Genomic DNA, 99,827 nt, shown 5'->3' on the forward strand with positions numbered 1-99,827 from the left:
GATGCCGGCGACGCATTTCCGGGCAAATCGCTGGATGCCGTTGGTCAACAGCGTGATGCTGTCGAACACGCGGGACGCCACGACCGGCTCGAAATGATTGATCTCCAGTTCGCCGTACTGGACCGCCTGTGCGACCGCGACATCGTTGCCGATCACCGCAAAGCTCAGCTGGATCATCGCCATCGGCAACACCGGGTTGACCTTGCCCGGCATGATCGACGACCCGGCTTGTGCTTCAGGGAGCCGCAGTTCGCCCAATCCCCCCGCCGGGCCGGACGACAGGACGGTCAGGTCCGATGCGATCTTCGCGAGCGATGCCGCACATGTCCGAAGCTCGCCCGAGACCCGCGAGTACACGTCCATGTTCTGCATGGCATCGAACGGATTGACCGGTGCGACATAGTCGACACCCGTGATCTCCGACAGATGCTTGAAGACAGCCGGCCGATACCCGGCAGGCGCACCGAATCCGGTCCCGATCGCCGTGCCGCCCAGCGGAAGCGTACGCAGCTTGCCGCGCACCGCCGTCAGTTCCTCGGTCAGACGCCGGGTCAGCGACGCATAGCCGCCGAAAAGCTGGCCGAGCCGCATCGGCTGCGCATCCTGCAAACATGTCCGGCCAAGATGCAGGACATCGGCAAACTCGGCGGCCTTGTCGTCGAACCGTTCGGCAAGATGGTCCAGTGCGGCGACGAGCGGCCCGAGCAGCGCATATGTCGCGATCTTCATCGCGGCTGGATAGACGTCGTTGGTGGACTGCGAGCGATTGACATGGTCGTTCGGATGGACCACGTCGTACGACCCGGCGGCATGACCGAGGACCTGTTGCGCGCGGTTCGCGATCACTTCGTTGAAGTTCATGTTCGTCGACGTGCCGCCGGAGCCCTCGAGCAGATCGACGATCAGCGAGTCGGAAAACCTGCCGTCGATGATTTCCCGGCACGCCTGGCCTATCGCATCGCATTGCTGCTGCGTAATCACGCCGTTGTCGCGGTTCGCGAGCGCCGCCGCCCATTTGCATTGCGCGAACGCCGTCGGGAACGCCGCATAGTGCGCGATACCCAGCGGCGAAACCGTCAGATTGTCAACGCCCCGCACCGAATTGACGCCATACAGTTTGTCGGCCGGAATCGTGACTTCGCCGACATAATCGCGTTCCGTACGGGTTTCAGCTTTGGCCAGACTGTTCATGTGAGTTCCTGTTTCCAACATCGATGAGTTGTTCGATTTCCTGACCGAGGGCTCGTTTCACACGCGGCAGGAATGACTGTTCGATCACTTCGCATGCCGTATCGCATGCATCTTCGAAGAAGGCGCCGTATTCGTCCCGACGCGCCACCAGATACAGCGACCGCTCGAGACCGAGCCGGTCGACGACGTGGGTCTTCACCTGGTCCGCATAGGCGGCCCCCTGCAGCAGGCACATCGGCGACGTCACGGCCCATCCGATGCCCTCGGCCACCATCGAGGTCAGCGCGTCGGCATTGTCGAGCTCCAGGCGGGTCGGGGTACGTACTTCGATGCGTCGCAGATAACGCTCGATCTGCATGCCGACCTGTGAATTCCGGTTGAAACGCACGATCGGCAATGCGTTGGCAAGCGCCCTGATGTCGTCGACGGTCCGGATCGACTTGCGAAAATCCTTGGGCGTGACGACCAGATATTTCTCGGAAAGGAGGCGGAATCGCACGATGTCGTTGGCATCGATGAGCGCATCGCTCGTGACGATGAGATCGAGATCGCGCCGCAGCAACGCTTCGCCTTGCTGCGGACTCAGCCCCGTCCGGATCGACAGTTGCGAAACCTTGCCCAGCAGGCGCTTCGTGAAGACCGAACCGCAGGTCGCGGCGAACGAATCGACCAGCCCGATGCGCAGGTCCGGCTTGATGCCTTGCCCGGCTTCGACGACCTGCGCCCTCAAGTTGGCGATCTCCTCGCTGAGCACCGCCCCCCGGTTCCGCAACGCGATGCCGAACGGCGTCAGCGCGAGGGGACGGGTCGTACGATTGACGAGCACGACGCCCAGTTCATCCTCGAGTTGCCGAACGATCTGCGAGACACCGGATTGGGATATGCCCATGCGTGCGGCCGCACCCGACATGCTGCCCTCTTCCGCAACCGCGACAAAGACTTGCACGGCATACATATCGATGGGCTTGTTGGCGGACATGATGGGCTCCACGGGTTGCGATCAACTGTTGCGATGTGCAGCCGGCAGGATGGCGTCGCGCTTGCCGTCGAGCGCCACTTCATCGCTGCCGTGGCCTGAACCCACGTCAGACAGATTCTCGCGGCCGGTTTCCGGCGCAAACAGATGGCAGAACACGCCACCGAACACCAGCACGGCCACGCATGCGCCGAGCGCCGCGTGAATGCCGACGTGCTGCACGGCCACCGGCAGAAGAAACGTGCTGATCGCGGACCCGAACCGGCTCGAGGCGACGGCCAGCCCCACGCCCGATGCGCGCAGGTGGGTCGGGAAAAGCTCGGGCGGATAGACGAACTCCAGGTTGGCTGCGGCGGAAAGAATACAGGCGAAAATGCCGAACGCGAGTATCGTGCCGAGCGGCCCGAATCCCGCATACGCCAGCACCGCGAGGCCGAGCGCGGCGAGGTAGAAGCTCCCGACGAGGAACGCGCGGCGCGACAGTCGGTCGGCGATCAGCAATCCGAAGATTGCACCGGCAAAGAGCAGTACGTTATAGACGAGGCCGCCGACAAAGCCATCCTTGACCTGCAACGCCTGAAGCACCTTCGGCGCAAACGTCCCGAGCGCGAAATACGGAATGACCTGGCACGTGTAGAAGATGCAGCCGACCAGCGTGTTTCTGCGCCAGCGCGACGAAAACAGTTCCGACCACGCGCCTCGACGTTGCGGAGGTGCGTCCGGCGATATGGGCAGAACGGTATCTGCGCCCAGTTTTGCGCGGATGATTGCAAGCGCCTCGTCCTTCCGCCCGCGTTTCATCAACCACATCGGCGACTCGGGAACGCCGAGGCGGAACGGCAGAATCAGCAGGGCAGGCAGGCCGCTCGCAGCCAGCATGATGCGCCATGCGTCGGGGCCGATGTCGCGAATGGCGAAACCGGCGAGGTACGCGCCCACATAGCCGGCCGCCCACGCCGCGGCGAGGACGCTCAGTAGCCGGCCGCGATATCGGCGCGGCGCAAACTCCGTGACGAGCGATTTGCTCACGACATAGTCGGCGCCCAGAATGACGCCCAGGAGCAAGCGCAACACCAGCAACTGGGCCGGTGACGTGACGAAATATTGCGCAGCGGATATCGCCGCGAAGAGCAGCATGTCGAATGCGAAGATGGTCCGGCGGCCATACTTGTCCGCCACGGGGCCCGCAAACATGCTGCCGACAAAAAGACCTGCAAGGGACGCCGCGCCGAGCGCCCCCATCCAGAGCGCGTCCAGATGAAGCGTGCCGGCCGCCATGCTCACGGCGATCCCGATAATGCCCAACACGAAGCCGTCGCTGAACTGTCCGCCTGTCCCGCTGAATGCCACCCGCAAATGGAAGCCGCGCAGCGGAACATCCTCCATCAAGATCTGCTTGCTCACTTTCGTCTCCTGTGACTCTGGTCATCTCGACGCGTTTGCTCGCGCCTTCGGAAACCAGTGTAGAGACTCAAATTCACAAATACAGCATGTCTCCATTCATCATCAGTGATTCTAATAGTAGGTCGCGCAGTCCCTGAACGTAGGCGCCGTTTGCACCCGTGTGAAGCGCTCGACGACCGGTCGCGCGCACCCGCTCCCGTAAACGACGCGGGGCGCGGCGATGCGTCTCCGGCATCGTCGCGCCCCGGCCAGTGCCTCGGCAGGCGGACGCTGCGTCAGAACTGATGCAGCATTGCCTGAATGCGGGAAGGATCTTTCGTCAACGTCAGCGCGAGCATGAGGAGAATGCGCGCCTTCTGCGGGTTCAAGTCATCGCCGAGGAGCCCGAGGTAAGCCGGATCGGCCGGCACGAATCCGCCTCCCGTTCGAGACGAACGAACCACGATCGCCCCTTTCTCGATCGCCTGCTTGATCGAGGGAAGCGTCAGCAGCGATTCGCTGCCGGCTCCGACGCCCGCGACGACGATACCCTGCGCGCCATGTGCGACGGCAGCGTCGTACATGAATCCACCGTCGTTCTGGTAGCCGTAGACGATATCGACTTCCGGCAGCGCGTCGAACTTCGATACGTCGAACGGCGTCGCCGTGGTGTGACGCTTCAGGACGGACGTGTCGAAATGCGGCACTTCGTCGACCAGCGTGCCCATGTAGCCGGCGTCGTTCCCTTTGAATGTATCCAGTGTGGTGCCGTTGGTCTTCGTCGTGTAGCGCGCGGCGCCGATCCGGTCGTTCAGCACGATCATCACGCCGCAACCGCGTGCGTCCGGTGAAGCGGCCACGGTTACTGCTTGCAACAGGTTGCTCGGGCCATCCGCGCCGATCGCCGTCGACGGCCGCATCGATCCGGTCACCACCACGGGCTTGTCGCTCTTGACGACGAGGTCGAGGAAGTACGCGGTTTCCTCGAGCGTATCCGTGCCATGGGTAATCACGACACCCGCGACATCGGGATCGGCGAGCAACTGGTTCACGCGCCTGGCGAGCTTCAGGAGAATATCGTTCGTGATGTTTTCGCTGCCGACATTCGAGATCTGTTCGCCGGATACCTGCGCAATCTTGCCCAGCGACGGCACCGACGCGAGAAGCGCCCCGGCGGTCAGCACACCCGGCTTGTAGCCCGTCGTTTGCGTTTCGCTGCCTGCGGTGCCCGCGATCGTGCCGCCGGTTGCCAGCACCACGACGTGCGGCAATTCACCGGCTGCATTTAATTTCGCCATCACCGGTCCCACCGACAGCAAGCAAAGCGCGAAGCCGGCGAATAGCTGGCGCATGAAGTGGTGTGCAAAAGCGCGGTTGTGTCTCACAACGACCCCCAGATCAAAAGTATGGAACGGGATAGCGCATCGATATGACGCACTACCTGACATCGGGAATCGGTGAGTCGACGCTTGACGCACCCGTCCGACACGAACGAGTGTAGTGACACATTCGCGTGGCCAAATCTGCGCCCCGGCATCATTAGAAAAACTGAATGTCCGATGCACGGACGATGAAGATCGGTGCGCCGGTGCGCGCGGTCTGAATGTCGTGCGAGCGATTCGGCTGATCAGACGATTCCGACCTCAGCTCGCTGTCCCGCCCGCACATGATCGAGCAGCGCCTGCAACGGATGACGCACCTGTTTCGACGACAGACGTTTCACCTGGCTGCGGCACGAATACCCGGTCGCCAGCGCTTCGCCCTCCTGTTCCGGCCCGTCGACGTGCGCGGCCCACGACTGCGCATAGATCGTCTTCGACGTCGCGAGATTGCGCGCCTCGTGCCCATACGTGCCCGACATTCCGCAACACCCGGCCGCCTGGACCTGCAAGCGCAACCCGCGACGCGCGAACACCTGCGCCCATTGCTTGCCGCTGTCCGGCGCATTGGTTTTCTCGGTGCAGTGCGGCAACAACCGATATGAAACCGTCGCCCCACCCGCACCGGCTTCTGGCAGCGCATCCAGCAGCCATTCCTGCGGCAGCGCGACCTTCGGTACGTCGGCGAGCCCCGTCACCTTCAGGTATTCCTGCCGATACGTCAGCGTCATCGCCGGATCGAGGCCGACCAGCGCGACGCCCGAGCGCGCCAGCGCGGCCAGTTGCGTCGCGTTGCGGATCGCCGCCTTCGCGAATGCATGAAGAAAGCCCTGCACGTGCAGCGCCTTGCCGTTCGGCGCGAGCGGCGCGAGCCACACCTGAAAGCCCAGGCGCGCCGCCAGCTCGATCAGCGCCGCCAGTTGCTCGGTATCGAAATAGCGCGTGAACGTATCCTGCACGATGACGACGCTGCGTGCGCGCTGCGCATCGCTCAGCGCGGCGAGCGCATGCGGGTCGGCCGGCTTCACGCGCCACGCGCGGATCACGGCCGCGAGATCGAAGCGGCTCAGCAGCGGGCTGTCGACCATGCCGACCTGACGCTCGAGCAGCGCCCGCACCCAGCCGGCTCCCATCAGCCCGTTGTACAGCGCGGGCACGTGCGCCATCCACGGCATCGTGAATTCGAGCGAGCCGATCAGGTAGTCGCGCAGCGGCCGCAGGTAGCGCTGGTGATACAGCTCGAGAAAGCGCGAGCGAAACTCGGGCACGTTGACCTTGACCGGACACTGCCCCGCGCACGACTTGCATGCGAGGCAGCCCGCCATCGCGTCGTACACCTCGTGCGAGAAATCCGTGTCGCCATGACGGGCGTCGCGGCTGTTGCGCCACCGCTCGACCAGACCGCGCAGGAGCGGCTGCCGCGTGCGCGCCGCCGCGACGACGTCGACGCCGGCCTGCCCTTGCAGGCGCAACCATTCGCGCATCAGCGACGCACGCCCCTTCGGCGACTGCACGCGTTCGCGCGTCGCCTTCCACGACGGGCACATCGCGTCGTCCGGATCGAAGTTGTAGCACGCGCCGTTGCCGTTGCAATGCATCGCGGTGCCGTAGCTCTGCCACACGCGCTCGTCGATCTGCCGATCGTGATCGCCGCGCGTCGGCACCTCGTCGATCTTCAACAGTCGCAACGTATGATCCGGCGGCGTCGCGATCTTGCCCGGGTTGAACTGGTTGTGCGGATCGAACGCGGCCTTCAACTGCTGCAGCGACGGATACAGCTCGCCGAAAAACGCCGGCGCATATTCGGAGCGCACGCCCTTGCCATGCTCGCCCCACAGCAGGCCGCCGTGACGCTGCGTGAGTTCGGCCACCGCGTCCGACACGGGCCGCACCAGCGCCGCCTGCTTCGGGTCCTTCATGTCGAGCGCCGGGCGCACGTGCAGCACGCCCGCATCGACGTGGCCGAACATCCCGTACTGCAACCCGTGGCCGTCGAGCAGCGCGCGGAATTCGGCGATGTACGCGGCGAGGTTCTCGGGCGGCACCGCGGTGTCCTCGACGAACGGCTGCGGGCGCGCCTCGCCCTGCACGTTGCCGAGCAGGCCGACCGCGCGTTTGCGCATCGCATACACACGCTTCACCGCATCGTTGCCGGCCGCGAGCGTATGGCCGAGACGCTCCACGCTCGTATCGGTGCGCAGATGCTCGACGAACGCGCGCACCCGCGCATCGACGTCGCGTTCGTCGTCGCCGCTGAATTCGATCAGGTTGATGCCGAGCGTGGGACGCGCGTCGTCCTGCGGGAAATACTCGGCCACGCTGCTCCACACGAAGTCCTTCATCGCGAGCATCAGCACCTTCGAGTCGACCGTCTCGATCGATAGCGGCCGATGTTCGAGCAGCGCGCGCGCGTCGCGCAGCGCGTCCATGAAGCCCGCGTAACGCACGTTGACCAGCACCGAAAACTTCGGGATCGGCAGCACGTTGAGCTTCGCCTCGACGACGAAGCCGAGCGACCCTTCCGCGCCGCACAGGACGCTGTTCAGGTTGAAACGGCCGTCCGGTTCGCGCAGGTGCGCGAGGTCGTAGCCGGTCAGGCAGCGGTTGAGCTTCGGAAACTTCGCGTCGATCAGCGCCGCCTTGTCGTCGCTGATGCGCCGCGCGGTGCGATACACCTTGCCGACGCGGTCCTGCCGCGCACAGCGGCGCGCCAGTTCTTCATCGTCGAGCGCGCCGCTGTGCAGGTGCTCGCCGCCCATCAGCACGAAATCGAGTTCGAGCACGTGATCGCGCGTCTTGCCGTACGTGCAGCTACCCTGCCCGCTCGCGTCGGTGTTGATCATCCCGCCGACGGTCGCGCGGTTCGACGTCGACAGCTCCGGCGCGAAGAACAGCCCATGCGGCTTCAGCGCCGCATTGAGCTGATCCTTGACGACGCCCGCCTGCACGCGCACCCAGCGCTGCTCGACGTCGATTTCGAGGATCCGGTTCATGTTGCGCGACAGGTCGACGACCACGCCGTCGGTCAGCGACTGCCCGTTGGTGCCCGTGCCGCCGCCGCGCGCGGCCACCGCGACGTCGCGGTGCGCGGGTTCGGCCAGCAGCCGGGCCAGCAGCCGGACGTCGTCCGCATGCGCGGGACAGATCACCGCCTGCGGCTGGCGCTGGTAGATCGAGTTGTCGGTGGCCTGCACGGTCCGGTTCGCGTGGTCCGTGTGAATCTCCCCGGCGAATCCCGTCGCCCGCAGCGCGGCGAGGAAATCGCGGTAAACGTTCGCGGGCGGGCTGGCGGGACGGGGCAACGGGGCGATCGACATGGGGCAAAAACGCAATGTGGGTGGAGCAGGGTGATTCGCGTGCGCCGAAACATGACTTCGTTGCAAGTTTCCGCACGACCGAGAATTCGAGTATCTTCGGATATTCGGCCAGAAACAAACGAATTCCCCCCCGGCGAAGCTTGCATAAAACTCATGAATTACCGTCGCCTGACCCCGTCGATGTCGTTGCTGCTCGTGTTCGAGGCCGCCGCGCGGCATGAAAGCTACACGCGCGCGGCCGAGGAGCTGTCGCTGAGCCAGAGCGCGATCAGCCGGCAGGTCCAGACGCTCGAGGATCAGCTCGGCGTGCCGCTGTTCCGGCGCGAGGGTCGCTCGGTGAAGCTGACCGACGTCGGCCGCCGCTATTTCGCCGAACTGACCGGCGCGCTCGGGCGCATCCGCGGCGCGACGTTGCAGGCGATGTCGCACCAGGCGGGCGCCGGCTCGCTGCGGCTGGCCACCCTGCCGACCTTCGGGTCGAAATGGCTGCTGCCGCATCTGCACGGCTTCTATGCCGCGCATCCGGGCGTGACCGTGCACCTTCATTCGCGAATCGGCGCGATCGATTTCCTCAACGACGACCTCGACGCGGCGATCACCGTCGGCGCCGGCGACTGGCCGGGCCTGCATGCGCACCGGCTGTACAACGAATTCCTGATCGCGATCGCGCCGCGCGCCACGGGCAGCGGCCGCAAGGCCGACGCGCGCACGCCGGCCTGGGCCGCGAAGCAGACGCTGCTGGGCGTGACGAGCAATCAGCAGGCCTGGGCCGAGTGGTTCTCGCACTATCGGCTCGATCATCGCCAGATGCGCATCGGCCCGAGCTTCGAGCTGACGTCGCACCTGATCCAGGCCGTGCATGCCGGAATGGGGATCGGACTGGTGCCGAAGGTGCTCGTGGAGGACGAATTGAGCCGCGGCGAGCTCGACTCGATCGGCGACGCGATTACCAGCCAGCGCAGCTATTACCTGGTCTACCCGCCGGGCAACGACGCGCTGCCGTCGCTCGTCGCCTTCCGCGAATGGCTGCTGACGTCGTGCTGACGTGCCGCTGGCGACGTGCCGGTCAGGCGCGCCATTCGCCGAGAATCTGCTCGGCGAGGTAGTCGCACGGCGGGCGCGCGGACTGCGCGCTGCGCGCGAGCACGACCTCGAGTTCGCCGAGCGACGGCAGCCCGTGGCTCTCCGACAGCTGCAACAGGTGATCGGGCACGCAGCAGCGCGCGAGCGGCGCGACGGCGAGGCCGGCCTCGACCATGCTGAGCAGGCCGAGAAAGCTCGGGCTTTCGTATGACATCCGGTACGGAATCTTCCGCCGGTTCAGCGCCTTGACCGCGTGATCGCGCGCCATGCTGCCGCCGTGCGTGAAAAACGCCACCGGCAGCGGCCGCTCTTCCCACACATCGCGTTTCGGCGAGCCAGCCCAGACGAGCGGCTCCATCCGGATCAGCTCGCCCGTCACGCCTTTGATGCGCGTCAGGCACGCGAGGTCGACCGTGTTGTCCTTCAGCATCGGCACGAGCGCGCTGCTCGGCTGGCCGATCACGCGCACTTCCACGCGCGGATGCATCGCGGCGAACTTGCCGAGCACCTGTGGCAGCAGCGACGCGATGTAGTCGTCGGGCACGCCGATCGTCACGCGGCCGCGCATCTCCGGCCGCACGATCGACGCCCACGCCTCGTCGCGCATCGCGAGCATCCGGCGGCCGTAATCGGCGAGCATCCTGCCGTCGTCGGTCGCCGTCACGTTGCGCGTGTCGCGGATGAACAGCAGCTTGCCGAGCGCGTCTTCCAGCGTCTTGATCTGCATGCTCACCGCCGACGGCGACCGGTGCACGGCCTGTGCGCCCTGCGCGAACGATCCGGATTCCGCGACGGCCACCACCATCGCGAGCACATCGAGGTCGAGCTTCTTCATGTCGATTCAGAAAAACTGATCAATCGATTCAGTTTATCCCGTTTTACTGTTCACCTCCATCGCCGGACAATCGACGTCGTCAGCACTCACTCGATGCAGGAAGCGGAAAACATGCACACGTCCGGATCGCTCTACGGGTTTCTCGTCATCGGCGGCATGCTCGCGGTCACGCCGGGGCCGAACATGGTCTACGTGATGTCGCGCTCGATCGCGCAAGGACGGGCGGCCGGGTTCATTTCGCTCGCCGGCGTGATGATCGGCTACCTGTTCTACATGTTCGCCGCGGCGTTCGGCATCACGACGCTGTTCATGAGCGTGCCCTATGCGGGCAGTGTGCTGGGCGCGGTCGGGGCAATCTATCTGCTGTATCTCGCATGGCAGGCGGTGCGGCCCGGCGGCCGCTCGCCGTTCGAGGTGAAGGCGCTGCCGACCGAGCAGCCGCTGCGGCTGCTCGCGATGGGCGCGACGACCAGCGTGCTGAACCCGAAGCTCGCGATGCTGTTCGTGTCGCTGCTGCCGCAGTTCATCGACTACGGGCAAGGCAGCGTGTTCGGCCAGTCGCTGTTTCTCGGCTCGCTGCTGATCGCCGCGTTCGCGTCGGCCAACGGGCTGGTGGCGCTCTGCTCGAGCAGCCTCGCGAAGTTCCTGCACGGCCGCCCGACGCTGCTGCTCGCGCAGCGCTGGACGATGGGCATCATCCTCGGCAGTCTCGGCGTGCGGATGGTGATCGAGGCATCGAAGCTGGCCGGCGTCGCGTGAGCGGCACGCCGCCGCGCGGGCCCGCGCGATCGCGGGCCGCGCGCGTGCGTCGGGCAGGCGTCACGCGGCAACGGCCTGCCGCTGCGCCTCCAGCTCGCGCACGAGCGGCAGCACGCGGCGGCCGAAGTATTCGACTTCCTCGATGAAGTGCAGGAAGCCGGTCAGCACGAGATCGACACCGATCGCCTTCAGTGCGACGATCCGCTCGGCGATCTGCCGCGGCGTGCCGATCAGGTTCGTGCGAAAGCCGTCGTTGTACTGCACGAGATCCTCGAACGTCGATTTCGCCCAGTTGCCCTCGCCTTCGGGCGACGCCTTGCCGGCCTGCTTCACCGCATCGCCGAACGCGTGCACGGCCTCGACGTGCGCATGCCGGATGATGTCGTCGAGCACGGCCTGCGCTTCTTCCTCGGTGTCGCGCGCGATCACGAACGCGTTGACGCCGATGCGCACGCGATGGTCGTTCGCGGCCGCCTTCGCGCGAATGTCGTCGATCTGCGCCTTCAGGTTCTCCGGTGTATTGCCGTTCGTGAAATACCAGTCCGACACGCTCGCCGCGTTGTCGCGCGCCGCGCGCGAGCTGCCGCCCTGGAAGATTTCCGGATGCGGCTTCTGCACCGGCTTCGGGCTCAACGTGTAATCGTTGAAGCGATAGAAGTCGCCCTTGAACGTGAAATTGTCCTGCGTCCAGATGCCCTTGAGCGCCTGGATGAATTCCTTCGAGCGCCGATAGCGTTCGTCGTGCTCGAGCCACGGCTCGCCGATCGCGGTGAATTCGCCCTTGAACCAGCCGCTCACGACGTTGATCGCGATGCGCCCGTTCGAGATGTGGTCGATCGTCGCGAGCTGCTTCGCGACCACGGCCGGATGCCACGGCCCCGGCAGGATCGCGGCGAGCACCTTGAGCTTCGTCGTCGCATGCAGCAGCGCCTGGCTGAACGACACCGACTCGTGCTGGTATTCGGCGCCATAGCCGGCCGTGAAGCGGATCTGGCTCAGCGCATAGTCGAAGCCGGCCGCTTCGGCCGTGCGCGCGAGCTTCTGGTTGTATTCGAGGCTCCAGTCGGTACGCTGCTCGATCGTGCTGACGACGAGGCCGCCGCTGACGTTCGGCACCCAGTACGCGAATTTGACGCCGTCGGCGGAAGGGTCGGGAAGGCTCATGAAGGTGTCCTGGTCGGAGGGGAAACGAAAGCGGCTTACGCGGCCGCGACGGAAAGCGCGTGCGGGCGCAGTTGCGGCACCGCGCGGTCCACGGCGAGCGCGATGCGCTCGCGCAACGCCGGGCTGGCGATCTGGTACCGGTCGAAATCGCTTTCGGACGCATACACGCCGATCGGCAGCGTGCGCGCCTGGAAGAAGCTGAACAGCGGGCGCAGCTGGTGGTCGATCACGAGCGCATGACGCTCGCTGCCGCCGGTGGCCGCGAGCAGCACCGGCACGTCGACGAGCGCGTCGTGACGCACGAGGTCGAACAGATGCTTGAAGAGGCCCGTGTACGACGCGCGATACACCGGGCTCGCGACGACGAGCGCATCGGCCGTCTCGATCGCGCGGATCAGTACATCGAGATCGGCCGGCACCTGTGCGCGGGTAAGCGCGCCGGCCAGCCGGCTGCCGATCTCGCCGAGTTCGATCCGCCGCGTATCGATCGGCAGCGCGGCGCCGAGCGCCGTGACGATCGCGTCGGTCAGCGCCAGCGTGCGCGACGGCCGCTGCAGGCTGCCCGATATCGCGACGACGTTGAGGGGTTGGCTCATGCAATGCGTTCCCATGGTGGAGCCGCGTGGAGCGCGGCGATACCGGTTCGGGTCAGCAAGGAGCGTGCCATTGGCGCGGGGGCGTGACGGAAAGGTCGTCTGCATCACGAAACTTTTCGCCAACGCCCGCCGGAAATGGCGCTTCGCCAAATACGCGACGGCGGCAAGCGTTCCGGCTCGCGCTTCACATCGATATTCCGCAACACGATGAACCGTGTGCAGCGAGTCTGCTGATGTACTGCTGATCAGGCAGCAGCCCGTCGCGCGCGATAACGCCCGATTCGACGCCGTGACGTCACCGCACCGACGCTCTTCCGCCCCATTGCAGGTTCCGCAGCAATCGCGCTTTGGTTATCAGAAATCGATGCTTTTCGCGCGCGGCGAAACGTTCAACACTCTGCTGACTACGCAGCAGCCAGACCGCGGCGCCCGCCGGCACGGGGCCGCCTTGCCCGGCCATCCAACGGTTCATCGCCATGACTTCCATTTCCACATCGCCGCGCCCGCTCAACCTTCGCGTCGTCACCGCTTCGCGCGATCCGGCCGGGCTTCAGCCCGCCGAGCGCGCGGCGCCGGCGCTCACGTTGCCCGAACGTCACGCGCCGGCCCGCGCGCCTGCGCAGGTGTTCGCCGATCCGCGTTCGCTCGCGCTGCTCGAACAGGTTCGTCGCGTCGCGCCGAGCGACGCGAACGTGCTGATCGTCGGCGAGACGGGCACCGGCAAGGAACTGATCGCACGCCACGTGCACGAGCTCGGCGCCCGTCGCGACGGGCCGTTCGTCGCGGTGAACTGCGGCGCATTCTCCGAAACGCTCGTCGACAGCGAACTGTTCGGGCACGAGAAAGGCGCGTTTACGGGCGCGTTCAGCGCGAAGCCCGGCTGGTTCGAAGCCGCGCACGGCGGCACGCTGTTTCTCGACGAAATCGGCGATCTGCCGCTCGCGATGCAGGTCAAGCTGCTGCGCGTGCTGCAGGAGCGCGAGGTCGTGCGGCTCGGTTCGCGCACGGGCATTCCGGTCGACGTGCGGGTGGTCGCTGCGACCAACGTCGACTTGCAGCAGGCGGTCGCGGCCGGGCAGTTTCGCGGCGACCTGTTCTACCGGCTCAACGTCGTGCAGCTCGCGGTCCCGCCCTTGCGCGACCGCCCGGGCGACATCCTGCCGCTCGCGCGCCACTTCTTCGGCATTTATCGCGACCGGCTCGGCGGCGGCCCGCGCCGCATCGATCCGCGCGCCGAGCGCCGGCTCGAGGCGCACGGCTGGCCCGGCAATGTCCGCGAACTGGAGAACGTGATCCATCATGCGCTGCTGACGAGCCGCCACGATGCGCTGCAGGACACGGACCTGCACATCGCGCCGCCGTGCCTGCCGGCTGCTGCCGCGCCCGTAGCCGATTCGTCCGCCGACGCACAGGCGGCGCTCGAACACGCGCTGCGCGACCTGTTCGACGACGGGCACGGCAACCTGTTCGAACGTATCGAGGACACGGTGATGCGTGTCGCGTTCGAATTCAGCCACCGCAATCAGATCCGGGCCGCGCAGTTGCTCGGCATCAGCCGCAACGTGCTGCGTGCGCGGCTGATTCGCGCGAAGGCGATCACCGCACTGAAATAGCGGCACCGGCCCGCGCGCCGCTCCGCCCCGGGCGCCATGGCGCCGCGATCCGTGCCGCGACGTCCGAACCTGATGTATCGTGGCGCGAAGCGTACGCTTCGTTGCCTGCCCCTCGCCCGGTCGCCCGTCATGCGACCGTCAGCGACCGGCAACAGGTCGCGCACGAACCTCCGCAACACGAAAACGAAAGTCGTCCGGCGCCCGTGCGCGCCCGGCCGAGCCCCGTTCACCCGTCCGGAATCCGTCGCCATGAAAAAGCTTGTGAACCGCCCGTCCGACGTCGTGCGAGAAATGCTGGAAGGCATCGCACGGCAATCGCCGCATCTCGCGATCCTCGGCGACGAGCACGTGCTCGTCCGCCAGCCGCTGCCCGAGCCGTCGCAGCGGCCGGTCGCGATCCTGTCCGGCGGCGGCAGCGGCCATGAGCCCGCGCACGGCGGCTATGTCGGCGAAGGGATGCTGAGCGCGGCCGTATGCGGCGAAGTGTTCACGTCGCCGTCGACCGACGCGGTGCTCGCCGCGATCCGCGCGAGCGCCGGCCCGAACGGCGCGCTGCTGATCGTGAAGAACTACACCGGCGACCGGCTCAATTTCGGGCTCGCCGCCGAGCTCGCGCGCGCGGAAGGCATTCCGGTCGAAATCGTCATCGTCGCCGACGACGTGTCGCTACGCGGCCGCGTCGAGCGCGGCCAGCGGCGCGGGATCGCCGGCACCGTGCTGATCCACAAGCTCGCGGGCGCTGCCGCCGCGCGCGGGCTGCCGCTCGCCCGCGTCGCGAGCATCGCGCGCGACGCGGCGGCCGAGCTCGGCACGATGGGCGTCGCACTCGACGGCTGCACGATCCCGGGCGCCGACAAGTCGGGCTTCAGCCTCGCCGATCACGAGATCGAGCTGGGCCTGGGCATCCACGGCGAGAAAGGCGTCGAGCGCCGCGCGCCGCTGCCGGCCGATGCGCTGGCCGACACGCTGTTGTCGAGCATCGTCGCCGATCTCGTGCTCGACCGCGACGAACGCGTCGCGCTGTTCGTCAACGGCCTCGGTGCGACGCCGGACATGGAACTCGCGATCGTGCTGCGCGCCGCGTTCGACAATCTGAGCCGGCGCGGCATCGTCGTCGCGCGCGCGTGGGCCGGCACGTTCCTGTCCGCGCTGAACATGCCCGGCTGCTCGATCTCGGTGCTGCGGCTGAACGACGAGCGCGCGGCGCTGCTCGACGCGCCGACGCAGGCGCGCGCATGGCCGGGCGGCGGCCTCGTGAACACGCAGATTCGCGTGGCCGCGGCCGCGTCGCAGGACGCGCCGCAGCCGCCGCTCGATGCGGCCGGCCGCGCGTGGGCCGCGCGCCTGCAACCTGCGCTGCACGCCGTCGCGCAGACGCTGATCGACCACGAGCAGACACTGACGGATCTCGATGCGGCAGCCGGCGACGGCGATCTCGGTGCGAGCATGCGGCGCGCCGCGCAGGCGATCCTCGAATTGCCCGACACCGCGTACGGCACGCCGTCCGGTGCGCTCGCGGCGCTCGGCGCCTCGTTGCGGCGCGCGATCGCCGGCAGCTCCGGGCCGTTCTATGCGACCGCGCTGCTGCGCGCGTCGCGCCGGCTGGCCGATATCGCCGAGCCGTCGCCGCGCGACTGGGCCGCGGCATTCCGCGCGGCGGTGGATTCGATCGGCGAACTCGGCGGCGCGCGAGCGGGCGACCGGACGATGCTCGATGCGCTGGTGCCGGCCGTCGACGCCTTCGGCCGCGCGCTGGACAGCGAGCGCGACCCCGCGAGCGCATGGACGGCGGCCGTCGAAGCGGCCGAGCAAGGTGCGGAGGAAACGACGCGCATGACGCCGCGCGCGGGACGGGCAAGCTATCTGGGCGAGCGGGCGATCGGTACGCCGGACGGCGGTGCGGTGGCTGTGTCGTACTGGTTGCGGGCGTTGCAGCCGCACGTCCGGTAACGGACGCGCGGCCGCGCTCAGACGCCCTCGACCAGCACCGCGCGATAGCGGGCGCCCTTGAAGCGGTGCTGGACGACCTTCTGGTATTCAGCGCCGTGATACCACGCGTGCGCGGCCTCCTTCGACGGGAACTCGACGATCACGACGCCTTCCGGGCCTTCGCCCTCGAGGATCTCCTGCGGACCATATGCGGCGAGCACCTTCACTGGATGGCTGGCAAGGGTCGCACCGACCTGGCTCGCGTAGATGTCGAGTTCATGCTGGTCCTGCGTGCTTTCCCGTGTAAAGACGATGTAGGTCGCCACGATATGCGCTCCGGATGAATGATGAAAAAAAGGGACGCCACGCGCTGCACGGCCCGATGAATCGCGCGCGGCAGTGCGCAGCTTACCGCCGTTCGCCGGCCGGCGCCGCGGCGAGCCGGCCACGGCCTGCGCGGGCCGCCCGGCCCCGGCACGGGAAAACCCCGATCCCCACATCGTCCTATGACATCGGGCGTCGCGAATTGGCGGGATTACTTTGATCCTCGTCGGCGCCCGCCCGGGCGCATGCTGATAGCGAGGACCCCTCATGCGATACGTGCCATCGTGGACTTCCGTTTCCGCCGCGTCGTCGATTCCCGACGACGCGACCACCCAACGCGGCGACGAGCCGCACTGTCTGCCGCGGGTCGCGATCGCGGCCGCCGCCCTCGGCAACGCGACCGAATGGTTCGATTACGGTATTTACGCGTATGGCCTCGCGTACATTTCCGCCGCGCTGTTTCCCGGCAACACCGCGAGCGCGACGCTGTTCGCGCTCGGCACGTTCGCGGTCTCGTTCCTGATCCGCCCGCTCGGCGGCCTGTTCTGGGGGCCGCTCGGCGACCGGCTGGGCCGCAAGCGCGTGCTCGCGTTGACGGTCCTGACGATGTCGGGCGCCACGTTGCTCGTCGGCATGCTGCCGAGCTACGCGACGGCCGGCTGGCTCGCACCGGCCGCGCTGATCGTGCTGCGCATGGTGCAGGGCTTCTCGACCGGCGGCGAATACGGCGGCGCGGCCACCTTCATCGCCGAATATGCGCCCGATTCGCGGCGCGGCCTGTGCGGCAGCTTCCTCGAATTCGCGACGCTCGCCGGCTTCTCGCTCGGCGCGTTCCTGATGCTCGGCTTCGCGCTGCTGCTCGGCGATTCGGCGATGCATGCGTGGGGCTGGCGCCTGCCGTTCCTGGTCGCGGCGCCGCTCGGCCTGATCGGCTTCTACCTGCGCTCGCGCCTCGAGGAAACGCCGGTGTTCCGCGAACTCGAGGAACAGGCGCACCGCCGCGAGAAAAGCGTCGCCGCCCCGCTGCCGATCCGGCAGCTGCTGGTGCGCTATGCGAAGCCGCTGCTGCTGCTCGGCGGCCTCGTCGTCGCGTTGAACGTCGTCAACTACGTGCTGCTCGCGTACATGCCGACCTACATGCACAAGGAGCTCGGCGTCAGCGAGAACATGTCGCTGCTGATCCCGCTGATCGGCATGCTCGCGATGATGGTGCTGCTGCCGTTCGCCGGCTGGCTGTCGGACCGCGTCGGCCGCAAGACGATGTGGTGGATCTCGCTCGTCGGGCTGTTCGTCGCGGCCGTGCCGATGTTCACGCTGATGACGCACGGTCCGCTCGGCGCCTTCATCGGCTTCGCGGTGCTCGGCGTACTCTACGTGCCGCAGCTCGCCACCATTTCCGCGATGTTCCCCGCGATGTTCCCGACCCACGTCCGGTATGCGGGCATGGCGATCGCCTACAACGTGTCGACGTCGCTGTTCGGCGGCACCGCGCCGATCGTCAACGACTGGCTGATCGGCAAGACCGGCAACGCGCTGATTCCCGCCTACTACATGATGGCCGCCTGCGCGGTCGGGTTGATCTCGCTGCTGGCGGTGATCGAGACGCGCGGGTGTTCGCTGCGCGGCGACACGCTCCCCGGCCAGCCGGGCTGACCCGCACGCCGGCGGCGCCCGGCTTCCCATAAACGGCATCCATGGCATCGCCCGCCGTCCGGTAACGGACGGCGGGCGATGTGCATTTCGGGCGGCGAAGCCCGCTGCCGGATTGTTGTTCTCCGGACAACACGATGTGCGCGCGTACGGCGCTGTCGGCACGTGTCGGCCGTCACTACAATCGCTGACACGTTCGATCGAAATCCGGTCGAACCGAAGCGCGACCGTCACGATCGCGCTCGCGAACCGCGCGGTGCCGCGCGGCTTAATTCCCTCGACGAACAGGATTACTGAACATGAACGCACCCATCCGCAACGTCCAGCCCGTAATCGCCCGCCTGGGCAACGAAGGCTCGGGCGAGCTCGTTTCGTCCCGCTACGCCGTGCGCATCGGCGAGGTCGATGTCGTGCTGATCAGCGACGGCGTGCTGCCGCTGCCGACTTCCACCATGTCCACCAACGTGAGCGAAGCGGACCGCAACGCATGGTTCGACGGCCGTTTCCTGCAACGCGACATGTTCGACTGGGCGCTCAACATCGCGCTCGTGCGCAGCGCCGATCGCCTGATCCTGATCGATTCGGGCGTGGGCGACGGTTTCGAATACTTCACGCGCGCCGGGCGCTCGGTCATGCGCCTGGAATCGGCCGGCATCGACCTGGCCGCGATCACCGATATCGTGATCACGCACATGCACATGGATCATGTCGGCGGGCTGAACGTCGACGGCGTCAAGGCGAAGCTGCGCCCGGACGTACGCATTCACGTCTCGGCCGCGGAAGTGGCGTTCTGGAAAAATCCCGACTTCAGCAAGACGGTGATGCCGGAAACCGTTCCGCCCGCACTGCGCAAGGCGGCGGCGAGGTTCGTGGAACTCTATGGCGAAAACATCGTGCAGTTCGACCGGACCGTGGAAGTCGCCCCGGGCGTGTCGGCGCGGGTGACGGGCGGCCATACGCCGGGGCACTGCGTGGTCGACGTCGCATCGAACGGGGAAAAGCTGACGTTCGCGGGCGACGCGATTTTCGAAGTCAACTTCGACAATCCCGACTGGCAAAACGGCTTCGAACACGATCCGGACGCGGCGGTCGACGTGCGTCTCGCGCTGTTCAACGAAGCCGCGGAAACCGGCTCACTGCTCGCCGCGGCCCACGTCGCGTTCCCGTCCATCGGCCACGTTGCAAAAACGGGCGACGGGTTCCGTTTCGTTCCGGTCGTGTGGGATTACTGAGTGACGAGCGGTAGCCGACACACACCGCAGGCGATGCACTGACGGTTTTTCCAAACCGTATCGGCAAGAAAAAACGCCGCCGCACTTGCATGCGGCGGCGTCACCTCACGCGCCGAAGCGCGTGTCAGAACCGTTGAACACTCACGCGACGGCGGAAATATTCCGCTCGGCGACCTCGTCCACCGCGTCCTTCACGATGCCGACGATCTCGTCGGCTTCCTCGCGCGTCATCACGAGCGGCGGCGCAAAGCCGAGAATGTCGCCATGCGGCATCGCACGCGCGATCACGCCGCGCTGCAACGCGGCCGCCGACACCTGCGCACCGATCTTCAGCGCGGGATCGAACGGTGTGCGCGCGTCCTTGTCGGCCATGAACTCGAGCGCGGCCAGCATGCCGACGCTACGCACCTCGCCGACGAGCGGATGCGCACCGAATGCGTCGCGCAGCTTCGCCCCGAAGTAGCCGCCCACGTCGGCCGCGTTGCCGACCAGGTTCTCGCGCTCCAGAATCGCGAGGTTCGCGAGCGCGGCGGCCGCGCATACCGGATGGCCCGAATACGTCCAGCCGTGCCCCATCGGCCCGTGTTCCTGCGAGCCGCGCGCGATCACGTCCCACACCTTCTCGCCGACGATCACGCCCGACAGCGGCGCATAGGCGCTCGTCAGGCCCTTCGCGACCGTGATCAGGTCGGGCTCGATCCCGAAGTGCTGCGCGCCCATCTTCGAGCCGAGACGCCCGAACCCGCACACGACTTCATCGGAGATCAGCAGGATGTCGTGCTTGCGCAGCACGGCCTGGATCGCCGGCCAGTAGCCGGCCGGCGGTTCGATGATGCCGCCCGTGCCCATCACCGGCTCCGCGATGAACGCGGCGACCGTGTCGGCGCCCTCGCGTGCGATCAGCTTCTCGAGTTCGTCGACGCAGTACGCGACGAACTGTGCTTCGTTCATGCCGGCCGGCGCCTTGCGATACCAGTGCGGACACACCGTATGCTTCACGCGGTCGATCGGCAGGTCGAAATGCTGGTGGAAGCTCGGCAGGCCCGTGAGGCTGCCCGTCACGATGCCCGAGCCGTGATAGCCGCGCTCGCGCGAGATGATCTTCTTCTTGTTCGGGCGGCCGAGCACGTTGTTGTAGTACCAGACGATCTTGACCTGCGTCTCGTTCGCGTCGGAACCCGACATCCCGTAATAGACCTTCTTCATCCCCGCCGGCGACCAGTCGATGATGCGCGACGACAGCTCGATGATCGCGTCCGACGCGTGGCCGACGTACGTGTGGTAGTACGCGAGCTGCTTCGCCTGTTCGTACATCGCGTCGGCGACTTCGGTGCGGCCGTAGCCGATGTTCACGCAGTAGAGGCCGGCGAACGCGTCGATATAGCGCTTGCCCTGGTGATCCTCGATGCGGATGCCTTCGCCGCCGCGCACGATCTTGCCCGGCAGCGCGCCGGTCTCGTGGTCGTACGCGTGCGTCGACGGGTGCATGAAGTGGGCGCGGTCCTCGCGCAGCAGTGCGTCGATCGATTTTTTCATGATGAGCTCCTTTGAATGGGTCAGGCCGTCGCCGCAACGGGCAGGCCGAGATTGCCGAGGCAGAAGTACTTGGTTTCGGTGAACGGCTCGAAGCCTTCGGCGCCGCCTTCGCGCCCGAGGCCCGACGCCTTCATCCCGCCGAACGGGATCGGCGCGCCGGTGAATTTCACGCCGTTGACCGACACCATCGCGAAATCGAGCCGCCGCACGAGCTGGAAGATCGTGTCGATGCGCGTCGCGCATACGTAGGCGGCGAGGCCGTACTCGGTGTCGTTGGCCGTGTCGACCGCTTCGTCGAGCGTGTCGAATGCGCCGACGGCCGAGATCGGGGCGAAGTTTTCCTCGTCGACCACCCGCATGCCGGGCTCGGCATCCGCGATCACGGTCGGCTCGTAGAACCAGCCGCCGAGCGCATGCGGCCGGCCGCCCGCGACGATGCGCGCGCCGCGTGCCCGCGCATCCTCCACGCGCGCCACGGTCGCGTCGAACGCGGCCTGATGCATCAGCGGGCCGACGTCGACGCCCTGCTCGAACGCCGGCCCCGTCTTCAGCGCGCGCACCGCGTTCGCATACCGTTCGACGAACGCGTCGTACAGCGGGCGGGCGACGAGTATCCGGTTCGCCGCGCAGCAGTCCTGGCCGGACGTCTGGAACTTCGCGCCGACGGCAATCCGCACCGCGTGGTCGACATCCGCATCCTCGGTCACGATGAACGGCGCATTGCCGCCCAGTTCGAGTGCGATCTTGCGGATGCCGGCCTTCGCGGCGGTCTCGGTCACGAGCCGCCCGACGCGCGTCGAGCCGGTGAAGCTCACCGCACGCACGCGCGCATCGCCGACCAGCGTTTCCATCGCCATCTGCGGCTCGCCGAGCACGACGTTGAACACGCCGGCCGGGAAGCCGGCCTCGTCGGCGAGCTGCGCGAGTGCGAGCGCCGAGAACGGCGTTTCGTGCGCGGGCTTCACGACCACGGTGCAACCGGCCGCGATCGCGGCCGCTGCCTTGCGCGTGATCATCGCGGCCGGGAAATTCCACGGCGTGATCAGCGCCGCGACGCCGACCGGCTCCATCACGGTGCCGAGATGCGCGCCGTCGATGTGCGTCGGGATCGTGCGGCCCGCGACACGCTTCGCCTCGTTCGCGAACCATTCGACGAAGCTCGCCGCATAGCGGATCTCGCCGCGCGCTTCGGCCAGCGGCTTGCCCTGTTCCAGCGACAGCAGCGCGGCAAGATCGTCGACGTGACGCAGGATCAGCGCATGCCAGCGCAGCAATGCCGCGCTGCGCACCGCTTGCGGCGTCCAGCGCCAGGTTCCGTACGCGCGCTGCGCGGCGTCGACGGCCGCGACGATCTGCGCGCGTTCGAGCATCGGCACGTGGCCGATCACGGCCTGGTCGGCGGGGTTCACGACGGCGACCGTCGCGGCACTGTCGCTGTGGATCCAGCGACCGTCGACGTAGCAGGTCGACTTGAACAGAACGGGGTGTCCGGGCAGCATGCTGCGTCTCCTCGTTGGTGGGCACGGACTTCATTCTGGCGCGCCCGCGCATGCGGAAATTTCGGTTTGCGCGGCCGGAAATGCCGGTTTTTTCCGTATTGCCGCGCGCCGGCGCGAACTTTTACAGCCAGTCCGGCGCGCCGCCGGCGGTGCACTTCACGACCTTCGTCACGATGTACGTGAAGTAGCGCTCGATGCCGAGGTCTTCCATCAGCAACGCATCGATGAAGCGCTGGTAATGGTCGATGTCGCGCGCGACCACGTGCAGCACGTAGTCGACGCCGCCGCCCGTCGCATAGCACTGCGCGACCTCGGGCGCCGCTGCCACCCGATCCTCGAAGCGCCGCATGTCGGGCGCGGTGTGCCGCGACAGCGTCACCTCGACGACGATGCGGCTACCGGAGAACGTGCCGATCCAGTCGACGTCCGCGCGATAGCCGCGGATCACGCCGCTTTCCTCCAGCTTGCGCACGCGCTCCCATGCCGGCGAAATCGACAGGTTCACGGCCTCGGCGAGCTTCGACTTCGTGATGCGCCCGTCGCGCTCGAGCAGGCGCAGGATCGCGAGGTCGTATCGGTCGAGCTTGATCACGTTATGCGTCGCCCCAGGTCACCACCGGGATGTTGCGCTCGACGATGTCGGCCACCACCGCGATCGTGTCGCCGGTCTGCACGATGCCCGGAAAGTGCCGTGCGGCGAGCAGCCCGCGCCGCCGCGCGACGTATTCGACCGGCGTGACGCCCGTGCGGTCGATGTCGTGCACGCGCGCGAGCACGTCGCCGGCCTCGACCTCGCTGCCGAGATCGACGCATATCTCGAGCAGCCCGCGATGCTCGCTGGTCGTGTAGCAGGCACTGTCCGGCATGTCGAGCAGTGTCGTCGTGCGCGGCGCGCCGCTCGCGCCGGCTCCGGCCCGCTCGCCGTCGCGCCGCGCGAGCACGCCGGCATGCGCGAGAAAACCGCGCACGCCGCGCTCGGCGATCGCGACGCTCGCCGCCGTCGACGTGCCGCCGCCGCCCAGCTCGGTCGACACGAACACCTTGCCGGCTTCTTCCGCCGCGCTGTCGTAGAGGCCGACGCTGTCGAGTTCCAGCATGCGCATCGAATACGGCGCACCGAATGCACGCATCGCGCGCTCGCAGCGCGCTTCCTGGTCGCGGTCCTCCAGCACGTGAATCGCCGCGAACGGCACGAAGTCGAGTGTGCGGCCGCCCGCGTGAATGTCGAGCACGTGCGTCGCGAGCGGCAGCAGGTGGCGCTGGAAGTAATCGGCGATCTTCTCGGTCACGGTGCCGTCCGGCCGGCCCGGGAAGCTGCGGTTCAGGTTGCCGGCATCGATCGGCGACGTGCGGCAACCGGCACGGAACGCCGGGTAGTTCATGAACGGCACGACGATCACGCGGCCGCTCACGTCGGCCGCCTTCAGCGAACCGGCGAGCTTCGACAGCGCGACCGGCCCTTCGTATTCGTCGCCGTGATTGCCGCCGGTCAGCAACACCGTCGGCCCGTCGCCGCGCTTCACGACGGTCACCGGAATCATGATCGCGCCCCACGCGGAATCGTCGCGCGAGTAAGGCAGCTTCAGGAAGCCGTGCTGTTCGCCGTCCGCGTCAAAATCGACGGTCGGCGTAATCGGGGAAGCACGCATCGCCCTACTCCTTCACGAACAGCTTGCGCGGCACATTGCAGAACGTCTCGACGCCGGTCTCGGTGATCAGGATGCTTTCCGTGATCTCCAGCCCCCAGTCGTCAAGCCACAGCCCCGGCATGAAATGGAACGTCATGCCGGGTTCGAGCACCGTACGGTCGCCCGGACGCAGGCTCATCGTGCGCTCGCCCCAGTCGGGCGGATAGCTCGCGCCGATCGGATAGCCGCAGCGGCTGTCCTTCTCGATACCCGCGCGGCGCAGCACCGCGAAGAACGCGTTCGCGATGTCCTCGCACACGTTGCCCGGCTTCGCGGCCGCGAGCCCCGCTTCGATTCCGTCGACCACCGCGCGCTCGCCTTCGATGAAGTGCGCGGGCGGCTTGCCGAGATAGACGGTGCGCGACAGCGGGCAGTGATAGCGCCGGTAGCAGCCGGCAATCTCGAAGAACGTGCCGGCGCCGCGCGAGAACGTCGAGTCGTCCCAGGTCAGGTGCGGCGCGGCCGCGTCCGCGCCGGTCGGCAGCAGCGGGACGATCGCCGGATAATCGCCGCCGAAGCCGTTCGCGCCGCCGATGCCGGTCGCATAGATCTGCGCGACCAGGTCGCTTTTCTTCATGCCCGGCTCGATCGTCTCGACGATGTGCGCATGCATCCGCTCGACGATGCGCGCGGCCGCGCGCATGTATTCGATCTCGCGCGGCGACTTCACCGCGCGCTGCCAGTTGACGAGTGCGGTCGCATCGACCCAGCGCGCAGCCGGCAGATGCTTCTGCAGCGACGCATACGCGGCGGCGCTGAAGTAGTAGTTGTCGAGCTCGACGCCGATGCGCAGCGTGCTCCAGCCGCGCGCCGCGATCACCTCGGTCGACAGGTAATCCATCGGATGGCGCGCGGTCGACTGCACGTAATGATCGGGATAGCCGACGATGTTCTCGTGCGCCATGAACGCGGTGCGCTTCGCGCCGTTCGCGTCCTGGCCGCGGCCGAACCACACGGGTTCGCCGTCCAGCGCCAGCAGCACGCACTGATGCACGTAGAACGACCAGCCGTCATAGCCGGTCAGCCAGCCCATGTTGGTGGGGTCGGTGACGATCAGCAGGTCGATGCCGGCCCGCTCCATCGCCGCGCGCGTCTTCGCGATGCGCGCGGCATATTCGCTGCGTGCGAACGCGAGACGCGGCGCGGCTTTCTGGGTTTCGATGACTGCGGACATCTGTCTCCTCTCAAGTCGTGAGGTCGTTGTGAAAAATCGTGCCTACTTCGGCCGCACGCGCGCGTTGCAGCGCGAGCACGGCAATCGCGGTGTCCTGCGCGCCGGTGCCGGTCAGGTCGCAGATCGTGATGTCGTCGCGATGCGTCCGGCCGTCACGGCGGCCGGCGATCACTTCGCCGAGTTCGGGAAACACGGCATCGGCTGCAACGGCCCCGGCTGCGATCGCGTGCGCGAGTTCGCCCGCCACGCGGGTCTGCTGCAGCCGATCGCAGAAATAGCGTGCGGCGCCGAACACCGACGGCGCGAGTTCGGTCTTGTAATCGGCGTCCGAACCCATCGCCGTCACGTGCAGACCGGGATGCAGGTCTTCCGCGTGCACGAGCGGCGCGCGGCTCGGCGTGGTCGTGACCGCGATGTCCGCGTCGGCCAGCGCCGCATGCACCGAGCGCGCGACCGTCGCATCGATGCCGTGCGCCGCGCGCACGTCGGCCGCGAATTCCGTGGCCCGCGCGGTATCGCGCGCCCACACCGTCACGTGCGTGATGTCGCGCACGAGCATCAGCGCGGCGAGTTGCAATCGCGCCTGCTCACCCGCGCCGACGATCGCCGCGCGGCGCGCATCGGCACGCGCGAGCCGCCGCGCGGCCACGGCGCCGGCCGCCGCGGTGCGTACGGCCGTCAGGTAGCCGTTGTCGAGCAGCACGGCCTCGGTCAGGCCGGTGCGCGCGGACAGCACGAGCATCAGCCCGTTCAGGCTCGGCAGCCCGAGCGACGGGTTGTCGAAGAAGCCCGGGCTGACCTTGATCGCGAAGCTGTCGAAGCGCGGCAGGTACGCCGTCTTCACGTCCACTTCGGCGTGGCGCTCCGGCAACGCGAGATTCAGGATCGGCGGCATCACGACCGCGTCGGTCGCGAGCGACGCGAACGCGGCCTCGACCTGGTCGATCGCGGCGAGATCGAGCGGCACCAGCGCACGCAGTTGCGCCTGGCCGAGCAACGTGACGGGATGGGCCATGTCAGTTCTCCGAAACGAGCCGGCGATGTGCGGCCATGTCGATGTTCGCGCCGCTCACGACGACCACGATCGGGCCACCGCGATCGCGACGCGCGATCCGCTCGTCCAGCAACGCGGCGAGGCCGACCGCGCCGGCGCCTTCGACGACGAGCCGCTCTTCCCGATACGCATGCGCGATGCCGCGCGCGATCGACGGCTCGTCGAGCAGCACGACGTCGTCGGCCAACGCGCGTGTCATGTCGAACGTGTAGCGGTTGTCGAGGCCGATGCCTCCGCCGAGCGAATCGGCCAGCGTGGGCTGCTCGTCGATGTCGACCGGGCGGCCGGCCGCGAGGCTCGCATGCATCGCGGAGCCGCGCGCCATCGATACGCCGATCACCTCGATCGGCGGCCGGATCGCCTTCGCGGCAAACGCGACGCCGCTGAACAGGCCGCCGCCCGACAGCGGCACGACGAGCGTCGCCGTATCGGGCAGCGCCTCGAGTATCTCGACACCGATCGTCGCCTGCCCCGCGATGATGCGCGGATCGTCGAACGGCGGCACGTACGCATAGCCTTCGTCGCGCGCGAGGCGCCGCGCTTCGATCTGCGCGTCGTCCTGGCTGTCGCCGACGATCACCACGCGTGCGCCGAGCGACGCGACCGCATCGACCTTGTTGGCCGGCACGAGCGACGACATGCAGACGGTCGCGTCGATGCCGAGCGCGCGTGCCGCATGCGCGAGCGCGCGGCCGTGGTTGCCGGTCGACGCGGTGACCACGCGCGTCACGCGCTGCGCCGCGAGTTCCGCGAGCGCGTTGGTTGCGCCGCGCAGCTTGAAGCTGCCGGTCGGCTGCAGCGTTTCGAGCTTCAGGTAGACCGGTGCGCCAACGCACGCGGACAGCGCGGCGGACGCGACGAGCGGCGTACCGTCGGCGCGCCCGGCGAGGCGACGGCGCGCGCGGTAGACGTCGGACAGCGACAGGAAAGACATGGAACGCACGCCTCGCGACGAATGTGATGCGATCCAGTCTAATGTTCCAAATCGCGCTTTCGAATGTCCTGATACATTGCGCGCGATATCGCGGCAGCGCCGCCGGTTCAGTGGAAATCGTTCAGGTGCGGATACTGTTCGAACACGCCCGCGATCGTCTCGAGCGCTGCGTTGCACGCGGCATCGGAAGTTTCGGCGCCGATGCACACGCGCACCGCGTTCGGCCGCTCGGTGCCGCCGACGAGAAACGGATCGGGCGACGTCACCGCGATCTTGCGGGTGCGCAATTCGCGCACGATCCGCTCGGCCTGCCAGTAGTCGGGCACGCGCAGCCATGCCGAAAGCGCGTTCGGATGCGCACCCAGCACGTACGGCCCCAGCGCGGCCTTCACCATCTCCTGGCGGACGGCGAGCCGCTGGCGCTGCAGTTCGACGAGCCGCCGCGCGGTGCCGTCGGCGATCCAGCGCGTCGCGATTTCCGCGATCGGCGACGTCGCCATCCAGCTGCTCACGCGCAGCACGCTCTCGACGCGCAACGCGAGCCGCCGCGGCATCGCGAGATAGCCGGTGCGCAAGCCGGTCAGCACCGATTTCGTCATGCTCGTGCAGTAGAAGCCCAGCTCCGGAATCAGGCTGGCGATCGGCGTGCCCGTCTTCTCGGGGAGCGGGCCGTACACGTCGTCCTCGATCACGTAGACGCCGTAGCGCGTCGCGATGCGCGCGATCGACCGCCGCCGCGAATCGGTCATCAGCGACACGGTCGGGTTATTGAGGGTCGGCGTGCAGACGAGCGCGCTGATGCGCTCGCCGTCGCACATCTCCTCGAAGTGTTCGGGACGGAGGCCGTGCTCGTCCATCTCGAGCCCCTTCAGCGTAAACCCGAGCACGTTCGCGGAGCCGATCACGCCGTGATCGGTCAGGCTCTCGCACAACACGGTATCGCCCGGCCCGACGATCGACGCGAGCGCGAGAAAGATGCCGTGCGCCGCGCCGTTCGTGACCAGCAGCGATTCGCGGTGCACCGGCATGTTCAGCGACGCGAGCCACGCGGCGCCGGCGTCGCGATGCGCGTCGAGGCCGGCGATCGGCCGAAACGAGCGGATCCACGGCTGATCGTCGGTGCCGGCCAGCGCCGCGCACACGCCGCGCCACGCGGCATCGTGCTCCGGCGTGTGCACGATGCGCGCGATCGAGAAGTCGACCAGTTCGCGCTCGGTCGTATCGAGGATGTAGTTCGACATCGATTCGGTCACGCGTGCGGCCACGAAGCTGCCGCGGCCGACCTCGCAGCGGATCAGTCCCTGGCGTTCCAGCTCCTTGTACGCATTGGTGACGGTCTGCACGCTGACGCCGAGGCTCGATGCGACGTCGCGCTGCGGCGCGAGCCGTGCGCCCGGCGCGAGCGCGCCGTTCTCGATGTCGCCGGCGATCGCCTTCACGAGCCGCTTGTATTTCGACTCGATGCTGTGCACCGCGCCAATTGCGTCGCGCCAGCCTGCCGATACCTCGGTCCGTCCCATCTCGATGTCTCCGTCGTGGCTTCCGCATGGTCGCTCAGAAAGACACCCTGAAAATATTGTCCTAGTGCAATCGCGTGCGAATGCAGGACGTTACGGGTCGGATCGGGGGTGCAATCGGCGTGCCCGTGCGAATACGGGGCCACCGGCACTTTTATTGTTCAGACGAATGTCGCGGGCCGCCTACCCTCGCAGAATGCGCGGTGCATCGAGGATCACCGACGTGTCGACCCACCCTGCAGTCGAGCGCTACCGCCGCGCCGCCGCTCGCATCCACGGCGTCGAGCACGCGCCGCGCCCACGCCCCACGCCTGCTCGTCGTCGGTCCACGCATACGCGCGATGCGCCGCATCGAGCTGCTTCGGGTTGGATGCACGGCTTTCCGCCGAAGCAGAACCGCCGCGCGCCGCGCACCGTGCTGCCGGACGGTTCTCGTCTGACCATTCAATATAGTCGCCGCACGCACGCGGACGGCTCGGGATCGCCACCCTCACAGCTTGACCACGGCCGGCACGCCGCCTAGATTGCTTCAGACGAGCCGGCCGTGCCGCATGCGCTGTGTCATCCGGGTGACAAAAACCGATAGTTTGCTATCGAATGATTTTGCCCTATCATCTCGCCCATGACCAATCTGCACGACCTCCGCCTCGCCGTCAGCAGCCTGCTCGTGCTCACCGCGCGCAAGTGGCGCCGCACCAGCGACGGCGTGCTGACCGCGTACAACGTATCCGAGGCCTGCGCGACGCCGCTGCTGATCGCCGGCCGCCTCGGCGAAGGCGTGCGGCAAGGCACGCTCGCCGAGCACGTCGGCATCGAAGGGCCGTCGCTCGTGCGCCTGCTCGACCAGCTGTGCGCGGCCGGCCTCGCGCGCCGCGACGAGGATCCGCACGATCGCCGCGCGAAGACGATCTCGCTGACGGCCGCCGGCCGCGCGATCACCGCGAAGATGGAGGAAGACCTGCGCGCGCTGCGCGCACAGGTGCTCAAGGGCGTGTCGCGCGCCGATCTCGAAGCGACGCTGCGCGTGCTGAACGCGTTCAACGCGGCCGACCCGCATCCTTCGGCGTCACACCCGTCGCACCCGTCCCGCCCCGTCGATTCCGCGTCATGACCTATCCGAGCCTTCGCGACTGGCTGTTCTCGGGCAAGACGTTCGCCGCGTCGATGCTGGCGCTGTACCTCGGCCTGTATTTCCAGTTGCCGCGCCCGTACTGGGCGATGGCGAGCGTCTACATCGTGTCGAACCCGTTCGTCGGCGCGACGCGCTCGAAGGCGCTGTACCGCGCGCTCGGCACCGCGCTCGGCGCGGCCGCCGCGATCTTCTTCGTGCCGCCGTTCGTCGAGACGCCGCTCCTGTTCAGCATCATCGTCGCGACCTGGTGCGGCACGCTGCTGTACCTCGCGATCTCCGACCGCACCGCGCGCAGCTACGTCTTCATGCTCGCCGGCTATACGATGCCGCTGATCGCGCTGCCGACCGTCACCGATCCGTCCACGGTATTCGACGTCGCGATCGCGCGCACCGAGGAAATCGTGCTCGGCATCGTCTGCGCGAGCGTGGTCGGCAGCGCCGTGTTTCCGAACCGGCTCGCGCCGACACTGATCGAGCGCACCGACGCGTGGTTCAAGGACGCCGCGTTCTACGGCCGCGAAACGCTGTCCGGGCACCTGGCCGGCAAGGCGCTGTCCGCGTGCCGGCAGCGGCTCGCCGCGACGATCACCGGCCTCGAGTTCCTGCTGAGTCAGTTGGGCTACGACCATGCGCATCCGCGTGTCCTCGCCCGCGCGCAGGCGCTCGCGGGCCGCATGCAGCTGTTCCTGCCGCTGATGTCGTCGCTCGCCGATCCCTTGATCGCGCTGATGCGCGACCTGCACGTGCGCCCGCCCGCACTCGACGCGCTGCTGGCCGATGCCGCGAAATGGTTCGACGCGCCGCTGCCGGCCGTCAAGACCGGCTCCGACGGCGACATGGCCCACGATCCGGTCGCGGACAACCTGCGCGAGCGCATCGCCGCGCTGCAGCCGCCCGACAGCGCGCTGGCGAGCTGGGACGGCGCGCTGCTGTCGAATGCGCTGTGGCGGCTGCGCCAGGTCATCGACATCTGGCAGGACTGCCGCTCGCTGCGCGCGCTGATCGCGAACGAGTCGGGCGTGTGGCAGCCGCGCTATCGGCACTGGCGGCTCGGCGGCACCGAGCGCTTCTTCGATCGCGGGATGATGCTGTTCTCGACGCTGACCGTCGTGTTCGCGATCGTGTTCGCGTGCTGGCTGTGGATCTCGTCCGGCTGGCACGACGGCGCGGCCGCCGTCACGCTCGTGGCCGTGTCGTGCAGCTTCTTCGCCGCGCTCGACGAGCCGGCGCCGCTGGTGTTCAAGTTCTTCCTGTCGACCGCCGCGAGCGTCGTGTTCGCGGGCCTGTATCTGTTCGTCGTGTTGCCGCACGTGCACGATTTCGCGATGCTCGTGCTGATGTTCGCGGGCCCGTTCATCTTGATCGGCACGCTGCTGCCGCGCCCGCAGTTCAACATGGTGACGATGCTCGTCGCCGTGAACACGGCCACCTTCATCAGCATCCAGAGCGCGTACGAAGCCGATTTCTTCGTGTTCCTGAACAGCAACCTCGCCGGTGTGGCAGGGCTGCTGTTCGCGTACGTGTGGACGCGCGCGACGCGCCCGTTCGGCGCGGAACTCGCGGTGCGGCGCCTGCTGCGCTCGGGCTGGGAGGACGTCGCGCGCTCCGCGTCGACGCAGCCGCTCGACGATCAGCGCAACCACGCATCGCGGATGCTCGATCGCGTCACGCAACTGCTGCCGCGCCTCGGCGCGTCCGACGACCACCGCCACCCGTCGATCGAGAGCTTCCGCGACCTGCGCATCGCGCTGAATGCGCTCGACTTGCGCCGCTCGCGCCGCCGGCTGTCGGGCGACGTGCCCGACGCGATCGATCGCGTGCTGGCCGGCGTCACCGATCACTACACGCGCTGCGCGGCCGCGAACGCGCGCCAGCCCGCGCCGCCCGCGCTGCTCGCGACGATCGACGACGCGCTGCAGCGCGTGGCCGGCCGCACGCTGCCGGGCGCCGCGCCGGCCGACGGCGCGGCCGCACCAACGGCGCCGGCCACGCACCGCCGGCTGCGCGACACGCTGCACGCGCTCGTCGGCCTGCGCCTGTCGCTGTATCCGGCCTCGGCCGCGCAAGCGCCGCAGGCGCCGGACGGAGCGCGCGCATGAGCCGGCTTTCCACCCTGTCCTTCCGAGCGCGACCATGATCGGCGAAATCGATATCTTCGGCGTGTTCGTGCCGGCCCCGCTCGTGCTGATGCTGATCGCTTACCTGATCAACATCGTCGTGCGCGCGGTGCTCGAGCGCGTCGGCTTCTACCGCCTCGTCTGGCACCGTTCGATCTTCGACCTCGGCATCTACGTGTTCGTGCTGGCCGCCGTCGTGATCGTGTCCCACCAACTCGTGGCTACCTAACGTGAAAAAAACCTGGCTCTCGGCAGGGCAAGTCCTGCTCACCCTGATCGTCGTCGTCGTGGCCGGCCTCGTGCTGTGGCGCATCATCAACTACTACATGTTCTCGCCGTGGACGCGCGACGGGCACGTGCGCGCCGACGTGATCCAGGTCGCGCCGGACGTGGCTGGCCTCATCACGTCGGTGCAGGTCGCCGACAACCAGGAAGTCAAGCGCGGCCAGGTGCTGTTCGTGATCGACCAGGCGCGCTACGCGCTCGCGGAACGGCTCGCCGAAGCGACGCTCGCGCAGCGCCGCGCGACGCTGGCGCAGGCGAAACGCGAATACGCGCGCAACGTGCAACTCGGCAACCTGGTCGCGAGCGAACAGGTCGAGGAAAGCCGCACGCGCGTCGAGCAGGGCGAAGCCAGCGTCGCCGATGCGCAGGTGTCGCTCGATACCGCGAAACTGAACCTGCAGCGCACGACGATCGTCAGTCCCGTGGATGGCTACCTGAACGACCGCGCCCCGCGCGTCGGCGAATACGTGCCGGCCGGCCGCGCGGTGCTGTCGGTCGTCGACCGCAACTCGTTCCGCGTCGACGGCTACTTCGAGGAAACCAAGCTGCGCGGCATCCATATCGGCCAGCCGGTCGACATCATCGTGATGGGCGAACCGCATGCGCTGCGCGGTCACGTGCAGAGCATCGTCGCCGCGATCGAGGATCGCGACCGCACGCAGGGCGCGAACCTGCTGCCGAACGTGAACCCGGCGTTCAGCTGGGTGCGGCTCGCGCAGCGCGTGCCGGTGCGCGTCGTGCTCGACGAGGTGCCGGACGATTTCCGGATGATCGCGGGCCGCACCGCGACCGTGTCGATGCGCGACGCCGACGCGCGCCGCAACGACAATGCAAAACCGGCCGCAGCCAGCGCCGCGTCGGCGGCCCCGACTGCGTCCGGTACGGCCGCGAGCGCCGTGGGAGCATCGCAATGAAGCGGCACGGTCTGCGCGTCGCGGCGACGCTCGCCCCGCTTGCGCTCGCCCTCGGTGCGTGCAAGTCGGTCGGCCCCGACTACACGTTGCCGCAACAGGCGTACGTCAATGCGCCGCTCGCGAACCATGCGCTCGACGACGCGAACGGCACGCTGGTGTCGCGCGACGCGGTGCCCGGCAACTGGTGGCAACTGTACGACGACCCGGTACTCGACGGGCTCGTGCGCGATGCGCTGAAATCGAACACCGACCTGCGCGTCGCCGCGGCCAATCTCGCCCGCTCGCGCGCGGCGCTGGTGGTCGCGAACGAACAGGGCGGCTTCTCGGGCAGCGCGGAAGCGGCCGTGCAGCGCGCCCAGGAATCGGCCGAGCAATACCTGCTCGAAAACAAGCTGCCGATCGTCAACGAAGGCATGGTCGGTATCAACGTGTCGTACGAGCTCGACCTGTTCGGCAAGCTGCGGCGCGGCGTCCAAGCCGCGCGGGCGGACAGCGAGGCCGTCAAGGCGGCCGGCGACCTGGCGCGCATCACGGTCGTGGCCGACGTCGTGCGCGCGTACGTCGAAGCGTGCTCGGCCGGCGACGAACTCGCGATCGCGAAGCAGTCGCTCGCGCTGCAGAAGCAGCGCGTCGCGCTGTCGCAGCGGCTGCGTGATGCCGGGCGCGGCAACCAGACCGACGTGACACGCGGCGTGACGCAGGTGCGCACGCTCGCCGCCGACATTCCGCGCTTCGAAGGCCGCCGCAAGATCGCGCAGTACCAGCTCGCCGCGCTGCTCGCACGCGCGCCGGCCGACCTGCCGAAAGCCGCCGCCGAATGCGAGCGTCTGCCGAAGCTGCGTCGGCCGATTCCGATCGGCGACGGCGCCGCGCTGCTGCGCCGCCGTCCCGACGTACGCGAAGCCGAGCGGCAGCTCGCCGCCGCGACCGCGCGGATCGGCGTGGCGACCGCCGCGCTGTACCCGTCGGTCAGCATCGGTGCGTCGGCCGGCTCGGTCGGCGTCGCCGCCGACCTGTTTTCGTCCACCACGAATCGCTGGTCGTTCGGCCCGCTGATCAGCTGGTCGTTCCCCGTCAATGGCCAGCGTGCGCGCGTGCGCGAAGCCGAGGCCGCGACGGGCGGCGCACTCGCGCACTTCGACGGCGTCGTGCTGAATGCGCTGCGCGAAACGCAGTCGAGCCTCGCGACCTATGCGGCCGACGTGCAGCGCACGGATGCGCTGCGCACGGCCTACGAATCGGCCCGCAGTTCCGCTGCCGAAACGCATCGTCTCTATGCGGCCGGCCGCGAATCGTTCATCTCCGATCTCGACGCGACGCGCACGTTGACGAGCGTGCAGGCACAGGTCGCGGCGGCTGAGGGCCAGGTCGCGGCCGACCAGGTGCGGCTCTTCCTCGCGCTCGGCGGCGGTTGGGACGGCGACGGCGCGACGGCCGCGACAGCCGCGGCGGACGCCGGCTCCCCCGTCGCGGCACCCGCGATTGGCGCGTCAGCACCGTAGCGTCATCGCCGTCGGCACGAAACGCGTGCATGACGCAACGCGCCATGACGGCGAGCGCTCCTGATTCGCGCCATGGCATCCGCGTTGACGGTACACTGGCCGATGCATTTCCATTCATCTGCCACCGCGGCCGCCCAGGCCGCGGCATCCACCCGGAGAGTCATCATGCGAACCAGCGCCCGCAACCAATTCGCCGGCCAGATCGGCGCCGTCAAACCCGGTGCCGTCAACGACGAAATCACGCTGCGCACGCAGGACGGCCTCGAGATCGTCGCCGTGATCACCCACGGCAGCGCCGCGTCGCTGGGCCTCGCGGCCGGCACGAAGGCGTTCGCGCTCGTCAAGGCGTCCTCGGTCATCGTGATGGTCGACGTCGACGGCAGCAAGGTGTCGGCTCGCAACTGCGTCGCGGGTACCGTCGCGTCGGTCGCGAAGGGCGCGGTCAATTCGGAGGTCGTGATCAAGGCCGCGGGCGGCGCGGAGATCGTCGCGATCGTCACCAATGACAGCGTCGATCGTCTCGGTCTCGCGAGCGGCACCGCCGCATCCGCGATCTTCAAGGCATCGAGCGTGATCGTCGGCGTCGAGTGATCGCGTGACGGATGCGATGGCGCTTCATCGTGCGCCGCGTATGAGTGCGGCCGGGTTCTCGTCCGGAGGTTGACGATGACCGCCTCGACCGATCACACGCATGAACGGGTGTTGCATTCGTTGCAATCCGCCGCGACCAACGCCGACGTGCCCGACGCGCAGTTGTTCGGCGCACTCGTTGCGGCACGCGCGGGTCGCAACGAGCTCTCGCTGCTGGGCTTGTCTCCCGGCCAGTTCGCCGGCCTGCTGGCCCGGCAGTTTCCGCATCTGCGATCGGTCGATACCGCCGCACTGGTGCCGACGGCCGCGCCGCCACCGTTGCCGGCCGCCCACTCGGCATTCGTCGCGACGCTGCACGCACGGCTGATGGATGACGCCAATCCGGCCGTCGCCCGCGACGACGCAGACTGCCTCGCCTCGATCGTCGCGCATGCGTGCCTGCGCCCCGATCATCTGTGGCGCGACCTCGGGCTCGATGGGCGCGACGCGGTATCCGCGATGCTCGAGCGCTTTTTCCCCGCGCTCGCCGCGCGCAACGTCGCTCATCTGCGCTGGAAGAAATTCCTTGCGCAGGAAGTGGCCGCATCGCTCGGCATGCCGCCCGGGCCCGCACCCGGCTGCCTGGGCTGCGAGGATTTCGGTTTCTGCTTTCCTCGAGCGTGATGGTCGTCGCGGCGACGTGCGTGCCGATGTCTGTTTCGTCGCATCGTCAGCCAGAACGTGTCGTTACGCGACTTCGGCGCCACGTCCCGCTTCCACGAAACTCGCGGATCGCCGATATTTCACGCAACAACGACCGCATGTTCGGCAAACGCGCAGACCGGTTGCCGGAGCGTGTTCCGCCCCCTCCGCACGATCCAGCGACGAACGGCTTCCAGTGCGCGAAGCCGGTACATGCGTCCGCGACATGCCTGCAATCCGCATTCCGGGGCCGACGATCGGCTGTCTGCGTTTCCCATAAACGGTCACCTTGGAATGTGCAGCGCTCATCGCTGACGACACGATCAGTGTCGATGCCTGTGATGAATGTCCGGAAAATGTGCGTGGCTGTGCGTGATCGGCAGATGCACGTGCGGATGCGTGTGCGGTTCGTCGCCGTCATACGGAAAGTCGTGCGCGTGCTGGTGATGGTCGTCGTGCCGATGCCGATGCGTATGCTCGAGCCGCTCGTGCGCATGCGTGTGTTCGTGCCGTTCGCGCACGTGCAGCCAGATGCCGAGCGCCATCAGCGCGGCCGCGATCCAGAACGTCGCGGGTGGCAGCGCGGGCCAGATCAGCAGCGACAGTACGACCCCGAACAGCGGGGCGATCGAAAAGTACGCGCCGGTGCGCGCGCTGCCGAGATGGCGCAGCGCGACCACGAACAGCACGAGGCTGATCCCGTAGCCGCCGAGCCCCGTCAGCATCGCCGCGGCCGTGACCGGTATCGCAGGTAGCGTCGCGCCGGTTGCCAGCGCGACGCCGATGTTCACGGGCCCCGCGATCAGCCCTTTCACGCACGCGATCACCATCGCGTCGTTCGCGGCGACCTTGCGGGTCAGGTTGTTGTCGATCGCCCAGCACAAGCATGCGCCGACGATCAGCAGCGCTCCGACCGGCACGCCGGCGCGGCCCGGCGTCCACGACAACAGCGTGCCGCCGGCGACGATCGCCACCATGCCGAGGAATACCTGCGTATCCACGTTCTCGCGAAATACGACCCACGCGATCACGGCCGTCAGCACACCTTAGAGGTTGAGCAGCAACGCGCTCGTCGCCGCCGGCGTGCTCGACAGCCCGAGCATCAACAGTGCCGGGCCGGCCACGCCGCCCGCCGCGATCGCACCGGCCAGCCACGGCAGATCGGCACGCTGCAACGGCGCGGCATCCACGGCCGGTGCGCGTCGGCTGTGCCAGCCGCGCAGCAGGATCCCGATGCCGAGCCCGACACCGCTGCCGAGATAGAAAAGGCCGGCGACCATGAACGGCGAGATCGCGCCGACCAGCGCCTTGGCGAGCGGTGTCGCGGCGCCGAACAGCGCGGCGGCCGCGAGCGCGACGAAAATCGCGGAATGTCTCGGGTTCATGGTCCGGGTCGAATTGACGTTGATGAAGCCAAGCGTGGCTTTGGGTCGGGACGGGCTGACCTTACTTTTCGAAAGGCGGGTCGTATCGTGGCGCCCGGCTTGCCCGCGCCCAGTCGGGATTATCGCGCACCGTTTTGTCCGGATGGGCGGGCGGGATCGCTCGCGCGGCGATTGACGATTCCACTCGATCATTTCGTAAAACGAATCATCTGGTCGACGCGGCGAGTTAATCAGTTATGCATAGCATTGCACAATCGAAATATCATGCGCGCCGACGTCGATCGTTAGTCGTCCGGTTGCGTTGTCTGTTCGACGAGAGGGTGATGTACCGGGAGGTTCTGCGGCGGGGGAGGCAGTCCCGACCTGCCTCGGTCGAGGCAGGTCGGTCTGTCGTGTCATGCACCGCATGCGACTTGCATGCGGGTACGCGCCGTAGGGTCGGCGAGCGCCGTGCGAATTACTCGTTGCCGGCCGCTTGCTGTTCGACCTGCGGCGCGGCGTCGGTCTGGGCCTTCGCTTCCGCTTCCGCCTCGGCTTGCGCCGGTTGCGACGCGGCAGCGGTCTCGGCCTGCTGCTCGGCCTTCGGCTGCTGCGGTGCACCCTTGGCCGATTGCGCCGCACCCTTGCCGGGGCGGCGAGCCTTCAGGCGGCGCGCACGCGCCGCGTCGTCGTGCGTCACGCGCCCGACTTCGTTGCCCTGCAGGTCGACGCGCACCGCGTCTTCGACGAGGCAGGACCAGTAGCGGTTGCCGCGGCACCACGTCGACATTGCTTCGCGCAATTCGGCTTCGTTGAGGCCGACGGCCTGCGCTTCGCGTGCGAGATCGTCCCAGATGCCGACCTTGAGCGGCACTTTCGGAGCCGGATTCTTCGGGAACGCGCGCGGAAACTTCCGCTGCAGTTTGCCGATTGCGACGATGACCGGATCGACCGGCGCCGACGGCTTCGCCGAAGCAGGCTTCGCCCGGTGCTGCGGCTTCGCGCCGGCACCCGGCTTGGCGCCGCGGGACGGCTGGTCGCCGGACTTCGGCTTCGCGCCGGCGTCCGTCGGCGCTGCCGGCCGCTTCGCGTTGCGCTCCTGCTTGGCCTTCGCTGCGAGCTGCGCCCGCAATTCGGCAAGTTGTTCAAAACCCATAAATTCAATCCACCAGGAATATAAGGTGTGGTTCGTGCGGCCGTGCCGCGCGGCATAAAAGCGTCGCCGCCGCGCGTGCGGCCGGCCTGCCGCCGATGCGGAATACTACGGGGCCGCATCGCGCACGCCACTCTGTTTCAGGCACCCGGCCTCGATGCCGGACAAGACAGGAGTGGAAGTATACCGGTACGCGGGGCGGCCGGTTGACTCGCCGGTCTGCATTTGCCCGATCCGCAACGCCGAAAATGCGTCCACGCGGTCGTGTTGCGCATTATATGGATACGTTTCCGGATGTCACGCCATTCGCGGCTACTCCCCGAAATCGGGCTGGGCGGAGACTCGATACGCAATGGTCCGCGCGACGGCCGTCGAACAGCGTCGTGCCCCATCCGCGACGCGTTGCGTTGCGTGGCGTGGCTGCCCGACGCCGCGCGACACGCCCGCCCCTTGTTTGCGCCGGCATCGGTGCACGATTCGTTGCGTCCGCATCGATCGCGTCGCGGACGAAGATATCGGAAAGTGCGTAGTATGGCCGAATCGACTTCGTTGGCAGCATGTCCCGCCTGCGTTTCACCGCACGCCTGATCGATCGGACGCGATTCCGTTGCCTGCGAAAAGACCCGGTTACGAGCGATGGAGCGGATGCATGGTTTCCCAAGACGACACCCCGCACGACGACGTCACGCGCGAGGAGATTCACCATCGGCAGATCGACATGCGCGGCTATCGGCGCAGCGATGGCCTGTTCGAAGTGACGGCCTGCCTCGCGGACCGCAAGACCAGCGATTTCAAGCCACCCGGCGGCACGCGGACAGTCGCGGCGCTGACGCCGCTCCACGATCTCGGCGTGACACTGGTCTTCGACATCGACATGGTCGTGCGCGCCGTATCCACGTTCATCCGCTCGCATCCGTATGCGCAGTGTCCGGGCGGCGGCGACTCGCTGCAGGCGCTCGTCGGATTGAACATCGGCGCCGGCTGGAACAGCGAGATTCGCAAGCGCCTGCCGTCCTGCGAGACGTGCACGCACCTGAAGGAACTGCTCGGCCCGATCGCCACGACGGCCTATCAGACGATGGTCGGCATGCGGCGATCGTCGCTCGATTACCGCGACAGCGAAGGAAAGCCGCTCAAGATAGACAGCTGCTACGCATACGGCGCATCGCGCGATCTCGTGAAACGTCTTTGGCCCGAATATCACCGGCCTCCGGCGACGGCACCGGCAAAGGACAGCTAGCGCGCCGGCATTCGGTCGGTTAGGCGGTTGTGGAACGGTATCGAGCGAACAGCCGCGGATCCTGCCTTTGTCGATTCGGTCGATAGGCGCCGCCGCATCCGTCATCAGAAAACGCCCAGCGCCAACCCCGCGGCGAGCCCCGCACCCAGTTCGGCGCAGCGCGCGAGCGCGTCGCGGTCGATCGTCTTCGTCGCGAGAATACGCTCCGGCGTCTGCGCATGCGTGCAGACGATCAGGCCGGGCGCGACGTTCTTCAACCGCCATCCGGTCGCGATCCGGTCGATCTGGCGCAATGCGTTCTGTCCGTCGCTTCCCGCGCAAATCATCGCCGCATACGGACGGCCGTTCACGCGATCGAGCGCCGCGTAGTAGCAGCGATCGAAGAAATCCTTCATCAGCCCCGACATCGCCGCAAGATTCTCCGGCGTCGCGAACAGGTACGCGTCGGCGGCCAGCACGTCGTCTGCGCTCGTCGCGTCCGCGCGCTGCAGCCTGACGTCGACGCCGGGCTGCTCGCGCGCCGCACCGGCAGCCGCTTCGGCCATCTGCTGCGTGCCTCCGGTCATCGTGTGATAGACGATCAACAGCGTCTTCATGGATAGTTGCTCGCAGTCGGCTTCGGATGCGCCGGCGGTATCGTCGAATTTGGGCCGGATAGCCGATCGTTTTCCCCGGATCGGCAGGTTTCGCGCATTGCAACGATTTTGATTGGCCCGCGCATCCGGATGCTTACGGATGCACGTTCAGTCGAGCGTGCGATGCCGCGCCGTGCCGCCGTCTGGTCGCGCGTAGTACGCGAGGAACATGTCGGTCGCCGATTCCGCCACTTTCTGCTGCTCCTGCACCGTCAACGGCGGCTGGCCCATCGTGATCTGCGGCCAGAACGCGAACGCCTTCACGGCGCCATGCAATTGATGCGCGGCGAACACCGGATCGGCGACCGACAGACGACCGGCGGCCGCCGCGGCACGCACCCAGATCGCGACGTCTTCCTCACGCTCGCCGAGGCGTTCGACCATGTCGCGCGCCCGTTCCGGCGAATGGATGGCCGCGCCGATCGCGACACGCGCCAGCGCGAGAAATGCCTCGTCGTTCATCAACCGCAATTTGCGGTCGAGCAGTGCGAGCAGTTGATCGCGCAGCGGCACGTCGGCGCGATAAGTCGGCGAGTTGCCGGTCCGGGTCGCGTCCCACAATTTGTTCAGGATCGCGGCGAACAGCGTCTCCTTGCCCGGGAAGTGGTTGTAGACGGTGCGCTTCGACACGTCCGCGCGTGCCGCGATGCGATCCATGCTCGTTGCATCGTAGCCCGCCGCAAGAAATTCCTCGATCGCCGCGTCGACGATGGCCGCGCGCTTTCGATCGGTCAGACGCTGAGGGGGAGTGCTGGTATCCATTCAGAAATTTTACACCGTGCAGTTTACTTATCCCAAAGATAAACTACACTGTTTAGTGTACTTTATTCTCCGGACGGACCCACATGGCATCGCCTCTCGTTTTGATTCACCGCATTCTGGGCCTCGCGGCCGCCCGACGTGGCCGGACGCTGCCCGGCGGTTCGCCGCAGCACAACGGCGAGCGCTTTGCCAACGTCGCGCCGCGGCCCGCCGAAGGATTGGGCAAGACGCTGGGAATCGCCTGGAACATGCTGGTCAACAAGCCGCGTCATACCGTGCCCGCCGGCGCCTTGCCCGTCGATTCGCTGACCCGCGCCGAACTCGACGTGGCGCCCGATCGCAGCCTGTACCGGCTCGGCCATTCGACGCTGTTGCTGAAGTTGCGCGGCGAATTCTGGTTGACCGATCCGGTCTTTGCCGAGCGCGCATCGCCGTTTCGGCGCATCGGCCCCAAGCGCTTTCATGCGCCGCCGATCGCGCTGGAGGATCTTCCGCCGCTGCGCGGCGTGATCCTGTCGCACGATCATTATGATCACCTCGACCGCGACACGGTGCTCGCGCTTGCCGCAACCACCGGCGTGTTCGTGACGACGTTGGGCGTCGGCGATCGGCTGATCGAATGGGGTATCGACGCGAACAAGGTCCGCCAGCTCGACTGGTGGCAAAGCATGGACGTGGCCGGGCTGACGCTGACGGCTACGCCCGCCCAGCACTTTTCCGGGCGTAGCCTGTTCGACGGCAACAGTACGCTGTGGGCGTCGTGGGTGATCGTCGACGACGACCTGCGCCTCTTCTTCAGCGGCGATACAGGCTATTTCGACGGCTTTCGGGAAATCGGCGAGCGCCTCGGGCCGTTCGACGTCACGCTGATCGAAACAGGCGCCTATGATGCGCAATGGCCGTACGTGCACATGCAGCCGGAAGAAACCGTGCAGGCCCACATCGATTTGCGCGGACGCTGGCTGATCCCGATCCACAACGGCACGTTCGACCTCGCCATGCATCGCTGGCAGGAGCCGTTCGAGCGTGTCACGGCGTTGGCGCTCGTGCGCGGCATCGAGCTGTCGACACCGAGGATGGGCGAACGCCTCGATCTCGGCGCACCGCATCGCGGTGAGCGCTGGTGGCGCACGGTCGACGACCGCGCGCCAGCGCCGGCGGCGAAATCGCGACGCCGGCAGCTTTGCGCATCGCAGGCAACGAAGTAGCCCGCCAGTCGTTGCACGTGCGTTCCGGGCAGGGGGCGTGCCGCCGGCCTCCCCTGCACGTCGACGGCCTGCCTTCGACCTGATTATTCGAGTAGAGAAGTCATGCATCCGGTATCCGTCCGATACATACCCGGCCAAGGAGACGATGACGTCGCCATCGCGGCATTCGATCAGGCAGGCCATCGTTCGATCCGCCGCAGCCGTGAAAACGAGCTGCGACAGACGCTCGCGGAGCGCGTCGCGAGATGGACCGAAGGTGTCAATCAGCTCAACACGGCCATTCCCAACTTGAGCTTTCATCGAAGGGAAGCACCGACGCTGCCGATGGAATGCATGGTCGAGCCGAGCTTCGGCCTCGTCGTTCAGGGTGCGAAGCAGGTCATGCAGAGCGGGGACGCCTACATCTACGACGCCGACCGCTTTCTGATCACGTCTCTCGATCTGCCCGGTTCGACGCAGATCGTCGAGGCCCGCCCCGACAAACCGTTTCTCGGGCTGGGCCTCAAGCTCGACTTCCGCGTCATGGCCGAACTGATGATGCAAGTCGCGCCGGATCACGACGATGCGCCAGCAGGCCGCGGACTCGTCGTCGGCGACATGACCGAACCGCTGTACGACGCGCTAAACCGGTTACTCGCGCTGCTGGACGACCCGAACGCCATTCCCGTTCTCGCACCGTACGTCGAGCGGGAAATTTACTATCGGCTGCTGACGAGCGACCAGGGCGCCCGGCTGCGCCAGATTGCGTCCGCCGGCAGTCAGTGCAACCGCGTGTCACGCGCGATCCGGTGGTTGCGCGCTCACTATGACGAGTCGTTACGCGTCGATGATCTCGCGGCGCAGGTTCAGATGAGCAGCTCGACCTTCCATCACCACTTCCGTCAGCTCACCGGCATGAGTCCATTGCAGTATCAGAAATGGATACGGCTCAACGAGGCACGTCGACTGATGCTGGCGGAGCGGCTCGACGCTGCCTCGGCGGCCTTCCGGGTCGGGTATGCGAGCCCAACCCAGTTCAACCGCGAATATAGTCGGCTATTCGGTAACTCTCCGCGAAGGGATATCGATAGCCTGAGAGGTGGCGCGGACGTCGCTCTGTCGATCGTGGCGAGTTATTGATCGCGATGGGCGACGGGGGAGATGTGCTGGTTCTGACGGGATCTCCAAGGTGCGGGATGGGCTTCTCGCACGATGGGTCGAGTGGGCTCGTTCCTCTTCCGAAGACTACGTTGTACCGGCCGCGCACCGGATTTCTTCCCGCCTCCTCCAACCTTAGCTTCTTCTCGCGATGCTCTCAGATTCCATGAATCGGGTGCTCGAGAGATGCGTTGTCACGTGACAACTGGCGCTAAATATCGGCGCACGTTGCGCTGAATTGGCGCCTCGACGCCGTTCGGTTGTGCACCGATCCGCCGGCATGTCGATGTCCTCCGGAGATGCCTCATCGAGAAACGTATCGAACACTACAAATTACGTACTATCAAAAACAAATTTGCATGCCGTTGGCATCAACTTTCACGTTGGTAGGCTGAAAAAGCATACGCCCCCATTTCTGGGCGCCGCTGTCCTCTTTTCGCGTGAAACAACATGAAGAATATGGCGCAAGCCATTGCCACACAAGGATTTCCGGCAACCACCGATTTTCGGAGAATGTTTCACGACCCGCCTCGTTTAGATCGTCACATGCTTCTGGCACGTGCATTCGGCACCAATTGCGGCCTATATACGCTGCAACCTTACGCACTTTGCTACCCCCGGTGCAACGCATCGGATACCTGCCACAAAACTAACCCCCTGCCCTATCCGAGCAGTACGAGCGGCGATGCCAAGAGCAGTACGAGCGGCGATGCCAAACTTCACGCCCACAAAAATAGGGACATATCAATACGATGACGATATCCCCTTTGGGACATACCTCGGCAATCGCTCAGTGGCATCGCGTCAGCATACGAGCGCACGCACGACGAGAGGAATCAGGTGAGCCGCCAATCATGCCCGGATCTCGCTACCCGGACGCTCCTTTGCAATGCCGCCCGGAACGCATTCTTTATACGTCCTCACGCCGCCCGAGCTTCCAGACATCGCCTCCTGTTGTCACGTGACAACTTACCGATTCAGCGACGTGCCAGGTGGACTAAAAGCTATCGGCGACGCCTTTTTCCTGAGCAATACGCCTCCTACGCAGACTGGATCGACCAACCACGGCTATTCGTTGATGATCGCAAAGTCTCTCCTCGGTGCGCGCCTGGAGGCGTTTGTCACGTGACAACCCATCTCGTCGCCAGGTAAGCGTAGGTAGTCACGAGCCACGCATCGGCAATTGAAGTTAAGCGGCTTCATCGCCACCCAAGTAGTACTCGCATCGAAGACTTCCCCGCCACGTACGCCTCGGGAGGAATCGAGTGTCCGGGGACTTGTCACGTGACAACTGCCTCTTTTCGCGCTGCCGACAACATCATGGACACGGATTCGTACCGAGCTTCGAATGGAATCAACATACGACGAGGCATGAAGTCTCAGCGCCATGGTCCGTTATCGATGTCAAAGACAGTCGCTTTCTTTATGTCGATTGTTATTTATAAACCGTAGTCGACGATTTTTTATCGAGTCACTCGCGAATAGTGTTTTGGCCATTCGGCCTATTTGTCACGTAACAACCACAATGCTCAATAAAACGTCCACGGGATCGAGCGCTTTTCTGGACATTCCATGAATAACTGCATATATTACGAAAAACTCCGTGGAGGAATTCAATGGCTTTCAAGATCGCCGTCAGTAATCAAAAAGGTGGGACTGGAAAGACAACCATCTCCGTCAACATCGCGGCTGCGTTCGAAGCCGGCGGCAACAAGGTCGCACTGATCGATGCCGACCCTCAAGGCACTTCCGTCCGTTGGGTCACGAGCGGCGAGAACACACTCCCGATGACGGTCCTGTCGCTGGCGCCCGCCGGCCGCGGCATCGGCGGCGAGATCAAGAAGCAGGACGCAAATTTCGACGTGATCGTCGTCGACTGCCCCGGCAACCTCGAAGATCCGCGTATTGCATCCGTCCTCGAAGTGGCCGACTTCTGCCTGGTGCCGCTTTCGCCGTCACCGGCCGATCTGTACAGCACCGTCGCCATGATCCGCATGATCGAGTCGATGCGTGCCGTTCGAAACCCTCAACTTTCTTCCGCATTGATGTTGAATAGTGTTAATGGAAAAACTAAAATGCGTGAAGAAATTTTAAAAATTCTAAGGGCTGAAGAAATAGGGGAGCATCTGCTCGACAGCCAGATCGCGCAACGCGAGGTCTATCGTCAGACGTTCGCGCTCGGTACCACGATCCATCACCACAATCGATACATGAAGGGCCTGAAGGAAGCCCGGGCGGAAATCGAAAAGCTGGTCACGGAAATGGCCCAATACATCGCGTCGACGCGCGCTACCGGAGCCGCCCATGGCTAAGGACACCTCGAAAGACAAGAAGCCGACCGGCAACCTGCATCTGGCAGCCGGCCTGTTGCGCGGACTCGCGCAGGAAAATGCGGCACTCGAAACGCGGCTGCCCGAGCCGGCGGCCGCACCGGCTGCCGTCGTTGAAGCGACGCCCGCCAGTGTAGCGGCCGCAACCGCGCCCGCCGGTACGTCCGATCTGGACGCGCCGCAGAAGGTGCTGGTCAAGGACTGCATCCCGAACCCGTTCAACCCGCGCGTGTTCTACTCGGAGTCGAGCCTGCACGAACTCGCGCTGACGTTGAAACGGGAAGGGCAGATCGAACCGATCAAGGTCACGCGGCTCCCCGAGTTTCCCGGCAAGCTCGTCGTGATCGACGGGCAACGCCGCCTGCGAGCGACGAGCATCAACGGCGACGAAACGATCAATGCGACGTTCCGCACGGATCACACGCCCGAACAGCTCTATACGATCGCGTATCGGGCGAACCACGACCACGAACGCCAGACGATCTTCGATGATGCGGTGGCATGGAAACGTCTCCTGGACGAGAAGGTCTTTGCCGACCAGAACACGCTGGCGGAGAAAATCGGCAAGGACAAGGCATCGATCAGCAAGACGCTGTCGCTGAACGCGTTGCCGAATACGTTGCTGGAGCGGATGGCCAGTGCAAACGACGTGGTCGGTCTGCAGGCTGCGTATTTCCTGAAGCTGATCTTCGAACGCCTGGGCGAGCCGACGGCCGACCGGCTGCTGACGGCCGTGATCGACCGGAAAAAATCCGTCCGCGATCTCGAAAATTTCCTGCGTACGCAGAGCGACGGCGCCAAGAAACCCGGACGCACACGCTACAGCGTCCGTCATGACTTCGCACTCGAATCGCGCGCGATCGGCCAGTTGAAAACCTATCCGGACGGGCGTCTGGATCTGCAGCTCAAGGGCGTCGACGCATCCCACCAGGAAGCGCTTGCCGACAAGCTCAAGACCGTCATCGACGCGTACGTCGCCGATCTGGCGGCGGCCACGTCAAAGTAACGTCCACCGGCAAAAGGTCTCGCCTCCGCACTGCGCCGCAACGCCGGACCGCACCATGGTCCGGCGAAGGCGCGCACGGCAGCGAGGCCTCGTTCAGTTGCCCGCGAGGCTGCTTTTGAGCAGGAATTCCAGCAGGTCGTCCGAGGTCGGCTCGCCCCAGGTGTCGAGTGCCAGCCATCGGAAGAAGCTGGTCTGCGCCAGCTTGCTCGCCTTTTTCTTCGGCGACAGCGTCAGGTCCTTCGAACCCGCCACCGTCTCGTTGTAACGCTCGATCAGCTTGGTCTGGTCGTCGATCTCCAACTCGCGGAAATACGCGCCGGCTTCCTCGACCTTCGCCGCCAGATACTTGTCGCGAATCTGTTCCTGCTTGCTCTGCGCGGACTCCTTCGCCGGCGCGGCTGCTTCGGTTCCCTGCCCGTCGGCCAGCGTGTAACCGTGCGTCAGCGCCTTGCGGAAGTACGCGGCGACGTTGTCGACCGGCGCCGCATTCTTCTTCGTAGTCCGATTGAGCGTATAGGCGATCGCCGCCTTGATGCGCTGCACGCCGTATTGCGTGATCAGCCGGCGCGCTTCCGAACGCGGAATGCCGAACTTCGCGACCTCGTCGACCAGCGCTTCGTTCTTGACGTCGCCTTCTTCGACCGTATCGGTGCTTTGCTTGCGCGTCACCTTGAACTGCACGGCTTCCACGCTGCGGCCGGATTTGTGTTCGATCAGCTCGAGCGTGTGGTCCGATACTTCGTTCACCTCCTGGATGCACGGCACCAGGACCTTGCTCTTGAACAGCTTGTATTCCTTGTACGACTGCGATGCCTTGTCCTGGCCGAGAATGAGGTCACGGAATTTCGGCAACGGAATCTTCGCGGTGATGCCGATCCCTTCGTAGCGCACCGTGTTTTCCCACAGCGCGAGCGAGTGCGACCGCCGGAACTCGCGCGCGATCCGCATATCGATCAGCGCGTAGATTTCGGGATTGAGCAGTTCGCTGCGAATCTGGTCGGAGAAGCTGTACTTCAGCACCGATTGCTCGAGCTCCGCGCCGGCGAGCAGGCCCGACGCTTTCCAGACCGTCGAACGGTCCGCGGCCAGGTAGTCCCAGTTGACGACGGTACTGATCAACGAGTTGACCGTGTCCTTCACGTACTTCGTGTTGTTGCTGTTCAATCCGCTCTCGTGCGACAGCGACGCGATCGAGATCGAGAAGCTCGTCCGGCCCGGTTCGAACGCCTCCTGCCGAAGCGCGTTCTTGATCAGCGAGCTGAACATCTTGCGCTGTTGCAGACCGATCTTTCCCGACTTCGGTGCGATATGAATCGCCTGGACCGCCTTGCGCAACAAGTCGGGAGGCTCGGGGGTCTGAAACAGCGAAACCTGTTTGTCTGAGCCTTTACTTGCGGGCTTGCGCGGCATCGTCGTGTCCGGGTAAGGTTGCCTTATTGAAAGCGGACTTTATACCTTTTCGTGCCGCGGAGCAACGTCCTTGCTCCAGCATCACTTTCACTATCTTATTTAACTCACTGATACAAAATGGAAAATGCCGGTTACGCGATTTGCGCAGAGCCCCATATCCATCTACCTTTTGATCAAAAAAGCCTCCCAGAAGTCGCTACCTTTCAGGGGTGCACAGGGAAACCCGGCACAAGATTTGCCACAAAGAAGGTACCCGTCCATGGGGGCAAATGAGCGGAATCGAGATCGCCGGCAGGATTCGTGGTGCCCTGCAACACGACCGAGGTTTTCTCCCATAACTTGCTACCTTCGTCGATTCCCATAGATGGGTCCCTGTCAGTATCGGAGACACTCTTGCTTTCCGTCCTCAAGGTGGAAATCGCTCCCATAAATGGCAACCATTCGTTTTCCCCATAAAAGGTAACCTGTCCACGGCCTTGGCCCTGTCTATGGGAAAGCTTCATGGGACGCCGAAGCGATGAGCAGAGAATTGACAGAAATAGCCTCCCATAAATGGATACCTGAGAGACTCCCCATAACCGGCTACCCGAGAAAAATCGCTGTGCACACATTCGACTACCGATCGAGAAAAGCACCCCATAAAAGGCTACCTTCATGTGTTCCCATAGACGGCTACCCAACGCGAATTGCGGTCGATTTCCCATAACAGGATACGTTCGCCCCATATCCACAACCCCGATTCCCCACAGCGCGGTACCCCAACCCCCAAATCCACAGACCTGAAACCCCAGACCCTTCCACCTGTGCTCCCATAAATGGGTACCGAACACCGCTCAAACCCTTGGCACACAAGGCTGCGAGCCGTCTAAAAGTAGTTAAAGAAGTAAACGTGGTTTACCAAAGATGTAAACACACGTGTGCTTGCACAGAAAGACGAACCCCATAAACCGCTACCAATGGGAGCCATCTGTGGGATGCCATGCGCCCAGAACGCTCGACTCAGGCTGACTTGCCCTGTGTTTGGGACCCTCTGCCTGGACAACATCAGGCCTGACAAGGCAACCCGAAGAGGTAAGTGCCCACTCACAAACACCGAAACGTAGAAACTTATGGGAAGAAATCCCTGGATTCAACGTAGAGGTTCCCGTTTATGGGACCCAAAACTCTGCCCAGTGCCCTCTCGGCACCCGTGATTGACCAGCGGAACGAATCCCGTCGATTTCCCCCCACAGCGGTTCGAAATCATCCTGGACCCGTTTCAAGTGGTTTTTTGTACTCGCGCTGCGTCGTCTGGGGACAAGTTTTTGTCGATCGCCTGTGACGCGGCTCGCCAAATTTAGCCTGTGGACTGTGCCGGACGGGATCCGCGCCTGGCTGTTTTTCATCCCCACGACCCGTCCGTTTTTCTACCTTTGGAGCCTCGCCCGGGAAGTCATGCTGGCCCGTCGCCGGCAACGAGAGACTCAGACCTCGCCCGAAAACGAACCGGGTGCGCCGAAATGCCACCGCATGGAGGGGGCCCCGGGACGATCTCGACGGGCTGCATCGAGATCGCTGCAAGCCAACGTGAAGATGTTGTTGTTGCCGAAGCTCACCGTAATCGAATTCCACGATGCTCCCGTACATGCTCACCTTCCCAAAAATCCGGAATCCCGTAAAAGCTCACCGATCAGGCGTAGCACACAGGTATCAGCAAGCTGTGTAGATTGCCGGCCAGCCTGTCGACACAACACATCATCGATCGAAGCAAACAAGAAACGATCGGCATCCATGTGTGGCGCCCGATGCGTCGGCAAGCTCGGTCGCATGGATGGACAGGCCTTCGCGGGCATCTGCGCACCCTCTAGACGAGTGCTGCTCGTCCATGATGGGTTTCGGCCCATTCGTGTAATCAATCGCGCGACGTCTTCACTGCTCGCGCAGCCTTCGCCTTTTTCGTCAGACCTTGCCAGTCGACAACAAGCCCAGCCTCCACAGCTAGCCTTCTGCATCACGAGGTGGCAACGGTTGCCGCACGAGCGTCACAGCACGACGCAACGACGCAACGTAATCGACTTGATCGCCGTCGAAGCGAATCGTGGCCGTTTATGGGAGGAACCGTCGTTCGAGTCGCGTCGAACGACGACGTGACGCACGGATCGACTGCTGCTGCGGTGATCGTGCAAGCACGTCGATACTCATGTCGCGCATGAGCGTGTCGATATCACCACCAGTGAAACAGCCGTCGGTGCCGCGCGTCGCAACGTGTCCAACGATTCCCGTCATCGAACGCACGGACCACGTTGTCTCCCATACGTGTATCCCCAATTCCGTCAGCACGTTGGCGCCACATTTTTTGCGACACGGTTATGATGCTCAGGTCCTGATCGCGACATGACGACTGATCAGGGCAGGGGCGGTATCTCGATGGTTTTTCAAACCGTGATGGTCATCCAAAAAGAGAGTTCAGCGATGCGAATCCAGATCAGAAAACTCACGCTGGCTGCTACTGCAGCCGCTTTCCTGTTCGGCTCGGCCGTTCCGGCATTTGCGCAGACCGACGCCGCCAGCACATCGGCTGCACCGGCAGCACAGGACGCCAAGGCCGCGAAGAGCCAAGCGCGCAAGGCGGCCCGGGCCAAACGCAAGGCCGAGCACAAGGCTGCGCGTGCGAAGAACACCGCCGAGCTGAAGAAACTCGAAGACGCCGGTTACAAGCCGGCGGCCAATGATCCGAACTATCCGCAGAACCTGCAAAACGCGGAGAAGAAGGCCGGCGCAGCAAGCCAGTAAGTCGGCAAGCGTCCGTCCGGCGGCAAGCCGCGGTTCGTCCGCGGCTTGCCGCGTGCGTTGCGATCGCGCGATGTACGAAGGCAAGCAGGTTCCGCACGCTTATCCAATTTGATTCGGAATCCTGCGTGTCGCGAAGATGCACGACACGCATGCAGGCGGCGGTCAGCGCCGCCCACCCGCCGCAGTTGCGCTTCCCGTTGCCTTCAGCCAGTCCTTGAACGCGCGTACGGTGTCGTCATCCGCCCGCGCCGACGCCACATACGTGAAGTAGCGCCACGGCGGTAGCGCCGGTTCGCTGAACGGCTGAACGAGCCGGCCTTCCGCGATGTCGTCGGCCACGAGCGCGATCGGTCCCATTGCGACACCGAGACCGTCGAGCGCGCCTTGCAGCGTCAGGTAGAAATGCTCGAGCGTGAGCGAGTGCCGCGGGACGAGATTCGGGTGCCCGGCCGCGGCGAGCCATTCCGGCCACATGCCCGGATAGGTTGCCGCGTGCAGCAGCGTGAAGCCGGCGAGATCGGCGGGCGTATCCAGCGACCGGCCCTCCAGCAGCTTCGGCGCACATACCGGCAGCCGGACTTCGGACAGGAATTCTTCCGCGACGTATCCATCGATGGCCTGCGGGCCGCCGCGAACGATCAGGTCGACCTTGTCGCGCAGCTTTTCGATCGGCTCGTTCGACGTCGACAGCCGCACCTCGATGGCCGGATGCGCCACCTGGAACGACGACAGCTTCGGGACGAGCCAGCGCAGCGAGAACGTCGCGGGCGCGCTGACGCGCAGCACGCGCTGCTGTGCGTGGCCGAAGTGCTGCGCGGTGGCGAGTGCGATTCGGTCGAACGAAGCGCCGACCTCGGCGAGGTACGCGCGCCCGGCCGCGGTCAGTTCGACGCGGCGGTTGTGGCGTTCGAACAGCGGCCGTCCGAGCCATGCTTCCAGTTGCTGTACATGCCGGCTGATCGCGCCGTGCGTGACGCACAGCTCGTCGGCGGCCAGCGTGAAGCTGCCGAGCCGCGCGGCGGCTTCGAACGCGCGCAGCGAATTCAACGGAGGGAGTCGTCGGGCCATTGCATCGTTTCGCGTGAAATTTACTCACACGATGGTTCAGGTTTAATCGTTTGATCGGGTGATCCGACTCCGCCAATATGGCACACAAACGGCCGACTTGGGCCGAACCAGTGTCTGAATTTCTCACATGGAGTACGGAGCATGCCGAACGTGGTGGTAGTGGGCGCCCAATGGGGTGACGAAGGCAAGGGGCGCGTCGTGGACTGGCTGGCGGCACAGGCCGATCTCGTCGCACGCTACAACGGCGGCCACAACGCGGGTCACACGCTGATCGTCGGCGGCCGCACGTACAAGCTCGCGCTGCTGCCGAGCGGCGTCGTGCGCGGCAAGCGCGGCGTGATCGGCAACGGCGTGGCGCTCGACCCGGAAGCGCTGCTCGCGGAAATCGGGCGGATGGCCGAGCTCGGGTTGTCGGTTACGCCGGACAACCTGTCGATCGCGGAGAACGCGACGCTGGTGCTGCCGATTCACCGCGCGATCGACCAGGCGCAGGAGCGTTTGCGCCGCGAACCCATCGGCACCACGCTGCGCGGGATCGGGCCGGCCTACGAGGACAAGGTCGGGCGTCGCGGGCTGCGCGTCGGCGATCTCGCGGAACCGGGCGGGCTCGCGGCCAAACTCGACGTGCTCGTCGACCATCACGACGCGTGGTTCCGCGGACTGGGGCTCGACGAGTACGATCGCGACGCGATGCTGGCGACGCTGCTGGCGCTTGCACCGAAGATCCTGCCGTTCGTGCGTCCCGTCTGGGCCGACCTCAACGACGCGACCGATCGCGGCGAGCGCATTCTGTTCGAGGGTTCGCAGGCCGTGATGCTGGACATCGACTGGGGCACGTATCCGTTCGTGACGTCGTCGGGCACCGTGGCATCGGCCGCGGCGGCCGGCACCGGGCTCGGTGCAGCGAAGCTCGGCCACGTACTGGGTGTCACGAAGGCGTATGCGACGCGGGTCGGCGGCGGCCCGTTCCTCACGGAGCTGACCGACGCCACCGGCGAAACGCTGCGTGCGCGCGGACAGGAGTTCGGCGTCAACACCGGCCGCCCGCGCCGCTGCGGATGGCTCGATGCCGCGCAACTGCGTCAGGCGGTCAGGGTCTCGGGCATCGATTCGCTGGCGCTCACCAAGCTCGACGTGCTCGACGGCTTCGAGTCGATCGCGCTGTGCGTCGGTTACGAATTAGACGGCGTGCGTGTCGACCATCTGCCCGCGAGCCTCGATGCGCAGTCGCGCGCGAAGCCGCTCTACGAACGCTTCGAAGGCTGGCAAGGCTCCGTGAAGGGCGTGCGCGAGCGTGCGGCGCTGCCCCGGGCCGCGCAGGATTTCATCGCGCGCATCGAAGCCGTGGCGGGCGTGCCCGTCTCGATGATCACGACCGGCGCGGAGCGCGACGATACGATCGTGTTGCGCAATCCGTTCGATGCGGCGGGCGCCGCGTAACGCGCGAGACGCGAAGGGCGTCGATCGACGAAGGAATCATGGTCGGCGGGTAGTTTTTGCCGACCGCGGCGTTGGCCTGTCGGCACCTTCGATACGCATGTACGTCCGGCCCGGATGCCGCGCGGCGAGCGGCTCGGCAGCACGATCCGGCATCCGGAGCGTGCCGCATACGGCGAACTGGACACGCCTGCAACGCTGCTGTACTGTTCCGCACAATTCGCGCCAGACCGGCGTGTGCCGGCGCCGCCGGCATCCTGGCGGCACGGTGGCGCGACGTGACAATCCCGGGGACAGGTCGATGGACACGTTACAGATGATGCGCATTTTCGTCCGGGTCGCGGAGGAGGGCAGCTTCACGAGCGCGGCCCAGCGCTTGGACATCACGACGGCCTACGCGTCGCGTTCGGTCGCGCAACTCGAAACGCATCTGCGCACGCGCCTGCTCAACCGCAGCACGCGCCGCATCGCGCTGACCGACGCCGGGCAGCGCTATCTCGACCGCTGCCAGCGTATCCTCGGCTATATCGACGAAGCGGAAGCCGAGGCGGCCGATGCACAGGCGAAGCCGTCCGGACGGCTGCACGTTCACGCGACGACGAGCTTCGGCCAGTCTTACGTGGTGCCCGCCGTCGTGCGCTACCGTGAGCGTTATCCGTCGGTCGCGGTCGAGCTAACGCTGTCGCAGCATGTGCCCGACATCATCGACGAAGGCTACGACGTGTCGCTGCAGTTGAGCACGACGGAGCTGCCCGATTCCGGGTTGGTATCGCAGCGGCTCGGCGACGTGGGCAGCGTGTTGTGCGCGTCGCCTGCCTACCTGAAGACGCGCGGCACGCCGCGCACGGTGAGCGATCTCGCCGGGCATGCGTGCCTGCAGATCGTCACGCCGCTCTTTCCGCGCGACCGCTGGCATCTCGACGGTCCGAACGGCCGCGAAACGTTCGAACTGCCGGTGCCCGATTTCCAGGTGAATATCGCCGATGCGCTCGGCGCCGCGTTACGCGCGGGGCTCGGGATCGGCTCGCTGCCGATATCGGCTGCGCTGCCCGCGCTCGCGAGCGGCGCACTGGTGCGCGTGCTGCCCGATTACCGGTTGCAGAAGCTGACGGTCTATACGTTGTATGCGTCGCGTCAGTATCTCGATGCGAAGATCCGCACGTTCGTCGATTTCCTGCGGGAATGCGTGCCCGAGCTGCTGGCCGCCGACGAGGCCGCGTTGAACGCTTGCTGCGCGTCCCCTCGCTCCTGATTCACGCAAGGTCGGTATCGTAAGTACCGTGCACTGTCTTCCGGCTCAATATAAGTAATTCGGAATCCTTTATTAAAGGAAACTGACGAATGCATGTGCATCGACCGGGCCGGACGACGATGCCCGTGCCACCGGCGTGTCCTTATGAAAACGCTTGCTTTTGATATCGAACATCATTGGTTCGGCGTGCGGCGGCCGCCTTTTAGAATCGGTTCGACCTGCTTCATCGCATGCGCGCCCTCCGTTCGCGCCCACTTCATCGAACCCGAAACGACATGGCAGATCAATACTTCAGAACCCGCCGCCGGCTGCTTCATGCCGGCCTGGCGATCGCGGCAGGCACCGCCGCCCACCCGGGCCTTGCGCTGGCCGGCGCGGCCAGCACGCGTACGTTGCGCATCGGTTATCAGAAAGGGCCGCTCAGCCTGCTGAAGGCGCGCGGCACGCTGCAGGGCAAGCTCGCGACACTCGGCGTGAACGTCACGTGGACCGAATTCCCGTCGGGCCCGCCGCAACTCGAGGCGCTGAACGCGGGATCGATCGATTTCGGCGATGTCGGCGAAGCGCCGCCGATCTTCGCGCTCGCGGCCGGCGCGCCGCTCGTCTACTACGCGCAGACGCCGGCCGGTCCGGCAGCCGAAGCCGTGATCGTCCCGAACGATTCACCGGTCAAGACCTTTGCCGACCTGCGCGGCAAGCGCATCGCGCTGGTGAAGGGATCGAATACGCACTTTCTGCTTGTCAGGCTGCTGCAGGCCGCGAAGCTCGGCTATACCGACGTCACGCCGGTCTGGCTGTCGCCGTCCGATGCGCGGGCCGCATTCGAGAACCGCTCGGTCGACGCGTGGATCATCTGGGATCCGTTTCTCGCGGTGGTCCAGCAGGCATTCGGCGCGCGCATCGTCGCGGACGGCACGGGGCTCGTCGAGAACCGCAGCTACTACTTTGCGTCGCGCACGTATGCGCAGCGCAATGCCGACGTGCTCGACGCGGTCGTGTCGGAACTGGCGACGGTCCAGCGCTGGCTCGATACGAATCGCGCGCAGGGCGCGGCCGAATTCTCGAAGCTGTGGGGGATTCCGGAGCCGGCCGTGGCGCTCGCGTTTCGCCGCGCACGCTTCGGTGTCGAGCCCGTCACCCGCGACACGCTCGCGTACCAGCAGCGCATCGCGGACGTGTTCCATCAGGCCGGCATCCTGCCGAAACGCGTCGACGTCAGCCTGGCTGCACCGCCCTCGCTCGCGTGAAGGTGTCGCCGGCCCCACGATGGGGTTCGCGATGAGCAGCGAACCCGCCGCGATATCCGTTCATGGTGCGACGCGCGACAGCGGTACCGCTTCGCCGCGCAGTCTCGCGACGTCGCGGCCCGGCGCGTCGCCGAACAGCCGCGCGTATTCGCGGCTGAACTGCGACGCGCTCACATAGCCGACGCTTCGGCCCGCCTGTCGCGCATCCATCGCCGACAGGCACATCAGGCGGCGCGCCTCCTGCAGCCGCAGCACCTTCTGGCATTGCAACGGACTCATCGACGTGACCGCACGGAAGTGATGGTGGAAAGTCGACGGGCTCATCTCCGCCTGTCGCGCAAGCGAGTCGACCGCCATCGGATCGAGGTAGTGGTCGCGAATCCATGCGACGGCGCGCGAGATGCGCTGGGTCGTCGAACCGGCGTCGCCGATCTGCGCGACGCGCGCGCCCGACGGGCCGCGCATCAGCCGGATGAGGATTTCGTCGACGATCAGCGGGGCGAGCAGGTCGAGGTCGTCGGGTTGTGCGATCAGTTGCATCAGCCGCGCGACGGCGTCGACGATTTCGGGCGTCGCGTCGAGTGTGTCGAGCGCGCCGTAGTCGGCGGCTTTCGGCAGTCCGTGCGGAAAGACAACCGGCGTGAGCGCCGCAATGCGGCGCGGATCGAGTTCGAGTTGCGCGTAGAGGAAGGGCTCGGCCGGGCTCGCGCGCGTCACGCGTCCGGTCACGGGCAGGTCGGCGGTGGCGACCAGCATCCGCGATGCGTCGATCGTGTAGGTAGCGTCGCCGACCCGCATCGACTTCGCGCCCTGCCCGACGATACTCAGGCACGCGTGATGCACGCCGTGGTTCCACTGTGGCGGCGGCGCGGAAGCGCGCGCGATGCGCATGCCGCGCAGCGGGAGGTCGAACATGCCGTCGTGCGGCGCGTACGCGGCGATCAGCGCCGCGAGCCGGGCCGCGGATGGCCGGGTTCGCGACCGGGCATCGTGATCCGGCGGGTTGCGCGGTTGTGGCGGCGTTCGAGCGTCGATTTCCATGTTGCGTAAGCGGCTGGCGGAGTGGGCGATGCAATGCGCGCGGCGGCGATTCGCTGTCGAGGTGCACGCACGGCGGTCACATCGTACGGCGAGTTGCGTGTGCGGGATTGCCTAAACCTGTCCGAAATTAGCCCGATCATCCGGACCTGCACGGTCGGCGAGCGCGTCGTCCATCGTTGCACGGTGTGCAGCGCACAAATTCGGAAATTAAGGCAAAACAATCGCAGGATCGGGCAAGCCATTTTCCGGCGGTTTCCCTACCATTGCACCTGCTGAAGGAAATGCGATTCAGCGCGCCCGGATGATGCGGGCAACACCGTCCGCGTGATGCGCGGACGCCGCTGGCCATGCCGCGTGCGTCGCCGCCGCGAATCGCCGGAAAAGACTCAGGACTGCTATTGAACGATCGTGCATCGGGCTTGCCGAGGCCGGTTTGCGTCCGTTGCAAGCCGGCTCGTGCGTGTCGCACGCGTGCCGACCGGCCCGGCTGAGCCCGCGTCGGTGCCGCCGCATTGGCCGTGCCGATGCGGGCCGGCCGCGGCGCGGCGTCGGGTGCAGGCATACGGGCAGTCGTCCGCGCAGGGAAATCCGGACAAATGGACCAACTTCAATCGATTCGGGCATTCGTGACGGTGGCACGAGAGGGCGGGTTTCGCCGGGCGGCGACGCGGTTGCGCGTGTCGACTGCGATGGCGAGCCGGCTGGTCGATGCGCTCGAGATGCGACTCGGTGCGCGGCTGCTTCAACGCAGCACGAGTCACCAGTCGCTGACGGAAATCGGCGAGCTGTATCTCGCGCGCGTCGAGCGGATTCTCGGTGCGATCGACGAGATCGACGGTCGTTTCGTCGCGATGGGCTGCAAGCCGGAAGGCGTATTGCGCGTGGCCGCGCCGGTCGCGTTCGGGCTCAGCCAGTTGAGCGCGCTGCTCGATCGCTTCGTGCACCGGTTTCCGGACGTGCGGCCGACCGTAACGCTGACCGATGCCCACGTCGACCTGACCGCCGAGGACATCGACGTCGCGTTCCTGACGGATGGCATGCCGGTGTCCGGCGCCCACGCGCTGCATACGCTGGCCGCATACGAGTCCGTGCGGGTCGCGGCGCCGGGTTACGTCGCCGCGCACGGCGGCGCGGCTGCGTCGGGCGACTGGCCGGACATTGCGACCGTGCGGCTGGAGCTGCCGGCGGCCGACGACGACCACGCGGCCCGGATTCGATCCGGCGCGACGCCCGGCAATACGGGCGTCGGCCATCTCGAGATGGCGCGGCGGCTGGCCGTGGCCGGCATGGGCGCGGCGGTGCTGCCCGCGTATCTCGTCGACGCCGATCTGGCGGCCGGCACGCTGGTGCGCGTTGCACCTGTCCACCCGCTCGCGCCCGTCACGCTGAAGCTCGCGCATGCGCGTGCCGCGCGTCTGCCGGCCGCCGCGCGCGCGTTCGTCGAATTCGTCGGCGCCGCGTTCCGGCCCACGAACCAGCGGTCTGGCTGAACCCACGGCAACGCGAGCCCACGGGCTCGCCGTTCTTTTTCGGAAGCAGTTCGGTGCACGAACGCTTCGCAGGGTGCAACGCACACCCGTAACACACGTCCGCATCCGCGGTGGACAGGAAGCTGCAAGTCCGCCGCGCGTCAGGGCCATGAGGAGATCTGGTGATTCCCATTGAAGGTCGTCTAATTGTGAGAGGTCGCTCCATGCGCGTCGAACGGGTTCCATACCGCTTAATCACTGCCGCAACGGCTGCCGTTTTCCTGGCCGCGTGCGGCAAGAAAGAATCGGCACCGTCGCCGCAAACGCCGGAAGTCGGCGTCGTCACCGTGCAGCCGCAAGCCGTGCCGGCGGTAACCGAACTGCCGGGCCGCACCAGTGCTTTCCTCGTGGCGCAAGTGCGCGCACGGGTCGACGGCATCGTGCTGCGCCGTGAATTCACCGAAGGCACCGACGTCAAGGCCGGCCAGCGCCTCTACAAGATCGATCCGGCGCCGTACATCGCCGCGCTGAACAGCGCGAAGGCGACGCTCGCGAAGGCGCAGGCGAACCTCGTCACGCAGAACGCGCTGGTCGCGCGCTACAAGGTGCTGGTTGCCGCGAACGCGGTCAGCAAGCAGGACTACGACAACGCGGTCGCCACGCAAGGCCAGGCCGCGGCGGACGTCGCGGCCGGCAAGGCGGCGGTCGATACCGCGCAGATCAATCTCGGCTATACGGATGTCGTGTCGCCGATCAGCGGCCGCGTCGGCATCTCGCAGGTGACGCCGGGCGCATACGTGCAGGCGAGCCAGGCGACGCTGATGTCGACGGTGCAGCAGCTCGACCCGGTGTACGTCGACCTTACGCAGTCGAGCCTCGAAGGGCTGAAGCTGCGTCAGGACGTGCAGAGCGGCCGTCTGAAGACGAGCGGCCCGGGCGCGGCGAAGGTGTCGCTGATCCTGGAAGACGGCAAGACCTATTCGGAGTCGGGCAAGCTGCAGTTCTCGGACGTGACGGTCGACCAGACCACCGGCTCGGTGACGATCCGCGCGGTCTTCCCGAACCCGGGCCGCGTGCTGCTGCCGGGGATGTTCGTGCGCGCACGGATCGAGGAAGGCGTGAACGAGAACGCGTTCCTGGTGCCGCAGATCGGCGTCACGCACGACCAGAAGGGGCAGGCGGTCGCACTGGTCGTGACCGCGGCCAACAAGGTCGAGATGCGTCCGTTGACGACGACCGGCACATACGGCCAGAACTGGATCGTCGAAGGCGGTCTGCAGGCGGGCGATCACGTGATCGTGCAGGGCGTCGACAAGGTGCGCCCGGGCGCGACCGTGAAGACCGTGGCCGCGCAGCTCGCCCCCGCGGCGGACGCCGCATCCGCCGCAGCGGCAAGCGCCGCGCCGACGAGTACCGCGGCCCATGCCGCAGCGAGTTCGGCCGCCGAGTCGAGCGCGCAATAACCGGGAGTCCGTTTCATGGCCAAGTTCTTTATCGATCGCCCGATCTTCGCGTGGGTGATCGCGATCGTGCTGATGCTGGCCGGCGTCGCATCGATCTTCAAGATGCCGATCGCGCAGTATCCGACGATCGCACCGCCGACGATCCAGATCCAGGCGAACTATCCGGGCGCTTCCGCGAAGACGGTGGAAGACACGGTGACGCAGGTGATCGAGCAGCAGATGAGCGGGCTCGACAATTTCCTGTACATGTCGTCGACGAGCGACGATTCGGGCAACGCGACGATCACGCTGACCTTTTCGCCGGGCACGAATCCGGACGTCGCGCAGGTGCAGGTGCAGAACAAGCTGTCGCTCGCGACGCCGAACCTGCCGCAGGTCGTGCAGCAGCTCGGCATGCAGGTCACGAAGTCGAGCAGCAACTGGCTGATGTGGTTCGCGTTCAACTCCGAGGACGGCCGGATGTCGAAGGAGGACCTGACGAACTACGTGGCGTCGCACGTGCTCGATCCGCTGAGCCGTGTCAACGGCGTCGGCCAGACGCTGCTGCTCGGTTCGCAGTTCTCGATGCGGATCTGGCTCGACCCCGTCAAGCTGACCAACTACAGCCTCACGCCGACCGACGTGACGGCCGCGATCACGCAGCAGAACGTGCAGATCGCGGGCGGCCAGATCGGCGGTACGCCGGCGAAGCCGGGCACCGTGCTGCAGGCGACGATCACCGAATCGACGCTGTTGCGCACGCCCGAGCAGTTCGGCAACATCCTGCTGAAGGTCAACCAGGACGGCTCGCAGGTTCGCCTGAAGGACGTCGGCCGCGCGGCGCTCGGTTCGGAGAACTACACGTTCGACACGAAGTACATGGGGCAGCCGACGGCCGGCTTGGGCATCCAGCTTGCGACCGGCGCGAACGCGCTCGCGACCGCGAACGCGCTGCGGGCCAAGATCGACGAGTTGTCGAAGTATTTCCCGCATGGTCTCGTCGTGCACTACCCGTACGACACGACGCCGTTCGTGCGCCTGTCGATCGAGGAAGTGGTCAAGACGCTGATCGAGGGCATCGTGCTCGTGTTCCTCGTGATGTATCTGTTCCTGCAGAACCTGCGGGCGACGATCATTCCGACGATCGCGGTGCCGGTCGTGCTGCTCGGCACGTTCGCGATCATGGGCCTCGTCGGGTTCTCGATCAACACGCTGTCGATGTTCGGCCTCGTGCTCGCGATCGGCCTGCTGGTCGACGATGCGATCGTGGTGGTCGAGAACGTCGAACGCGTGATGGCGGAGGAGGGGCTGTCGCCGAAGGAAGCGACCCGCAAGGCGATGAGCCAGATCACCGGGGCACTCGTCGGCGTGGCGCTCGTGCTGTCGGCGGTGTTCGTGCCGGTGGCGTTCTCCGGCGGCTCGGTCGGCGCGATCTATCGTCAGTTCTCGCTGACGATCGTGTCGGCGATGGTGCTGTCGGTGCTGGTCGCGTTGATTCTGACGCCGGCCCTGTGCGCGACGATCCTGAAGCCGGTCGAGAAGGGGCATCACGAAGAGAAGAAGGGCTTCTTCGGCTGGTTCAACCGGACCTTCGATCGCAGCCGCGATCGTTACACGGGCGGCGTGAATCATGTGATCCGGCGCTCGGGCCGCTGGCTCGTGATCTACCTCGTCGTGTTCATCGCGGTCGGTGTGATGTTCGCGCGCCTGCCGAAGTCGTTCCTGCCCGACGAGGACCAGGGCTACATGTTCATGATCGTGCAGACGCCGTCCGGCTCCACGCAGGAAACGACCGGCAAGACGCTCGACAACATCAACACGTACCTGACGACCGCCGAGAAGGATGTGGTCGACTCGGTGTTCACGGTCAACGGCTTCAGCTTCGCGGGCCGCGGCCAGAACGCGGGTCTCGTGTTCGTGAAGCTGAAGCCGTACGAGCATCGCCAGCGTTCGGACCAGAAGGTGCAGGCGCTGATCGGCCGGACCTTCGCGCACTACTCGCAGTACAAGGACGCGATGGTGATTCCGTTCAACCCGCCGTCGATTCCCGAACTCGGCACGGCCGCCGGCTTCGACTTCGAGCTGACGGACAACGCCGGTCTCGGCCACGACGCGCTGATGGCCGCACGCGGCCAGTTGCTCGGGATGGCTTCGAAGGATCCGGCGCTCGCACTGGTGCGCCCGAACGGCCTGAACGATACGCCGCAGTACAAGGTCGACATCGACCGCGAGAAGGCGAACGCGCTCGGCGTGACGGCCGCGGCGATCGACCAGACGTTCTCGATCGCGTGGGCATCGCAGTACGTGAACAACTTCCTCGATACCGACGGCCGGATCAAGAAGGTGTACGTACAGTCGGACGCGCCGTTCCGGATGACGCCGGAAGACATGAACATCTGGTACGTGCGCAACAGCTCGGGTGGGATGGTGCCGTTCAGCGCGTTCGCGACCGGCCACTGGATCTATGGTTCGCCGAAGCTCGAGCGTTACAACGGCGTATCGTCGATCGAGATCCAGGGGCAGGCCGCGGAAGGCAAGTCGACCGGCCAGGCGATGGCCGCGATGGAAGCGCTCGCGAGCAAGCTGCCGGAAGGCATCGGCTATTCGTGGACGGGGCTGTCGTTCCAGGAAATCCAGTCCGGTTCGCAGGCGCCGGTCCTGTACGCGATCTCGATCCTCGTCGTGTTCCTGTGTCTCGCGGCGCTGTATGAAAGCTGGTCGATCCCGTTCTCGGTGATCATGGTCGTGCCGCTCGGCGTGGTCGGCGCGCTGCTCGCGACGATGCTGCGCGGCCTCGAGAACGACGTGTTCTTCCAGGTCGGCCTGTTGACGACGGTGGGCTTGTCCGCGAAGAACGCGATCCTGATCGTCGAGTTCGCGCGCGAGCTTCAGGCGGGCGGGAACATGGGGCCGGTGCGTGCGGCGATCGAGGCGGCGCGCCTGCGGCTGCGCCCGATCCTGATGACGTCGCTCGCGTTCATGCTGGGCGTGCTGCCGCTCGCGATCAGCAACGGCGCGGGCTCGGCGAGCCAGCACGCGATCGGCACGGGCGTGATCGGCGGGATGATCACGGCGACGTTCCTCGCCATTTTCATGATCCCGATGTTCTTCGTGCGGGTGCGCGCGATCTTCAGCGGCGAGACGGAAAACGTCGACGATGCATGGCGTCTCGTGCAGGGCGATCTGCAGCGCGGTCGCGACGACGCACACGATTCGAAGGGGCAGTAACGATGCAAAAACACGCTTTGAACGCAACCGCGGTCGCACTGTCTGCCGCGCTGTTTGCCACGGGCTGCACGATGGCGCCGCATTACGAGCGGCCCGACGCACCCGTCGCGCAGGCGTACCCGGCCGGCGGCGTCTACGCGACGCAGCCGGGCGCGGCCGGCGCGCGCAGCGCGAATGGCCAGGCGGCGACCGCCATCGGCTGGCGCGAATTCTTCGTCGATCCGCGCCTGCAGCGGCTGATCGAGATCGCGCTGAAGAACAACCGCGACCTGCGCGTGTCGGTGCTGAACATCGAGGCGGCGCGCGCGCAGTACCAGATCACGCGCGCGGGGCTGTTCCCGACGCTCGACGCGGTGGGTACCGGCAATCGTCAGCGTTTGCCTAATTCTCTGACGGTAGTGCCGGGACGGAACATCACGACGACCTACAACGTCGGGCTGTCCGCGTCATGGGAACTCGACCTGTTCGGCCGCGTGCAGAGCCTGAAGGATCAGGCGCTCGCGCAGTACCTGTCGACGTCGTACGCGCGGCAGGCGTCGGAGATCTCGCTGGTGTCGCAGGTGGCGGATCAATACCTGACGCTGCTGTCGACCGACGATCTGCTGAAGGTCACGGAAGACACGCTGAAATCCGCACAGGCGTCGTACGACCTGACCAAGCTGCAGTTCGACAACGGCACGGGCTCCGAGCTCGAGCTGCGTCAGGCGCAGACGGTGGTCGAGACGGCGCTGGCGAACCAGCAGGCACAGGCCCGTGCTCGCGCACAGGCGCTGAATGCGCTGGTGCTGCTGATCGGCGAGCCGCTGCCGGACGATCTGCCGCCGGGCATGCCGCTCGACGCGCAGAACCTGCTGACGGACGTGCCGCCTGGCCTGCCGTCGGATCTGCTCGCGCGTCGTCCTGACGTGATGCAGGCCGAGCAGACGCTGCTGGCCGCGAACGCGAACATCGGCGCGGCCCGCGCGGCGTTCTTCCCGAAGATCTCGTTGACCGCGGCATTCGGCACCGCGAGCCCGACGCTGGGCGGCCTGTTCAAGGCCGGCACGGCGGCGTGGTCGTTCGCGCCGAATATCGCGCTGCCGATCTTCGAAGGTGGGCAGAACATCGCGAACCTCGATCTCGCGCACGTGCAGAAGCGCATCGAGATCGCGAACTACGAGAAGGCGATCCAGTCGGCGTTCCGCGAAGTGTCGGACGGCCTCGCCGCACGCGGCACGTACGACCAGCAGATTGCGGCGCTGGAGCGCAACGAGCACGCGCAGCAGCGTCGCTTCGACCTGTCGGACCTGCGTTACAAGAACGGTGTCGACAGCTACCTGTCGGTGCTGACCGCGCAGACGGATCTGTACTCGGCGCAGCAGTCGCTGATCAGCGCGCGTCTGGCACGCTGGACGAACCTGGTCGACCTGTACCGCGCCCTGGGAGGCGGCTGGATCCAGCGCGCAGGCGAAGCGCCGCGCGCGCCGGATGCACCGGTCGACTATGACAAGGCGGCTGCTCCGGCGCCCGCGTCGTCAACTGCGACGAACGGGTAAGCATGGAGAAAGGCGGGCGCGGTTTGCCGCGTTTGCGTTTCGAACCGGCTGTATGTGAAAACGAAAACGCCACGGACGCAACTCCGTGGCGTTTTCTTTCGTACCGTCAGCCGCGCTGAGAGCGGCGTTACGTTACGCCTGCTTCGTCCAAAGCGTCCGGCCGAAGAACGTGAGCGTGCGGTCCCACGCCATTTGCGACCACACCGGATCGAACTGCGTGCCGGCGATGCGGCCGGGGCCGACGGCCGTTTCGTTCGCGAACGCATGGTGCGCGAGATAGCGATGGAATTCGAAACCGACCTTCGCATCGGTCAGCTTCTTTTCCAGTGCGTCGACCTGGTCGATCGCAAAGAACGCATCCTGCGTGCCCCAATGGCCCATCAGCGGCACCTTGAGCTTGGCCGGATCGATGTAGTCGAGCGGCGGAACGCCGTACCACGTGACGCCGGCGTCCGCTTCGGCGTGCTGCAGCGACAGCAGCGTGAGGGCGCCGCCCATGCAGAAGCCCGTCACCGCGACACGCGGCGCCAGCGTCTTCAGGTACGCGACCGCGCCCGGAATGTCCTGCGACGCGGCGTCGCCGAAATCGAGGCCGGTCATCAGGTGATGCGCTTCTTCCTCCTCGACCGTCGACTTGCCGCGATACAGGTCGGGCACGAGCGCGAAGTAGCCGCAGCGCGCGAGGCGATCCGCGACGCCGCGGATCTGGTCGTTCAGCCCCCACCATTCCTGGATGACGACGACCGCGGGCGCGCCTTCGGTCCGCTCCGGCGTGGCGAGATAGCCCTGCAGTTCCTGGCCGTCCGGGCGGCGAAACGTGATCATGGAACCGGGTGTTTGAGACATGAAACCGCTCCTTTTCGAAAAATGCGCCGAGTGCGACATCGGGCCGACCAGCGGGCGTCGCGATACCGCTCGCATTTGTTCTGGCCGACGCCGACCACGCGGCCATTCTATGCGCAAACACCGGACGCTTGCGTGAACGGCGCCGCGCGGCACGCGACCGGCAAAGGGAGCGGACGGCCGGAAAACGAACACCCCGCCCCGATGAACGGGAGCGGGGTGTCGCGTGTACGGCGTGCGTCGGAATGCGCAGGAAATATGCTGGCGCGTATCCGGCTTACTGGCCGAAATAGACCGAGTCGCGGCCTTCCTGCTTGACCGCGATCGCGCGGCCGGCACGCGCGCCCGCGGCTGCTTGCGCGCCGTAGCCGGTTTCATCGGCGTTCGTCACGCGGGCCTGCGCGGTCTGCAGCGCACGCGGGTAATACTGATCGGAGACTTCGGGCTTGTAGCCGGCCTGTTCGAGCTGGACGAGTTCCGCACGCACCTGGGCGCGCGTCAGCTGGCCCGACGGGTTCGATTGGGCGAATGCGCCGTACGATGCGGACAGGGCGGTTGCGGCGACGACAGCGGTGATGAACAACTTCATGGTGACCTCCGGTTCTGTTGATTTCGCGCTTTGCTCGTGGCGTTCAGCGGTTGATTGCATCGTAACGAGCGCGTTACCGGTCGGAAATACGCGTGGCAGCGAATCATTATTGCAACTGGGTAAACGATTCGCGCGCAGCGCAATTTCGTCTGACGATTGCAGGCATGCCGGAGCAGCGGCTTGGTCTTCGGGGAAGCGACGGGGGCAATCGGCGCAACAGAGGCGGGATGGAGAGTTGAATCGTATTCCGAATGATGGTGGCGAGGCCACCGGCGTCGCTTGTTTCACATCACGCAGCCAGGGTCGCCTGCCGTTTCCGGTATTCGGCCGGCGTGATGCCGACATGCCGAGTGAACGCTCGCCTGAGCGTATCGACGTTCGCGAAGCCGCATTTCGCGGCGACCTGCTTCGGCGTGTCGTGGCCGTTCTCGAGGAGCTGGCGGGCGGCCGAGATGCGGGTCGCCTCGACCCATGCGGCCGGCGTCATGCCGACTTCCGCGCGAAACAGTCGCGCGAAATGGCGCGGGCTCATGCCCGCATGCTTCGCCATCTCGGCCACCGAATGCTCGAGTTCCGGATGTGCGGCGATCCAGCGCTGGACTTCCTGCAGTACCGAACGCCCGGCGGGGCGCGCTTCGCCCTTGCGGCTGAACTGGAGTTGGCCGCCCGGGCGCTTGAAGAACATCACCAGTTGCGCGGCGACGCGTCGCGCGATCTCGCGGCCGAGATCCTCCTCGACCAGCGCGAGCGCGAGATCGAGCCCGGCCGTGACGCCAGCGCCGGTGCGCAGCTTGCCGTCGCGTACGTACAGTGCGTCGGCGTCGACGGTGACGGACGGATACGCTTCGGCGAGCGCATCGGCGGCGGCCCAGTGCGTGGTCAGGTGGCGCCCTTTCAGCAGGCCGGTGGCCGCGAGGATGAACGCGCCGGTGCAGATCGAGCCGTAGCGCCTGCTTTGCACGGCCGCCGAGCGCAGCCACGCGAGGACGTCGGTGCGCAGCGCGATCTGGCCGGCGTGCGGCGCGCCGGCGACCAGCAGCGTGTCGAGGCGCTCCGGGATGTCGGGCACGATCCAGTCGGGCAGCATCCGTGCGCCGGACGAACTGCGGATCGGCCCGGGCCCGCTCGCGATGATCCGCAACGTGTAGAACGGCTTGCCGCACTCGGCGTTCGCTTGCGCGAACACGTCGAGCGGCGCGGAGACGTCGAGCAGTTGAACACCCGGAACGGCGAAAATACCCACGACCTTCGACATGATCGGTTGCGTGTTGTAACGAACGTGATGCGCAGCAGTATAGGAGCGCTTTCTTCACCGTGCAGACACCATGTCCGTTCGTCGCGCGAAATGGCAGGATTCGTCGTAATACGTCCATTGGAGACACGTGTTGGACTCCGGAAAATCGAGGGTGTCTTCCATGGAGGTCCATCATGACTGTGAACGTTGCCGGCATCACCCTTCCCGATACGCGTTTGACGCGCGAGATCACCGAACTCGTGCGCGATACCGAGTCCGAGCTGCTGTTCCACCACTCGAGCCGCGTGTTCTATTTCGCTGCGCTGGCGGGCCGGCGGCGCGGGCTCGAGTACGACCCCGAGCTGCTGTATTGCGGCTGCATGTTCCATGACATGGGACTGACGCGCCGGCACAGCAGCACATGCGAGCGCTTCGAAGTGGACGGCGCGAACGCCGCGCGCGATTTTCTGAAGGGCAAGGGGATTTCGCAACAGGACATCGATGTCGTATGGACCTCGATCGCCCTGCACACCACGCCCGGCATCCCGCAGCACATGCATCCGGTCGTCGCGCTGGTCACGGCGGGCGTCGAGATGGACGTACTGGGCCTCACTTACCCGGAATACAGCGATGTCGAGCGGGAAGCGGTCGTACGCGCGCATCCGCGCACGCCGCATTTCAAGGAGGACATCATTCAGGCGTTCTACGACGGCATCAAGCACAAGCCCGACACGACGTTCGGCAACGTGAAGGCCGACGTGCTCGCGGACAAGGATCCGCATTTCCATGCGGGCAACTTCTGCAGCGTGATCCGATCGTCCGCGTGGGCCGGCTGAGCGACGGGCCGGCGCGCATCACCCGACGTTGATCGACTGCCCGACGTGCAGCAGATTCGGCGCCGAAGCCAGGCCCGGATTCAACTGCAGGATCTCGTTCAGCGCGCGCGCATCCTGCTGGTCTCGCGTCATCGCCTTCCGGTCGTCCGGTGACACGTGTGCGGCGTCGAGCAGCGACTGGCGATGCGCGTCGGCGATCACCCATAGCGAATCTCCGGCCACGACGATGTACGGCTGCGCGGCCGTCGACGGCGGCGCGGAGGGCTGCGCGGGCGCGGTAGTGCCCGTCGTGCCGGTCCCGGGCGGTTGCGTTGCGGTAGTGCCCGGCGCGAGGCCGGTCGTCGGCGTGCCGGCGGTCGGCTGCGGCGGCTGATGTGATGGCGACGACGATGCCGGCTTCGACTGCGGCTTGTGCGTCGACGATCCCGAGCCACCCGACGGCGGCCCGAAGAACAGGTTCTGCAATTGCGTGAAACCCCAGATCCCGATCGGCACGAGGATGAGCGCGGTCGGGTATTTCTTGACCCAGCGCGTCGCGTTCGGGAAATGGGTGTTCAGGCGCGCACCGAGCAGTATCGCCGTCGACGTCGCGGCCGTTGCCGCGAGCCCGTAGTGCCCTTTGTCGTATTGCGCGATCGTGCCCGCGATGCCGCTCGCGACGCCGACGAAATCCGACGTCGAATCGATCAGGCGCACGACGCGGCTACGCTTGTCCGCGTTCACGCGGTGCGCGCTCACCGCATAGACGAGGCCCGAATAGGTCGCGGCGAGCCCCGCGCTTGCCGTCGTCAGCGCACCGGCGACGGTCGGCGCGGTCATGAGCCCGTGCACGCCGACGGCGATCGTCCCCGAGTAGCCGACGATCGCGCTACCGCGCCCGACGAGGCCGAGGAACCGGCGGGAATTGCCGTGATGCAGTTGCGCGAGCGACGTGCCGCCGACCATGCCCTGCATGTTCGCGAGCAAGTCGACCGACAGTTCCTTGATCTGCGCGGCCGCATCGTCGAAGCCGATGAGCCCCTGTCGATGCATTTCGACGAAGTGGCTCGCCTTCACTCGCGTTTCGTTCGTGAGCAGGTCGAGCTGCTCGAGCCGCGTCGGGTTGTAGCCGTGCACCGGCGCGCTCAGTTGCTGCGCGAGCGAGCGCTGCAGCCGGTCGAGCACGTCGTGCACTGCGCGCGGGTCGCCGCTCTGCAGGCTCTGCACCGCGCCCTGGTGCATCGCACCGAATACGCGACCCGCGCGCGCACCGACGAACAGCGCGGTGTTCGCGTGGGTGAGCGCATCCGAGCTCATCACGGTCATGCCGTTGAACACGTTCAGCGCCACGAGCGAGCTGGCGCCGGCCACCGTGCCGCCGAAGCCCAGCGACCACGCCCAGTCGCGTTTGCCGAACGACGGCCGGTGGACGCGCAGCGCGTTGAGCTGCGCGAGCGCAGCCTCCTGCGGGTTGCCGCGCTGGTGGCTCGGCTGCGTGGCGATGTCGCGGTTCACGATGATGGGCCTGGTCTCGTCGATCGCGAGCTTCGGATCGGCGGCCACCGCGCGCCAGAACGCGGTGCTCGATGCATTCGGATTAGCATGCGCGTCGATCTTGCGTTCGGTATCGGGCCTGCCGTACCGGCTCAGCCAGCGCTTGCCGGCGTCGCGTGCGCGCGCTTCGGCGCGGTTGGCGGAATCGGCGGTATTCCAGTAGTTCTCCTTCGCATAGGTGATCGTCGCCTGTCGTGCGCGGTCCATCAGCGCGGTCGTGTGCCCTTCGTACAGATCGGCCCGCAGTTGCGCGAGCTGGTCGGGCTTCAGCCCGTTCGCGAGGCCGACGCGTTCGACTTCGGCGAACAGCACCTGATGCTGGTTCGCGAGCGTCTGCGCGCCGACCCGTTCGAACACGCGCGTGAGCGCGTCGGCGCCGTGCAGGCGAGCGAGCTTGTCGGGCGCATGCAGCTTGTATTCGACGAGCTTGCGCGCGAGTGCGGCGGTCAGATCCTGGTTCGCGACGAAGTCCGAGCCGTGCGTCGCATACGACAGCCCGAGATGAACCCAGTCGAGTTCCTTGCGCTCGAGCACGGCCTCGACGAGCTTCATGTGGCCGTCGCCCGGCGCCGGTTCGAGCACGGCGTCCCAGCCGTGGAACGTCACCATCACATGCGGCGCGGTTGCGCCGGCGTGCTGCCGCGCCCACGTTTCGAGCGCATCGAACGTGCGCACGTAGTCGTGGTACGCATCGTTGGTGCCGGCCAGCGTGCGCTGGTCCTCGGCCGATACGAGCGCGCGCGACGGCGCGGTTTCGAGGCGCAGCACGAAGCCGCCTTCGGACGCCGCGTCGAGCCATTTGTACAGGTGGTCGAGGTCGTCGAGTTCGAGATGGCGGTCCGTGCCGTCGATATCGATCCGCGCGTTCGCTTCGTCGAACTGCGCGTTGTCGAGCTTGCCGAGTTCGCGCACGCGGCGGATGAAGGCGGGGTCGTGTTTCCGGCCGAGCGCGGCGGCCAGCGAATACGGATCGACCGCGACCGACACGACCGGCATCGCACCGCCGTAGCGTTTCACGAGTGCGAGCATCTCCGCGGGGTCGTCGCGCAACGTGAAGCCGCGCGCCATCAGCGCGAGGCGATCCTGGATCTCGGGCTTCGCGCGGCCATAGGCCTGCAGCGCATGCCGGTCGGCGGCCCGCGCGATCGACAGATAGGTGATCGCGCTCTTCGCATGGCGCGACACCACGTTCGCCGCACGATCGGGCCGCGACAGCGGGCCGCGCCACGGCATGCTCGACACGTCGCGCGCGAGCCGCAACGGGATGCCGAGCGCCTTCATCATCACGCTGTCGGCCATCATGACCTGGCGTGTCGTGCCGAGGTCGAGCGGCTTGCCGGTGCGGCCCGCGAACGCCTTCACGCGCTCGTGCTCGGGGAACCAGTCGTCGAGCTTCGCCTTGCCGAAGCGGAGAATCCATTCGGCGACCGTCGCGCTCGTCAGGCCGGGCTGATAGGTCTTGATGCTGAACGGCTCGCCGGCCGGCGCGGCCTGCGGCGCCGGTGGCGCGGCCGGCGCAGGCGCCGCCTGCACGTTCTGCTTGCCTTTTTTGCCTTTTCCGCTCGCAGGCTTTTTCGGCTTCGCGGGCGGGCTGGCGGACGCAGTGGCGGACGCAGGGTCACTGGCAAGTCTGGCCTGCTGGTTCTTCGCGGCCGTCAGGTCGGCCGCGATGCGGCTCTCCAGTTCGCCGAACGGCGCGGACGATCCCGCGGCGGCCTTCTGCAACTGCTTGCCGAGTTCCTCTTGTTTCAGCGCATAGGCCGCGACCTGCGTCGGCTGCGTGCGCGCATCGAACTCCGCCGGGTCGAGCCGCGTCACGAGAAAGTGCCGGTCCGAGCCGTCCGGACCGCCGCCGATCTTCGTCTTGTCGAGGTCGACGCCGGGCTTGCTCTTGTCGGCGAAATGCGCGGAGTCGTCGAACCATTGCAGCGTGCCGTCGCGGGTCGCGAGGATGCCGTCCGGCTGGTGCAGCGTGTCGATCAGCGCCCCTTCCGTGCCGTAGACGTAGATGAAGTATTCCGGGCCGACCTGGCCAAGATCGATCACGCGCCGCAGGTGAAGCGTATTCGCGCCGTTGAAATCGTGCACGTCGTCGGCCGATTTCGGCAGCAGGTTCGGCGCGACCCATCGGTTGGCGAGCGGCGTCGCGCCGGCCGGCGGCTTGCCTCTCGACTGAATCTTGCCGAGCCGGCGCTGCACGCGGTCGCTCGTTTTCATCGACGGCGGCTTTTGTTCGGCGATCGGCAACGCGCGCTCGGCCGGCTCGAAGCCGCCATAGCGGGACACCACCGATTCCGGTAGCGAGGACGGCACGAACACGACGCCGCGCCGGCCGTCGGGCAGGCCGCGCGCGCGGCGACGGAAGGCGGTGCCGAGATCCTGCTCGCCGATCGACGCGTCGCCGACCGAGGTTTTCTCGTGATAGGTCCAGCCGCCACCGCCTTGCTTGGGCACGGCGTAGCCGAGCACCTTGCCGGTCTTTCTGTCTACCGCGAAGATCGTCGTGCTGTCGTCCGCGGCCTTCGCGGCCGCCTTGGGACGCTTGAATTGCGGCGCGCGGGCGAGTTTGCCGATCTGGTCGACGACCTCCTGCGCAGGCGCGTCACCGGAAGGCTCGGCATTCCACACGCGCTTCGAATCGACGGCTTCGACCTTCGCCGCGCCGCCGAATTGCCGCAGCTCGTCGAGCGACACCGGCGACAGGTAGAAGTCGAATTTCGCGCGTGCTTCATGCGGCGTTTCGCTGCCGCTGCGCTTGCGTGGACGCGAGCCCGGATAGAGCGCGTCGCGCAAGTCGTGCGACGGCGTGCCGCCGGGATCGGCCGATTCGACCGGACCGGGCTGGCCGTGCGCATCGGTCGTCAGGCTCGCGACGAAGTCGGGTTGCCGATGCGTGCCGTCGTCCGCCGGGCGGTCGTCATGCTTCGCGATCAGCACGTGGGCGTTGGGGCCAGCATAGTGCGCGAGGTCGCGGATGTCGGCCAGTTGTGTGCCGTCGATCCGCTTCAGGTCGCGTTTGCCGTGCGCATCGAGCCAGTCGGCCGCGCGCGCTTCGGGCGGGAGCGCGGGGGCGGCCGGCAGGAACGACGACGGGTCGAGCACCGGCCACATCATCATCGACGGCATCGTCCGCGGTGCCGTGCCGGCCCGTCCGGCTTCGCCGTCGCGCATCGCCTGCTCGGCCTGCGCGCGATACAGCGCACGGTAGACGGGGTTGCCGGGCAGCGAGGTCCGCGCGTTGCCGAATGCGTCGGCGAGGCGCGCGAGGCCGGCTGCGTCGCCCGGCATCACATGATCGGCTTCGCGCGCGATCTCGTCGGGGAGCACCGCGTGCTCGGCGATGTCGATGCCGGTCGATTCGAGGATCTGCTTGCGCACCGCGAATGCATTGGCCTGCGCGCGCGCCTCGGCGCGCAGCGCGCTTTCCGCGTACGCATCGGGGCTGCTGGTGTCGAGGCCGAGCCGGTTCGTCGCCACGTCGACCGCGTGCCCGACCTCGTGTGCGAGCACGTAGACGATCGTGCCGGCATTGCGCAGGCCGCCGTCGATCACGATCCGGCGCTGTTCGGCATCGACTTTGCTGCCGGCGCCCGCGCGGCCCTGCACGATCTCCCAGCGGCCGGGGTTCAGCAGCCGCAGTTGACCGGCGAGGAGGCTCGACTGGTCGGCCAGCGCATACGCGGCGTCGGGCAGCGGCGCGCCGCCGAACCACATCCGGATGCGCGTGAAGAGCGACGGCTTCTGGACGAACGCACCGTCCGGCAGCGATTCGCTGATCACCGGATGCGCGAGTTCGACGCGGCCGCTCGCGATGCCGCGTTCGAGCGGCTGGATGACGGCGTCGATCATCCCGGGCGTGCGGTTGGTGGCCGGGTCCGGATGCGGGATCAGGACGGAAGGATCGCTGAAGTAGAACGTGCCGTGCGCATCGAACAGGCCTTCGAAATCGAACGACAGGCCGTGCCGCGCGGCAAGCTCGCGCATCGCGACGAGCTGCCGCATCGATTCGCGCGTCACGCGTTTCGGCAGGATGCCATGCATCACGTCGAGGCTGCCGAGCTCGGCCAGCGGGCTGTACAGCACCGCGACGCGCCCGTGGTACGTGAACGGCCCGTCGACCGTGACCGTGCGCATGCCGAGCTGCGTCAACTGGTCGAGCCCGCGCTTTTCGTGGGCGAGCATCGCGCGCGCCTTGTCGCCGCTGGCGTCGAACACGCCGATCGCATTGCGCTTGCCGAGTTCGAATACGGCCTTCGCGGTGCCGGCGCCGAGGAACGGGCCGAGCAGCGTGTCAGGATCGACGCGCCGCGACGGATCGCCGGCGACGTGCAGCCCGTGCTCGTCGACGGCGAGCGCGCCCGCATCGATCCGTTCGCGCGGCGACGGCGTATAGCGAGTCCACGCGCCCGGGCCGCCGAACTGCATGCGCTGCGTGCCGTCGCCGCGCGGCTCGCCGAGCGGGCGGACCGTGCCGCTGTCGGGCACGTAGATCGTCCGCTGCCAGAGGTTCGCGAGCCACGCGGCGTGGGTCGCGCCGCCTTCGCCTGCGAGGACGATGGGGGCGCCGGCCCGTGCGGGCGTGAACGCGTGGCGATGATCGATCGAATAGTCGACGGGCGTGGCGGGGCGGCCGCGTGCATCGAGCAGGCCGCCGGCCGCATCGGTCCGCGCATGGACGAGCGTCAGCGGCTCGCCGTTCGCATAGGACACCGGACCGTTGCGCGAGAAGGACAGTTTCGGCGAGCCGCCGCCGAACAAGCGGCGCGGAAACGGCGACGCACGGTCCGCATGCGCGTGGCTCCACTGCGCCTGTTCGTCGAGCGTGCGCGGCAACCGTGTGCCGCCGCCGGCGCCGGACGATTCGGTCGTGTGCGGCGCGGGCATGCTCGGCGATGCGCTGCCTGGCTGCTGCTGCCGGTCCCACGCGCGGCCATAGAACGAACCGTAGTGTTCGCCGTCGCGGCCCGATACGGGGGCGTTGCCGAATGCGTCGGCCAGGCGCGCGAGGCCGGCTGCGTCGCCCGGCATCACATGATCGGCTTCGCGCGCGATCGCGTCGGGGAGCACCGCGTGCTCGGCGATGTCGACGCCGGTCGATTCCAGGATCTGCTTGCGCACCGCGAACGCGTTGGCCTGCGCGCGCGCTTCGGCGAGCAGCGTGCTTTGCACGTACGCTTCCGGGCTGCTGGTGTCGAGGCCGAGCCGGTCGTTCGACACGTCGGCCGCGTGGCCGGCTTCGTGCGCGAGCGTATAGACGAGCGTGCCGGTGCCGCGCAGGCCGCCGTCGATCACGATCCGGCGCTGGTCGACGTCGGTGCGGCTGCCGCGTCCCGCGCGGCCCCACACGACCTGCCAGCCATCCGACTTCAGCAGTCGCATCTGGTCGGCGAGCAGGCTCGACTGGCCGGCGAGCGCATACGCGGCATCGGGCAGCGGCGCGCCGCCGAACCACATCCGGATACGCGTGAAGATCGACGGCTTCTGGACGAATGCGCCTTCCGGCAGCGATTCGGTGATCGCCGGATGCGCGAGCGCGATGCTGCCGTTGCGGATGCCGCGTTCGAGCGGCGCGATGACGTTGTCGATTTCCTCGAGCGTGCCGTCGATTTGCTCGCGATCATCCGAGCGGGATACGGTGGCCGGGTCGCTGAAGTAGAACTCGCCGCGGGCGTCGAATACCCCCTGAAAATCGAACACCAGACCATCGCGCTCGACGATCTCACGCATCGCGGCGAGCTGTCGCATCGATTCGTGCGTGACATGCGACAGCAACGCGCCGTTCGAGACGGCACGGCTGCTGAGTTCGGCGAGCGGATGGTAGAGGATCCCGATCCGGTTGCCGACCGAGAACGGGCCGTCGATGGTCAATGTACGCATGCCGTAGCGGCGCAGCAGGTCGAGTCCGTTGCGTTCCGTGTCGAGCGCGTCGTAATGATTGGCGAGCTGGCCGTCGCGAGGCTGCGTGGGATCGATGTCGTACAGGCCGATCGCGTTGCGCTTGCCGAGTTCGAACACGCTCTTCTCGATGCCGGCCCCGAGGAACGGGCCGATCAGCGCTTGCGGGTCCAGCCGCCGTGACGGGTCGCCCGCGACGTGCAGGCCGTTCGCGTCGACGGCGAGTTCGCCGTAGTCGATGCGCTCGCGCGGCGACGGCGCATAGCGGGTCCACGTGGGCGCGTGATCGAATCCCACCTGGGCCCGCGTGCTGCCCGGGTTGCCCATGGCCGCGTCGAACGCGCGGATGGTGCCGCCGTCCGGCACGTAGACCGGCCGTTGCCAGGTGTTCGTGAGCCATGCCGCGGCGGTGTGGCCGTGGTCGGCGGCCAGGACCAGCGCGCGGCCGGTGCCCGCGCTGGTCGACGTACCGGCGAAGAAGTGCGCGATCGAAAAGTCGACATGCTGCACAGGGCGGCCGTGTGCGTCGAGCAGTTGGCCCGCGTCGTCGGTTCGGCCGCGGATGATCGTCAGCGGTTCTTCGATCCCGGACGACGTGTGTTCGTCCAGGATCCGCAACGTCATCTGTCGCGGCTCGTTGCGCCCGCGTTCGGCGATCGGCGAGATCACCTCCGCATGCGCGACGCTCCACTGCACCTGTTCCTCGAGCGTGCGCGGCAGGTGCGTGCCGCCGCCGGCCGATTCGGTCTGCGGCGCGGGCATCCGGCGCGGGGCGCCGCCGTCGCGTTTCTGCTTGTCCCAGATGCCGTCGTAGAAGGCCTGGTACGTCTCGCCGCGGCGGCCCGACACCGGCGCATCGGCGAACGCGTCGGCAAGCCGTGCGACCGTGCCCGCATAGTCGCTCGACGGCGTCCAGCGGTCGGCCTCGTGCTGGAGCGCGTCGGGCAGCGTCGTGTTCGCCGCGATGTCGCCGCCGCCCGCGAGATCGATCTCGTAACGCGCCTCGAACGCGTTGATCTGCGCGCGCGCTTCGGCTTCGAGCGCCTTGCGCGTGAAGCGGCTGCGGCCGCTGTAGTCGAGCGAATCCAGCGTACCGTCGATCGCCTCGACCGCATGCTTGGCCTCGTGCGCGAGCGTGTACGTGATGCTGCCCGAATCGTGCAGTGCGCCGTCGATCGTCACGCGGCGCCGCTTCGGATCGATTCGGCTGCCGCCGCCGCGCTTGCCGAGGCTCACGCGCCAGCCGGCATCGCTCAGCATCCGCAACTGCTGCGTGAGCGTGTCCGATTGCTGCGCGAGCGCGTGGACCGCGTCCGGCAGCGGCGCGCCGCCGAAACGCATTTGCAGCCGCGTGAACAGGCCCGGCCCGGCAAGCGCCGGGTCCGGCGGCGCTTCGGTGGTTTCAGGGTGCGCGGCGGCCGGCAGCGCGTGGTCGTCGGCCCGTGTGTGGCGGGCCGGCTTCGGCCGGGATGCGTCGCGCGCATCGTTCGCCGCTTGCGACGCGGATCGTTCGGCCGGCTTGACGAGCACCAGGACGCGGTTCGGTGCACTGAATGCGCCGTCCAGCGCACGCGCCGGGCGAGCGGGCGGCTGCGGCAGCGCGGCGTGCGTTTCGGGATCGGCGGCGTTGCGCCGGGTCGTTGCGAGCACAACGACCGTGTCGTCGTTCGCGGGCTGCGGCGCGCGCCGCGCGGCGGGCGCTTCCGGATTCGCCGCGGGTGGGTCGGCTTCGACGACGCCGGCCGCATCGGCGTGCGCCGCCTGCGCGTTCGTGCCGACGACGCGGCCGCCTGCCGCCGCTGCGTCGGGGGCGGGCCGGTAGCGCGTCAGCGGCGCGTCGGCGCGCAGCGTGCCGTCCGTGTGCAGCGCGTCCGGCGCGGCCGCGAATACCGGCCGCTGCCAGCGGTTCGCGAGTTCGGGCGCGACGTGCGCGTCCGACGCATCGGCGATGACGACGATCGGTTCCGCGACGTCGGCGGGCAGCGCGCCGGCCGCACGCGGCCGCGCTGCGTCGGGCATGGCGGCTGCCGGGTCCTCGCCGTTGCGCACGATGAAAAGCGTATGTTCGCCGTAGTCGAACGCTTCGACCGACGGGCCGCGCGGCACCGACACGCCGGCCGGGTCGAGCGTCGCGGGCCGGGAGGCCGGTTCGGCGTCGGTCAGGTCGATCACGCGGACCGGCGTGCGCGGCGCGACGCTGGCCGGCTCTTCAAGGGCGCCCGCGCCGGGTGCGCCGGGCGCCCGCGCGATGGCCGGATCGTTCTCCGCGCGCAGGTCGCTGCTGCGGCGATTCTGCGCGGCGACATGCGAATCGGACGCGCGCGTTTCCTGCTGGTTCTCGTCGCGCGCGGTCCGTGCTTCGCTCGTGTGCTGCGCATTGCGTGCGCTGGCGGTCGTGGTCGCGGTGGCCGTGTCGTTCGCTTCGGTGGCGCGCGCCGCGGCTTCGTTGGCCGGCGTGGTCCGCGGGGGCGCGCTGTCGGCCGGCGGCGCCTCGTCGCTTGCCGGCGGCCGCGAGTCGCTGCGCGACGGAATGGGCGCTTTCGCGACGAGCTTCGACGGTGCATTGATTTCGCCGTCGCTGCCGAACGACAGCCGGTCGCCCGTTTCCGTGACCGAATCGATCTTCGTGCCTTCGGTCCAGGTCTTGCCGGTCAGCTTGACGATGCTCAGTTCGCCGTTCTCGCCGAGGATCACCGACGTCCCGCGCGGCAGGTTGTTCAGGTCCTTGTTGTTGAGCGAGTCGAGCACGCGCACGGGCATGTTGTCGTAGATAAGTACCTTGTCGCCCGCCATCAGCGTGCCGTCCTTCGCGACCTTGATGTCGACGCCGTCGAGCGACGCGCGCGTCGCGCCGAACGCGAGTTGCGACGGCTCGTTCCTGCTCAGGATTTTCTGCAGTTGCTGCCCGTCGATCGAGATGCGTTCGCCGCCCGCCGAGCGGGCGACCACTGGCCGGCCCGTGACGCGAACCGTCGCGTTGACCACGCGGTCCCGCACGCCGCCCGCGCCCATCAGCGCGACGTTCGTGAAACCCGATTTGAGCGCGTCCCAGCCGTGCTCGCTGTCCCCGTGCGCGAAGTCGATACCGGCTTCGACAAAGCTCTCGCCTGCGGCGCCGACGCCGGTGGCGAGCGACGTGCCGCGCACGATCGCGGTGGTCACCCGCGCGGCCTTCGCCGAGCCGGTGAGCGCGGTGATCGTCTTGCCGAACACTTCCGAGCCCGCGAACTTCGCCGCGCCGGCCGCACCCATCGGCACGAGGTTGAGCCAGTCGCCGCGCGCGCCGGCGTCGGTGAACGGATTGATGCTCTGGTTGTGTTCCCAGCGCGAGCCGATATCGAGCGCGGATTTCGCCATGCTCGAACCGATCGCCGTGTCCATCATGACCGCGCCCCCGAAATTCAGCGCGGCACCGGCAAAGGCGCCCACACCCGTTGCGTCCAGCAGCACGCCGGCGCCTTCCATCAGCAGCCCGAGACCCATCATCCCGAGGTTCACCTTGCCGCCGGTCAGCGTGTTCAGCGCGCTGTCGAACCAGTCGTCGTGATGCGCGGCCTTCTGCTGGAACTGCGCGTGACCGTTGTCGTCGTAGCCGGTCACGAGATCGAGCGTGCCGCTCGACGCAAGCCGGTTGTTGTCGAGGTAGTCGCCGACGTTGTCGTAGTTCGCCGACGTGTCGTCGACGTACTGGACGTGGCCCTTGCTGTCGGTGACCTTGAAGAGCGCGCTCGTCACCATTCCGGCCGTCTTGTCCGAGTAGATCAGCGGCAGGATGTTGACCTGCGTGCCGCTGCCGCCGCCGAGCTTCAGGATTTCGCCGCGCACCTTGTTGATCGTGTCGAGCTTGTCCTTGTCGGTGTAGCGCACCGTGTCGTCGTTGACGGGCGCGGTGGGCGTGCCCGTGTCCGACGACGGCTGCACGTCGGACGGCAACCCGATCGCGGTGCCGATCAGGTTGCGCTGCTCGTTGTCGGTCAGCTTGCCGAAATTGATCGTCGCGGCCTTGTTCGTGCTCACCCCGGCCTGATCGAGCAGCGATTGCGACAGCTCGCCCTGGTGCGCGCGGAAGAAACCGTCGAGCGCGTTCGAATATGCGTCCTTGTCGTCCTGGCTCTGCGGATTGCGCAGATTCTCGGCGAGGCTCGCATCGAACTGGTCGAGCAGCACCTGCTGATGCGACATCTCGGTCAGCAGCTGCAGCTTGTTGATGTTCGCGCTGGCCTGCTGCAGGTCGTTGCGCGCCTGGTCGAGCTGGTCCTGGTACGGATTCGGACGCTGCGGCGTGCGCATCGGAATCTCGTCGCCGTTCACCTCGCGCATGCGCACCGGCGTCGGGTTGTTCGCGTACCAGTCGTCGTAGGTTTTCTGAATGTCGGCGAGCTTGCCCTTCAGCACGCCTTCCTGCGTCTTCGCGTTCGCCAGCTGGAATTTCGCGGCCGCGTCGTTGAAGGTGTTGGACAGCCGGCCGTCGGCCGCGCGCAGCGCGCCCGCGACGACATGGAGTTTTTTCGCGTCGAGTGCGGTCTGGCCGGTCGCGGTGGTCGGCACGGACGTGTTCGAGCCGGGCGGCTGCAGCACGAACGACGGATTCGTGAACAGCGTCGTGGGCGCGAGCGACGTCGATAGTGCGCCCGGCGGCGTCGACGTGCTCAACGACGACGTCGGCGTCTGCGTCGTCGACGGCGCCGGCGTGCTCGATGTGCTCGAGGTGCTCGGCAGCGACGTGCTCAGCGACGGCGACGGTTGTGCCGAGGGCGACGGTTGTGCCGACGGGGACGGCGGCGTGGTGGGCGGCGGCGGATTCGTCGACAGCGTCGGCGTCGGGTTCTGCAGTACGAACGGCACCTTCGGCTTGAGCTGTGCGTCGATTTGCGCGCCGGCGTCGTCATACTGCTGCGCGAGCGTCTGACCGTACGCGACGACGAACCCGTCGTGCGCGAGGCGAGCCTTCTGCTTTGCCTGTGCGAGCGCATCAGACGCGGTGGCTAGGTCGGTGTCGACGGCCGGATGCGGATCCAGCGAGCGCGGATTCGCGGTATGCCAGTCGTCGGACGCCGATTTCGCGGTGTCGTACTTGCCCTGCAGGTCATCGACGGTCAACTGCGCGCCGAGCATCTGCATGTAGCTGCCGCTCGTGTTCGCCTGCGTGGTCGCGCGATCGAGCGCGGCCTTGTCGTCTTTCGCCGCGCTGGGCGTCGAGCCGATCAGGCACGCGCTGTCGGCGTCGTACTTCTGCTGCAGCGTCGTGACCTGCTGCGCGTCGAGCGACGCCGCATAGGCCGCGTTCGAGTAATTGGCGATCTTCGCGGCCTGCGCGACATTGGCCTGCACGGCGTTCATGTCGACGTTGCCGTTCGCATCGGCCGGCGGCGGATCGGGCAGGTCGACCTGCAACTGCAGCGGCTCGAGCGCATCGTTCAGCTTGCCGACGCCGGTATCGATCGCGTCCTTGTAGGCGGGATCGGCCATGTACGACTGGAACTGCGTATAGGCGAGATTCGCGTTGCTGACGTCTGCCCAGTACTTCGCCTGGCCCGTTACCGCGCTCGAGGTCGCCGATTGCCAGTCGTCGTAGGCCTGGACCTGGGCGGGCGTCTTGCAATCGCCCTGCTGCGGGACGAAGTTCGGATTCGCCTTCGTCTGGTCGGGGAACAACTTTTGCAGCGTGGCGAGCTTCGCATCGGCCTGCTGTTGCGCGGGCCCCTCGATCTTGTCGTTCGTCGGGTCGGTGCTGTACTGGTCGGCTTTCGCCTGTTCGCCGTACAGGATCCGGTAGCCGGCGTCGGTCGTGACGTCGAGTTCGCGTTGCGCGGTGTCGGCCGCATCGTGCGCCTTCGTGTAGTTGTCGCGTGCGGCCTTGCGCTCGTCGGGCGTCGCGTCGGGGTCGTGGTTCGTCATCCGCAGCACGCCCTGCGCACCTTGCAGCGTCTGCTGCGCGTTGTCGTACTTGGTCTGCGCGTCCTGGATCACACCCTGGACAGCTCGCGTCGTGTCGTTGTCGACCGTGATCTCGGGCGGCGCCACGCGATATTGATCGGCCATGCTCTGGAGCAGGGCGGTGGCCGACGCGATTTCGGGGTTGGTCGGCTTGGACGGATCGGTGCCGAGATCCGCCTGCACGGGGATCGGCGGCGTGGTAGTCGGGTTGACCGGGTTGGCCGGGCCGTTGTTCGGGCCGTCGTTGGACGTACCGTCCGCATTGCGCGGCGGTTTCGGTGCGAGGTCCGGATCCAGCGTTTGCGACAGGAAACGCTGCCAGTTCAACCCCAAACCCATTCCGTCGATCGACAACATGCAAGGCTCCCGTCAGGCGCGGCCGTACGCAGGGTGCACGCCGCCGGCGCCGCATGGCGCGATTTCGAGTGTACGGAAGCGGTGGGAGTGGGCACGGGGGCGATTCGTAGCGCGTGTCGAGGGGGAGCGGGTCGGTCCGGGGATCGCTACGAGAAGCAATCATGTGCTGATCAGTGCGCGATGCGGAAGGCCGGGGATGCGGCGGCTTGCGCATCGATTCGGTCGGGTTCGTGTGTTACAGCTGGCTTTCGGTGATGGGGCGTGTCTTACTGTTCGCTTTCGATTTTTGATAAGTTATGCGAAGTGATTTGTGGGGGTGTTGGGGGCGTAAGTAGTGCGGTATGCCGCGAATTGAGGGAAGGGATTCGGGCGACATGAATGCGGTCAACCCATATCGATGCCAGAGGAACAGGAGCCGGTGCGGTGGATGATTCGCTTTGGTGATGGACAAGTGTTGCCGACTGAATTGCGCCGATATCCGATGGGCGCGGGCAGCTTGCTCGAGCAGGCGGTCGACGGGTAGTCGGCGGAATTCTGCGTGTAACCGAGGGACGGCGAAGAATCGGACGGGGGAAAGAAGCGACTCCTTCCACTGGCGCATCACCATCGGAAAATTGTTACGTGACAACTTCAGATCATCGCAGCCGATGACTTTATATACTGAATTTTTACACCCCCTCACCGAGGCGAATCTCCGATTCGCATACCCCCGAATACGAGTCCGCCAGCCTGGTCCGCAAGCCCTGCGCTCAATGACCAGCCAACATTCGGCAAAACGCCTATAATGATTGGGCAAATTGCCGAAGAGAGGTCAGGTCATGAGCACCATCGCTTTTCATCCGTCGGGCGTCGCTCATCCGCGTCAGGCCGAATTCACGATTCTCGAGCAGCTGCTGGCGATCCGCGTCCGGTCGGGCGCCGATCTGGCCGAGCTGGCGAGCGCGCGCGTCGACGTGTCGGTGATCGATCGACTGTCCGAGCGCGGGCTGAAATCGGACGAGCTGGCCTTCATCATTCCACGCCGCACGCTGAGCCATCGTCGCCAGGCGCACGAGCGCCTGTCGCCGGAAGAGTCGGACAAGGCGATCCGCCTCGCGCGCATCGTCGCGCAGGCGACGGCCACGTTCGGCGACCAGGACAAGGCGATGGCGTGGCTGCGCAACGGGCTCCAGCGCTTCGGCGGCCGCACGTCGCTCGACATGGCGAGCACCGAGCATGGTGCGCGGCTCGTCGAAGAGGCCCTCACGCAGATCGACGAGGGGTATTTCGCTTGACGACGCTGTGGCGGATCAGCAATTACGCCGATCTGAAAGGCATCGGCGGGTTGCGGGCCGGCGGGCGCTGGCACTTCGCCGGGCAGCCCGTCGTGTATCTCGCCGAGCATCCGGCGCTCGCGTTGCTCGAGACACTGGTTCATTTCGAAATCGCCACCGTCGCGCAATTGCCGAGCGGATACCAGTTGCTGCGTATCGAAGTGCCCGATTCGGTGGACGTCGCCGAAATCGCCGAAGGCGATGCGCCGGAGGACTGGCGAACGAACGTCGACTGGACCCGCAGCGCCGGCACCGAGTGGCTGCACACGCAGCCGAGCGCGCTGCTGCGCGTGCCGAGCGTCGTCGTGCCGCACGCCCACAATTTCCTGTTGAATCCGCTGCATCCGGCCGCGTCCGACATCCGCATCGCGGAGGTGATGCAAGCGCCGTACGACACGCGGATTCTGCGGCTGGTCCAGTCGAAGCCGGGCGAATAGGGAACCGAGGGAACACGGCTCGCGCCGGCGGCGCGCGATCAGCGTTCGTGGGCAGCGCGATCCGCGGCCGCATCGGGTGGCAGCGTCTGCCGAATGCGCGTGACCGTCCGCATGCTGGCGAGACCGAGCATCGCGGTGACATCGGCATGCGCGTGGCCCGCGAGCAACTGGCGGCGCGCATACGTATTGCGCAGCACGCGCGGGCTCATGTCCGATGCGTGAAAGCCGATCGCGTTCAGCGCGTCGCGTACCACGATCAGCAGGAACATGTCGTTCATCGCGCCACCGCGCGGCGCGGGAAACAGCAGTGCCGATGGCGGTGTGTCTATCGAGCGCGTGCGCCATGCGGCAAGCGGCGCCAGCGCGAACTCGGCGAGTTCGATTCGGCGCGCCGGCCGTGCGCGATCGCGCGGCACCGACAACACCGGCGGCCGCGCGTCGAGATCGGGTGCGTCATACGCCGCCGCGCGAATCTCGGCCGACGTGATGCCGCTCGCGAGCAGCAGCGCGACGATCGCGCGATTGCGGCAATCGGCCAAGGTGTCGTCTGGTCGGGGCTGTACATGGCGCTGCAGCGCCGCGTCGGCATCGGGCGGCAAGTAGCACGGCTCCGGCTCGCCGTCCGGCCATGCGAGATCGCGTGTCGAACGGCCGGCCGGATGGAGCGTCCGCACACCCGCGTCGACCAGATGCCGGCCCAGTCGGTCGATCAGCTTCGCATAACGCACGCGCGTCGACGTGCCGGGCGCGCAGGTGCGTTCGAGTTCGACCAGGAAGGCCGCGACGTGGTCGGGCCCGAACGTGGCGAGCGACACGCGCTGTGCGCTCAGGTGGCGCAGGAATCGCTCGAACATCGCGACATGCTGCACGACCGAACGCGGCGCGAACGGCCGGCGGCCGGCGCCGGTCGCGGCCGTTTCCTGCCATGCGCGAAACGCGCCGACGGGGTCGTGAATCCAGCGATTCGTGTCCATCCTCGCTTTATAGCCGGACGCAGTGACGTCGGCAATCGTTCCGATGTCTGGTCGGCCGGCGCGCGACGAAGCCGGCGCGTCGGTGCGCGGTGCGCGTGTCGTCGACGCATCGTCGTTCATCGTCAGATCAACGAGCACGAGCAGCAGCGTCGAGCGCTGCGCAGCGTGAGCGTGCCGCTGCCTTTATGCGTCGCGCGAAGGCGCCGCAGCCGCCTCCGCGTGCGCTTGGCCACTCAGCCGCGCAAGCGCGGCGAACGCCAGTTGCGTCGCAATGGCCGCGAGCGTGCCGGCCGCCATGCCGTTGCCGAGCACGATCTGAACGGGCGCGCCGAAATGGCGATACAGGTTCGGCACCAGGATCGGCGCGAGCCCGACCACCAGTGCGGCCGCGAGCGTGTACTGGTTCGCGCGCGCATGCAGGTCGACGCTCGCGAGCAGCCGGATGCCCATCACGCCGATCATCGCGAATACGACCAGCGCGGTGCCGCCGACCACGGCGGCCGGGATCGCGTACGCGAGCCGCGCAAGCGGTGCGAACAGCGCGATGACGATCAGGATCCCGCCGGCGGCCGCCGTCACGTAGCGCGAGCGTACGCCGGTCGTCTGCACGACGCCGATGTTCTCGGCGCTCGTCACGATCAGCGGCGTGCCGAACAGCGCGCCGGCCAGCGATGCGAGCGCGTCGCCGCGTATCGTCTTCGGCACGTCGCGCTGGAGCGAGATCGCCTTGCCGCATGTTTCGCCGACGGCGACCGTCTGTGCGGTGGCCTCGGCCATCGAGATCGCGGTGAAAATCAGCAGCGGCAGCGCGGCCAGCACGTCGAAGCGCGGCATCCCGAACGGCAGCCACACCGGATGCGTGAACAGCGGCCCATGCCATACGTCGGCGAGTGCCGGCATCGCGCCGAGCGCCCAGCCGAGCGTCGCGCCGACCATCAGCCCGATCAACACCGCGAGGCGCCCGGCCGTGCCGCGGAATGCGCCCGCGACGACGACGGTGGCGACGATCGTCGCGAGCGCGAGCCCGAGGGCGCGCGGCTGTGCGAAGTCGGCCGAACCGGGCTGGCCGACGACGATCGTCGCGTAGATCCGGATCAGGTTGATCGACACGAGCAACAGCATCGCGCCGACGACGATGCGCGGAAAGAGCCGCAGGCAGCGCGTGAAGACGGGCAGCAGCACCCAGTAGAACGCGCTGGCGAGCAGGGCCGCGCCGGCCGCGGTCGGCAGGCCCGATTGCGCGGCGATGCCCGCGAACAGCATCGTCGGTGCGCCGCCGGGCACCATCACGAATGGCATGCGCGCACCGATCGGGCCGGCGCCGAGCGATTGGAGCAGCGTGCCGATACCGCACGCGAAGAACGTCGCGCCGATCAACTGGACCGTCAGGTCGGCCGGCAGCGCGAGCACTTTCGCGATCAGGAACACGGCCGTGATCGGCGACGCGGCCATCGACAGTACGTGCTGCAGCCCGAACAGCGCGAGCTGCCACGCGGGCAGCCGGGCATCGACGGGCGGGGAGATCGGATCGTGCGACACGGCAGGCCCCTCGGAAGCGAACGGCGACGATGGCAGGAAACCGGCGGTGAACGGAAGCTCAGGTTCGTAGCCAGGGCAATTGCGCGGCGCTGTAGCGGAACGTCTGGAACACGCTGTTCAACTGGCCGGGGCCTGTCTTGCGCGCCGCTTCGTCCGGGTATTCGTCGAACCACGGGATCACGTATTCCCAGACGACCTCGCCGGCCGGCGTCACTTCGAACAGTCGGCCCGTCGACGATTCGGTGACGTGCGTGTTGCCGTTCGGCAAGCGCTGCGCGTTGCCCATGAACGGCGTGTAGAACAGGTTCACGACGTCGTCCGCGTACGACCACACGACGCGCTGCGTCGCCGGATCGATTTCCACGACACGCGAGAACACGACATGCGCACCATGGCGGAAATTGCCGTTGTCGAACGCGAGGATGTGGCCGTTCGCCAGCGGCACCGGCGCATGCTGGTGCGACACGACGTCGGGCCCGATGTGCAGGTCGACGCGGCCGGTTGCGCGGTTCACGCCGATGATCCCCGACGTCGTGCGCAGGCTCATCAGCACGCGGCCGTTCGCATCGACCGCGAGACCGTTGACGAGCGGCCAGTGATAGCGGCCGAAACCTGCAGCGATCGGAAAATCCTCCGGCCGAAGATGGTCGCGCGCGTGCCATTCCCAGACGATCTGGCCGGCGCGGTTCACTTCGCGGATCACGTCCGTGTACATCACCTCGTCGTCGCCATGCGCGGTGCCGCCCGGTACGCGCCGCGCGAACGCCGCGTCGACCGGTTCGCACGCGGCGTACAGCAGGTTGCCGTTCGGCAGCCACTGCGCGTCGTGGTGATGCGCGGGATCCTCGTAGCGCCACACGGTTTCTCCCTGCGGGGTGACCTCGTAGAAGTCGCCGCCATGCCACATCGACCATGGCGCATAGCGCGATTCGGAGTGAGGATGATTGCCGTTGTAGCCGAGATTGCCGTTCGCGAGGATGACCGCGTGGCGGCCGGGGCGCACGGGCATCTTCCACTGGTGGACGACTTCGCCGTCGATGCCGACGAGATAGACGTTGCCGTCGGCCGTCTGCGGGGCGATGAGCGTATAGCCGCCCGCGGACAGCGCGGGGTCGTGGGCGATGAGGCCGACGCCGCGGCGGCGCTGGGTAATCTGGTCGACGGTCGTCACTGCGGTCTCCATTCGAATCGGATACGGGGATGCAGCGGAATCTAGACGATTCGTCCGGTCAGTAAAATCGGATTATTCTTGACGGCCTGTTCGGAAAAATCTAACGGACCCTTCATGCGTTCGATATCGCAGACATTCCGCTGTTTCGACGAAGTCGCGCGGCGCGGCTCGATTCGCAAGGCGGCCGATGCGCTGCACCTGACTGCCGCGGCGGTGCACCAGCAGATCCGCAATCTCGAAGAGCAGGTCGGCGTGCCGCTGTTCGACCGGCTGCCGCGCGGCATGCAGCTGACGCTCGCCGGCGAAATCGTGATCGCGGCCGTGCGGCGCGGCCAGCGCGACTTCGACAACGCGCTGACGCAGGTCGAGGATCTACGCGCGCTGCGGCGGGGGCACGTGAATCTCGCGGTGCCCGCGTCAACGGCGGAAAAGCTCGTGCCCGACGCGATTCTCGCCGCGATGCAGCGTTATCCGGGCGTCACGTACAGCGTGCGCTCGGGTAACGGCGAGAGCATCGTACGCTGGGTCGAGACGGGCGAGGTGGACATCGGTTATGCGCTGCGCCGGCGCAGCGCGGCGGGCGTCGTCGAGGTGCGCGCGTTCGCGCAGCCGCTGGGTGTCGTCACGGCGCCCGGCCATCCGCTGGCGTCGACGGGCGGCAAGGTGCGGATGCGCGACTGCTTCGCGCATCCGCTGATCCTGATGACGCCCGACACGGAGCTGCGCGCGATGTTCGACCAGATCGATGCGCGGCAGCCGCGCAGCGTGCGGCCGCTCGTCGAAACCGGTTCGGTGTCGATGGTGCGGCGCCTCGTGGCCGAAGGCGCCGGCGTCGGCTTCCTGATCGCCGAAAACGTCGCGGACGACGTGGCCGCCGGCCGGCTCGCCTGGACACCGCTGGCCGATGCGGGCGCGCGCTCGTTCAGCTGTATCTACCAGCGGGCGGACATGAGCGCGACGGTCGCGATGACGATGTTTCTCGCGTTCTTTTCGGAGGCGATCGACGCGATGGAGCGCGGGTTCGCGCGCGGCGGGCAGACGGCCGGCACGCGTCGCCGGGCGAAAAGATGACGACGTCACGATGCGGGTGCATCTGCGTATCGCCATGCGATGCAATGCAGCAAGCAACCCCGCGTGCCGGTTCGGTGACGTAGCGCACACGACGTCCGCTGCATGACGCCATTTCCTTATTGCGGAAAAATTTTTGTTCATGGGATTATCGAACGCGTTGCCCATGCGCCGAGGGGCGCAGGCAGCGGGATGTCCACCACAACGACCTACAAGAACATCGGCATACCATGAACAGAACAGCGATCTTTCCGTATGCGTCCGCGTTGCTGGCGGCTGCCCTGCTGACCGCCTGCGGCGGCGACGTCGAGAACGAGGCGAGCCGCACGACGACGCCTTCCACCGATGCGAGCTGCCTCGCGCTCGACAACAGCGGCGCGACGGTCGTGGTGGGCTCGAACCAGCCGGGCGACCCGTCGTTGCCCGAAGCATCGTCGGGCTATCGCACCGGGATGAAGCCCGTCTATGCGAAAACCTACCTGGTGGCCACGTCGAACGCGTACGCGAGCGCGGCCGGTTGCGCGGTTCTGAAGAAGGGCGGCACGGCCGCCGACGCGGCGGTCGCCGTGCAGGCCGTGCTCGGCCTGACCGTCCCCGAGGCGACGGGTCTCGGGTCGGGCGGCGTGCTGCTCTACTACGATGCGCGCGGCAAGACGCTGCAGGCATACGACGGCCGCGAAACCGCGCCGGCCGCCGCGACGGAGAACTACCTGCGCTATGTCGATGACGCCGCCGATCATTCGGCGCCGCAGCCGAACGCGCGCGCGAGCGGCCGTTCGATCGGCACGATCGGCGTGCCGCGGCTCATCGAGGCGCTGCAACAGGATCACGGCCGCTTGCCGTGGCAGAGCCTGTTCGGCGATGCGATCACGCTGGCGACCAACGGTTTCCCGATCGGCGGCCGGCTCGCCGACGCGATCGCGGCGAACGCCGCGAACCTGAAGCGGGACCCCGAAGCCGCCGCGTATTTCCTGAACGCCGACGGTTCGCCGAAGCCGCTCGGCACCGTACTGAAGAATCCCGCCTACGCGCGCACGCTGTCGCTGATGGCGCAGTCCGGCGCGAATGCGCTGTACACGGGGCAGATCGCGCAGGACATCGTCGCGAAGATCGCGGTGACGAAGGGCGCGGACGGCTCGACGCTCACGCCGGGCAAGACGACCGTCGCGGATCTCGCCGCCTATCAGGCGAAGCGCCGCGAACCGGTGTGCACGACTTATCGCAGTTACTGGGTCTGCGGGATGCCGCCGCCGTCGTCGGGCGGCATCGCGGTCGCATCGGCGCTCGGCATTCTCGAGAATTACGACCTGAAGTCGCTGAAGCCGACGGCGATCGATCTCGAAGGCGGCAAGCCGACGGTGGCGGGCGTGCACCTCATCACCGAGGCCGAACGGCTCGCGTATGCCGATCGCGACAAGTACGTGGCCGATACCGACTTCGTGCCGCTGCCGGGCGGCACGTGGGACACGCTGCTGAACAAGCCGTACCTGAAATCGCGCGCGGCGCTGATCGACACGACCAAAAGCATGGGCACCGCGCAGCCCGGCAACCTCGGCGCGGTGCCGCTCGGCGTCGACACGACGCTGATCGAGCACGGCACGAACCAGTTCACGATCGTGGACGGCGACGGCAACGTGCTGAGCGCGACGACGACGGTCGAGTCGAGCATGGGCTCGTTCCACATGACTAACGGCTTCCTGCTGAACAACCAGTTGACCGACTTTTCCGCGAACCCGCTCGACACGTCCGGCAATCCGGTGGCGAACCGCCTGCAGCCGGGCAAGCGGCCGCGCAGCTCGATGGCGCCGACGATCGTGTTCGGGCAGGCCGCCGACGGCTCGCGCGGCGACTTCGTGATGGCGACTGGTTCGCCGGGCGGCGGCACGATTCCGCAATACGTGGTCAAGACGCTGGTCGGCGCGCTCGACTGGGGGCTCGACGCGCAGCAGTCGGCGGGGCTCGTCGACTTCGGCGCGAGCAACAGCCCGACGACCACGATCGGCGGCGAGCATCCGAACGTCAACGCGGCGAACAACGGGGCGAACGATCCGCTGATCACGGGGCTGCTCGCGCTCGGACACAAGGTGTCGACGTCCGCGCAGGCGAGCGGCGTCAACACGGTGATGCGCGTGACGGTCGGCCAGTCGCCGGCGTTGCAGGGCGGCACCGATCCGCGTCGCGAAGGCGTCGTGCTCGGCGATACGTTCCGGCCGTAACCGGGCGGCATGTGCACGGCCCCGGTCCGCTCGTTGGCGGCCGGGGCCGTGCATCGTGACGATGCCGAATCGACGGCCGGGCAATCCCCATCCTTTGGAATGCAGATCAAAGCGGCCGGCTCGTCAGTCGGCCGTTTCGTTGGTCGGCTTCCCCGATACATGACGATCGCGCGAATCGCCGGCGTGAAGCAGCCGAGCGCCCCGGTTCATGATTCACCCCGTCCGTTGTCGAATATAGCGTTCACCCCGCCGCACGTCCCCGATTGTCAAACAGTGTGAGTCAATCGTCAGCATTTGCAACGGAAGTAACAGTCCCCGCAATTCGATCGTTTTGCGCGCCGGTGCCGCTACATTAGCTCCACCTGCCGCATGTCGCGGCAAGGCATGCGACAAGCCGCACGAAGGCGGCCCGCAGCAACAACGTCTTTGGGGAGAATGACCATGAACAAGATTCGTACGATTCTGCTGGGTGCCGCTCTGACGGCGATGGCGACGTCGGCTGCATTTGCACAGACGGCCCAGACCGGTGCGCAGGGTTCCGCAGGTGTTGGCGCTCAGGTCCAGACGCCGCTGCTCGGCGGCGGCGTGGGCGTGCAGGCCGGCGCCGGCGCGAATGCGGCAGGCTCGGGTTCGGGCGCGGGCAATGTCGTCGGCGGCGCGCTGAACGGCGTCGGCAAGACGGTCGGCGGCGTCGGCTCGGCAGCCGGCACGGCGGTGGGCGGTGCGACGCAGGCGGTCGGTTCGGCAGCCGGCGCGACGAAGGATGCGGCGGCATCGGCCGTGCACGCGACGAAGTCGCACGTGAAGCACGTCGCGGCCTCGGCGAAGAGCCATGCACAAGGCGCGATGTCGACCGCGGGCGACGTCGCGGGCGGCGCGAAGGCGAAGGCCGGCGAAGCGCTCGAAGGCGCGACGAACTCGGTTCAGGGCGGCGCATCGGTCGGCTTGAAGGGTTCGGCGTCGGCGCAAGGCGGCGCGCTGTAATAAGCAGCACGGATCCCGTCACGGCCCGGCCCGCTTCGATGCGGGCCGGGTTTTTCTATTGGGGAACGCGATGCGTCGTGCATGGTGCCTCATGTCGAAACACGGGAAGAGGAATGTATCGATATTGATTAGGATCACAAATAACAGGCTGCCGACCGACTGAGCTTGACGCCAAAAGGACGCGACTGTCGGGCAGGGGCAAGCTGGCCGGCTTGGACGGACGAAGATGGAACGAATGCAGTATCCGGGTTACTGAGCTGCGCATCGCAGCGTCGTCCAGTTCGTCCTCAAGCTTGTCGGTTCTCTACCCGTTTCGGGGAAGCCGAACTCATCCCAGTCGTTTCGTATTGGCTCCGGAGATTCCGAGCGCGCATGCGCGCTGTGCGATCTTCGCACTCGCCGCTCTGCCGCGCTCCGCGAAAGGAAGGATTGACCGCGTCCGCCTACTTTCCGATGACGTCGGCGTTCGCCGGCATGATCGCCATGTGACGTCTCGCGACAGGGTAGAAATGGCGATCACGAAATCTGGTTCGGGTTCCCTGATCGGGGAGGCGACCGGCCCATTGCCCACGCGCCATGCTTAAATAGCAGGGCTCGCGACAGCCGGCCGCCGCGACGGCCTCGCCGGTCGCCCGACCGCGCCTCGCTATCGCTCGCTCGCGCTGCGGCAAAATGGCGGTTCGCATCGGTATCGCGTGCTTCCCCGTCATCCGCACCGACCGAGGACGCATGTCGTCATCCGCTTTCAGGTACCATCCCGAGCCGCTTGCAACGGGCGGCGCGATCCGGTCCGGTACGTGTCGCATGTGCGGCGGCAAGCTTGCGGCTCCCGGGACGACGCTTGACGGCACGGGCCCGTGCGAGCGGCGTCGCCCCTTCGCCATGAAACAGAGGAACCTTCGTGAAGTTCATCCACGCGGCAGACATTCACCTTGACAGCCCGTTGCACGGCCTGAGTGCGTATCCCGACGCACCGGCCGCGCAGTTGCGCAACGCGTCGCGCGAGGCGCTGCGGCAACTCGTGGATCGTGCGATCGAAGAAGAAGTCGCGTTCCTCGTGATTGCAGGCGACCTGTACGACGGCGACTGGAAGGATCACAACACGGGCATCTTCTTCGGCCAGCAGATGGGGCGCCTGCGCAAGGCCGGCATCCGCGCGTTCGTGCTCGGCGGCAACCACGATGCCGAAAGCGAGATGACGAAGAAGCTGACGCTGCCCGACAACGTTACCGTGTTCGGCCACCGCAAGCCGGAAACCTTCAGGCTGCCTGAATTCGACGTCGCGCTGCACGGGCAGAGCTTCAAGGACAAGGCGGTCGTCGACAATCTCGCCGTCGGCTATCCGGACCCGGTGCCCGGCCACTACAACATCGGCGTGCTGCATACCGCGCTCGAAGGGTATGCGGCGCACGCGAACTACGCGCCGTGCACGCTGGCCGAACTGCACGCGAAAGGCTACGACTACTGGGCGCTCGGCCACGTGCATGAATTCCAGCAATGGACGGGTTCGTCCACCGTCGTGTTTCCCGGCAACCTGCAAGGGCGCCATATCCGCGAGACGGGCCGGCGCGGCGCGGTGCTCGTGACGGTCGAGCAAGGCAAGACGCAGGTCGAGCGCCTGTATCTCGACGTGCTGCGCTGGGAAGCCGTGTCGGTCGATGCGTCCGATTGCCTGTCGGTGGCCGATCTGTCGCGAAAGATCGGCCAGTCGCTGGAGGCGCTGTTGACCGTCGACGGCCACGTGCCCCGCGCGGTGCGCGTCACCGTCATCGGGCGCACGCCCGCGCACGGCCTCTTTTTCGGCCGCGCGCCGCAGTTGCGTGCCGAGGTGCTGAACCAGATCGGCATCATCGGCAACGAGCGGCTGTGGCTCGAGAAGGTTCGGCTCGCGACGTCCGCCGCCGATCAGCAGCCGGGCGAAAGTGAACCGCTCGAGGCACTGGAGGACCTGAAGCAGATTCTGGCCGACGCCGCGCACGATCCGGATTTCCTCGCGCTGCTCGAACGCGACCTGAAGCCGTTCGTCGGCAAGGTCCGCAGCGACGTGAAGGAGGAAGTGCCGTTGCTGACGATGGCGCGCGCGGGCGAGCTGACGGCGCTGGTGGAGCAGGTCGGGCCCGCGTTGCTGGCGCGGCTGGCGAGGGGGGAGTAAGCGATGCGTATCGGCCAGCTCGATCTGATCAAGTACGGCAAGTTCACCGACGAGACGCTGCGTTTCCCGTCGGCCAGCGAGGATTTCCATGTGATCGTCGGGCCGAACGAGGCCGGCAAGTCGACGATCCGCACGGCCGTGTCCGAGTTGCTGTTCGGGATGAAGCTGCAGACGCCGCTCGATTTCCTGCACAGCACGCCCGAGTTGCGGATCGGCGGCGTGCTGGAGAGCGGCACGGGCGAACTCGCGTTCCACCGTGCGCGCGGGCGCAGTCCGTTGCGCACGCCCGCCGACGACAAGCTGCCCGACGACTATCTGGCGGCGGTCCTCGACGGCGCGACGCGCGAGTTCTTCGAGCAGATGTTCGGGCTCGATCACGGGCGGCTCGTCGATGGCGGCCGCAGCATTCTCGACGCATCGGACAAGCTCGGCCAGGTGCTGTTCGAATCGGCGGCCGGGGTCGGCAGCCTCGGGCCGGTGCGCGAGGAGCTCGACGCGCGCGCACTCGAATTGTGGGCGCCGCGTCGCAGCGGTAGCACGTTTGCGCTGGCCGAAACGGCGTTCAACGAAGCCGTGACCGAACTGAAGACGGTCCAGGTGCGCACGCGCGACTGGGTCGATCGCAAGGACGCGCGCGAAGCCGTCGAGCAGCAGATCGAGCAGGCGCGCGCGGAACAGCGCCGGCTCGAAGCGCTGCGCTCGAAGCTCGAACGCGTGCGTCGGCTCGCGCCGTACCTGAAGGAGCTGACGGTCAAGGACGCGGCGCTGGCCGAACTGGGCGCGGTCGTCGAGTTGCCGCCGACCGCGTATGCGGATCTGCTGAAGGCGCAGGGCGATCTCGCGGCCGAGCAGAAGGTGCTCGAGGAACGGCGCGCCGACCTGATCGCGAAGCGGCAGGCACGCGATACGATCGACGCGGATGCCGACACGCTGGCGCTCGAAGCCGATATCGAGGCGCTCGATCGGCTGCGCGGTGCATGCATGAATCACGCGCAGGATCTGCTGCTGCTCGGCACGGACGTCGAGCGGCACCTGTCCGCCGCGTTGTCGGCGGCCGCGCAGCTCGGCTGGCCGACGGACGAAGCGTCGCTGCGCGCCGCGTTGCCGACGGCGCTGTCGCTGCAGACCGTCGCGAACCTGCTGCGCGAACATGGCGCGCTGCACCAGGCGCTCGCCGGTGCACGCGAATCGCTCGACGAGCGCACGCGCGAACTGGCGCAGGTCCGGGAACAACAGGCGCGCCTGTCGACCGTCGACGTGCCGGAAGCGTTGCGCGCGGCGCTCGCCGACGCGCAGGGCTTTCGCAACAGCGGCCCGCGCGAGCAGGCGCTGGCGCACGAAATCGCGGCCGCCGAGCGCACGCTGTCCGGTGCGCTCGACGCGCTCGGCCAATGGCGCATGCCGGTCGACTCGCTGCGCGCGCTCGACGTACCGTCGGCGGCGCGGCTCGGCGCGCTGCTCAAGGAAGACAGCGAACGTGCCAGCGCGGCCGCTGCCGCGCGCGAGGCGCGCGATGGCGCACTCGAAGAACTCGAGCGGCTTCAACTGCAGGAGAAGCATTTCGCGGAGAACCACAAGGTCGTCACGACCGCCGACGTGCTGGCGGCGCGCGCGCGTCGCGACGGCGCGTGGGGCGAGATCCGCAGCGGCGCCGTCGATCTCGCAACGGGCGCACCGGCGGTCGACGACGCGATTCGCCTCGCCGACGAACTCGTCGATGCGCAACTCGGCGCGACCCAGGCCGCGGCGACGCTGCAGTCGCTGCGCCAGCAGGTCGAATCCGCGCGTGCGGGCGTGACGCGCCGGCAGGCGGCGCTGGACGAACGCGAGCGCGAGCTCGCCGCCCATCGCGACGCCTGGGCCGCACTCGCGACGGCGGCCGCGGTGCCCGGCATGCCGCTCGCGGCGATGGGCGACTGGCTCGCGAAGCGTGATACGGTGTTCGCCGCGCAAGCCGATCTCGATCGTCAGCGCCGCGAATTCGACGCGATGCGTGCTGCCCGCGCCGGCGCCGAAGCTGCGCTGCGTGCGGCGCTGCTGACGGTATCGCGGGGTGGCGAGTCTGACGGACTGGCCGCGCTCGTCGCCATTGCCGAAACATTCGTCCAGTCGGCCGAGAAAGCGGCCGCACAGAGGGATAGCCTCGACGATCGTGCGCGGGAAGCCGAACGCGGATGTGCGACCGCGCAGTCGCGGGCCGGCCATGCACAGGCGGCTTACGATGCGTGGCAAGCGCAATGGCGTGACGCGCTGGCCGACGCGAAACTGTCCGAGAGCGCGACGACGCTGGCCGCGGCGGAAGGTGCGCTTGGGCTCGCGAATACGGTGACGGCCGAGCTGTCCGATGCCGATGCGCCGCGCAACCGGATCGCCGCGATCCGCGCGGAGCTGGCCGCGCTCGAGGCGGGCGCGCGGCGGCTTGCCGAAGCGCTCGCGCCGGCGTGGCTGGCGAGCGGCGACTGGCCTGACGTGGCGCGCCGGTTGACGATGCGCCTCGCCGCCGCCCGGGAAATCGCGCGTGCGATCGAGCGTGCCGACGAGGCCGTGCGGCAGGCCGACGGCAAGGTCGCGGACGCGGCTGCCGCGGTGGCCGGCGCCGATGCGCGCATCCAGCCGCTGTTGCAACTGGCCGGCGTCGCGTCGATCGACGCGGCGCTGCCGCTGGCCGAGCGTTCGGATCGCCAGCGCCAGCTACGTCAGGCGGTCGAGGCCGCGCACGAGGCGCTGGTGCGCGACGGCGACGGGCTTTCCCGGTCGGCCGTCGAGGCCGAGGTGGCGGAACAGGACATTGCCGACGTGCCGGCGCATCTCGAAGCGGTGAAGCAGTCGCTGGGCGATGTCGGCAAGCGGCTGAACGAGCTGGCGCAGCAGCAGGTTGTGGCCGAGCAGGCGTTCGGCGCGATCGACGGCCAGGCGAACGCGGCCGTCGCCGAGTCGAAACGCCAGGAGGCACTGGCGGCGATGGGCGATGCGGCCGAACAGTATCTGGAAGCGGCCACGGCGAGCCGCTTGCTGAAGTGGGCGACGGATCGCTACCGCGACCAGAAGCAGGGGCCGATGCTGCGGCGTGCGGGCGAGATTTTCGCCGGGCTCACGCTGGGTGAATTCGCGAAGCTGACCGTCGATACCGAACGGACGCCGCCCGCGCTGTATGCACGGCGTACGAGGGGAACGTCGGTCGAGGTCGCCGGGCTGAGCGAAGGGACGCGCGATCAGCTGTTCCTCGCGCTGCGGATCGCGGCGCTGGAGTTGCAGCTCGGCAGTCGCACGGCGCTGCCGTTCGTCGCCGACGACCTGTTCATCAATTTCGACGATGCGCGCGCGAAGGCGGGGCTCGACGCGCTGCGCGATCTGTCGACGCGCACTCAGGTGCTGTTCCTGACGCACCACGACCACCTGCTGCCGCTCGTGAGGGACGTCTTCGGCGCGCGGGTCAACGTGGTCGAGTTGCAGCGCGCGCCGGCCGGCACGTGATGCAGGGGTACGCCGGGATGCCGGCGCACGGGAAGGGTCATCGCGTACAGGTAGTATGAGCGGTTCCGAAACGCATGCGGCCGGTTCAACGGCCGCGGGTCTGGCCACACGAGGGGTGAATATGAAGAAGCTGGTAGCCGCGATTGCGTTCGCGGCGGACAAGCATCGCAATCAACGACGCAAGGATGAGGAGGCGTCGCCGTACATCAATCATCCGATCGCGCTCGCCGACGTACTGGCCAACGAGGCCGGCGTCGAGGACGAACGCGTGATCGTCGCGGCCGTGTTGCACGACACGGTCGAGGATACGGAGACGACCGAGCAGGAGTTGCTGAGGCTGTTCGGCAAGGACGTGGCGGACATCGTGATGGAAGTCACCGACGACAAGTCGCTGCCGAAGGACGAGCGCAAGCGTCTGCAGGTCGAGCACGCGGCCACCATCAGCCGGCGCGCGAAGCTCGTGAAGCTGGCCGACAAGATCTGCAACCTGCGCGACATCGCCCGACATCCGCCCGCGGACTGGCCGCTCGAACGCAAGCAGGCGTATTTCGACTGGGCGAAGTCGGTGGTCGACCCGATGCGCGGCGTCCATCCCGGTCTCGAGGCGATCTTCGATACCGCGTACGCCGCACGGCCGGCGGACTGAGGCACGCACGTGCGATCGGCCCGATTCGCCGCGCGAGAACCGGCCGCCGTGGCGGGTGTCGATGTCGGCGGCGACAGGAAGCTGTGCGATCTCGTGATCCTGCGTGGCTCGACGGTCGTCTGCCGGGAAGCGCGGATCGCGCCGGAATCGTTGCCGTCACTGTGTCTCGCCCATGATGTCGTGGCCGTTGGCGTCGACGCACCGAGCCTGTGGTGGACCGGGAGCGGCCGCCGCGCGGCCGAACAGGCGCTCGCCCGCGAACGAATCTCGTGCTTTCCGACACCGTCGCGGGAGCAGGCCATCGCGAGCACGTCGGGCTTCTTCGACTGGATGTTCATGGGGGAGCGCGTCTACCGCGCGCTCGCGCACGCCTATCCGTTGCTGACCGGCGCGCGCTACGCGGGCGGGCGTGCGAGCTTCGAGACCTATCCTTATGCGATTACCTGCGCGATGCTGGGCAAGGCCGTGGCGTCTGCGAAGCAGAAGCGCAACCAGCGCCGGCAATTGCTGGAGCGGCTGGGTATCGACGTATCGACGCTGCGCTCCGTCGATGCGCGGGACGCGACCCTGTGCGCGTTGACGGCGCAATACGTGATCGACGGGAACGCGCATGCGTATGGCGATACGGTGGGCGGATACATCCGCGTGCCGATGATGAGCGAGACGATCGTGCTGGATTCGCCGTAGAGGCGACGTGCGGCTCCGCGCATGGTGGCGGTCGCAGGACGGCCGCTTCGGGCTGGAGCATGCGGCAGGCCCGGAAACGAAGATCGTCAGCCGGCGGTTGTCGGCGGGCACGACGTGAGGCCGGTGCACCGCGCGATTCGGTGAGCCTGTTCAATCCTCGAGGATGGATTTCGGCACGCTGGACAGGTCGCAGGCTTGTGCATGCTCGAAGTAGCTTTCCGCATCGTCGACCATCACGACCGCGACGTCGATCAGCTCGTCCAGCCGTTGCAGCAGCGATTCCCGCCACTCGATGTCCTCGTCGCGCTCGGGTGTCTTGTCCAGTTGCTCGATGATCGAGTCGGCCGTCTGCAGGAATGGAATGGCCTGCTGATAGTTTTCGATCGAGACCAGCGCCGCATTGCGTGCGCCGACGAGCCGCTCGCGATGCGTGTCCGCCAGTTCGGATTCGCCGCTGATGCGCGGCAGCATATCCGAGATGCGTTGCAGAAGCGGCGGGACCTGTTCTTCCAGCAGGATCGCACGCTCGCGCAGGGCGGCATATTCGTCGCGAAGGTCGGTGTCGCCGGGTTGAGTCGTGCTGTCCATCATCGGTATGCGTGCGTGGTTCGGTCGCGGCATGATACTCGACCGCACCAGGTTCCTTGCCCGTTTCGCGTTCTCTTACATAGGGAACGAGATGTGTTCGTCATATCTTTGGCGGGCTGCGCGCGTTGCGTTTCACGGCCCGTCGCGCCCAAAGCCTCCGTGCGCGGCAGCGCACGGAGGCTTTTTCAAATTTTCTTCACAAAGGACTTGCGCGGATGGGGGTGGGTGCTTAGAATCACGCCTCTTTCGCGCTAACGGAAACGCGGCACGGGAGGAAGGGAAGTGGTGCTGTTGAGGTTCGGTGGTAACGAGCCTTGGCGGCGCAGGAAGAGAGCCCCGCAGTCGCAACGATGTAGGTAAAAAGTTGTTGACGAGCTGCGAAACACGGTTCATAATCTCGCTTCTCTGCTGCTGAAAACGCAGCGCTGCCGGGAAACTTCAGGTTTCTCGCAGAAATGCTCTTTAAAAATTAACAGCCGATAAGTGTGGGCGCTTGATGGAAGCGAGCTGATCCTCGGATCAGAAAGCGAAAGTATCAAGAGTCTCACACTAAAGTAAGTCAG

68 protein-coding genes and 1 pseudogene (1 of these 69 cut by a window edge) are annotated in these 99,827 nt (G+C 66.8%); 36 read left to right on the forward strand and 33 right to left on the reverse strand.

Features of this window, described 5'->3' with window-relative positions; all coding sequences use genetic code 11:
- From HWX09_RS09930 to HWX09_RS09950, 5 genes are all read right to left on the reverse strand, one after another.
- A protein-coding gene (locus HWX09_RS09930) for an aspartate ammonia-lyase (RefSeq protein WP_027786310.1) crosses the window boundary here: on the reverse strand, positions 1-1,191 show its 5' portion. Its footprint begins 225 nt before the window's first position; only the first 1,191 of its 1,416 coding nucleotides appear in the window; the start codon lies at positions 1,189-1,191; its stop codon lies off the left edge, out of view.
- A complete protein-coding gene (locus HWX09_RS09935) occupies positions 1,169-2,170 on the reverse strand; it encodes a LysR family transcriptional regulator (RefSeq protein WP_027786309.1) in 1,002 nt (333 codons plus the stop codon). Before HWX09_RS09935 ends, HWX09_RS09930 begins: the two co-directional genes overlap by 23 nt.
- Before the next feature lie 21 nt (positions 2,171-2,191).
- Complete coding sequence (locus HWX09_RS09940) at positions 2,192-3,571, reverse strand: MFS transporter (protein WP_199779087.1); 1,380 nt, start codon at positions 3,569-3,571, stop codon at positions 2,192-2,194.
- Between the two features lie 275 nt (positions 3,572-3,846).
- The gene (locus HWX09_RS09945) at positions 3,847-4,998 is read right to left on the reverse strand and encodes an asparaginase (protein WP_279610183.1); all 1,152 of its coding nucleotides are present in this window, start codon (positions 4,996-4,998) and stop codon (positions 3,847-3,849) included.
- Between the two features lie 179 nt (positions 4,999-5,177).
- Complete coding sequence (locus HWX09_RS09950; RefSeq protein ID WP_027786307.1) at positions 5,178-8,246, reverse strand: FAD-binding and (Fe-S)-binding domain-containing protein; 3,069 nt, start codon at positions 8,244-8,246, stop codon at positions 5,178-5,180.
- A gap of 153 nt (positions 8,247-8,399) precedes the next feature.
- Here HWX09_RS09950 and HWX09_RS09955 point away from each other — a divergent pair, with 153 nt between their 5' ends.
- Complete coding sequence (locus tag HWX09_RS09955) at positions 8,400-9,290, forward strand: LysR substrate-binding domain-containing protein (protein WP_027786306.1); 891 nt, start codon at positions 8,400-8,402, stop codon at positions 9,288-9,290.
- Between the two features lie 22 nt (positions 9,291-9,312).
- On the opposite strand, the gene HWX09_RS09960 is transcribed toward HWX09_RS09955, so the two are convergent.
- The gene (locus HWX09_RS09960) at positions 9,313-10,164 is read right to left on the reverse strand and encodes a LysR substrate-binding domain-containing protein (protein ID WP_027786305.1); all 852 of its coding nucleotides are present in this window, start codon (positions 10,162-10,164) and stop codon (positions 9,313-9,315) included.
- A 111-nt stretch (positions 10,165-10,275) separates the two neighbouring features.
- On the opposite strand from HWX09_RS09960, the gene HWX09_RS09965 reads away from it, so the two are divergent.
- A complete protein-coding gene (locus HWX09_RS09965) occupies positions 10,276-10,923 on the forward strand; it encodes a LysE family translocator (RefSeq protein ID WP_027786304.1) in 648 nt (215 codons plus the stop codon).
- A 60-nt stretch (positions 10,924-10,983) separates the two neighbouring features.
- Here the strand turns inward: HWX09_RS09965 and sfnG are convergent, their stop codons facing one another.
- The 3 genes from sfnG to HWX09_RS33590 form a co-directional block, all read right to left on the reverse strand.
- Positions 10,984-12,087 (reverse strand): dimethylsulfone monooxygenase SfnG, encoded by a 1,104-nt coding sequence (gene sfnG / locus HWX09_RS09970; protein WP_027786303.1) that lies wholly within the window; start codon positions 12,085-12,087, stop codon positions 10,984-10,986.
- A gap of 35 nt (positions 12,088-12,122) precedes the next feature.
- A complete protein-coding gene (gene msuE, locus HWX09_RS09975) occupies positions 12,123-12,683 on the reverse strand; it encodes an FMN reductase (protein WP_027786302.1) in 561 nt (186 codons plus the stop codon).
- Between the two features lie 295 nt (positions 12,684-12,978).
- A complete protein-coding gene (locus HWX09_RS33590; protein WP_227789475.1) occupies positions 12,979-13,161 on the reverse strand; it encodes a hypothetical protein in 183 nt (60 codons plus the stop codon).
- On the opposite strand from HWX09_RS33590, the gene HWX09_RS09985 reads away from it, so the two are divergent.
- On the forward strand, positions 13,160-14,296 hold the full coding sequence (locus HWX09_RS09985; protein WP_080681413.1) for a sigma 54-interacting transcriptional regulator: 1,137 nt from the start codon (positions 13,160-13,162) through the stop codon (positions 14,294-14,296). The two genes, HWX09_RS33590 and HWX09_RS09985, sit on opposite strands and share 2 nt — an antisense overlap.
- Positions 14,297-14,545: 249 nt before the next feature.
- Entirely contained in the window at positions 14,546-16,246 is a 1,701-nt protein-coding gene (gene dhaL, locus HWX09_RS09990; protein ID WP_027786301.1) for a dihydroxyacetone kinase subunit DhaL, read from the forward strand.
- A gap of 17 nt (positions 16,247-16,263) precedes the next feature.
- Here the strand turns inward: dhaL and HWX09_RS09995 are convergent, their stop codons facing one another.
- Complete coding sequence (locus HWX09_RS09995) at positions 16,264-16,551, reverse strand: DUF1330 domain-containing protein (RefSeq protein ID WP_027786300.1); 288 nt, start codon at positions 16,549-16,551, stop codon at positions 16,264-16,266.
- A 265-nt stretch (positions 16,552-16,816) separates the two neighbouring features.
- Between HWX09_RS09995 and HWX09_RS10000 the strand changes: the two genes are divergently transcribed.
- Together HWX09_RS10000 and HWX09_RS10005 are read left to right on the forward strand one after the other, a co-directional pair.
- The gene (locus HWX09_RS10000; protein ID WP_027786299.1) at positions 16,817-18,202 is read left to right on the forward strand and encodes an MFS transporter; all 1,386 of its coding nucleotides are present in this window, start codon (positions 16,817-16,819) and stop codon (positions 18,200-18,202) included.
- A 296-nt stretch (positions 18,203-18,498) separates the two neighbouring features.
- On the forward strand, positions 18,499-19,431 hold the full coding sequence (locus tag HWX09_RS10005; RefSeq protein WP_027786298.1) for an MBL fold metallo-hydrolase: 933 nt from the start codon (positions 18,499-18,501) through the stop codon (positions 19,429-19,431).
- Positions 19,432-19,572: 141 nt separating this feature from the next.
- On the opposite strand, the gene HWX09_RS10010 is transcribed toward HWX09_RS10005, so the two are convergent.
- The 8 genes from HWX09_RS10010 to HWX09_RS10045 form a co-directional block, all read right to left on the reverse strand.
- Positions 19,573-20,967 carry an aspartate aminotransferase family protein gene (locus tag HWX09_RS10010; protein ID WP_027786297.1) on the reverse strand — a complete coding sequence of 465 codons (1,395 nt, stop codon included), beginning with the start codon at positions 20,965-20,967 and terminating at the stop codon, positions 19,573-19,575.
- A gap of 20 nt (positions 20,968-20,987) precedes the next feature.
- Positions 20,988-22,466 carry an NAD-dependent succinate-semialdehyde dehydrogenase gene (locus HWX09_RS10015; RefSeq protein WP_027786296.1) on the reverse strand — a complete coding sequence of 493 codons (1,479 nt, stop codon included), beginning with the start codon at positions 22,464-22,466 and terminating at the stop codon, positions 20,988-20,990.
- Between the two features lie 121 nt (positions 22,467-22,587).
- On the reverse strand, positions 22,588-23,058 hold the full coding sequence (locus tag HWX09_RS10020; RefSeq protein WP_027786295.1) for an Lrp/AsnC family transcriptional regulator: 471 nt from the start codon (positions 23,056-23,058) through the stop codon (positions 22,588-22,590).
- A gap of 1 nt (position 23,059) precedes the next feature.
- Positions 23,060-24,115 carry a N(2)-acetyl-L-2,4-diaminobutanoate deacetylase DoeB gene (gene doeB / locus HWX09_RS10025; RefSeq protein WP_027786294.1) on the reverse strand — a complete coding sequence of 352 codons (1,056 nt, stop codon included), beginning with the start codon at positions 24,113-24,115 and terminating at the stop codon, positions 23,060-23,062.
- 4 nt (positions 24,116-24,119) lie between these two features.
- A complete protein-coding gene (gene doeA / locus HWX09_RS10030; RefSeq protein WP_027786293.1) occupies positions 24,120-25,328 on the reverse strand; it encodes an ectoine hydrolase DoeA in 1,209 nt (402 codons plus the stop codon).
- A gap of 10 nt (positions 25,329-25,338) precedes the next feature.
- Positions 25,339-26,343 (reverse strand): cyclodeaminase, encoded by a 1,005-nt coding sequence (locus tag HWX09_RS10035; RefSeq protein ID WP_027786292.1) that lies wholly within the window; start codon positions 26,341-26,343, stop codon positions 25,339-25,341.
- Between the two features lies 1 nt (position 26,344).
- Positions 26,345-27,316, reverse strand: coding sequence for a hydroxyectoine utilization dehydratase EutB (eutB, locus tag HWX09_RS10040; RefSeq protein ID WP_027786291.1), 972 nt, complete (start codon positions 27,314-27,316; stop codon positions 26,345-26,347).
- A gap of 107 nt (positions 27,317-27,423) precedes the next feature.
- A complete protein-coding gene (locus HWX09_RS10045) occupies positions 27,424-28,836 on the reverse strand; it encodes a PLP-dependent aminotransferase family protein (RefSeq protein ID WP_027786290.1) in 1,413 nt (470 codons plus the stop codon).
- A 619-nt stretch (positions 28,837-29,455) separates the two neighbouring features.
- Between HWX09_RS10045 and HWX09_RS10050 the strand changes: the two genes are divergently transcribed.
- The 7 genes from HWX09_RS10050 (at position 29,456) to HWX09_RS10080 (ending at position 36,037) form a co-directional block, all read left to right on the forward strand.
- Positions 29,456-29,944 (forward strand): MarR family transcriptional regulator, encoded by a 489-nt coding sequence (locus tag HWX09_RS10050; RefSeq protein WP_027786289.1) that lies wholly within the window; start codon positions 29,456-29,458, stop codon positions 29,942-29,944.
- A complete protein-coding gene (locus HWX09_RS10055; RefSeq protein ID WP_027786288.1) occupies positions 29,941-32,064 on the forward strand; it encodes an FUSC family protein in 2,124 nt (707 codons plus the stop codon). Before HWX09_RS10050 ends, HWX09_RS10055 begins: the two co-directional genes overlap by 4 nt.
- A 34-nt stretch (positions 32,065-32,098) precedes the next feature.
- Positions 32,099-32,311, forward strand: coding sequence for a DUF1656 domain-containing protein (locus tag HWX09_RS10060; protein WP_006481008.1), 213 nt, complete (start codon positions 32,099-32,101; stop codon positions 32,309-32,311).
- Position 32,312: 1 nt separating this feature from the next.
- Positions 32,313-33,281, forward strand: a complete 969-nt coding sequence (locus HWX09_RS10065) for an HlyD family secretion protein (protein WP_027786287.1) — start codon at positions 32,313-32,315, stop codon at positions 33,279-33,281.
- On the forward strand, positions 33,278-34,783 hold the full coding sequence (locus HWX09_RS10070; RefSeq protein ID WP_027786286.1) for an efflux transporter outer membrane subunit: 1,506 nt from the start codon (positions 33,278-33,280) through the stop codon (positions 34,781-34,783). Before HWX09_RS10065 ends, HWX09_RS10070 begins: the two co-directional genes overlap by 4 nt.
- Positions 34,784-34,948: 165 nt before the next feature.
- On the forward strand, positions 34,949-35,374 hold the full coding sequence (locus HWX09_RS10075) for a TOBE domain-containing protein (protein ID WP_027786285.1): 426 nt from the start codon (positions 34,949-34,951) through the stop codon (positions 35,372-35,374).
- Between the two features lie 75 nt (positions 35,375-35,449).
- Positions 35,450-36,037 (forward strand): nitrogen fixation protein NifQ, encoded by a 588-nt coding sequence (locus HWX09_RS10080; RefSeq protein WP_027786284.1) that lies wholly within the window; start codon positions 35,450-35,452, stop codon positions 36,035-36,037.
- A gap of 341 nt (positions 36,038-36,378) precedes the next feature.
- On the opposite strand, the pseudogene HWX09_RS10085 reads toward HWX09_RS10080, so the two are convergent.
- A pseudogene (locus tag HWX09_RS10085) lies at positions 36,379-37,440 on the reverse strand (DMT family transporter).
- A gap of 457 nt (positions 37,441-37,897) precedes the next feature.
- Positions 37,898-38,575 carry a ProQ/FinO family protein gene (locus HWX09_RS10090; protein WP_027786283.1) on the reverse strand — a complete coding sequence of 226 codons (678 nt, stop codon included), beginning with the start codon at positions 38,573-38,575 and terminating at the stop codon, positions 37,898-37,900.
- 646 nt (positions 38,576-39,221) lie between these two features.
- On the opposite strand from HWX09_RS10090, the gene HWX09_RS10095 reads away from it, so the two are divergent.
- On the forward strand, positions 39,222-39,812 hold the full coding sequence (locus HWX09_RS10095; protein WP_027786282.1) for a DUF2889 domain-containing protein: 591 nt from the start codon (positions 39,222-39,224) through the stop codon (positions 39,810-39,812).
- A 104-nt stretch (positions 39,813-39,916) separates the two neighbouring features.
- On the opposite strand, the gene HWX09_RS10100 is transcribed toward HWX09_RS10095, so the two are convergent.
- Positions 39,917-40,408, reverse strand: a complete 492-nt coding sequence (locus tag HWX09_RS10100; protein WP_027786281.1) for an NAD(P)H-dependent oxidoreductase — start codon at positions 40,406-40,408, stop codon at positions 39,917-39,919.
- A 147-nt stretch (positions 40,409-40,555) separates the two neighbouring features.
- Positions 40,556-41,209, reverse strand: a complete 654-nt coding sequence (locus HWX09_RS10105; protein ID WP_027786280.1) for a TetR/AcrR family transcriptional regulator — start codon at positions 41,207-41,209, stop codon at positions 40,556-40,558.
- Between the two features lie 83 nt (positions 41,210-41,292).
- On the opposite strand from HWX09_RS10105, the gene HWX09_RS10110 reads away from it, so the two are divergent.
- The 4 genes from HWX09_RS10110 to HWX09_RS10125 all read left to right on the forward strand — a co-directional run bounded on the left by HWX09_RS10110 (position 41,293) and on the right by HWX09_RS10125 (position 46,890).
- Positions 41,293-42,417, forward strand: coding sequence for an MBL fold metallo-hydrolase (locus HWX09_RS10110; protein WP_027786279.1), 1,125 nt, complete (start codon positions 41,293-41,295; stop codon positions 42,415-42,417).
- Between the two features lie 102 nt (positions 42,418-42,519).
- Entirely contained in the window at positions 42,520-43,536 is a 1,017-nt protein-coding gene (locus HWX09_RS10115; RefSeq protein ID WP_027786278.1) for an AraC family transcriptional regulator, read from the forward strand.
- Between the two features lie 1,634 nt (positions 43,537-45,170).
- Positions 45,171-45,866, forward strand: coding sequence for a ParA family protein (locus HWX09_RS10120; RefSeq protein ID WP_027786277.1), 696 nt, complete (start codon positions 45,171-45,173; stop codon positions 45,864-45,866).
- Positions 45,859-46,890 (forward strand): ParB/RepB/Spo0J family partition protein, encoded by a 1,032-nt coding sequence (locus HWX09_RS10125; protein WP_027786276.1) that lies wholly within the window; start codon positions 45,859-45,861, stop codon positions 46,888-46,890. The genes HWX09_RS10120 and HWX09_RS10125 overlap by 8 nt, the downstream gene beginning before the upstream one ends.
- 93 nt (positions 46,891-46,983) lie before the next feature.
- Here the strand turns inward: HWX09_RS10125 and HWX09_RS10130 are convergent, their stop codons facing one another.
- The gene (locus HWX09_RS10130) at positions 46,984-48,300 is read right to left on the reverse strand and encodes a replication initiation protein (protein ID WP_027786275.1); all 1,317 of its coding nucleotides are present in this window, start codon (positions 48,298-48,300) and stop codon (positions 46,984-46,986) included.
- A gap of 2,451 nt (positions 48,301-50,751) precedes the next feature.
- Between HWX09_RS10130 and HWX09_RS10135 the strand changes: the two genes are divergently transcribed.
- Entirely contained in the window at positions 50,752-51,072 is a 321-nt protein-coding gene (locus tag HWX09_RS10135; protein WP_027786274.1) for a hypothetical protein, read from the forward strand.
- A gap of 162 nt (positions 51,073-51,234) precedes the next feature.
- Here the strand turns inward: HWX09_RS10135 and gcvA are convergent, their stop codons facing one another.
- Positions 51,235-52,140 (reverse strand): transcriptional regulator GcvA, encoded by a 906-nt coding sequence (gcvA, locus tag HWX09_RS10140; protein WP_027786273.1) that lies wholly within the window; start codon positions 52,138-52,140, stop codon positions 51,235-51,237.
- 141 nt (positions 52,141-52,281) lie between these two features.
- Between gcvA and HWX09_RS10145 the strand changes: the two genes are divergently transcribed.
- The 3 genes from HWX09_RS10145 (at position 52,282) to HWX09_RS10155 (ending at position 56,076) form a co-directional block, all read left to right on the forward strand.
- Complete coding sequence (locus HWX09_RS10145) at positions 52,282-53,580, forward strand: adenylosuccinate synthase (protein ID WP_027786272.1); 1,299 nt, start codon at positions 52,282-52,284, stop codon at positions 53,578-53,580.
- A 298-nt stretch (positions 53,581-53,878) separates the two neighbouring features.
- Positions 53,879-54,829, forward strand: a complete 951-nt coding sequence (locus HWX09_RS10150; protein ID WP_027786271.1) for a LysR family transcriptional regulator — start codon at positions 53,879-53,881, stop codon at positions 54,827-54,829.
- A gap of 275 nt (positions 54,830-55,104) precedes the next feature.
- On the forward strand, positions 55,105-56,076 hold the full coding sequence (locus HWX09_RS10155; protein ID WP_027786270.1) for a sulfonate ABC transporter substrate-binding protein: 972 nt from the start codon (positions 55,105-55,107) through the stop codon (positions 56,074-56,076).
- A gap of 60 nt (positions 56,077-56,136) precedes the next feature.
- Here HWX09_RS10155 and HWX09_RS10160 read toward each other — a convergent pair whose 3' ends face one another.
- Entirely contained in the window at positions 56,137-56,991 is an 855-nt protein-coding gene (locus HWX09_RS10160) for an AraC family transcriptional regulator (protein ID WP_227789476.1), read from the reverse strand.
- Positions 56,992-57,713: 722 nt separating this feature from the next.
- Here HWX09_RS10160 and HWX09_RS10165 point away from each other — a divergent pair.
- The 4 genes from HWX09_RS10165 (at position 57,714) to HWX09_RS10180 (ending at position 64,791) form a co-directional block, all read left to right on the forward strand.
- Positions 57,714-58,607, forward strand: a complete 894-nt coding sequence (locus HWX09_RS10165) for a LysR family transcriptional regulator (protein WP_027786268.1) — start codon at positions 57,714-57,716, stop codon at positions 58,605-58,607.
- Between the two features lie 203 nt (positions 58,608-58,810).
- Positions 58,811-60,049, forward strand: coding sequence for an efflux RND transporter periplasmic adaptor subunit (locus HWX09_RS10170; protein WP_027786267.1), 1,239 nt, complete (start codon positions 58,811-58,813; stop codon positions 60,047-60,049).
- Between the two features lie 15 nt (positions 60,050-60,064).
- The gene (locus HWX09_RS10175; protein ID WP_027786266.1) at positions 60,065-63,256 is read left to right on the forward strand and encodes an efflux RND transporter permease subunit; all 3,192 of its coding nucleotides are present in this window, start codon (positions 60,065-60,067) and stop codon (positions 63,254-63,256) included.
- A 2-nt stretch (positions 63,257-63,258) separates the two neighbouring features.
- Complete coding sequence (locus HWX09_RS10180) at positions 63,259-64,791, forward strand: efflux transporter outer membrane subunit (RefSeq protein WP_027786265.1); 1,533 nt, start codon at positions 63,259-63,261, stop codon at positions 64,789-64,791.
- Between the two features lie 132 nt (positions 64,792-64,923).
- On the opposite strand, the gene HWX09_RS10185 is transcribed toward HWX09_RS10180, so the two are convergent.
- The 3 genes from HWX09_RS10185 to HWX09_RS10195 all read right to left on the reverse strand — a co-directional run bounded on the left by HWX09_RS10185 (position 64,924) and on the right by HWX09_RS10195 (position 67,478).
- Complete coding sequence (locus HWX09_RS10185) at positions 64,924-65,637, reverse strand: dienelactone hydrolase family protein (RefSeq protein WP_027786264.1); 714 nt, start codon at positions 65,635-65,637, stop codon at positions 64,924-64,926.
- Positions 65,638-65,911: 274 nt separating this feature from the next.
- Positions 65,912-66,223 (reverse strand): DUF4148 domain-containing protein, encoded by a 312-nt coding sequence (locus HWX09_RS10190; protein WP_027786263.1) that lies wholly within the window; start codon positions 66,221-66,223, stop codon positions 65,912-65,914.
- Between the two features lie 289 nt (positions 66,224-66,512).
- Positions 66,513-67,478, reverse strand: a complete 966-nt coding sequence (locus tag HWX09_RS10195; RefSeq protein WP_027786262.1) for a GlxA family transcriptional regulator — start codon at positions 67,476-67,478, stop codon at positions 66,513-66,515.
- A gap of 173 nt (positions 67,479-67,651) precedes the next feature.
- Here HWX09_RS10195 and HWX09_RS10200 point away from each other — a divergent pair, with 173 nt between their 5' ends.
- Positions 67,652-68,293: an HD domain-containing protein gene (locus HWX09_RS10200; protein ID WP_027786261.1), complete on the forward strand. Its 642-nt coding sequence runs from the start codon at positions 67,652-67,654 to the stop codon at positions 68,291-68,293.
- Positions 68,294-68,311: 18 nt separating this feature from the next.
- Here the strand turns inward: HWX09_RS10200 and HWX09_RS10205 are convergent, their stop codons facing one another.
- Positions 68,312-82,015 (reverse strand): LWXIA domain-containing protein, encoded by a 13,704-nt coding sequence (locus HWX09_RS10205; protein ID WP_027786260.1) that lies wholly within the window; start codon positions 82,013-82,015, stop codon positions 68,312-68,314.
- Between the two features lie 818 nt (positions 82,016-82,833).
- Between HWX09_RS10205 and HWX09_RS10210 the strand changes: the two genes are divergently transcribed.
- Positions 82,834-83,289, forward strand: coding sequence for an antitoxin Xre/MbcA/ParS toxin-binding domain-containing protein (locus tag HWX09_RS10210; protein WP_006480981.1), 456 nt, complete (start codon positions 82,834-82,836; stop codon positions 83,287-83,289).
- Entirely contained in the window at positions 83,286-83,765 is a 480-nt protein-coding gene (locus tag HWX09_RS10215; protein WP_027786259.1) for an RES family NAD+ phosphorylase, read from the forward strand. Before HWX09_RS10210 ends, HWX09_RS10215 begins: the two co-directional genes overlap by 4 nt.
- A 38-nt stretch (positions 83,766-83,803) precedes the next feature.
- Here the strand turns inward: HWX09_RS10215 and HWX09_RS10220 are convergent, their stop codons facing one another.
- From HWX09_RS10220 to HWX09_RS10230, 3 genes are all read right to left on the reverse strand, one after another.
- Positions 83,804-84,739 (reverse strand): tyrosine-type recombinase/integrase, encoded by a 936-nt coding sequence (locus HWX09_RS10220; RefSeq protein ID WP_027786258.1) that lies wholly within the window; start codon positions 84,737-84,739, stop codon positions 83,804-83,806.
- 183 nt (positions 84,740-84,922) lie between these two features.
- Positions 84,923-86,278: a uracil-xanthine permease family protein gene (locus HWX09_RS10225; RefSeq protein ID WP_027786257.1), complete on the reverse strand. Its 1,356-nt coding sequence runs from the start codon at positions 86,276-86,278 to the stop codon at positions 84,923-84,925.
- A gap of 58 nt (positions 86,279-86,336) precedes the next feature.
- A complete protein-coding gene (locus tag HWX09_RS10230; protein WP_027786256.1) occupies positions 86,337-87,461 on the reverse strand; it encodes an aryl-sulfate sulfotransferase in 1,125 nt (374 codons plus the stop codon).
- A 102-nt stretch (positions 87,462-87,563) separates the two neighbouring features.
- Between HWX09_RS10230 and HWX09_RS10235 the strand changes: the two genes are divergently transcribed.
- The 7 genes from HWX09_RS10235 (at position 87,564) to HWX09_RS10265 (ending at position 98,676) form a co-directional block, all read left to right on the forward strand.
- Positions 87,564-88,520, forward strand: coding sequence for a LysR family transcriptional regulator (locus tag HWX09_RS10235; RefSeq protein ID WP_027786255.1), 957 nt, complete (start codon positions 87,564-87,566; stop codon positions 88,518-88,520).
- Between the two features lie 227 nt (positions 88,521-88,747).
- On the forward strand, positions 88,748-90,733 hold the full coding sequence (locus HWX09_RS10240) for a gamma-glutamyltransferase family protein (RefSeq protein WP_027786254.1): 1,986 nt from the start codon (positions 88,748-88,750) through the stop codon (positions 90,731-90,733).
- A 441-nt stretch (positions 90,734-91,174) separates the two neighbouring features.
- Positions 91,175-91,717, forward strand: coding sequence for a hypothetical protein (locus HWX09_RS10245; protein WP_027786253.1), 543 nt, complete (start codon positions 91,175-91,177; stop codon positions 91,715-91,717).
- 901 nt (positions 91,718-92,618) lie between these two features.
- The gene (locus tag HWX09_RS10250; protein WP_027786252.1) at positions 92,619-93,869 is read left to right on the forward strand and encodes a DNA repair exonuclease; all 1,251 of its coding nucleotides are present in this window, start codon (positions 92,619-92,621) and stop codon (positions 93,867-93,869) included.
- Between the two features lie 3 nt (positions 93,870-93,872).
- The gene (locus HWX09_RS10255; protein ID WP_027786251.1) at positions 93,873-97,343 is read left to right on the forward strand and encodes a YhaN family protein; all 3,471 of its coding nucleotides are present in this window, start codon (positions 93,873-93,875) and stop codon (positions 97,341-97,343) included.
- Between the two features lie 121 nt (positions 97,344-97,464).
- A complete protein-coding gene (locus HWX09_RS10260) occupies positions 97,465-97,989 on the forward strand; it encodes an HD domain-containing protein (protein ID WP_027786250.1) in 525 nt (174 codons plus the stop codon).
- Positions 97,990-97,998: 9 nt separating this feature from the next.
- Positions 97,999-98,676, forward strand: coding sequence for a DUF429 domain-containing protein (locus HWX09_RS10265; RefSeq protein ID WP_027786249.1), 678 nt, complete (start codon positions 97,999-98,001; stop codon positions 98,674-98,676).
- Positions 98,677-98,826: 150 nt separating this feature from the next.
- Here HWX09_RS10265 and HWX09_RS10270 read toward each other — a convergent pair whose 3' ends face one another.
- A complete protein-coding gene (locus tag HWX09_RS10270; protein WP_027786248.1) occupies positions 98,827-99,264 on the reverse strand; it encodes a hypothetical protein in 438 nt (145 codons plus the stop codon).
- Between the last annotated feature and the right edge of the window lie 563 nt (positions 99,265-99,827).

This window comes from Burkholderia sp. BCC1208 (genome assembly GCF_902833095.1).
Taxonomy (GTDB): Bacteria; Pseudomonadota; Gammaproteobacteria; order Burkholderiales; family Burkholderiaceae; genus Burkholderia.

Excerpts from the sequence above, each read along its gene's own strand:
- HWX09_RS10035 (WP_027786292.1), bottom strand. The coding sequence starts at position 26,343 with ATGGCCCATCCCGTCACGTTGCTCGGCCAGGCGCAACTGCGTGCGCTG.
- sfnG (WP_027786303.1), bottom strand. The coding sequence starts at position 12,087 with ATGAGCCTTCCCGACCCTTCCGCCGACGGCGTCAAATTCGCGTACTGG.
- HWX09_RS10115 (WP_027786278.1), top strand. The coding sequence starts at position 42,520 with ATGCATCCGGTATCCGTCCGATACATACCCGGCCAAGGAGACGATGAC.
- HWX09_RS10200 (WP_027786261.1), top strand. The coding sequence starts at position 67,652 with ATGACTGTGAACGTTGCCGGCATCACCCTTCCCGATACGCGTTTGACG.
- HWX09_RS09935 (WP_027786309.1), bottom strand. The coding sequence starts at position 2,170 with ATGTCCGCCAACAAGCCCATCGATATGTATGCCGTGCAAGTCTTTGTC.
- HWX09_RS10010 (WP_027786297.1), bottom strand. The coding sequence starts at position 20,967 with ATGAAAAAATCGATCGACGCACTGCTGCGCGAGGACCGCGCCCACTTC.
- HWX09_RS09960 (WP_027786305.1), bottom strand. The coding sequence starts at position 10,164 with ATGAAGAAGCTCGACCTCGATGTGCTCGCGATGGTGGTGGCCGTCGCG.
- msuE (WP_027786302.1), bottom strand. The coding sequence starts at position 12,683 with ATGAGCCAACCCCTCAACGTCGTCGCGATATCGGGCAGCCTGCAGCGG.
- HWX09_RS10110 (WP_027786279.1), top strand. The coding sequence starts at position 41,293 with ATGGCATCGCCTCTCGTTTTGATTCACCGCATTCTGGGCCTCGCGGCC.
- doeA (WP_027786293.1), bottom strand. The coding sequence starts at position 25,328 with ATGTCCGCAGTCATCGAAACCCAGAAAGCCGCGCCGCGTCTCGCGTTC.
- HWX09_RS10195 (WP_027786262.1), bottom strand. The coding sequence starts at position 67,478 with ATGTCGAAGGTCGTGGGTATTTTCGCCGTTCCGGGTGTTCAACTGCTC.
- HWX09_RS09965 (WP_027786304.1), top strand. The coding sequence starts at position 10,276 with ATGCACACGTCCGGATCGCTCTACGGGTTTCTCGTCATCGGCGGCATG.
- HWX09_RS10045 (WP_027786290.1), bottom strand. The coding sequence starts at position 28,836 with ATGGGACGGACCGAGGTATCGGCAGGCTGGCGCGACGCAATTGGCGCG.
- eutB (WP_027786291.1), bottom strand. The coding sequence starts at position 27,316 with ATGTCTTTCCTGTCGCTGTCCGACGTCTACCGCGCGCGCCGTCGCCTC.
- HWX09_RS10090 (WP_027786283.1), bottom strand. The coding sequence starts at position 38,575 with ATGGGTTTTGAACAACTTGCCGAATTGCGGGCGCAGCTCGCAGCGAAG.
- HWX09_RS33590 (WP_227789475.1), bottom strand. The coding sequence starts at position 13,161 with ATGGCGATGAACCGTTGGATGGCCGGGCAAGGCGGCCCCGTGCCGGCG.
- HWX09_RS10180 (WP_027786265.1), top strand. The coding sequence starts at position 63,259 with ATGCAAAAACACGCTTTGAACGCAACCGCGGTCGCACTGTCTGCCGCG.
- HWX09_RS10160 (WP_227789476.1), bottom strand. The coding sequence starts at position 56,991 with ATGTTCGACCTCCCGCTGCGCGGCATGCGCATCGCGCGCGCTTCCGCG.
- HWX09_RS10005 (WP_027786298.1), top strand. The coding sequence starts at position 18,499 with ATGAACGCACCCATCCGCAACGTCCAGCCCGTAATCGCCCGCCTGGGC.
- HWX09_RS09955 (WP_027786306.1), top strand. The coding sequence starts at position 8,400 with ATGAATTACCGTCGCCTGACCCCGTCGATGTCGTTGCTGCTCGTGTTC.
- HWX09_RS10120 (WP_027786277.1), top strand. The coding sequence starts at position 45,171 with ATGGCTTTCAAGATCGCCGTCAGTAATCAAAAAGGTGGGACTGGAAAG.
- HWX09_RS10210 (WP_006480981.1), top strand. The coding sequence starts at position 82,834 with ATGAGCACCATCGCTTTTCATCCGTCGGGCGTCGCTCATCCGCGTCAG.
- HWX09_RS10170 (WP_027786267.1), top strand. The coding sequence starts at position 58,811 with ATGCGCGTCGAACGGGTTCCATACCGCTTAATCACTGCCGCAACGGCT.
- HWX09_RS10000 (WP_027786299.1), top strand. The coding sequence starts at position 16,817 with ATGCGATACGTGCCATCGTGGACTTCCGTTTCCGCCGCGTCGTCGATT.
- HWX09_RS10230 (WP_027786256.1), bottom strand. The coding sequence starts at position 87,461 with ATGGAGACCGCAGTGACGACCGTCGACCAGATTACCCAGCGCCGCCGC.
- HWX09_RS10270 (WP_027786248.1), bottom strand. The coding sequence starts at position 99,264 with ATGGACAGCACGACTCAACCCGGCGACACCGACCTTCGCGACGAATAT.
- HWX09_RS10240 (WP_027786254.1), top strand. The coding sequence starts at position 88,748 with ATGAACAGAACAGCGATCTTTCCGTATGCGTCCGCGTTGCTGGCGGCT.
- HWX09_RS10050 (WP_027786289.1), top strand. The coding sequence starts at position 29,456 with ATGACCAATCTGCACGACCTCCGCCTCGCCGTCAGCAGCCTGCTCGTG.
- HWX09_RS10255 (WP_027786251.1), top strand. The coding sequence starts at position 93,873 with ATGCGTATCGGCCAGCTCGATCTGATCAAGTACGGCAAGTTCACCGAC.
- HWX09_RS10165 (WP_027786268.1), top strand. The coding sequence starts at position 57,714 with ATGGACCAACTTCAATCGATTCGGGCATTCGTGACGGTGGCACGAGAG.
- HWX09_RS09950 (WP_027786307.1), bottom strand. The coding sequence starts at position 8,246 with ATGTCGATCGCCCCGTTGCCCCGTCCCGCCAGCCCGCCCGCGAACGTT.
- HWX09_RS10105 (WP_027786280.1), bottom strand. The coding sequence starts at position 41,209 with ATGGATACCAGCACTCCCCCTCAGCGTCTGACCGATCGAAAGCGCGCG.
- doeB (WP_027786294.1), bottom strand. The coding sequence starts at position 24,115 with ATGCGTGCTTCCCCGATTACGCCGACCGTCGATTTTGACGCGGACGGC.
- HWX09_RS10145 (WP_027786272.1), top strand. The coding sequence starts at position 52,282 with ATGCCGAACGTGGTGGTAGTGGGCGCCCAATGGGGTGACGAAGGCAAG.
- HWX09_RS10015 (WP_027786296.1), bottom strand. The coding sequence starts at position 22,466 with ATGCTGCCCGGACACCCCGTTCTGTTCAAGTCGACCTGCTACGTCGAC.
- HWX09_RS10130 (WP_027786275.1), bottom strand. The coding sequence starts at position 48,300 with ATGCCGCGCAAGCCCGCAAGTAAAGGCTCAGACAAACAGGTTTCGCTG.
- HWX09_RS10155 (WP_027786270.1), top strand. The coding sequence starts at position 55,105 with ATGGCAGATCAATACTTCAGAACCCGCCGCCGGCTGCTTCATGCCGGC.
- HWX09_RS10125 (WP_027786276.1), top strand. The coding sequence starts at position 45,859 with ATGGCTAAGGACACCTCGAAAGACAAGAAGCCGACCGGCAACCTGCAT.
- gcvA (WP_027786273.1), bottom strand. The coding sequence starts at position 52,140 with ATGGCCCGACGACTCCCTCCGTTGAATTCGCTGCGCGCGTTCGAAGCC.
- HWX09_RS09945 (WP_279610183.1), bottom strand. The coding sequence starts at position 4,998 with ATGTCAGGTAGTGCGTCATATCGATGCGCTATCCCGTTCCATACTTTT.
- HWX09_RS10175 (WP_027786266.1), top strand. The coding sequence starts at position 60,065 with ATGGCCAAGTTCTTTATCGATCGCCCGATCTTCGCGTGGGTGATCGCG.
- HWX09_RS10095 (WP_027786282.1), top strand. The coding sequence starts at position 39,222 with ATGGTTTCCCAAGACGACACCCCGCACGACGACGTCACGCGCGAGGAG.
- HWX09_RS10260 (WP_027786250.1), top strand. The coding sequence starts at position 97,465 with ATGAAGAAGCTGGTAGCCGCGATTGCGTTCGCGGCGGACAAGCATCGC.
- dhaL (WP_027786301.1), top strand. The coding sequence starts at position 14,546 with ATGAAAAAGCTTGTGAACCGCCCGTCCGACGTCGTGCGAGAAATGCTG.
- HWX09_RS10075 (WP_027786285.1), top strand. The coding sequence starts at position 34,949 with ATGCGAACCAGCGCCCGCAACCAATTCGCCGGCCAGATCGGCGCCGTC.
- HWX09_RS10100 (WP_027786281.1), bottom strand. The coding sequence starts at position 40,408 with ATGAAGACGCTGTTGATCGTCTATCACACGATGACCGGAGGCACGCAG.
- HWX09_RS10055 (WP_027786288.1), top strand. The coding sequence starts at position 29,941 with ATGACCTATCCGAGCCTTCGCGACTGGCTGTTCTCGGGCAAGACGTTC.
- HWX09_RS10135 (WP_027786274.1), top strand. The coding sequence starts at position 50,752 with ATGCGAATCCAGATCAGAAAACTCACGCTGGCTGCTACTGCAGCCGCT.
- HWX09_RS10060 (WP_006481008.1), top strand. The coding sequence starts at position 32,099 with ATGATCGGCGAAATCGATATCTTCGGCGTGTTCGTGCCGGCCCCGCTC.
- HWX09_RS09985 (WP_080681413.1), top strand. The coding sequence starts at position 13,160 with ATGACTTCCATTTCCACATCGCCGCGCCCGCTCAACCTTCGCGTCGTC.
- HWX09_RS10070 (WP_027786286.1), top strand. The coding sequence starts at position 33,278 with ATGAAGCGGCACGGTCTGCGCGTCGCGGCGACGCTCGCCCCGCTTGCG.
- HWX09_RS10080 (WP_027786284.1), top strand. The coding sequence starts at position 35,450 with ATGACCGCCTCGACCGATCACACGCATGAACGGGTGTTGCATTCGTTG.
- HWX09_RS10185 (WP_027786264.1), bottom strand. The coding sequence starts at position 65,637 with ATGTCTCAAACACCCGGTTCCATGATCACGTTTCGCCGCCCGGACGGC.
- HWX09_RS10150 (WP_027786271.1), top strand. The coding sequence starts at position 53,879 with ATGGACACGTTACAGATGATGCGCATTTTCGTCCGGGTCGCGGAGGAG.
- HWX09_RS10235 (WP_027786255.1), top strand. The coding sequence starts at position 87,564 with ATGCGTTCGATATCGCAGACATTCCGCTGTTTCGACGAAGTCGCGCGG.
- HWX09_RS10190 (WP_027786263.1), bottom strand. The coding sequence starts at position 66,223 with ATGAAGTTGTTCATCACCGCTGTCGTCGCCGCAACCGCCCTGTCCGCA.
- HWX09_RS10205 (WP_027786260.1), bottom strand. The coding sequence starts at position 82,015 with ATGTTGTCGATCGACGGAATGGGTTTGGGGTTGAACTGGCAGCGTTTC.
- HWX09_RS10245 (WP_027786253.1), top strand. The coding sequence starts at position 91,175 with ATGAACAAGATTCGTACGATTCTGCTGGGTGCCGCTCTGACGGCGATG.
- HWX09_RS10220 (WP_027786258.1), bottom strand. The coding sequence starts at position 84,739 with ATGGACACGAATCGCTGGATTCACGACCCCGTCGGCGCGTTTCGCGCA.